Genomic DNA, 115,343 nt, shown 5'->3' on the forward strand with positions numbered 1-115,343 from the left:
ATACGAAACTGAAAATGAATCCATAATTACTGACAAAGAAAAAATCTTAGTATTAGGCTCTGGACCGATTCGAATCGGCCAAGGTGTAGAATTTGACTATGCGACAGTTCACGCCGTTTGGGCAATTCAAAAAGCAGGGTACGAAGCGATAATTGTGAATAACAATCCAGAAACAGTATCAACAGACTTCTCAATTTCTGACAAATTATACTTTGAACCTTTAACTGAAGAAGATGTGATGAATATCATTAATTTAGAAAAACCTAAAGGTGTCGTTGTACAATTTGGAGGACAAACAGCGATTAATTTAGCAGACAAATTGGCTAAACATGGAGTTAAAATACTTGGTACTTCACTAGAAAATCTAAATCGTGCTGAAGATAGAAAAGAATTTGAAGCACTATTAAGAAAAATTAACGTGCCACAGCCACAAGGGAAAACAGCTACATCACCTGAGGAAGCATTAGCAAATGCTGCAGAAATCGGATATCCGGTTGTAGTCAGACCTTCTTATGTATTAGGTGGTCGCGCAATGGAAATTGTAGACAATGACAAAGAGTTAGAAAACTATATGACCCAGGCTGTAAAAGCGAGTCCGGAACATCCGGTACTAGTCGATAGATATTTAACTGGTAAAGAAATTGAAGTTGATGCGATTTGTGATGGAGAAACGGTCATTATTCCAGGAATCATGGAACATATTGAACGTGCTGGTGTTCATAGTGGTGACTCAATCGCTGTATATCCGCCACAAACTTTGACAGAAGACGAGTTAGCAACACTTGAGGACTATACTATAAAATTAGCTAAAGGTTTAAACATCATTGGATTAATCAACATTCAATTCGTTATAGCTCACGATGGTGTGTATGTTTTAGAAGTAAATCCACGTTCTAGTAGAACGGTACCATTCTTAAGTAAAATTACTGATATTCCAATGGCACAATTGGCAATGCGAGCAATTATTGGTGAAAAACTGACAGATATGGGTTATCAAGAAGGGGTTCAACCATATGCTGAGGGTGTATTTGTGAAAGCACCGGTATTTAGTTTTAATAAATTGAAAAATGTTGATATTACTTTAGGACCTGAAATGAAGTCTACAGGTGAAGTAATGGGGAAAGATACTACATTAGAAAAGGCGTTATTCAAAGGGTTAACAGGTAGTGGTGTTGAAGTTAAAGATCACGGTACAGTATTAATGACCGTCAGTGACAAAGATAAAGAGGAAGTTGTTAAATTGGCCCAACGCTTAAATGAAGTTGGCTATAAAATTTTAGCAACGTCTGGAACAGCTAATAAATTAGCTGAGTATGACATACCTGCAGAAGTAGTAGGCAAAATTGGTGGCGAAAATGATTTATTAACACGTATTCAAAATGGTGATGTTCAAATCGTTATAAATACAATGACTAAAGGTAAAGAAGTAGAAAGAGATGGCTTCCAAATTAGACGTACTACAGTTGAAAATGGTATTCCATGTTTGACATCTTTAGATACAGCTAATGCCTTAACGAATGTAATTGAAAGTATGACATTTACAATGCGTCAAATGTAAATCAATCAAACTGTATCGGTGAGGCTGTAATTAACCATTTACTTAAAGAAGTTTATATTACAGCCTCATTATTTTAATGAATTTCTTAACGTAAAGGGAGACATATATGATGAAAGATTTACCAATTATTGCATTAGATTTTGAATCAAAAGAAAAAGTAAATCAATTTTTAGATTTATTTGATGAATCATTATTCGTAAAAGTAGGTATGGAACTATTTTACCAAGAAGGTCCTCAATTAATTAATGAGATAAAAGAAAGAGGCCATGATGTATTTTTAGATTTAAAACTGCATGATATTCCTAATACAGTTGGTAAGGCGATGGAAGGACTAGCTAAATTGAATGTTGATCTGGTAAATGTTCATGCTGCTGGTGGCGTAAAAATGATGTCTGAGGCCATTAAAGGATTAAGAAAACATAATCAACATACAAAAATTATTGCAGTAACACAGCTTACGTCAACAACAGAAGACATGTTACGACACGAACAAAATATACAAACATCGATTGAAGAGGCCGTTTTAAATTATGCCAAGTTAGCAAATGCAGCTGGTTTAGATGGCGTAGTTTGTTCACCTCTTGAAAGTCGTATGTTGACTGAAAAGTTAGGTACATCATTTTTAAAAGTAACTCCAGGCATTAGACCTAAAGGTGCATCTCAAGATGACCAACACCGTATTACGACACCGGAAGAAGCAAGACAGCTTGGTTCGACGCATATTGTAGTTGGTAGACCGATTACACAAAGTGCCAATCCAGTCGAAAGTTATCATAAAATTAAAGAAAGTTGGTTAGTATAATGGCTAAAGAAATTGCAAAATCATTATTAGATATTGAAGCTGTAACATTATCACCAAATGATTTATATACATGGAGTTCAGGTATTAAATCACCGATTTACTGTGATAACCGTGTTACGTTAGGTTATCCTTTAGTTCGAGGCGCAATCCGTGATGGTTTAATTAACTTAATTAAAGAACACTTTCCTGAAGTAGAAGTTATTTCTGGTACTGCAACAGCTGGTATTCCACATGCAGCTTTTATTGCTGAAAAATTAAAATTACCAATGAATTATGTTCGTTCATCAAATAAGAGTCATGGTAAGCAAAATCAAATTGAAGGTGCTAAAAGCGAAGGTAAAAAAGTAGTTGTGATAGAAGATTTAATTTCGACAGGGGGATCTTCAGTCACAGCAGTTGAAGCTTTAAAACAAGCAGGTGCAGAAGTATTAGGTGTTGTAGCTATCTTTACTTACGGTTTGAAAAAAGCAGATGATACATTTAGCAATATTCAACTACCTTTTTACACTTTAAGTGATTACAATGAATTAATTGAAGTAGCTGAAAATGAAGGTGAAATTTCTAGTGAAGATATCCAAACATTAGTTGAATGGAGAGACAACTTAGCATAATATAGACACTAGAAGGAGGAATTCAACAAATGAATGACAAAACATCTAATGATTTATATGGGAAGATAAAACATTGTAACGAATTTATCAATCATTCAAATGATTCCAATCTATCTAGTAGTCACGATGTCGACGAAAATTCAACGAAGCAAAAACATATAAAAAATAAAACAACTATAGATCATAATGATGATTTATTTAAACATGTAAAGGATATATTACGTAAGCAAGGACAAATTTAAAAACAAAAAAGCTATAGTGTTTAATATCAGGGGCTGCTTAACCGCATCCGAATATTACAAACACTATAGCTTTTATTATATAAAAAATTTATTAGCGGATAATTAACTTTATTAAAATCCAACCAATTAAGAATACGAGTAATAGGACTAATACTGGAATCACATAATGTAACATAACGTCCCTCCTTTAACTTAATTTTAATTGTAATCAAATTTGACAATAAGTCAAAACATTAATACCAATGATAAGTATCATTTATTAACATATGTATCATATTTTTAATCTTGCGTAATTTTTATCGTTAACTATGTGATTTAATCAATAGCCAATAAGACGTTTGTCATTCGCGCACATAACGGTACGACGCGCTTTTGTCATTTTAATTATGTTAAGATAATAGTAGTTATAGAAGTTCAATCTATAGGAGGCGTAGCATGGATATTCCAAAAATTACGACATTTTTAATGTTTAATAACCAAGCTGAAGAAGCTGTTAAACTATACACAAGCTTATTTGAAGATAGTGAGATTATAACAATGGCTAAGTATGGTGAAAATGGACCTGGTGATCCTGGGACTGTACAACACTCAATATTTACATTAAATGGACAAGTATTCATGGCGATTGATGCTAATAGTGGTACAGAATTACCAATGAATCCTGCGATTTCATTATTTGTTACAGTAAAAGATACTATTGAAATGGAACGACTATTTAATGGATTAAAAGATGAAGGTGCCATTTTAATGCCAAAAACGAATATGCCACCATACAGAGAGTTTGCTTGGGTTCAAGATAAGTTTGGAGTAAGTTTTCAATTAGCATTACCTGAGTAATAGGATTCGCACAGCGTTGAATGATAAAGAAACACTTCTTCTTATGCATGCGTTTTACCTATGTATTCCTATTTAAAGTACACATTATCTGTGGTTGATGATAAAGAACCACTACATAATAAATGATTAGTAGTTCTTTATCATTTTAGTTTCACTCATTTTTAAAATCACAAAGATAATTTGTAACTTAAATGATGATACGTTATTAAAAAACACGATACTTCGTTTCAATGAACGCATTAAATTAAAAATAAACACCTCGCAAAAGAAAGTAGTCCTTTCTTATGGTGAGGTGTTTATTTGTCGACAACTTGATTATGATTGTTTCATTTTTTGAATATGTTCATAATCAGGTGTAGCATACAAAGTTTTTTGATTGTCATATGTTACAAACCCAGGCTTTGCACCTGATGGTTTATGCACATTTTTAATTAACGTGTAATCAACAGGTATTTGTCCAGAATTACCAGCTTTTGAAAAATATCCTGCTAACATAGCCGCTTCCTTGATTGTCGTATCACTTGGTGCATCATTAAATATAACGACATGTGAACCAGGAATATCTTTTGTGTGTAACCATGTGTGCGTTTTTTTAGCTTTTTTATTTGTTAAATAATCATTTTGCTTGTTATTCTTGCCAACATATATATCGTCGCCATCAGTTGATACATAATGTTGTAATTGAATCTGCTCTTTCTTTTTCTTAGTTTGATTTTTACGCTGTTTCATAAAGCCTTGTTCTGCTAATTCATCTCTAATTTCATCAATGTCATGGACAGAAATATGATGTAATTGTTGTTCGATTGTTGAAAAATAATCTATATTGTCTTTCGTCAATTGAATTTGATGTTGTAATTCACGTTCTCTCGTTTTCATACGATTATATTGTTTATAATAATATTGAGCATTTGCTGATGGGGATTTTGTAGGATTTAAAGGAATGACAACTTCTTCATTCGTATAATAATTCAATGCTGTCACTTCTTTATCACCTTGCTTAATTCGATATATATTAGCAGTGATCAATTCACCATATAACTGTTCAGTATCTTTATTTTTAGACTGCTCATATTCTTCAATCAACTTCGCTAATTTATTTTGATATTTGTGCAACTGCTGTTGAACAAATCGAACTAAATCATTCGCACGTTGTTTAACGCGTTCACGTTCGCCACGCGCATCATAAAAACGATCAAGTAAATCATTTAATGAATCGTACGTAACTGTATCATCATTAAATTGATTTAACTTTATAAAATAGAAATCCTCTTTACCTGTTTCATGATTTTTATGAAAAATAGGAGTAGGTGGTAACTTGGTTTCTGCCATTACTTCATCGAATGCTTCTGGTAATGTTGATGAAGTCATAAATTGACGACGATTAACGATTTCATTCGTAATTAAAGGGCTAAATCCTTCAAACTGATTCAATAATTGTTTAGCAATATTACCTGCGTTAAAATCGATATATTTCAACACCTCTGCACCTGTAATATCATACGGATTCATTTTGTGCTGAGTAGGTGGTGCTTCATAATTAAAACCTGGCATTACTGTACGATAGTGATTCGTATTTGGTGTTAAGTGTTTAAATCCTTCAATTATTTTGCGATTTTCATCTACTAAAATTAAGTTACTATGTTTACCCATAATCTCAAGGATGACAGTGCGGTAAATAGTATCGCCAATTTCATCTTTACTCTTTATATCGATTTCAATGCGACGATCATTACCAATTTGCTTAATCGATTCGATAATACCACCTTCTAAGTGTTTTCTAAAAACACGCGCAAACATGGGTGGATTAAATGGATTATCATATTTTTTAGTAGTCAATTGTAATCTTGAAAAGTTTGGATGGATTGACAATAACAACTGATGGTTTTGTCTATTTTGACGTACAACCATTAGTATCGTGTCATTATCAGGTTGATTGATTTTGTGAACGCGTCCTGTTGTTAAAAATTGTAGAGACTCAACCATTTTCTTTGTAAATAAGCCATCATAAGCCATAATTTATCTTCCACCTTCTTCATATCATTCGTTTCATTTTAACATGATTGTAACTTTTCGGTATAGTTATTGAATCATACATTATGCCACGCATTTTACATTATCTAAAAGTTCGCAATTCAATTTATTTAATTAAAATTAATCGTGCAATATAACGATATTGTTAGACCTAATAGAAATTATGGCATGCAATTTCAAATATGCTATACAATATAAAGAACAATGTGATATCATATTTAAATAATAGAAGATTAGCTTAGAGAGGTCGTAAGGCATGGATAATGAAAAAGGATTGTTAATCGTTTTATCAGGACCATCTGGAGTAGGTAAAGGTACTGTTAGAAAACGAATATTTGAAGATCCAAGTACATCATATAAGTATTCTATTTCAATGACAACACGTCAAATGCGTGAAGGTGAAGTTGATGGCGTAGATTACTTTTTTAAAACTAGGGATGCGTTTGAAGCTTTAATTAAAGATGACCAATTTATAGAATATGCTGAATATGTAGGCAACTATTATGGTACACCAGTTCAATATGTTAAAGATACAATGGACGAAGGTCATGATGTATTTTTAGAAATTGAAGTAGAAGGTGCAAAGCAAGTTAGAAAGAAATTTCCAGATGCGTTATTTATTTTCTTAGCACCTCCAAGTTTAGATCACTTGAGAGAGCGATTAGTAGGTAGAGGAACAGAATCTGATGAGAAAATACAAAGTCGTATTAACGAAGCACGTAAAGAAGTTGAAATGATGAATTTATACGATTACGTTGTAGTTAATGATGAAGTAGAACTTGCGAAGAATAGAATTCAATGTATTGTAGAAGCTGAGCACTTAAAAAGAGAGCGCGTAGAAGCTAAGTATAGAAAAATGATTTTGGAGGCTAAAAAATAATGTTAAATCCACCATTAAACCAATTAACGTCACAAATTAAATCAAAGTATTTAATTGCAACAACTGCAGCGAAAAGAGCGCGTGAAATTGATGAACAACCTGAAACTGAATTATTAAGTGAATATCATTCATTTAAACCAGTTGGTAGAGCGTTAGAAGAAATTGCTGACGGTAAAATTCGCCCTGTTATTTCAAGCGATTATTATGGTAAAGAATAGTTTCGACCATTAAAAATATGTGAAGCAAGACGTATATCAAATACGTCAAGGCATATCCAAATCAAACGCACCTATGTAGGTGTGTTTTTTTAGTTTATCCAATGATTGATGTTATAATAATACTAAATTTGTATCTATAAAAAAGTAATGAGCATTTGTGCGCATATGATGATGTAAAGCGTAAATGTCATAGTGATATTTAAGGGAGATTGAATATGAAGAAAATATTGTTAGCCGTTACAGGTGGCATTGCGGCATATAAAGCGATTGATTTGACAAGTAAGTTAACACAATCTGGGTATGAAGTTCGCGTTATGTTAACGAATCACGCACAAAAATTTGTGACACCATTAGCATTTCAAGCAATAAGTCGAAATGCTGTTTATACAGATACTTTTATAGAAGAAAATCCTTCAGAAATACAGCATATTGCATTAGGTGATTGGGCAGATGCAATCATTGTTGCACCTGCAACGGCAAATACAATTGCAAAATTGAGTGTAGGTATTGCTGATGATTTGGTGACATCAACGTTGCTAGCAACAGAGACACCGAAATTTATTGCGCCTGCTATGAATGTGCATATGTATGAAAATAAACGTACGCAGCAAAATATTAATATTTTAAAAGAAGATGGGTATCATTTTATCGAACCAGGAAGCGGATTTCTAGCATGTGGTTATGTTGCTAAAGGACGTATGGAAGAACCGCTTCAAATCGTTTCTGTTATTGATGCTCATTTTCAAAATAGTAATCGTTTAGCTAATAGTTCATTTCAAGATAAACGCGCATTGGTTACAGCCGGACCAACTATTGAAGTTATCGATCCAGTCAGATTTGTATCCAATCGTTCTTCTGGAAAAATGGGTTATGCAATAGCTGAAGCATTGCGAAATCGAGGAGCTATCGTGACATTAGTTACTGGTCCTACAACACTAGAGGATCCAAAAGATATTGAAGTTATTCATGTTCAAAGTGCTGAAGAAATGTTTGAACAAGTGACTAGCCGATTTGATGAACAAGATATTGTTGTAAAAGCAGCAGCCGTATCTGACTATACACCGGTTGATGTATTAGAACATAAGATGAAAAAGCAGGATGGTGATTTGTCAGTATCTTTTAAACGTACTAAAGACATTCTTAAATATTTAGGTGAACATAAAACATCACAGTATTTAATAGGCTTTGCAGCAGAGACTGAAGATATTGAAAATTATGCACAACAAAAATTACGCAAGAAAAATGCAGATGTGATTATTTCAAATAATGTTGGGGATATGTCTATCGGATTTAGTTCTGATGATAATGAATTGACAATGCATTTTAAAAATAATGAAAAAGTAAATATCAAGAAAGGAAAAAAAGTAGTATTAGCTGCACAAATTTTAGATGAACTAGAAACTAGGTGGCAATAATGATAGCGAAAGTCATAGTCGATGTCGCGTCGAAGAGCGTTGACTATAAATTTGATTATATAATTCCTGAACAACTCGAATCTGTCATCCAACCTGGTGTGCGTGTAATTGTACCTTTTGGACCAAGAACGATTCAAGGTTATGTAATGGAAGTAACAGCAGAACCTGATGCACAACTTGACGTTTCGAAGTTAAAAAAAATCATAGAAGTGAAAGATATACAACCAGAATTAACATCAGAATTAATAGCTTTAAGTGAGTGGATGGGTTCAACTCATATCATTAAACGTATTTCTATGTTAGAAGTGATGCTTCCGAGTGCTATTAAAGCGAAGTATAAAAAAGCATTTAAGATGAAAGATGAGATAGAGGTACCTTCAGCTTTATTACAAAAATTTGATAAGCATGGTTACTATTATTATAAAGATGCCCAAAAAAATAATGATATTCAATTGCTTATGAAGTTGTTAAAAGATGATATCGTTGAAGAAAAAACGATTCTCACACAAAATATAACTAAAAAAACTAAGCGTGCTGTTCGTGTCATTGAAGGGTATCATCCTGATGAAGTATTAGCTAAATTGGAGAAAGTTATTAAACAATACGATTTGTATGCTTACTTGTCTGAAGAACAACATAAAACAATATTTTTAACTGATATTGAGGATATGGGCTTTTCAAAATCCAGTTTAGATGGACTTATCAAAAAAGGTTATGTTGAAAAATATGACGCGGTTGTTGAAAGAGACCCATTTAAAGATCGTGTTTTCGAACAAGAATCAAAACAGCAATTAACAGAAGACCAATTTAAAGCATATGAAGCGATTAAAGCTAAAATTGTAAGCCAAGAGCAAGAAACATTTTTACTTCATGGTGTGACGGGTTCAGGTAAAACAGAAGTATATTTACAAACGATAGAAGATGTTTTAAGCCAAGGAAAACAGGCCATGATGTTAGTTCCTGAAATCGCTCTAACACCGCAAATGGTTTTACGCTTCAAACGTCGATTTGGTGATGACGTTGCTGTATTACATTCTGGCTTATCTAATGGGGAACGTTATGATGAGTGGCAAAAAATTAGGGATGGTCGTGCGAGAGTAAGTGTTGGTGCAAGGTCAAGTGTGTTCGCACCTTTCAAAAATTTAGGTTTAATCATTATTGATGAAGAACATGAATCTACATATAAGCAAGAAGATTATCCGAGATATCACGCTAGAGAAATTGCCCAATGGCGAAGTGAATATCATCACTGCCCAGTCATTTTAGGAAGTGCAACACCATGTCTTGAAAGTTATGCTCGAGCTGAAAAAGGTGTTTATCATTTGCTATCATTACCAAACAGAGTGAACCAACAAGCTTTACCTGAAATTGATATAGTAGATATGCGTGAAGAATTGAGTGAAGGTAATCGGTCAATGTTTTCAAAAGATTTACGTGAAGCCATACAATTAAGATTAGATCGACAGGAACAAGTTGTTTTATTTTTAAATCGACGTGGTTATGCATCATTTATGTTATGTCGGGATTGTGGTTATGTACCGCAATGCCCAAACTGTGATATTTCATTAACGTATCATAAAACGACAGACTTATTAAAATGTCACTATTGTGGTTACCAAGAGACGCCACCGAATCAATGTCCAAATTGTGAGAGTGAACACATTCGACAAGTAGGTACAGGAACACAAAAAGTTGAAGAACTATTGCAGCAAGAATTTGAAGATGCGCGCATAATTAGGATGGATGTAGATACAACCTCAAAGAAAGGTGCACATGAAAAGTTATTGACTGAATTCGAAAAAGGTAACGGTGACATTTTACTAGGTACTCAGATGATTGCGAAAGGATTAGATTATCCAAATATTACTTTAGTTGGTGTGCTGAATGCAGATACAATGTTAAATTTACCTGATTTTCGGGCGAGTGAACGTACTTATCAACTATTAACGCAAGTGGCTGGTAGAGCTGGTCGTCATGAAAAGGCAGGTCAAGTCATCATTCAAACGTATAACCCAGATCATTATTCAATATTGGATGTTCAAAAAAATGATTATTTAACATTTTATCGTCAGGAAATGGAATATCGTAAATTAGGAAAGTATCCACCGTATTATTATTTGATTAATTTCACAATCTCACATAAAGAAATGAAGAAGGTTATGGAAGCATCACAGCATGTTCATAAAATTTTATTACAGCATTTAACGGAAAAAGCGCTTGTACTAGGTCCATCTCCGGCAGCACTTGCGAGAATCAACAATGAATTTAGATTCCAAATTTTAGTGAAATATAAAAGTGAACCTGGATTATTACAAGCCATTCAATTTTTAGATGACTATTACCATGAAAAATTTATAAAAGAAAAATTAGCATTGAAGATTGATATTGATCCACAGATGATGATGTAACATTACTAATTATTAGAAACAAGTTCAGTATGTACGAGTATTTGAACCAGTGTTTGAATATTTACTTTAAGTACAGAAAAAGGGCAGAATATACAACTGTTAACCATTTAAATTAGCAGTTTATATTCTGTCTTTTTATATGGCTTTATAACTTACGTGATTTTGATTTGATTAGGAATTTATTAGTATTTTCATTTACGAATTCTGATTTTAATGTAAGTGCCATACTTAATGATAAACAAAAGTACTAATGATTAAGCAAACTATTTTTAAATGCCAAATTGAAATAGTGCAAATTTTACACTTATAAATTAATGGCTATAAACTATTTTATATCTATCTATGTTTTAACTACTTAAATTATTAGACAAAACAATTTTCTTAAATTATCAATTAAAGTATTTAAAAATATTGATGGTTAATGTAAAATATCAATATAAATAAGTTTTTTAAATTTATGTATGTTTATTTGATTCAAAAAAATAACTTAAGAGGAGAAAGTTTATGAAAAAGACACTGGGATGTTTACTTTTAATTATGCTTTTAGTCGTAGCAGGTTGTTCTTTTGGTGGGAATCATAAATTATCATCAAAGAAATCAGAAGAATCAAAACAAGAAACTGTAAAAAAAGAATCGGAAGAAGAGGAGGACCCAAAAGTTGCACACTATAAAAAAAAATAAGGAAAAAATAGCGAAAGTTAAAGCAGTACCTGTTTTAGAAAAGATAGAACCATTTATAACCGAAAAGACATTTATGAATAGCACAGGTATGCAAGGGTGGAAAGATTATAAGTCTTTAATGAATCAAGTGAAGTTAGCAGATTATAATTTTACAAAAGAGTCTAAAGGTGCTTCAATGGAAGATGTTGATAAGTTTTTTAAAAATAAAAAAGGTGTAAAACGTAAAGAAGTTACTACTTATGATGGTTTGAAACAAGTTAACTATTGGTATGTAGATAAAAGTGGTAAAAAAATTGGTGGTTCAGACACACCTGTTTTTTATGCTGAAATTTTAACGAAATATAAAGATGGAAAGTTGATTTATGCATCAGTTGAACCTGGATCATATTCATATTCAAATAAGAATGCGGTAAATCTAGATAAAGTTGAAGAACTTGATGATTTAAGTATGTTCTCTAATCTGAAAGATCCTAAACCAGTACCATATAGTGTTGCTCAAATGGAAATATCAAGCGTCCCAGTTACAAGTGTATCTTTCGTAACAAAGGGAGGGAATCATAAAGATACTAATCCAGAGAAAGAACAAGTTGATATGCCACAACTAGCTTATTTAACTGTTTCACCACAGCTATACCATGATAAAGAGCATCCAGATCCGCATATAATTGGATTAGTTGCCTTGCCATACTTAAATGCATCTAGAGATTTTGGGAACGCGCATTACTCTGTTTTAAATAATCTTTCAAAAGAAATGAAAGAGAAATTAGCGAGTCGTTCATTGGACCTTAATAAATAGTGTACTACATTAAATAATCGAAATAATAATCCCGATAAACAATCAGCATTGCTGCTTATCATATAGAGTTCGTAATAACTATAACTCTATGATTCGCAAATAATAAATGATTGTCATCGGGATTTATTTTTATCAATTTATAAAGTGACATTACCTTGTTCATCAGCAGGTTTGAAAACAGTAATCACTGCACTAATAATTGCTAAAATGTGTGGGATACCTGTCCAACAGAATATTAAGTGTAGAATACCTTGCATATTCTTGCCGGCATAAAATTTATGAATACCAAAACTACCTAAGAACAATGCTAATAAAATATAAATAACTTTGTTTACTTGCATTTCTTTCCCTCCAGTTGAATTGCTTATAATGACATTAGCTTCTCTTTTTATTATACCCACTTTTAGTTCAAACATTCTAGTTTAAGCATTCCCAATCATCTAAATTTCAGTTTTTCAATCCTTACAATAAATTTAGGATTTCATTTCAGTTGCATTGTATTATTTTACGTGTGAAATATACGTAATGAATCACATGACAATCTTTAAATTGAAAAATATACATTCTATGATGTAAGGTCGCATTTTTAATATATTTACGTTATAATGGTTTGATGAATTTTATTGAGGAGTAAGAGCTATGGCGATTAAAAAGTTAGTACCAGCATCGCATCCTATTTTAACGAAAAAAGCGCAAGCAGTTGTAAAATTTGATGATTCGTTAAAAAGATTATTACAAGATTTAGAAGATACAATGTATGCACAAGAAGCTGCTGGCTTATGTGCACCTCAAATTAATCAGTCATTGCAAGTGGCAATCATTGATATGGAAATGGAAGGATTATTACAACTTGTTAATCCGAAAATTATTAGTCAATCAAATGAAACGATAACAGACTTAGAAGGTTCAATTACATTGCCAGATGTTTACGGCGAAGTGACAAGAAGTAAAATGATCGTTGTCGAAAGTTATGACGTCAATGGGAACAAAGTTGAACTAACTGCACATGAAGATGTAGCAAGAATGATTTTGCATATTATAGATCAAATGAACGGTATCCCTTTTACAGAACGTGCGGACCGTATTTTAACAGATAAAGAAGTGGAGGCATATTTTATAAATGACTAAAATAATATTTATGGGTACACCAGACTTTTCAACAACTGTTTTAGAAATGCTTATTGCAGAACATGATGTCATTGCAGTCGTAACACAACCAGATCGACCTGTTGGACGTAAACGTGTTATGACACCACCACCAGTTAAAAAAGTTGCAATGAAATATGATTTACCTGTATATCAGCCTGAAAAATTAAGTGGATCAGAAGAATTAGAACAATTGCTTCAATTAGATGTAGATTTAATTGTAACTGCTGCTTTTGGACAATTATTACCTGAATCATTGTTGGCATTACCAAAACTTGGCGCAATTAATGTACATGCATCATTGTTACCGAAGTATAGAGGTGGTGCACCAATTCATCAGGCGATTATCGATGGTGAACAAGAAACCGGCATAACAATTATGTATATGGTTAAAAAATTAGATGCGGGTAATATTATTTCGCAACAAGCAATTAAAATAGAAGAAAATGATAATGTCGGTACGATGCATGATAAATTAAGCGTATTAGGAGCAGATTTATTAAAAGAAACTTTACCATCTATTATAGAGGGCACAAATGAAAGTGTACCTCAAGATGATACGCAAGCAACATTTGCTTCCAATATTCGACGCGAAGATGAGCGAATTAGCTGGAATAAACCAGGAAGACAAGTGTTTAATCAAATTCGAGGATTATCACCGTGGCCAGTTGCTTATACAACTATGGATGACACTAACTTGAAAATATACGATGCTGAGCTCGTTGAGACTAATAAGATAAACGAGCCTGGAACAATTATAGAAACGACTAAAAAAGCCATTATTGTTGCTACAAATAATAATGAAGCTGTTGCAATTAAAGATATGCAATTGGCTGGGAAAAAGAGAATGTTAGCTGCCAATTATTTAAGTGGTGCGCAAAACACACTAGTAGGGAAGAAACTTATATGATAGAAAACGTGAGAAGTCTTGCTTTTGACACGATTCAAGATATATTAAATGAAGGTGCGTATAGTAACTTGCGTATCAATGAAGTGTTGTCAGAAAATGAATTAAATGCAATGGATAAAGCTTTATTTACAGAAATTGTCTACGGAACCGTTAAAAGAAAATATACGTTAGATTTTTATTTAAAGCCTTTTGTGAAAACAAAGATTAAGGCATGGGTTAGGCAATTATTATGGATGAGTATTTATCAATATGTTTATTTAGATAAAGTTCCAAATCACGCCATCATTAATGAAGCAGTTGAAATAGCAAAAGAACGAGGTGGCTATCACAACGGAAATGTCGTAAATGGCATTTTACGAACAATGATGCGTAGTGACTTACCTGATTTTAATAAAATTGCAGATCCTAAAAAAAGAATGGCAATCGAGTATAGTATGCCGAAGTGGATTATAGATCATTGGGCAACACATTATGGTCTCGAAGGAACTGAAACAATTTTACAGTCATTTTTAGAAACGACATCAACAACTGTGCGTGCCAACCTGACGCGAGCATCATTAGATGATATTATTGAAAAGTTGCAAGACGAAGGTTATGACGTTGAAAAAGATCATGACTTACCTTATTGTCTCCATATAGGAGGACAACCAATTATTCATTCTCGTTCATTTAAAGATGGATTCGTTTCAATTCAAGATAAAAGCTCAATGTTTGTTGCACACATTATGAATGTAGACCGACATGATCACGTATTAGATGCATGTAGTGCACCTGGCGGTAAGGCTTGTCACATTGCTGAAGTTTTAATGCCAGAAGGGCAAGTTGACGCTTCAGATATACATGATCACAAAATAGACTTAATTAATTTTAATATAAAAAAATTACGATTAACAAATATTAAAGCTTTTCAACATGATGCGACAAAACCTTATGATAAAACATACGATAAGATACTTGTTGATGCACCATGTAGCGGATTAGGTGTTATGAGACACAAGCCAGAGATTAAATATACTCAAAGCAAACAACATATTGAGTCACTAGTTGATTTACAGCTTGAAATATTGGAAAATGTAAAAAACAATGTAAAAATAGGTGGCGAAATCGTCTATTCAACATGTACAATAGAGCAACTAGAAAATGAAAACGTGATTTATACGTTTTTGAAAAATAATAAAAACTTCGAATTTGAACCGTTTCAACATCCGATAACTGGAGAGTTGGTCAAAACGTTACAAATCATGCCGCAAGACTTTAATTCAGATGGATTCTTTATCACTAAGATAAAAAGAAAGGACAATTAGGAATGATAACTGCTGAAAAGAAAAAGAAGAATAAATTTCTTCCAAATTTTGACAAGCAATCAATATATTCATTGCGATTTGACGAAATGCAAAACTGGCTCGTTGAACAAGGTCAACAAAAATTTCGAGCGAAACAGATTTTTGAATGGTTATATCAAAAAAGAGTAGATTCGATTGATGAAATGACGAACTTATCGAAAGACTTACGACAGCTTTTAAAAGATAACTTTACTGTTACAACTTTAACAACTGTAGTAAAACAAGAAAGTAAAGACGGTACAATTAAATTCTTATTTGAATTACAAGATGGCTATACAATTGAAACTGTTTTAATGAGACATGATTATGGAAATTCAGTATGTGTAACGACACAAGTAGGTTGTCGTATCGGATGTACGTTTTGTGCTTCTACACTTGGCGGCTTAAAAAGAAACCTTGAAGCTGGCGAAATTGTTTCACAAGTTTTAACAGTTCAAAAAGCCCTTGATGCTACAGAAGAGCGCGTATCTCAAATTGTCATAATGGGTATCGGTGAACCATTTGAAAATTATGATGAAATGATGGACTTCTTAAGAATCGTCAATGATGATAACAGTTTAAATATTGGTGCACGTCACATTACAGTATCAACATCAGGTATCATTCCTAGAATATATGACTTTGCGGATGAAGATATTCAAATTAATTTTGCTGTAAGCTTACACGCCGCAAAAGATGAAGTGCGATCACGCTTGATGCCAATTAACCGTGCATATAATGTTGAGAAGTTAATCGAAGCAATTCAATATTATCAAGAAAAAACAAATCGTCGTGTTACTTTTGAATATGGTCTGTTTGGTGGTGTGAATGACCAACTAGAACATGCAAGAGAATTAGCACATTTAATAAAAGGCTTAAACTGCCATGTTAACTTAATTCCTGTCAACCATGTTCCAGAAAGAAATTATGTAAAAACGGCTAAAAATGATATCTTTAAATTTGAAAAAGAATTAAAGAGACTAGGAATTAATGCCACAATACGTCGTGAACAAGGTTCAGATATTGACGCAGCTTGTGGTCAATTAAGAGCAAAGGAACGACAAGTAGAAACGAGGTAAAGACAAATGCTAGAGGCACAATTTTTTACTGATACTGGACAACATAGAGATAAGAATGAAGATGCGGGTGGTATTTTTTATAATCAAACTAATCAACAACTTTTAGTTCTGTGTGATGGTATGGGCGGCCATAAAGCAGGAGAAGTTGCAAGTAAATTTGTTACAGATGAGTTGAAATCCCGTTTTGAAGCGGAAAATCTTATAGAACAACATCAAGCTGAAAATTGGTTGCGTAATAATATAAAAGATATAAATTTTCAGTTATATCACTATGCACAAGAAAATGCAGAATATAAAGGTATGGGTACAACATGTGTTTGTGCACTTGTTTTTGAAAAATCAGTTGTGATAGCAAATGTCGGTGATTCTAGAGCCTATGTTATTAATAGTCGACAAATTGAACAAATTACTAGTGATCACTCATTTGTTAATCATCTTGTTTTAACGGGTCAAATTACGCCGGAAGAAGCTTTTACACATCCACAACGTAATATTATTACGAAGGTGATGGGCACAGATAAACGTGTGAGTCCAGATTTGTTTATTAAACGATTAAATTTTTATGATTATTTATTATTAAATTCAGATGGATTAACTGATTATGTTAAAGACAATGAAATTAAGCGTTTGTTAGTAAAAGAAGGTACAATAGAAGATCATGGGGATCAATTAATGCAATTGGCATTAGATAACCATTCGAAAGATAACGTTACTTTCATACTCGCGGCTATTGAAGGTGATAAAGTATGATAGGAAAAATAATAAATGAACGATATAAAATTGTAGATAAGCTTGGCGGCGGTGGCATGAGTACTGTTTATCTTGCAGAAGATACGATACTTAACATTAAAGTTGCAATTAAGGCGATTTTTATACCACCTAGAGAAAAAGAAGAAACATTAAAACGTTTTGAACGAGAAGTACATAACTCATCACAGCTATCACATCAAAATATAGTAAGTATGATCGATGTTGATGAAGAAGATGACTGTTACTACTTAGTAATGGAATATATTGAAGGTCCGACTTTGTCTGAGTACATTGAAAGTCATGGGCCATTAAGTATTGACACAGCGATTAATTTTACGAATCAAATATTGGATGGCATTAAACATGCGCATGATATGCGTATTGTACATAGAGATATTAAGCCGCAAAATATATTAATTGACAGCAATAAAACGCTGAAAATATTTGATTTTGGAATTGCTAAAGCTTTAAGTGAGACGTCTTTAACTCAGACTAATCATGTGTTAGGTACTGTGCAGTACTTTTCACCAGAACAAGCAAAAGGTGAGGCAACGGATGAATGTACAGATATTTATTCTATAGGTATTGTGTTATATGAAATGCTTGTTGGTGAACCACCATTTAATGGAGAAACTGCAGTTAGCATTGCGATTAAACATATTCAGGATTCTGTGCCAAATGTGACAACAGATGTACGTAAGGATATTCCGCAATCTTTAAGTAATGTCATTTTACGTGCTACAGAAAAAGACAAAGCGAATCGTTACAAAACAATTCAAGAAATGAAAGATGATTTGAGTAGTGTTTTACATGAAAATCGAGCGAATGAAGATGTCTATGAACTCGATAAAATGAAAACGATAGCGGTACCTTTGAAAAAAGAAGATCTAGCAAAGCATATTAGTGAACATAAGTCGAATCAACCTAAACGTGAAACGACGCAAGTACCTATTGTAAATGGGCCTGCTCATCATCAGCAATTCCAAAAGCCAGAAGGTACGGTGTACGAACCAACACCTAAAAAGAAATCAACACGAAAGATTGTGCTCTTATCACTAATCTTTTCGTTGTTAATGATTGCACTTGTTTCTTTTGTGGCAATGGCAATGTTTGGTAATAAATACGAAGAGACACCTGATGTAATCGGGAAAACTGTAAAAGAAGCAGAGCAAATATTCAATAAAAATAACCTGAAATTGGGTAAAATTTCTAGAAGTTATAGTGATAAATATCCTGAAAATGAAATTATTAAGACAACTCCTAATACAGGTGAACGTGTTGAACGTGGTGACAGCGTTGATGTTGTTATATCAAAAGGCCCTGAAAAGGTTAAAATGCCAAATGTCATTGGTTTACCTAAGGAGGAAGCCTTGCAGAAATTAAAATCGTTAGGTCTTAAAGATGTTACGATTGAAAAAGTATATAATAATCAAGCACCAAAAGGATACATTGCAAATCAAAGTGTAACCGCAAATACTGAAATCGCTATTCATGATTCTAATATTAAACTATATGAATCTTTAGGCATTAAGCAAGTTTATGTAGAAGACTTTGAACATAAATCCTTTAGCAAAGCTAAAAAAGCCTTAGAAGAAAAAGGATTTAAAGTTGAAAGTAAAGAAGAGTATAGTGACGATATTGATGAGGGTGATGTAATTTCTCAATCTCCTAAAGGGAAATCAGTAGATGAGGGGTCAACGATTTCATTTGTTGTTTCTAAAGGTAAAAAAAGCGACTCATCAGATGTCAAAACGACAACTGAATCGGTAGATGTACCATACACTGGTAAAAATGATAAGTCACAAAAAGTTAAAGTTTATATTAAAGATAAAGATAATGACGGTTCAACTGAAAAAGGTAGTTTCGACATTACTAGTGATCAACGTATAGACATTCCTTTAAGAATTGAAAAAGGAAAAACAGCAAGTTATATTGTTAAAGTTGACGGTAAAACTGTAGCTGAAAAAGAAGTCAGTTATGATGATATTTAAATATAATTGAAGTAAATGTACCGAGGTTTCTATTTGGAAGTCTCGGTATTTTTATGTTGAGATTGCGGTGGTTTTAAAATGCTTCATGTCATCATATACAGATGAGTATTGTCTATCAATTCTGTTTCACTCTCACAATATTTATATCATTTGAAATGATCATTTATATATTAATTTTCCAGTCTTTGATATAATAAATGCAGTAAAATTAATCGAGAGGTGCCATTTTGAAGACAGGTCGAATAGTGAAATCAATTAGTGGGGTATATCAAGTAGACGTTAATGGCGAACGTTTCAATACAAAACCACGAGGATTATTTAGAAAGAAAAAATTTTCACCGGTAGTTGGAGATATAGTGGAATTTGATGTACAAAACATTAACGAAGGCTATATTCATCAAGTGTGTGAGCGGAAAAATGAGTTGAAAAGACCACCTGTAAGTAATATAGATACACTAGTAATTGTAATGAGTGCTGTCGAGCCAAATTTTTCAACGCAATTATTAGATCGATTTTTAGTTATTGCACATTCGTATCAGTTAAATGCGAGAGTTTTGGTGACTAAAAAAGATAAAACACCAATTGAAAAGCAGCTCGAAATTAATGAGTTGTTGAAAATATATGAAAATATTGGCTATGAGACTGAATTTATTGGGAATGATGATGATCGAAAAAAAATTGTAGAAGCTTGGCCAGCAGGACTTATAGTACTTAGTGGTCAATCAGGTGTCGGTAAGTCTACTTTCTTAAATCATTATCGTCCAGAACTTAATCTTGAGACAAATGATATATCAAAATCATTAAATCGAGGAAAGCATACTACAAGACATGTCGAACTATTCGAACGTCAAAACGGTTATATTGCAGACACACCTGGATTCAGTGCTTTAGATTTTGATCATATAGATAAAGATGAAATAAAAGATTATTTTCTTGAATTAAATCGATATGGTGAAACATGTAAGTTTAGAAATTGTAATCATATCAAAGAACCTAATTGTAATGTTAAGCATCAATTAGAGATAGGGAATATTGCGCAATTTAGATACGACCATTATTTACAACTATTTAATGAAATTTCAAATAGAAAGGTTAGATATTAAATGACAAAACTATATCCATCATTATTATCTGTTGATTTTTTGGATTTACAACATGAATTAAAACGACTTGAAGAAGCAGGTGTCGACGGGGTTCATTTTGATGTTATGGATGGTCAATTTGTGCCTAATATATCTATTGGTTTACCAATATTAGATGCCGTAAGAAAAGGCACAACATTACCTATAGACGTACATTTGATGATTGAAAATCCAGAAAAGTATATTGCATCATTTGCAGAACATGGTGCCGATATGATTTCAATTCATGTCGAATCAACGCCTCATATCCATCGTGCTATTCAAATGATTAAACATTTAGATAAAAAAGCTGGTGTAGTAATTAATCCTGGTACACCAATATCACAAATTGAACCTATTTTAGACATTGTTGATTATGTACTAGTGATGACAGTTAACCCAGGGTTTGGTGGTCAATCATTTATTGATCAATGCGTAGAAAAAATAGCGGGTCTTAATGCTATTAAAATGGAACGTCAATTAAACTTTGATATTGAAGTTGATGGAGGCGTAAATACCGATACAGCGAAAGTTTGTGTTGAAAATGGTGCTACAATGCTAGTAACGGGTTCATTTTTCTTTAAACAAGAGGATTATAAAAAAGTCACACAAGCATTGAAAGGTTGAGTGTATATGCATATAAATTTATTATGTTCTGATCGACACTTGCCGCAAGATATTTGGGCCAAAAGTAATGAAGGTAAATGGGGAGGCGTTGATAGAGGTGCTTTGATTTTATTGAAGCATCAAATTATCCCTTTTTTCTCAGTAGGGGACTTTGATTCAGTCAGTAAAGAAGAATGCCAACTTCTAACAGAACAGTTACAAATCAAACCTGTTCAAGCTGAAAAAGCTGATACGGATTTAGCTTTAGCGGTTGATAAAGCTGTTGCACTTGGATTTGATAGTATTACAATTTATGGTGCAACAGGCGGACGATTAGATCACTTTTTTGGGGCAATTCAGTTATTATTGAAAAAAGCATATTATAAACATGATGTTCATATAGAAGTTATCGATCAACAAAATAAAATTGAATTATTGCCTAAAGGTCAACATACAGTTGAAAAAGATAAGAGTTATCCGTACATTTCATTTATACCGATGACTGATGATGTAGAACTTTCTCTAGCAGGATTTAAATATAATTTAGCTAGACAAATGCTTAATATAGGTTCTACTTTAACTATTTCAAATGAAATTGAGTCTTTGCAAGCGAAAGTAATTGTACATGATGGGTTGATTTTGCAAATTAGAAGTACAGATTTAAATTAAGTATATTCAAGTCTGTGAAGATTTTTAATAAAGTGCATAAGTTATTTAATAAAGTGACGTTTGTAGATAGAATTTATAGCATTATAATAGATGAATCACGCTGTAATTAATGAAGATTATGGCGTGATTTATTATTGAAAGGAAAATTGTAGGTCCTAGTACATTGGTTTATGTGCCAAAATCGATATTGAACCCATAAGTCCAATTTGACAGAGAACCATTATTAAACGTTTTAACCAAATTATATTGATATTTCGAATTTCACTATGAACCATTATGTATTGTTTTGTAACAAAAAAAGAACTAAGAGGTTGAGCTCTTAGTTCTTAAGTAAATGCGTCCTCCACATAAGGTCACATTTTTTATGTGCAATATATTTATTAAACTCTAGTTACTTTACCAGATTTTAAAGCACGTGCAGAAACCCAAACTTTTTTAGGTTTACCGTCAACTAGGATTCTAACTTTTTGAAGGTTAGCGTTCCATCTACGTTTAGTAGAGTTTAAAGCGTGTGAACGTCTGTTACCAGTCGAAGCTTTACGACCTGTTACGAAACATTGTTTACCCATATGAGTACCTCCTTTAATAAATATAAATACACATAACTACTTATATACTTAACTAAGATAGCATAGTTTCATTTGAAAAACAATGAATAATTTTCACATAAAAGTCAAAAATACTGAGTTTTGTGATATAATTGTAGACTGTGAAGTTATGTAGTATGATATTTTAGAGAAATAAGTGAATGAAACATTTAAACTTTTTATTTAATGATACTACATCTATTAAAAGAAAACGCCTATAGATAATCGTCATGAGTGTAAATTCAGTTTACTCAAAATATAATAGGTGATTTAAGCGTAAGTCATTCTGATAAGTTGTACCATTGATATTTTATAAAAATAAACAATGAAACTTAAAGCGTTTATGACTACACTAAGTGGTAAAATTTTAAAAGTGATTAGGGAAAACGAATAATAAACTTTGAAATTTAGGAGGGACAAAGATATGACATTAGAGATTTCAAATGATTACGGTAAAATTGATATTTCAAACGAAGTGATTGCTTCGGTTGTAGGTGGAAAGGCCGTTGAATGTTATGGTATTGTAGGTATGGCATCTAGACAACAAGTTAGAGATGGTATTGCGGAAATACTAGGACATGAAAATTATGCTAAAGGCATCAAAGTAACTGAAAATAATGGCGTAGTGGATATAGATATGTACATTATTGTAAGTTATGGTGTGAAAATATCTGAAGTTGCCAATAATGTACAATCAACAGTGAAATATACTTTGGAAAAATCACTTAATGTATCAGTAAATTCAATCAATATATATGTACAGGGTGTACGTGTGAATAATACAGGCAAGAAAGCTTAGGAGGACAACTTGAAATGATTAGCAAAATTAATGGTAAATTATTTGCCGATATGATTATACAAGGGGCACAAAATTTATCTAACAATGCAGATTTGGTAGATTCTTTGAATGTGTATCCAGTGCCAGATGGTGATACAGGAACAAATATGAATCTTACTATGACTTCAGGTCGCGAAGAAGTAGAGAATAATTTGTCGAAAAATATCGGCGAATTAGGTAAAACATTCTCGAAAGGTTTACTAATGGGTGCAAGAGGTAACTCTGGTGTCATCTTGTCACAATTATTCAGAGGATTTTGTAAAAATATTGAAAGTGAATCTGAAATTAATTCAAAATTGTTAGCTGAAAGTTTTCAAGCTGGTGTTGAAACGGCATATAAAGCTGTTATGAAACCAGTTGAAGGTACAATACTTACAGTTGCAAAAGATGCTGCGCAAGCTGCAATAGAAAAAGCAAATAGTACTGAAGATTGTATAGAACTAATGGAGTACATTATTGTAAAAGCCAATGAATCACTTGAAAACACACCAAACTTATTAGCTGTACTTAAAGAAGTTGGTGTTGTTGATAGTGGTGGTAAAGGTTTGTTATGCGTTTACGAAGGTTTCTTAAAAGCGCTTAAAGGTGAAAAAGTTGAAGCCAAAGTTGCAAAGCTAGATAAAGATGAATTTGTACATGATGAACATGATTTCCATGGTGTAATTAATACTGAAGATATTATTTATGGCTATTGTACTGAAATGATGGTTCGTTTTGGAAAGAATAAAAAAGCCTTTGATGAACAAGAATTCAGGCAAGATATGAGTCAATTTGGTGATTCTTTATTAGTCATTAATGATGAAGAAATTGTGAAAGTTCACGTGCATACCGAATACCCAGGTAAAGTGTTTAATTATGGTCAACAATATGGTGAATTAATTAAACTTAAGGTTGAAAATATGAGAGAACAGCATCGTGAAGTGATTCGAAAAGAACAGCACACAGCTAAACCGAAAATGGAAACGGTTGAAACAGCAATTATTACTATTTCTATGGGTGAAGGTATTTCAGAGATATTTAAATCAATGGGTGCCACACATATCATTAGTGGTGGACAAACGATGAATCCTTCTACAGAAGATATCGTTAAAGTCATTGAACAATCAAAATGTAAACGTGCAATTATTTTACCGAATAATAAAAATATCTTAATGGCAAGTGAACAAGCAGCGAGTATTGTTGATGCAGAAGCAGTTGTTATTCCAACGAAATCTATTCCTCAAGGTATAAGCGCACTATTCCAATATGATGTGGACGCAACACTTGAAGAAAATAAAGCGCAAATGGCTGATTCAGTAAATAACGTTAAATCTGGTTCATTAACGTACGCTGTTCGTGATACGAAAATTGATGGCGTTGAGATTAAAAAAGACGCGTTTATGGGCTTAATTGAAGATAAGATTGTAAGCAGCAAAAGTGATCAATTAACAACGGTTACTGAGTTGTTAAATGAGATGTTAGCAGAAGATAGTGAAATATTGACTGTGATTATTGGTCAAGATGCAGAGCAAGCAGTTACAGATAACATGATAAACTGGATTGAAGAGCGATATCCAGATGTAGAAGTGGAAGTTCATGAAGGTGGACAACCAATTTATCAATATTTCTTTTCAGTAGAATAAAAATTTAAAATAAAAAACTACCAATGATAAATCATCAATTGGTAGTTTTTTATTTTGCTATTTTAGTGAGATAGCGGGTTAAAAGTATCATTCTCGAGTTGCTAACAATGTCATGTTCAACTTAGTCATGATAAAATAAATAACATACTAAATGATACGTAAAATCAAATAAAACATAGGTGATTTATTTTGGCGAAAGTAAACTTAATAGAAAGTCCATATTCTCTTTTACAATTAAAAGGTATAGGTCCTAAGAAAATAGAAGTGTTGCAACAACTAAATATTCATACAGTGGAAGATCTTGTTCTTTATTTGCCAGCTAGATATGAAGATAATACAGTGATTGATTTGAATCAAGCAGAAGATCAATCTAACGTTACGATAGAAGGACAAGTATATACAGCTCCAGTAGTTGCATTTTTTGGAAGAAATAAATCAAAATTAACTGTTCATTTAATGGTAAATAATATTGCTGTCAAATGTATTTTTTTCAATCAACCGTATTTAAAAAAGAAAATCGAATTAAATCAAACTATAACTGTTAAAGGTAAGTGGAATAGGGTTAAACAGGAAATTACTGGTAATAGGGTTTTCTTTAATTCACAAGGTACACAAACTCAAGAAAACGCAGATATTCAATTAGAACCAGTCTATCGTATTAAGGAAGGTATTAAACAAAAGCAAATACGAGACCAAATTAGACAAGCGTTAAATGATGTGACAATTCATGAATGGTTAACTGATGAACTAAGAGAAAAATATAAATTAGAGACCTTGGACTTTACTTTGAACACGTTACATCATCCTAAAAGTAAAGAGGATTTATTACGTGCTCGTAGAACCTATGCATTTACTGAACTGTTTTTATTCGAATTACGTATGCAATGGCTAAATAGATTAGAAAAGTTATCTGACGAAGCAATTGAAATTGATTATGACTTAGACCAAGTTAAATCATTTATTGATCGTTTACCTTTTGAACTAACTGAAGCACAGAAATCCAGTGTTAATGAAATTTTTAGAGATTTAAAAGCACCAATACGTATGCATCGATTACTTCAAGGTGATGTAGGTTCAGGAAAAACAGTAGTTGCTGCAATTTGTATGTATGCGTTAAAAACGGCTGGCTATCAATCAGCATTGATGGTACCAACTGAAATTTTAGCAGAGCAACATGCTGAAAGTTTAATTGCTTTATTTGGAGATTCTATGAACGTTGCGTTGTTAACTGGGTCAGTAAAAGGTAAGAAACGAAAGATACTTTTAGAACAACTTGAAAATGGTACGATTGATTGTTTAATTGGAACCCATGCTTTGATTCAAGATGATGTAATTTTCCATAATGTTGGTTTAGTAATTACAGATGAACAACATCGATTTGGTGTGAATCAACGCCAACTTTTAAGAGAAAAAGGTGCAATGACGAATGTGTTATTTATGACAGCAACCCCGATACCAAGAACACTAGCAATATCAGTTTTTGGTGAGATGGATGTGTCTTCAATTAAACAATTACCAAAAGGTCGTAAACCTATCATTACTACTTGGGCAAAGCATGAGCAATACGATAAAGTTTTGATGCAAATGACCTCAGAGTTGAAAAAAGGTCGTCAAGCATATGTCATTTGCCCGCTTATAGAAAGTTCTGAGCATCTCGAAGATGTTCAAAATGTTGTCGCATTGTACGAGTCTTTACAACAGTATTATGGTGTTTCTCGTGTAGGATTATTGCATGGTAAGTTGTCTGCCGATGAAAAAGATGAGGTCATGCAAAAGTTTAGTAATCATGAGATAGATGTTTTAGTTTCTACTACTGTTGTTGAAGTAGGTGTTAATGTACCGAATGCAACTTTTATGATGATTTATGATGCGGATCGCTTTGGATTATCAACTTTACATCAGTTACGCGGTCGTGTAGGTAGAAGTGACCAGCAAAGTTACTGTGTTTTAATTGCATCCCCTAAAACAGAAACAGGAATTGAAAGAATGACAATTATGACACAAACAACGGATGGATTTGAATTGAGTGAACGAGACTTAGAAATGCGTGGTCCTGGAGATTTCTTTGGTGTTAAACAAAGTGGATTGCCAGATTTCTTAGTTGCCAATTTAGTTGAAGATTATCGTATGTTAGAAGTTGCTCGTGATGAAGCAGCTGAACTTATTCAATCTGGCGTATTCTTTGAAAATACGTATCAACATTTACGCCATTTTGTTGAAGAAAATTTATTACATCGCAGTTTTGACTAATTGCCATCCTGATTTGTCAATTTAAGTGCAACACTTCGTTAATTGAGTGATATGACACTTGAACTATTTAAATGTAAAGTGGTATTTTAAAAATTTATAAATTTTCGACTAAATAATAGCTAAATAATACAGTTATTTGTTGAGTCGGTTAAATAGAAAGTGTTATGATATGTGAGGAATGTTTAAGACTAGGTACTAAAAAATGAGGGGTGAGACGTTGAAACTAAAGAAAGATAAACGTAGAGAAGCAATCAGACAACAAATTGATAGCAATCCCTTCATCACAGACCATGAACTAAGCGACTTATTTCAAGTGAGTATACAAACAATTCGTTTAGATCGCACTTATTTAAACATACCAGAATTAAGGAAGCGTATTAAATTAGTTGCTGAAAAAAATTATGACCAAATAAGTTCTATTGAAGAACAAGAATTTATTGGTGATTTGATTCAAGTCAATCCAAATGTTAAAGCGCAATCAATTTTAGATATTACATCGGATTCTGTTTTTCATAAAACTGGAATTGCGCGTGGTCATGTGCTGTTTGCACAGGCGAATTCATTATGTGTTGCGCTAATTAAGCAACCAACAGTTTTAACTCATGAGAGTAGCATTCAATTTATTGAAAAAGTAAAATTAAATGATACGGTAAGAGCAGAAGCACGAGTTGTAAATCAAACTGCAAAACATTTTTACGTCGAAGTAAAGTCATATGTTAAACATACATTAGTTTTCAAAGGAAATTTTAAAATGTTTTATGATAAGCGAGGATAAAATTATGGTTAAATTAGCAATTGATATGATGGGTGGCGACAATGCGCCTGATATCGTATTAGAAGCCGTACAAAAGGCTGTTGAAGACTTTAAAGATCTAGAAATTATACTATTCGGTGACGAAAAAAAGTATAATCTGAACCATGAACGAATCGAATTTAGACATTGTTCTGAAAAGATTGAAATGGAAGATGAGCCTGTTAGAGCGATTAAACGTAAAAAAGATAGCTCAATGGTAAAAATGGCTGAAGCTGTGAAATCTGGTGAGGCAGATGGATGTGTGTCAGCAGGTAATACTGGTGCTTTAATGTCAGCTGGTTTATTCATTGTTGGACGTATTAAAGGTGTAGCTAGACCGGCTTTAGTAGTAACATTGCCAACGATTGATGGAAAAGGTTTTGTCTTTTTAGACGTTGGTGCAAATGCTGATGCTAAACCTGAACACTTATTACAGTATGCGCAACTAGGGGATATTTATGCTCAAAAAATTAGAGGTATTGATAAACCGAAAATCTCATTATTAAATATAGGTACCGAGCCAGCTAAAGGTAATAGTTTAACGAAAAAATCATATGAGTTATTAAATCAAGATCATTCATTGAATTTTGTTGGGAATATTGAAGCGAAGACATTAATGGATGGCGATACAGATGTTGTAGTTACCGATGGCTATACTGGGAACATGGTCCTTAAAAATTTAGAAGGTACTGCAAAATCAATCGGTAAAATGTTAAAAGATACGATTATGAGTAGTACTAAAAATAAATTAGCAGGTGCAATATTGAAGAAAGATTTAGCCGAATTCGCTAAAAAGATGGATTACTCAGAATACGGTGGTTCCGTATTATTAGGATTGGAAGGTACCGTAGTTAAAGCACACGGTAGTTCAAATGCTAAAGCTTTTTATTCTGCAATTAGACAAGCGAAAATCGCAGGAGAGCAAAATATTGTACAAACAATGAAAGAGACTGTAGGTGAATCAAATGAGTAAAACAGCAATTATTTTTCCGGGACAAGGTGCCCAAAAAGTTGGCATGGCACAAGATTTATATAACAACAACGATCAAGCAACTGAAATTTTAACTTCAGCAGCAAACACATTAGACTTTGATATTTTAGAGACAATGTTTACTGATGAAGAAGGTAAATTGGGTGAAACTGAAAACACGCAACCAGCTTTATTGACGCATAGTTCGGCATTATTAGCAGCACTAAAAAATTTGAATCCCGATTTTACTATGGGACATAGTTTAGGTGAATATTCAAGTTTAGTTGCAGCTGACGTATTATCATTTGAAGATGCAGTTAAAATTGTTAGAAAACGTGGTCAATTAATGGCACAAGCATTTCCTACTGGTGTAGGAAGCATGGCTGCAGTATTGGGATTAGATTTTGATAAAGTCGATGAAATTTGTAAGTCATTATCATCTGATGACAAAATAATTGAACCAGCAAACATTAATTGCCCAGGTCAAATTGTTGTTTCAGGTCATAAAGCTTTAATTGATGAACTAGTAGAAAAAGGTAAATCATTAGGCGCAAAACGTGTCATGCCTTTAGCAGTATCTGGCCCATTCCATTCATCGCTAATGAAAGTGATTGAAGAAGATTTTTCAAGTTATATTAATCAATTTGAATGGCGTGATGCTAAGTTTCCTGTAGTTCAAAATGTAAATGCGCAAGGTGTAACTGACAAAGAAGTAATTAAATCTAATATGGTCAAACAATTATATTCACCAGTACAATTCATTAATTCAACAGAATGGCTAATAGAACAAGGTGTTGATCATTTTATTGAAATTGGTCCTGGAAAAGTTTTATCTGGCTTAATTAAAAAAATAAATAGAGATGTTAAGTTAACATCAATTCAAACTTTAGAAGATGTGAAAGGATGGAATGAAAATGACTAAGAGTGCTTTAGTAACAGGTGCATCAAGAGGAATTGGACGTAGTATTGCGTTACAATTAGCAGAAGAAGGATATAATGTAGCAGTAAACTATGCAGGCAGCAAAGAGAAAGCTGAAGCAGTAGTCGAAGAAATCAAAGCTAAAGGTGTTGACAGTTTTGCGATTCAAGCAAATGTTGCCGATGCTGATGAAGTTAAAGCAATGATTAAAGAAGTAGTTAGCCAATTTGGTTCTTTAGATGTTTTAGTAAATAATGCAGGTATTACTCGCGATAATTTATTAATGCGTATGAAAGAACAAGAGTGGGATGATGTTATTGACACAAACTTAAAAGGTGTATTTAACTGTATCCAAAAAGCAACACCACAAATGTTAAGACAACGTAGTGGTGCTATCATTAATTTATCAAGTGTTGTTGGAGCAGTAGGTAATCCGGGACAAGCAAACTATGTTGCAACAAAAGCAGGTGTTATTGGTTTAACTAAATCTGCGGCGCGTGAATTAGCATCTCGTGGTATCACTGTAAATGCAGTTGCACCTGGTTTTATTGTTTCTGATATGACAGATGCTTTAAGTGATGAGCTTAAAGAACAAATGTTGACTCAAATTCCGTTAGCACGTTTTGGTCAAGACACAGATATTGCTAATACAGTAGCGTTCTTAGCATCAGACAAAGCAAAATATATTACAGGTCAAACAATCCATGTAAATGGTGGAATGTACATGTAATATATTTGAGCTAAAGCTCATTGACACAGTGGTTGACTGGTCATCCAATGGAGAATTGCCTGACCTAGTCAACTTTGCGGAGGAAATTCTAAGCAACCAAGATAAGGTTCCAGAATTTCTCCCTAAGAAACAGTAATCAATAAATTGATAACTGTTTCTAAAATTTCTACTTGTTTTTTAGAATTTAAAATGGGAAAATATAATAGTCTATTTATAGGCATTTTTAAAGGAGGTGAATCGACGTGGAAAATTTCGATAAAGTAAAAGATATCATCGTTGACCGTTTAGGTGTAGACGCTGATAAAGTAACTGAAGATGCATCTTTCAAAGATGATTTAGGCGCTGACTCACTTGATATCGCTGAATTAGTAATGGAATTAGAAGACGAGTTTGGTACTGAAATTCCTGATGAAGAAGCTGAAAAAATCAACACTGTTGGTGATGCTGTTAAATTTATTAACAGTCTTGAAAAATAATAAATCTTACATCTGGGTCGTCAGTATTGTCGACTCAGTTTTTTCTTTAATTATCAATAGTTTTAACGTAAAATTAAAGATGATTCAAGAGCAACACATAAAGGAGATAAAATAATGTCTAAACAAAAGAAAAGTGAGATAGTTAATCGTTTTAGAAAGCGCTTTGATACTAAAATGACAGAGTTAGGCTTTACTTATCAAAATATTGATTTATACCAACAAGCATTTTCGCATTCGAGTTTTATTAATGATTTTAATATGAATCGTTTAGACCATAATGAGCGTTTAGAGTTTTTGGGTGATGCGGTATTAGAATTGACGGTTTCACGATATTTATTTGATAAACATCCCAACTTGCCAGAAGGGAATTTAACAAAAATGCGTGCCACTATTGTATGTGAGCCCTCACTTGTAATATTTGCGAATAAAATTGGATTGAACGAAATGATTTTACTTGGTAAAGGTGAAGAGAAAACAGGGGGACGTACAAGACCATCATTAATATCAGATGCATTCGAAGCATTTATTGGGGCATTGTATTTGGATCAAGGACTAGATATAGTTTGGAAATTTGCTGAGAAAGTCATTTTCCCACATGTAGAACAAAATGAGTTATTAGGCGTGGTAGATTTTAAAACACAATTCCAAGAATATGTGCACCAGCAAAATAAAGGTGATGTAACCTATAATTTAATAAAAGAAGAGGGACCGGCACATCATCGTCTATTCACTTCAGAAGTTATTCTGCAAGGGGAAGCAATAGCTGAAGGTAAAGGGAAAACGAAAAAAGAATCAGAACAACGTGCTGCTGAAAGTGCCTATAAGCAATTAAAGCAAATTAAATAGAAATTTATATGATACGACATATAGGTGTTCGATTTAGGGTTTATGGAAGAATTTTTAATATTTTATGGAACAACCTCGAAATTTAATATACAAATATTAAAATATCGTATACGTATGTTCTTTAAAATTGTGATAAGGAGTTTAGGATGGTTTATTTAAAATCAATAGATGCCATTGGATTTAAGTCTTTTGCAGATCAAACCAATGTTCAATTCGATAAAGGTGTAACTGCAATTGTTGGTCCAAATGGAAGCGGTAAAAGTAATATTACAGATGCTATTAAATGGGTGTTGGGTGAACAATCGGCTAAATCATTACGTGGCTCAAAAATGGAAGATATTATCTTCTCAGGTGCAGAACATCGCAAAGCTCAAAATTATGCTGAAGTACAGTTAAGATTAGATAATCATTCTAAAAAGCTCAGTGTTGATGAAAACGAAGTTATTGTAACAAGAAGATTGTATCGAAGTGGTGAAAGTGAGTACTACATAAATAATGACCGTGCAAGATTAAAAGATATTGCCGATTTATTTTTAGATTCTGGATTGGGGAAAGAAGCATATAGCATTATCTCGCAAGGTAGAGTTGATGAAATACTAAATGCTAAACCAATTGATAGACGTCAAATTATTGAAGAATCGGCTGGTGTACTTAAATATAAAAAACGTAAAGCTGAATCATTAAATAAACTTGACCAAACAGAAGATAATTTAACGAGAGTAGAAGACATTTTATATGATTTGGAAGGTCGCGTAGAACCTCTAAAAGAGGAGGCAGCTATAGCTAAAGAATATAAGACACTTTCACACCAAATGAAACATAGTGACATTGTAGTTACAGTGCACGATATTGATCAATATACAAATGACAATAGACAATTAGATCAACGTTTAAATGATTTACAAGGTCAACAAGCAAATAAAGAAGCTGACAAGCAACGTTTAAGCCAACAAATTCAACAATATAAAGGTAAACGTCATCAACTTGATAATGATGTTGAATCGCTTAATTATCAATTAGTAAAAGCTACGGAAGCCTTTGAAAAATATACGGGACAATTAAATGTTTTAGAAGAACGTAAGAAAAATCAATCTGAAACAAATGCACGATATGAAGAAGAACAAGAAAATTTAATGGAGCTTTTAGAAAATATATCAAGTGAGATTTCTGAAGCTCAAGATACTTATAAGTCTCTGAAAAGTAAACAAAAAGAACTCAATGCTGTCATTCGTGAACTTGAAGAACAACTATATGTTTCAGACGAAGCACACGATGAAAAATTGGAAGAAATTAAAAATGAATACTATACATTAATGTCAGAGCAATCAGATGTTAACAATGATATTCGTTTTTTAAAGCATACTATAGAAGAGAATGAGGCTAAAAAATCAAGACTAGATTCTCGATTAGTTGAAGTTTTTGAGCAATTGAAAGATATTCAGGGTCAAATAAAAACGACTAAAAAAGAATATCAACAGACCAACAAGGAACTTTCTGCTGTAGATAAAGAAATTAAAAATATAGAAAAAGAACTCACTGATACAAAAAAAGCACAAAACGAATACGAAGAGAAATTGTATCAAGCATATCGATATACCGAAAAAATGAAAACACGTATTGATAGTTTGGCAACGCAAGAGGAAGAATATACTTATTTTTTCAATGGCGTCAAACATATTTTGAAAGCTAAAAATAAAGAATTAAAGGGCATTCATGGTGCAGTTGCGGAAATTATTGATGTGCCATCTAAATTAACTCAGGCAATTGAAACAGCATTAGGTGCTTCATTACAACATGTCATTGTAGATTCAGAAAAAGATGGTCGCCAGGCTATTCAATTTTTAAAAGAACGTAATTTAGGTCGTGCGACGTTTTTACCATTAAATGTTATACAGAGTAGAGTGGTAGCGACTGATATTAAGTCTATTGCTAAAGAGGCAAACGGATTTATTAGTATTGCTTCGGAAGCAGTGAAAGTAGCACCAGAATATCAAAATATTATTGGGAATTTATTAGGTAATACGATTATCGTTGATCATTTAAAGCATGCAAATGAATTGGCACGTGCGATTAAATATCGAACTCGTATTGTTACTTTGGAAGGTGATATTGTAAATCCTGGTGGTTCTATGACTGGTGGTGGCGCTCGTAAGTCAAAAAGTATTCTGTCTCAAAAAGACGAGTTGACAACAATGAGACACCAATTAGAAGATTACTTGCGTCAAACAGAATCATTTGAACAACAATTTAAAGAGTTGAAGATAAAAAGCGATCAATTAAGTGAACTGTATTTTGAAAAAAGTCAAAAGCATAATACACTTAAAGAGCAAGTGCATCATTTTGAAATGGAGCTCGATAGATTAACTACACAAGAAACACAAATAAAAAATGATCATGAAGAATTCGAATTTGAAAAAAATGATGGTTATACGAGTGACAAAAGTCGACAAACTTTGACTGAAAAAGAAACTCATTTAGAAAGTATTAAAGCATCTTTAAAACGACTAGAAGATGAAATTGAACGCTACACAAAACTTTCTAAAGAAGGTAAGGAAAGCGTAACTAAAACACAACAAACGTTACATCAGAAACAATCTGATCTTGCTGTGGTTAAAGAGCGTATTAAAACACAACAACAGACAATAGATCGATTAAATAATCAAAGTCAACAAACTAAAAATCAATTAAATGATGTTAAAGAAAAAATTGCATTTTTTAATTCGGATGAAGTGATGGGCGAACAAGCTTTTCAAAATATTAAAGATCAAATTAATGGTCAACAAGAAACGAGAACACGCTTAGCTGATGAATTAGATAAATTGAAACAACAACGTATTGAGTTGAATGAACAAATCGATGCGCAAGAAGCTACACTACAAGTTTGTCACCAAGATATTTTAGCTATCGAAAATCACTACCAAGATATTAAAGCTGAACAATCAAAGCTAGATGTATTAATTCATCATGCGATAGATCATTTAAATGATGAATATCAATTGACTGTTGAACGTGCAAAATCTGAATATACGAGTGATGAATCGATTGACGCATTACGTAAAAAAGTTAAATTAATGAAGATGTCGATTGATGAACTAGGTCCTGTAAACTTAAATGCAATTGAACAATTTGAAGAGTTAAATGAACGTTATACATTTTTAAGTGAGCAACGTACAGATCTTCGTAAAGCTAAAGAAACATTAGAGCAAATTATAAGTGAAATGGATCAAGAGGTTACTGAAAGATTTAAAGAAACTTTCCATGCTATTCAAGGACATTTTACAGCTGTGTTCAAACAATTGTTTGGTGGAGGCGATGCAGAATTGCAATTAACTGAAGCCGATTATTTAACAGCTGGTATTGATATTGTGGTACAACCACCGGGTAAAAAGTTGCAACATTTATCGTTACTAAGTGGTGGTGAGCGTGCATTAACTGCTATTGCTTTACTATTTGCAATTTTAAAAGTAAGATCTGCACCTTTTGTTATATTAGATGAGGTTGAAGCTGCATTAGATGAAGCGAATGTTATTAGATACGCAAAATATTTAAATGAGTTATCAGACGAAACACAATTCATTGTTATTACACACCGTAAAGGAACAATGGAATTTGCAGATAGGTTATACGGTGTAACAATGCAAGAATCAGGTGTTACTAAACTTGTGAGTGTGAATTTAAATACAATAGATGATGTGTTGAAGGAGGAGCAATAATGAGCTTTTTTAAACGCTTAAAAGATAAGTTTGCAACAAATAAAGAAAATGAAGAAGTTAAATCCTTAACAGAAGAACAAGGTCAAGACAAATTAGAAGATACACATTCTGAAGGTTCAACGCAGGACGTAAATGATTTAGCAGAAAATGCTGAAGTGAAAAAAAAGCCACGCAAGTTGAGTGAAGCGGATTTTGATGACGATGGCTTGATATCAATTGAAGATTTTGAAGAAATTGAAGCTCAAAAAATGGGTGCTAAATTTAAAGCAGGACTCGAAAAATCTCGTCAAAATTTCCAAGAACAATTAAATAATTTGATAGCGAGATATCGTAAAGTAGATGAAGACTTTTTTGAAGCTTTAGAAGAAATGTTAATCACTGCAGACGTCGGTTTTAATACAGTGATGACGTTAACTGAAGAATTACGTATGGAAGCACAACGACGTAATATTCAAGATACTGAAGATTTGCGTGAAGTCATTGTTGAAAAAATCGTAGAGATTTACCATCAAGAAGATGATAATTCAGAAGCTATGAACTTAGAAGATGGTCGTTTAAATGTCATTTTAATGGTTGGTGTGAATGGTGTTGGTAAAACAACAACAATTGGGAAATTAGCTTACCGATATAAAATGGAAGGTAAAAAAGTAATGTTAGCTGCGGGCGATACTTTTAGAGCGGGTGCTATTGATCAATTGAAAGTTTGGGGCGAACGTGTTGGTGTAGATGTAATTAGCCAAAGTGAAGGTTCTGATCCAGCTGCTGTTATGTATGATGCGATTAATGCCGCTAAAAACAAAGGTGTTGATATTTTAATCTGTGATACCGCTGGACGTTTACAAAATAAAACAAATCTAATGCAAGAATTAGAAAAAGTTAAGCGTGTAATTAATCGAGCAGTGCCAGATGCGCCTCATGAAGCATTACTATGTTTAGATGCTACAACTGGTCAGAATGCGTTGTCACAAGCTAGAAACTTTAAAGAAGTAACAAATGTTACAGGTATTGTATTAACGAAATTAGATGGTACAGCCAAAGGTGGTATCGTATTAGCCATTCGTAATGAATTGCACATTCCAGTTAAATATGTAGGTTTAGGTGAGCAATTAGATGACTTACAACCATTTAACCCTGAAAGTTATGTCTACGGCTTATTCGCTGATATGATTGAACAAAATGAAGAAATAACAACAGTTGAAAATGATCAAATTGTAACAGAAGAAAAGGACGATAATCATGGGGCAAAATGATTTAGTTAAAACGTTACGAATGAATTATTTGTTTGATTTTTATCAATCCTTATTGACGAATAAACAACGTAATTATTTGGAATTATTTTATCTCGAAGATTATTCTTTAAGTGAAATCGCAGATACTTTTAATGTGAGTAGACAAGCAGTTTATGATAATATAAGAAGAACTGGCGATTTAGTTGAAGATTATGAAAAGAAATTGGAATTATACCAGAAATTTGAGCAACGCCGAGAAATATATGATGAAATGAAAAAACATTTAAGTAATCCAGAACAAATACAACGTTATATTCAACAATTAGAAGACTTAGAATAGATATAAATTGAGGGAGGACATCGATATGGCATTTGAAGGCTTATCAGAACGCCTGCAAGCGACGATGCAAAAAATGCGTGGTAAGGGTAAACTTACTGAAGCTGATATAAAGATAATGATGCGTGAAGTAAGATTAGCGTTACTTGAGGCTGACGTAAACTTTAAAGTGGTAAAAGAATTTATTAAAACAGTATCAGAACGCGCATTAGGTTCCGATGTAATGCAATCATTAACACCAGGGCAACAAGTTATTAAAATAGTTCAAGATGAATTAACGAAGTTGATGGGTGGAGAAAATACATCGATTAATATGTCAAATAAACCACCTACTGTTGTTATGATGGTTGGTTTACAAGGTGCTGGTAAAACAACAACTGCAGGTAAATTAGCATTATTGATGCGTAAAAAATACAACAAAAAACCTATGTTAGTTGCAGCAGATATTTATCGTCCAGCAGCGATAAATCAATTACAAACAGTAGGGAAACAAATTGATATTCCTGTATACAGTGAAGGAGATCAAGTAAAGCCACAACAAATTGTAACTAATGCATTAAAACATGCTAAAGAAGAACATTTAGACTTTGTAATTATTGATACAGCAGGTCGATTACACATCGATGAAGCATTGATGAACGAATTAAAAGAAGTAAAAGACATTGCTAAACCAAACGAAATTATGTTAGTTGTCGATTCAATGACGGGTCAAGATGCTGTCAATGTTGCAGAATCTTTTGACGATCAACTTGATGTCACAGGTGTTACCTTAACTAAATTAGATGGTGATACACGTGGTGGTGCAGCTTTATCTATTCGTTCGGTGACACAAAAACCAATTAAATTTGTTGGTATGAGTGAAAAGTTAGATGGTTTAGAGCTATTCCATCCTGAACGTATGGCATCACGTATTTTAGGTATGGGTGATGTGTTAAGTTTAATTGAAAAAGCGCAACAAGATGTGGATCAAGAAAAAGCAAAAGATTTAGAGAAAAAGATGCGTGAGTCATCATTTACTTTAGATGATTTTTTAGAACAACTTGATCAGGTGAAAAATTTAGGACCACTGGATGATATTATGAAAATGATTCCAGGTATGAATAAAATGAAAGGTCTAGATAAGCTTAATATGAGTGAAAAGCAAATTGATCATATTAAAGCGATTATCCAGTCAATGACGCCGGCTGAAAGAAACAATCCAGACACATTGAATGTATCACGTAAAAAGCGTATTGCTAAAGGTTCTGGTCGTTCATTACAAGAAGTCAATCGTTTGATGAAACAATTTAACGATATGAAGAAAATGATGAAACAATTCACTGGTGGCGGTAAAGGTAAAAAAGGTAAACGCAATCAAATGCAAAATATGTTAAAAGGTATGAATTTACCGTTTTAATTATTAATTTAACACGCTGATTTTTGTTGCAATTAGATGTGCATCCCGAAAGTTATACTAAAGAATATAACTTTATGGGGTGCATATTTTTAGATACACAATAATAATTCAAAACTGAAATAGCTGATTTGCTAGAACATGAGGTTATTGTTGCTAATATTAATAAGTTATATTGGTGGAACGTGTGCGTTAGAAGTCGTACCATTCATGTCCTTACGAGATAAATTAACTAAACACGTATATGGTGAAATTTACTATGAATTTTTATAACCTATTAACAGTCTAATTTAGTAATCGCATAGTTATTTTTGTAAGAAAAAGGTTCAATAAATTTCTAGGTAAAGAAAAAACTCTTTACAAACATTCATACACCTGTTAATATTATTTCTTGTAGAAAATAAAAATTAAAACATGACTTAAAGGAGATTTTATAAATGGCAGTTAAAATTCGTTTAACACGTTTAGGTTCAAAAAGAAATCCATTCTATCGTATCGTAGTAGCAGATGCTCGTTCTCCACGTGACGGACGTATCATCGAACAAATCGGTACTTATAACCCAACGAGCGCTAATGCTCCAGAGATTAAAGTTGACGAAGCGTTAGCTTTAAAATGGTTAAATGATGGTGCGAAACCAACTGATACAGTTCACAATATCTTATCAAAAGAAGGTATTATGAAAAAATTTGACGAACAAAAGAAAGCTAAGTAATTTAGCGTAAAATTGTTCTAACAATAAGAATAACTCGTTTACACTGACAGTTATTACTCAATGATACGTTGGGAATATCACATGTTAGTAATATAGAACGTATTGGGTACCATAATGGTGCCCTTTTTCTTTGAATTATTTTCAATTAAAATAGAAGTGTTCAAAGCATAGAGTTGGAGGTAATAGAATGAGAGTTGAAGTTGGTCAAATTGTTAACACACATGGTATTAAAGGTGAAATTAAAGTGAAATCCAATTCAGACTTTACAGACGTTCGTTTTCAACCCGGTCAAGTGCTGACAGTTGTGCATAACAATAACGACCTTAAATATACTGTTAAGTCACATAGAGTGCATAAAGGGCTTCATATGCTCACATTTGAAGGTATTAATAATATTAATGATATTGAGCATCTAAAAGGGAGTTCTATTTATCAAGAGCGTGATCATGAAGATATCGTACTTGAGGAAAATGAATTTTATTATTCAGATATTATAGGATGTACAGTTTTTGATGATCAAGAAACACCAATAGGTCGTGTAATTAATATATTTGAAACAGGTGCGAATGATGTGTGGGTGATTAAAGGATCTAAAGAATATTTGATTCCTTATATTGCTGATGTTGTAAAAGAAGTGGATGTTGAAAATAAAAAAATTATCATCACGCCAATGGAAGGATTGTTGGATTAATGAAAATTGATTATTTAACTTTATTTCCTGAAATGTTTGATGGTGTTTTAAATCATTCAATTATGAAACGTGCCCAAGAAAACAATAAATTACAAATCAATACGGTTAATTTTAGAGATTATGCAATTAACAAGCACAATCAAGTAGATGATTATCCGTATGGTGGCGGACAAGGTATGGTGTTAAAGCCTGAACCTGTTTTTAATGCGATGGAAGACTTAGATGTCACAGAACAAACACGCGTTATTTTAATGTGTCCACAAGGCGAGCCATTTTCACATCAGAAAGCTGTTGAATTAAGCAAGGCTGACCACATTGTTTTCATATGTGGGCATTATGAAGGTTACGATGAACGTATCCGAACACATCTTGTCACAGATGAAATATCAATGGGTGACTATGTTTTAACAGGTGGAGAATTGCCAGCGATGACCATGACTGATGCTATTGTTAGACTTATTCCAGGTGTTTTAGGTAATGAACAGTCACATCAAGACGATTCATTTTCTGATGGGTTATTAGAGTTTCCGCAATATACACGTCCGCGTGAATTTAAGGGTCTAACAGTTCCAGATGTTTTATTGTCTGGAAATCATGCCAATATTGATGCATGGAGACATGAGCAAAAGTTGATCCGCACATATAATAAAAGACCTGACTTAATTGAAAAATATCCATTAACTAATGCAGATAAGCAAATATTAGAAAGATATAAAATAGGATTGAAAAAAGGTTAGTATTGTGCTAACATAATCTGAGTGTGGAAACACAAAAATCACTATGATCCGCTGCTATATATTTGTCGAGGCAAGAACATAGGTTGAAGAGGAGAATTTATAATGACAAATCACAAATTAATCGAAGCAGTAACTAAATCACAATTACGTACAGACTTACCAAGTTTCCGTCCTGGTGATACTTTACGTGTACACGTACGTATCATTGAGGGTACTCGTGAGCGTATCCAAGTATTCGAAGGCGTTGTAATTAAACGTCGTGGCGGTGGCGTTTCTGAAACGTTTACAGTTCGTAAAATTTCATCAGGTGTTGGCGTGGAACGTACATTCCCATTACACACACCAAAAATTGAAAAAATCGAAGTTAAACGTCGTGGTAAAGTACGTCGTGCTAAATTATATTACTTACGTAGTTTACGTGGTAAAGCTGCTAGAATCCAAGAAATTCGTTAATCAGCATTTAAACAAAGCTATGTATGAGTCATATTCGACTCAAACAACAAAGCCATCTAGATCACTTTTATGGAGTGATCTAGATGGCTTTTTTTGCTGTTTTGTTAATGTGAAGTTGATAATGTAATTGTTTTTCGCTTCTTTATTCATAACGTGTTTGCTCAAAATGGTTATATAAAAAAAATCTACTAAGTGCCATTGAAAAGGACTTAGTAGATTTATTAAATATATGCGTAGCAACATTATTTTTGTCTTGCCCATCTCGTGAAAATTATACTACATATAATGCCAAATATAGTAATTGTTATAAGTAAATAATAGTATGGTGGGGTATAGCTCAATTGAATCTTTGTTATATTTTTAGGTGCTTTAATGCCGGTCATAACACCATTTACTTGTTCAACTTTAAGACTTTGATCACCTGATGTCGCTTTCATACCTTGATTATATGCTGTTGGCAAAACAATATACCCAGATGAATTTTTATTTTTAGTAATAGTATAACCTTGCTTTGTCTTACTAACTTTGACAGCCTCTAATGAATTTGAAGCGTCTTTAAGCGTGGTATAATCTTCGCCGTATATCCCTTTTAAATTTACACGATACTTACCTTTAGGCAATGATAATCTAATCCTATCTGAAACTTTAATAAGTATTGTTACGGGTGTTACAAAGCGTCGATATTTATAAGTGAGTTTATTTCTTTCTTGTGTATATTCATTCACTTTAACATCATGAGCTTTATCCGGCGAAAGTAATTCTAAATCCATTTCAAAATACAAATCTTTAAATTGATTAGAAACTGATTTTGGCAACTGTACAGTTAGACCACCATTATTTTGTTTAACTTGTAATAAATGTTTTGTAGGAGATTGCCAGGCTGCACTATTTAATTTAATTGTTGAATCTGATAGTAAATTTTTATTGGCTTTAAAATGTGTATTTACATCTTTAGTATTGTTAGAAACAATCCCTTGCAACATTGCTTGTTCTTTATCTAATGGAGATTTTAATTCTTTATTGGAAAAGACCTTATTTGTAATATGTGCACTTGGATAATGGATGGTATTTTTAGAATGAATCCAACGAACTTTATTGTCTTTGTGTTCAGAGTTAATTTTAAATCCATATGGTAAGTTGTCATCATGATTCACTCTAATTCGATCATTAACATTCCAAAGTGATAGTAAATTTTGACGATTGCCAAGTAGTCTATAAGTGCTGTTTTTATCAATTGGCATATTAATTTGGAGTGTCTTGTCATAATATTTTAAAATGTCTCCATCAAAAATACTAGAATATAATGAAATGCCATTATAATGATATATAAATGGTGAATTTAATGCATAGTCTGACATATAATCAATGCGATTAAATGGGCCTGTTGCATTTTGATTTATCTTTTTTATAAGCTGGTTTACATAGTTACTATGGTAATCATGTTGTTTCAACGTTGATAATGATTGTTGATAAGGTTTGATTGCCATATTTTTGTTGTTATCTAAAATGACGATTTGTTGAATCATAACGATTAATACTAATATTGCAACGGTTAATTTTTTATAACGCCATAAACTAAATTTTAAAATAACGGCAAGCACCATTAGCAGGATAATACCTACTATAAGTGCGAGTGGGTGTGTCGGTGATAGTAATACATAAAGTAATGCGATGATGCTTACTGGTATTGTTCTGATTAAATAATATTTCATATTTAATGTTGATAAATGTTGAATAAACAATCCGCAAAGAGCACTTGATGATAGTGCTAAGATATACACCCAACGCCTTTCTGGAAATGAAAAACCATTAAAAGCACTGTCGAAATACTGTGATAATGAACCAATAAATAATATCCATGTTACTATTGCGAAAAGTCTATAAAAGTAAAAACGATACAGTTTGAATGACAATAATGCAACGATAGTAAGAATTGAAATCGTAATGAAAAATCCATCGCTAAAGAAAAAATAATGATAATCAAGTGGTGTCAAAAATGGTATATCAACATTGGGATTTTGCTTTCTGTCATTTTCCAAAAACGCAGAAATGCCAGTGAATAAACCAAATACACTTGATAATACACTCAATACTGTAGCAGATATGACGCAAATTAATTTTTGTGTTCTAGAGACAATGTCATATTTGTAAGTGAAAATGAGTCGATATAAATAGTAGCAACCTATAATAATAGCTTGATAATAACTGAAATAAAAATTGCTAAATAGTGTTAAGGCAATCGCAACAATGAAAATACCGATTTTGCGTTGTTGAAAATATCTTTCCAATCCAAGAATCGATAATGGCAATAAATATAATAAATTTCCATAAAATGACCAAGTAAAATTAAAGTATATAACGACAGTTGACATGCCGTATAAAATCGTAGCGATCATATTTGTTGAGCGTTTAAAGTGTAATATTTTAAATAAGTAGAAGGTCACGACAAATGTTATGATAGCTCGTACCATAGCCATAATAAGTTGGTTTGTCGGCCAAAAATGTATTGTTGTCGGATTAAATATACCAACTGTTTCTCCTATTTTAATGAATAGAAAATTGAGCCACATTAAAGGTGACAGCGAATAATAATATGATAGTCCTTTCATATAATCGCCACCTAATCCAAACGATGCATCATATAAACTAGAAAAACTACTTAGATGTTCATACAAATACATTTGAAATGGCATCATTTGACGGAATCCATCTCCAGATCCACTAAAAACAGTACCATTCACAATATATTCATAGATATGAGTAGAAAATAAAATAAGCGTTAATATTACGCTCATGAAAGTTATGACCAAGAATTGTTTGACGTTTGAATTTGACCATTTTTTTTAACACAACATTATCCTCAACTTTCAAATTTAAAATTAAGTTTAACTGAAACTAAAGTTAATGAGGTTCTCGATAGGTAAAGACAAAGATGACTGTGGAACAGATACCTTATCATAGTTACTTAAACTTTGGATTATTTTTAGTTTATCATTAAACAAATATATTGAATAATAAAAATGTCATACTGTATTAATTGAATATCACCTAATAAGCAGCTTAGATTTAATAAATGATAATTTTTAATTATAGAAAACTTGGAATAATCACTCATACCTAAATCTAAAGCATTGTTAAGAAGTGTGACAATGTTAAAATAAATATAGTTGAATTAATGAATTTGTTCTATAATTAACAGGTTATAGATTTTAATAATGAGAAAAGAATTGACGAAAGTAAGGTGAATTGAATGGTTATTCAATGGTATCCAGGACATATGGCGAAAGCCAAAAGAGAAGTAAGTGAACAATTAAAAAAAGTAGATGTAGTGTTTGAACTAGTAGATGCAAGAATTCCATATAGTTCAAGAAACCCTATGATAGATGAAGTTATTAACCAAAAACCACGTGTTGTTATATTAAATAAAAAAGATATGTCTAATTTAAATGAGATGTCAAAATGGGAACAATTTTTTATTGATAAAGGATACTATCCTGTATCAGTGGATGCTAAGCACGGTAAAAATTTAAAGAAAGTGGAAGCTGCAGCAATTAAGGCGACTGCTGAAAAATTTGAACGTGAAAAAGCAAAAGGACTTAAGCCAAGAGCGATTAGAGCGATGATTGTTGGAATTCCAAATGTTGGTAAATCCACATTAATAAATAAATTGGCAAAGCGTAGTATTGCACAGACTGGTAATAAACCAGGTGTGACCAAACAACAACAATGGATTAAAGTTGGTAATGCATTACAACTATTAGATACACCAGGGATTCTTTGGCCTAAATTTGAAGATGAAGAAGTCGGTAAGAAGTTGAGTTTAACAGGCGCGATTAAAGATAGTATTGTGCACTTAGATGAAGTTGCCATCTATGGTCTGAACTTTTTAATTCAAAATGATTTAGCACGCTTAAAAGCACATTATAAAATCGAAGTTCCTGATGATGCAGAAATCATAGCGTGGTTTGATGCGATAGGGAAAAAACGTGGCTTAATTCGACGTGGTAATGAAATTGATTACGAAGCAGTCATTGAACTGATTATTTATGATATTCGAAATGCTAAAATAGGAAATTATTGTTTTGATATTTTTAAAGATATGACTGAGGAATTAGCAAATGACGCTAACAATTAAAGAAGTAACGCAGTTGATTAATGCGGTTAATACAATAGAAGAATTAGAAAATCATGAATGCTTTTTAGATGAGCGAAAAGGTGTACAAAATACCATAGCCAGACGAAGAAAAGCGTTAGAAAAAGAACAAACTTTAAAAGAAAAGTATGTTGAAATGACTTACTTTGAAAATGAAATATTAAAAGAGAATCCTAATGCTATTATTTGTGGTATTGATGAAGTTGGAAGAGGACCTTTAGCAGGTCCAGTCGTTGCATGTGCAACAATTTTAAATTCAAATCACAATTATTTGGGCCTTGATGACTCGAAAAAAGTACCTGTTACGAAACGTTTAGAATTAAATGAAGCACTAAAAAATGAAGTTACTGCTTTTGCATATGGTATCGCGACAGCTGAAGAAATAGATGAATTTAATATTTATAAAGCAACTCAAATCGCCATGCAGCGAGCTATTGATGGATTATCAGTACAACCAACGCATTTATTGATAGACGCGATGACGCTTGATAATGCACTGACTCAAGTATCTTTAATCAAGGGTGATGCAAGAAGTGTATCTATTGCAGCTGCAAGCATCATGGCAAAGGTTTTTCGTGATGATTATATGACACAGTTATCTAAAGATTATCCTGAATATGGTTTTGAAAAAAATGCGGGTTACGGTACCAAACAACATTTACTAGCAATCGATGATATTGGCATTATGAAAGAGCATAGAAAAAGCTTTGAACCTATAAAATCATTAATGTAAATCGTAAAATTCAATTAAATGATAAAAAAGTAGCATTTAAGTTTACAATAGCGCTTACATTTTTTATAATTGTAAGGGAACTTAACCTAAGTAACAGGAGGATGGAAGATGAATATCCACGAGTATCAAGGTAAAGAAATATTTCGTTCAATGGGCGTTGCAGTTCCAGAAGGACGAGTAGCATTTACTGCTGAAGAAGCGGTGGAGAAAGCAAAAGAATTAAATTCTGATGTATATGTTGTAAAAGCACAAATTCATGCTGGAGGTAGAGGTAAAGCAGGCGGAGTAAAAATTGCTAAATCTTTATCTGAGGTAGAAACATATGCAAAAGAATTATTAGGGAAAACTTTGGTGACACATCAAACTGGTCCAGAAGGTAAAGAAATTAAGCGTTTATATATCGAAGAAGGTTGTGCTATTCAAAAAGAATATTACGTTGGATTCGTTATTGATCGTGCGACTGACCAAGTAACATTGATGGCGTCTGAAGAAGGGGGCACTGAGATTGAAGAAGTTGCTGCGAAGACTCCTGAAAAGATCTTCAAAGAAACTATCGATCCAGTAATCGGACTTTCACCATTCCAAGCAAGACGAATTGCGTTTAATATTAATATTCCTAAAGAATCTGTTAACAAAGCTGCTAAATTCTTATTAGCACTTTATAATGTATTCATTGAAAAAGATTGTTCAATCGTAGAAATCAACCCATTAGTTACAACAGCTGATGGTGATGTATTGGCATTAGATGCTAAAATTAATTTTGATGATAATGCATTATTCAGACATAAAGATGTTGTAGAATTACGTGATTTAGAAGAAGAAGATCCGAAAGAGATTGAAGCGTCTAAACATGATTTATCATACATTGCATTAGATGGTGACATCGGATGTATGGTGAATGGTGCAGGTTTAGCCATGGCAACAATGGATACGATTAATCATTTCGGTGGAAACCCAGCCAATTTCTTAGATGCAGGCGGAAGCGCTACTAGAGAAAAAGTAACTGAAGCATTTAAAATCATTTTAGGTGATGAAAATGTTAAAGGTATTTTTGTAAACATTTTCGGTGGCATTATGAAATGTGATGTTATCGCAGAAGGTATCGTTGAAGCTGTAAAAGAAGTAGATTTAACTTTACCACTAGTTGTACGCTTAGAAGGTACAAATGTTGAGTTAGGTAAAAAAATCTTAAAAGACTCAGGATTAGCAATTGAACCAGCAGCAACAATGGCTGAAGGTGCACAAAAAATTGTTAAACTAGTCAAAGAAGCATAAGGAAAGGATGGGAGCACTAAGATGAGTGTATTTATAGATAAGAATAGTAAAGTAATGGTACAAGGTATTACAGGGTCTACTGCCCTTTTCCATACAAAACAAATGCTTGATTATGGTACGAAAATAGTAGCAGGTGTGACGCCTGGTAAAGGTGGTCAAGTTGTTGAAGGCGTTCCTGTTTTCAACACTGTTGAAGAAGCTAAAAATGAAACTGGGGCAACGGTTTCAGTCATTTACGTTCCAGCACCATTTGCTGCAGACTCAATTTTAGAAGCAGCTGATGCAGACTTAGATATGGTTATTTGTATCACTGAACATATTCCTGTATTAGACATGGTTAAAGTTAAACGCTACTTACAAGGTAGAAAAACACGTTTAGTTGGTCCAAACTGTCCAGGTGTGATTACAGCAGATGAATGTAAAATTGGTATTATGCCTGGCTATATTCACAAAAAAGGTCATGTTGGCGTAGTATCACGTTCAGGTACACTAACATATGAAGCAGTGCACCAATTGACTGAAGAAGGTATTGGTCAAACTACAGCTGTTGGTATTGGTGGAGACCCAGTCAACGGAACAAACTTTATTGATGTTTTAAAAGCATTCAATGAAGATGACGAAACGAAAGCAGTTGTTATGATTGGTGAAATCGGTGGTACAGCTGAAGAAGAAGCAGCTGAATGGATTAAAGCGAATATGACAAAACCAGTTGTAGGCTTTATCGGTGGACAAACAGCACCTCCTGGAAAACGTATGGGACATGCTGGTGCAATCATTTCAGGTGGTAAAGGTACTGCTGAAGAAAAAATTAAAACATTAAATAGTTGTGGTGTGAAAACAGCGGCAACACCTTCAGAAATTGGTTCAACATTAATTGAAGCTGCTAAAGAAGCAGGTATTTATGAATCATTATTAACAGTTAATAAATAAAGTTAAAAGATGATATAAATGGCTATAGCCCATTCCGATACTTTATAAAAGTATCGGAAATGGGCTATTTGTCGTGCGATGAATTTTAGTACGCTTTTCATATTTTGAAAAGGCAAGTTAATTATTTTACCTCCTTTAATAGCTTTCTAAAACAAAGCAAATTTTTTATTAGAATATATAGTGCACTATGTTATAATATTTATATATTATTGTAAGGAGTGTTTCATCATGAATAAACAACAAAGTAAAGTACGCTATTCAATTAGAAAAGTTAGTATTGGAATTTTGTCAATTTCAATAGGTATGTTTTTGGCATTGGGTATGTCGAACAAAGCATATGCAGATGAAATTGATAAATCTAAAGATTTTACAAGAGCGTATGAGCAAAATGTATTCGCGAAATCAGAGTTAAATGCTAATAAAAATACGACAAAAGACAAAATAAAAAATGAAGCTGTTGTTAAAACATCGGACACAAGTTTAAAGTTAGACAACAAATCAGCAATTTCAAATGGAAATGAAATTAATCAAGATATAAAGATTTCAAATACTCCGAAAAACTCAAGCCAAGGTAACAATCTAGTTGTTAATAACAATGAACCTACTAAAGAAATTAAAATTGCAAACTTGGAAGCTCAAAATTCTAATCAGAAGAAAGTGAATAAAGGTACTAATAATTACTTTGGTTACTACAGTTTTAGAGAAGCTCCAAAAACACAAATCTATACTGTAAAAAAAGGTGACACACTTAGTGCTATAGCATTAAAATACAAAACTACAGTTTCAAATATTCAAAATACAAATAATATAGCAAATCCTAATTTAATATTTATTGGTCAAAAATTAAAAGTGCCAATGACACCATTAGTAGAACCAAAACCAAAAACAGTGTCTTCAAATAATAAAAGTAATAGTAATAACAGTACATTAAATTATTTGAAAACATTAGAGAATAGAGGATGGGATTTCGACGGTAGTTATGGATGGCAATGTTTCGATTTAGTCAATGTATATTGGAATCATCTTTATGGTCATGGATTAAAAGGATATGGAGCTAAAGATATACCATATGCAAATAATTTTAATAGTGAAGCTAAAATTTATCACAACACACCAACTTTCAAAGCTGAACCTGGGGACTTAGTGGTTTTTAGTGGAAGATTTGGTGGAGGATATGGTCATACAGCTATTGTCTTAAATGGTGATTATGATGGAAAATTAATGAAGTTCCAAAGTTTAGATCAAAACTGGAATAATGGTGGATGGCGTAAAGCAGAGGTTGCACATAAAGTTGTTCATAATTATGAAAATGATATGATTTTTATTAGACCATTTAAAAAAGCATAATTTAAATCGAAGGCAGGACATTGAAATATGAAATTTTCAACTTTAAGTGAAGAAGAATTTACCAACTACACCAAAAAGCACTTCAAACATTATACACAGTCTATAGAATTATATAATTATAGAAATAAAATAAATCATGAAGCACATATTGTGGGAGTGAAGAATGATAAAAATGAAGTTATAGCTGCATGTTTATTAACAGAGGCACGTATTTTTAAATTCTACAAATATTTCTACTCTCATAGAGGTCCTTTACTTGATTATTTCGATGCTAAATTAGTTTGTTACTTTTTTAAAGAATTATCTAAATTCATTTATAAAAATAGAGGAGTATTTATTCTTGTTGATCCATATTTAATAGAGAATTTAAGAGATGCAAATGGTAGGATAATAAAGAATTATAATAATTCAGTGATAGTAAAGATGCTAGGGAAAATTGGGTATCTCCATCAAGGTTATACAACAGGATATTCAAATAAAAGTCAAATTAGGTGGATTTCTGTATTGGATTTAAAAGATAAAGATGAGAATCAACTTTTAAAAGAAATGGAATATCAAACTAGAAGAAATATAAAAAAGACTATTGAGATTGGTGTCAAGGTTGAAGATTTATCTATTGAAGAAACAAATCGATTTTATAAATTGTTTCAAATGGCTGAAGAAAAACATGGTTTTCATTTCATGAATGAAGATTATTTTAAACGAATGCAAGAAATATATAAAGATAAGGCAATGTTAAAGATAGCTTGTATAGATCTTAATGAATATCAAGATAAATTAAAAATACAATTATTGAAAATCAAAAATGAAATGATGACTGTGAACAGAGCATTAAATGAAAATCCAAATTCTAAAAAGAATAAATCAAAATTAAATCAGTTAAATATGCAATTATCTAGTATTAATAATAGAATTAGTAAAACCGAAGAACTAATATTAGAAGATGGGCCTGTTTTGGATTTAGCTGCTGCTTTATTTATATGTACTGATGATGAAGTTTATTATCTATCAAGTGGATCAAATCCTAAATATAATCAGTATATGGGCGCATATCATCTACAATGGCATATGATAAAATATGCAAAATCACATAATATTAATAGGTATAATTTTTATGGAATAACAGGCGTCTTTAGTAATGAGGCGGATGATTTTGGTGTACAACAATTTAAAAAAGGTTTTAATGCACATGTTGAAGAATTAATTGGTGATTTCATCAAACCAGTAAGACCAATTCTATATAAATTTGCAAAACTTATTTATAAGGTTTGATTATAAAGTATGTTGGAAATTGAAATTTAAAATTCTTTCCAACATACTTTTCACTTTTTAAGTCGGTATTTTACTCCTTAAAATAACATTACATCGACAATGTTTTTGTATTAGAAATGTAAAACAAAAATAGAATATGATTTTGTATGATTAAAAAAAGGAGTTGATTTATTGATTAGACTATTTTTGCTTAAGTTATACTGGGCACACTTTTCGACTAAACAAATTCATCAATTTTTAATGGCATATCCTAATGTAATTAAAGAGGGGGGCAGAAAAAAAAGATAGTTATTTATGTGAATGGGTGAATAGGGAAGAAAATGTTCATTTATTACGTAAATACTATGCTTTTATAAAACTTAATCATAACGATATTATTAAAGAACTGCAGAAATTAAAAGTAAGTTACATTACATATATGGATACTGAATACCCAGTGCTATTAAAAGAAATATATCAATTTCCATTACTTCTTTTCTATAAAGGAAACATCAAATTAATAAATAATATGCATCATTTGGCAGTAGTAGGTGCAAGAGATTCTACAAGTTATACCCAACAGTCTTTAGAATTTTTATTATCAAATGATAAAAGCAAATATTTAACAATTGTTTCCGGCCTTGCTCAAGGAGCTGATGCAATGGCACATCAAATAGCTTTAAAATACAATCTCCCTACAATAGCAGTTTTAGCCTTTGGCCATCAAACGCATTATCCCAAAAGTACATTAGCATTAAGAAATAAAATAGAAGAAAAAGGTTTAGTTATATCCGAATATCCACCACATACACCAATTGCTAAATATAGATTTCCTGAGCGCAATAGAATTATCAGCGGTTTGTCAAAAGGGGTTTTAATTACTGAGGCTAAGGAACAAAGTGGCAGTCACATCACGATAGATTTTGCATTAGAGCAAAATAGAAATGTTTATGTTTTACCTGGATCTATGTTTAATCCTATGACAAAAGGTAATTTATTACGTATCCAAGAAGGAGCTAAGGTAGTATTAAACGCTAATGATATATTTGAAGACTACTATATTTAAAACTAAAAATAACGAGTTGCTTCATATTTCTTTTGTTACCCTTTGTAATTTATTTTTTAATAAAATCTATAAAAAATAGACAAGGAAAATGATTTGTTTAGATATAAAACGTTGACAAAAGCAAAATTAAGCGTTTATCATTTATCTTTAGTAATTAGATTAGCGAGGGGGAAATGACATTGGCAGATAATTTAGTCATTGTTGAATCGCCTGCAAAAGCAAAAACCATTGAAAAGTATTTAGGTAAGAAATATAAAGTTATAGCTTCAATGGGACACGTCAGAGACTTACCAAGAAGTCAAATGGGTGTCGACACTGAAGATAATTACGAACCAAAATATATAACAATACGCGGAAAAGGTCCTGTTGTAAAAGAATTGAAAAAACATGCAAAAAAAGCGAAAAACGTCTTTCTCGCAAGTGACCCCGACCGTGAAGGTGAAGCAATTGCTTGGCATTTATCAAAAATTTTAGAGCTTGAAGATTCTAAAGAAAATCGCGTTGTTTTCAACGAAATAACTAAAGACGCTGTTAAAGAAAGTTTTAAAAATCCTAGAGAAATTGAAATGAACTTAGTCGATGCACAACAAGCGCGTCGAATATTAGATAGATTGGTTGGCTATAACATCTCGCCAGTTCTATGGAAAAAAGTAAAAAAAGGGTTGTCAGCGGGTCGAGTTCAATCTGTTGCACTTCGTTTAGTCATTGACCGTGAAAATGAAATACGAAACTTTAAACCAGAAGAATATTGGACTATTGATGGAGAATTTAGATACAAAAAATCAAAATTCAATGCTAAATTCCTTCATTATAAAAATAAACCTTTTAAATTAAAAACGAAAAAAGATGTTGAGAAAATTACAGCTGCATTAGATGGAGATCAATTCGAAATTACAAACGTGACTAAAAAAGAAAAAACGCGTAATCCAGCAAACCCATTTACAACTTCTACATTACAACAAGAGGCGGCACGTAAATTAAACTTTAAAGCTAGAAAAACAATGATGGTCGCACAACAATTATATGAAGGTATAGATTTGAAAAAACAAGGTACGATTGGTTTAATAACATATATGAGAACCGATTCTACGCGTATTTCAGATACTGCCAAAGCTGAAGCAAAACAGTATATAACTGATAAATACGGTGAATCTTACACTTCTAAACGTAAAGCATCAGGGAAACAAGGTGACCAAGATGCCCATGAGGCTATTAGACCTTCAAGTACTATGCGTACGCCAGATGATATGAAGTCATTTTTGACGAAAGACCAATACCGATTATACAAATTAATTTGGGAACGATTTGTTGCTAGTCAAATGGCTCCAGCAATACTTGATACAGTCTCATTAGATATAACACAAGGTGACATTAAATTTAGAGCGAATGGTCAAACAATCAAGTTTAAAGGATTTATGACACTTTATGTAGAAACTAAAGATGATAGTGATAGCGAAAAGGAAAATAAACTGCCTAAATTAGAGCAAGGTGATAAAGTCACAGCAACTCAAATTGAACCAGCTCAACACTATACTCAACCACCTCCAAGATATACTGAGGCGAGATTAGTAAAAACACTAGAAGAATTGAAAATTGGGCGACCATCAACTTATGCACCGACAATAGATACGATTCAAAAGCGTAACTATGTCAAATTAGAAAGTAAGCGTTTTGTTCCTACTGAGTTGGGAGAAATAGTTCATGAACAAGTGAAAGAATACTTCCCAGAGATTATTGATGTGGAATTCACAGTGAATATGGAAACGTTACTTGATAAGATTGCAGAAGGCGACATTACATGGAGAAAAGTAATCGACGGTTTCTTTAGTAGTTTTAAACAAGATGTTGAACGTGCTGAAGAAGAGATGGAAAAGATTGAAATCAAAGATGAGCCAGCCGGTGAAGACTGTGAAGTTTGTGGTTCTCCTATGGTTATAAAAATGGGACGCTATGGTAAGTTTATGGCTTGCTCAAACTTCCCGGATTGTCGTAATACTAAAGCGATAGTTAAGTCAATTGGTGTTAAATGTCCAAAATGTAATGATGGTGACGTCGTAGAAAGAAAATCTAAAAAGAATCGTGTCTTTTATGGATGTTCGAAATATCCTGAATGCGACTTTATCTCTTGGGATAAGCCGATTGGAAGAGATTGTCCAAAATGTAACCAATATCTTGTTGAAAATAAAAAAGGTAAGACAACACAAGTAATATGTTCAAATTGCGATTATAAAGAGGCAGCGCAGAAATAATATTTTTATTTCCTAGAGACATTTTAAGATAGTTAAATAGAATCATTAGTGAATCTTATTTTAAAGATAGTAATGGATTAATCTAAATAAGTGCGGATAATATTAACATAACAACATAATTAAAAGACATAAATGACAATAAAAGGAGTATAGAAATGACTCAAACTGTAAATGTAATAGGTGCTGGTCTTGCCGGTTCAGAAGCGGCATATCAATTAGCTGAAAGAGGAATTAAAGTTAATCTAATAGAGATGAGACCTGTTAAACAAACACCAGCACACCATACTGATAAATTTGCGGAACTTGTATGTTCCAATTCATTACGTGGAAATGCTTTAACTAATGGTGTGGGTGTTTTAAAAGAAGAAATGAGAAGATTGAATTCTATAATTATTGAAGCGGCTGATAAGGCACGAGTTCCAGCTGGTGGTGCATTAGCAGTTGATAGACACGATTTTTCAGGTTATATTACTGAAACACTCAAAAATCATGAAAATATCACAGTTATTAATGAAGAAATTAATGCCATTCCAGATGGATACACAATTATCGCAACAGGACCACTTACTACAGAAACGCTTGCGCAAGAAATAGTGGACATTACTGGTAAAGATCAACTTTATTTCTATGATGCGGCTGCTCCAATTATTGAAAAAGAATCTATTGATATGGATAAAGTTTACTTAAAGTCCCGTTATGATAAAGGTGAAGCTGCATATTTAAACTGTCCTATGACTGAAGATGAATTTAATCGCTTTTATGATGCAGTATTAGAAGCTGAAGTTGCACCTGTAAATTCATTTGAAAAAGAAAAATATTTCGAGGGTTGTATGCCTTTTGAAGTAATGGCAGAACGCGGGCGCAAGACATTACTATTTGGACCAATGAAACCAGTAGGATTAGAAGATCCAAAGACTGGGAAACGTCCTTATGCAGTGGTTCAATTAAGACAAGATGACGCTGCTGGCACACTCTACAATATTGTCGGCTTCCAAACACATTTAAAATGGGGAGCTCAAAAAGAAGTCATTAAATTAATTCCAGGCTTAGAAAATGTTGATATTGTTAGATATGGTGTGATGCATAGAAATACCTTCATTAACTCACCGGACGTATTAAACGAGAAATATGAATTGATTTCACAACCAAACATACAGTTTGCAGGACAAATGACTGGTGTTGAAGGTTACGTAGAAAGCGCAGCTAGCGGCTTAGTTGCAGGCATCAATCTTGCGCATAAAATATTGGGCAAAGCTGAGGTAGTATTTCCGAGAGAAACTATGATTGGAAGTATGGCTTACTATATTTCTCATGCTAAAAATAATAAGAATTTCCAACCTATGAATGCTAACTTCGGGTTATTACCATCTTTAGAAACTAGAATTAAAGATAAAAAAGAACGCTATGAAGCACAAGCTAATAGAGCTTTGGATTACTTAGAAAATTTCAAAAAAACTTTATAAAATAGTTAGAAAGACTAGATATGCTATTCATTCTTAAGTCATCAACGAGTAAGTAATGACTTTCTAAATGGAAAATACTTATCCTAGTCTTTTTAATTTTGGAATTGTTACGTATTTCTGACAATTTAGAATTCGTATTCAAAAAAATATCTAAATAAATAACACGCAATAAGTTGATTGATGTAACATGTAAGAGAATGTTTTAAATAAACTTTATTTAAAAGACAATGAAATAATAAATGGCAAGGCTATTAATAAAGACTTTTAGTAATTAATTTAAAAAAGAGGTATTCTAATTAACAGGTTTTCCGATTAGTTACAATTATTTAATTCTCAAAAGATTTAGAATTGATTATCAAATTACTGTAAGCCCTTTGCTGTATATGCTACAATTCTTATTGATGGAGGGTAAATGTATTGAATCATATTCAAGAAGCGTTTTTAAATACATTGAAAGTTGAACGGAATTTTTCGGAACATACATTGAAATCATATCAAGATGACTTAATTCAGTTTAATCAATTTTTAGAACAAGAACATTTACAGTTGAATACTTTTGAATACAAAGATGCTAGAAATTATTTGAGCTATTTATATTCAAATCATTTGAAAAGAACATCTGTTTCTCGTAAAATCTCAACGTTAAGAACTTTCTATGAATATTGGATGACGCTTGATGAGAACATTATTAATCCATTTGTTCAATTAGTACATCCGAAAAAAGAAAAATATCTTCCGCAATTCTTTTACGAAGAAGAAATGGAAGCGTTATTTAAAACTGTAGAAGAGGACACTTCAAAAAGTTTACGGGATCGAGTTATTCTTGAATTGTTATATGCTACAGGTATCCGTGTTTCGGAATTAGTTAATATTAAAAAACAAGATATAGATTTTTACGCGAATGGTGTTACCGTATTAGGAAAAGGGAGCAAAGAGCGTTTTGTACCGTTTGGTGCTTATTGTAGACAAAGCATCGAAAATTATTTAGAACATTTCAAACCAATTCAGTCATGCAATCATGATTTTCTTATTGTAAATATGAAGGGTGAAGCAATCACTGAACGCGGTGTACGATATGTTTTAAATGATATTGTTAAACGAACTGCAGGCGTAAGTGAGATTCATCCCCACAAGCTCAGACATACATTTGCAACGCATTTATTGAATCAAGGTGCAGACCTAAGAACAGTACAATCGTTATTAGGTCATGTTAATTTGTCAACAACTGGTAAATATACACACGTATCTAACCAACAATTAAGAAAAGTGTATCTAAATGCACATCCTCGAGCGAAAAAGGAGAATGAAACATGAGTAATACAACATTACATGCAACAACAATTTATGCTGTAAGACATAATGGGAAAGCAGCTATGGCTGGAGATGGGCAAGTAACGCTTGGTCAACAAGTCATCATGAAACAAACGGCTAGAAAAGTGCGACGTTTATATGAAGGTAAAGTGTTAGCTGGTTTCGCAGGTAGTGTAGCAGATGCGTTTACGTTATTTGAAAAATTCGAAACAAAATTACAACAGTTTAGTGGTAACTTAGAAAGAGCTGCTGTTGAATTGGCACAAGAATGGCGAGGCGATAAACAATTACGTCAATTAGAAGCTATGCTAATTGTAATGGATAAAGATGCTATTTTAGTTGTCAGTGGAACTGGCGAAGTTATTGCCCCAGATGATGACCTTATCGCTATAGGATCAGGAGGCAACTACGCATTAAGCGCAGGACGTGCATTGAAACGCCATGCATCGCATTTGTCTGCTGAAGAAATGGCATATGAGAGCTTGAAAGTAGCGGCTGATATTTGTGTCTTTACCAACGATAATATTGTTGTTGAAACACTATAATAATCAGAGCACGATAAATAATTACGATCAATTAATTTTAGTTAAAAGACGGAGGAATGAAATTAATGGATACAGCTGGAATAAGATTAACTCCAAAAGAAATCGTATCTAAATTAAATGAATACATCGTTGGACAAAATGATGCTAAACGTAAAGTGGCAATTGCCCTACGTAATCGATACAGAAGAAGTTTATTAGATGAGGAATCAAAGCAAGAAATTTCACCTAAAAATATTTTGATGATTGGACCAACAGGCGTTGGTAAAACTGAAATTGCAAGAAGAATGGCCAAAGTTGTCGGCGCGCCATTTATAAAAGTAGAAGCTACTAAATTTACTGAGGTAGGTTATGTAGGACGAGATGTTGAAAGTATGGTTAGAGATCTTGTTGATGTTTCAGTAAGATTAGTCAAGGCGCAGAAAAAATCATTGGTACAAGATGAAGCAACAGCTAAGGCCAATGAAAAACTTGTTAAGTTATTAGTTCCAAGTATGAAAAAGAAAGCGTCTCAAACGAATAATCCTTTAGAGTCACTTTTCGGAGGTGCAATTCCAAATTTCGGACAAAATAATGAAGATGAAGAAGAACCACCTACTGAGGAAATTAAAACAAAACGTTCTGAAATTAAGAGACAGCTAGAAGAAGGCAAACTTGAAAAAGAAAAGGTAAGAATTAAAGTAGAACAAGATCCTGGTGCTTTAGGAATGCTAGGTACAAATCAAAATCAGCAAATGCAAGAGATGATGAATCAATTAATGCCTAAAAAGAAAGTTGAGCGAGAAGTTGCTGTTGAGACGGCAAGGAAAATCTTAGCTGATAGTTATGCGGATGAACTAATTGACCAAGAAAGCGCTAATCAAGAAGCGCTTGAATTAGCAGAACAAATGGGTATCATCTTTATAGATGAAATCGACAAAGTTGCGACGAATAATCATAATAGTGGTCAAGATGTCTCAAGACAAGGTGTTCAAAGAGATATTTTACCTATACTTGAAGGTAGCGTTATTCAAACCAAATATGGTACTGTGAATACTGAACATATGCTGTTTATAGGTGCTGGAGCTTTCCATGTATCTAAGCCGAGTGACTTGATACCAGAATTGCAAGGTCGTTTTCCGATTAGAGTTGAACTTGATAGTTTATCGGTAGAAGATTTTGTAAGAATTTTGACAGAACCAAAATTGTCATTAATTAAACAATATGAAGCATTGCTTCAAACAGAAGAAGTTACTGTAAACTTTACGGATGAAGCAATTACTCGCTTAGCTGAGATTGCTTATCAAGTAAATCAAGATACAGACAACATTGGTGCACGTCGACTTCATACAATTTTAGAAAAGATGCTAGAAGATTTATCATTCGAAGCACCAAGTATGCCGAATGCAGTTGTAGATATTACCCCACAATATGTTGATGATAAATTAAAATCAATTTCAACAAACAAAGATTTAAGTGCATTTATTCTATAAAAATATACAAAAGGAGAAAAATTCATGAGCTTATTATCTAAAACGAGAGAGTTAAACACGTTACTTCAAAAACACAAAGGTATTGCGGTTGATTTTAAAGATGTAGCACAAACGATTAGTAGCGTAACTGTAACAAATGTATTTATTGTATCGCGTCGAGGTAAAATTTTAGGATCGAGTCTAAATGAATTATTAAAAAGTCAAAGAATTATTCAAATGTTGGAAGAAAGACATATTCCAAGTGAATATACAGAACGATTAATGGAAGTTAAACAAACAGAATCAAATATTGATATCGACAATGTATTAACAGTTTTCCCACCTGAAAATAAAGAGTTGTTTATTGATAGTCGTACAACTATCTTCCCAATTTTAGGTGGAGGAGAAAGATTAGGTACATTAGTACTTGGTCGAGTACATGATGATTTTAATGAAAATGATTTGGTATTAGGTGAATATGCTGCTACAGTTATTGGTATGGAAATCTTACGTGAGAAGCATAGCGAAGTAGAAAAAGAAGCGCGCGATAAAGCTGCTATTACAATGGCAATTAATTCATTATCTTATTCTGAAAAAGAAGCAATTGAACATATCTTTGAAGAACTTGGCGGTACGGAAGGCCTATTAATCGCATCAAAAGTTGCAGATAGAGTTGGTATTACTAGATCTGTAATTGTAAATGCACTACGTAAATTAGAAAGTGCTGGTGTAATTGAATCACGTTCTTTAGGAATGAAAGGTACTTTCATTAAAGTTAAAAAAGAAAAATTCTTAGATGAATTAGAAAAAAGTAAGTAAGTCGATGAGTCTGGGATATAATTCAATGTCCTAGTCGTGACGATGTTATCTTGGCAGTAGTCAACGAAATGACTTTGATGATTATGTTGAAGTCATTTCTTTATTTTTGTCTAATTTCCAATCAAATTGATATTCCACATTAACATGATAGAATTACCTTTAAATTTATGAAAAAATGCTTGAAAAACATTTGCTTTAGACACGGCATTATGTTATATTTATTTTCGGCTATAAAGCCAATACACACATATCAAACGTGATTGTGTAAAGGGTGCAATATTTGTATATTGTCTTTACATTAGTTTGCTATGGAGGTAATTAACCAATAGGAGGAATTTATAATGGCAGTAATTTCAATGAAACAATTACTAGAAGCGGGTGTTCACTTCGGCCACCAAACACGTCGTTGGAACCCAAAAATGAAAAAATATATCTTCACTGAAAGAAATGGTATTTATATCATCGACTTACAAAAAACAGTGAAAAAAGTAGACGAGGCATACAACTTCTTGAAACAAGTTTCAGAAGATGGTGGACAAGTCTTATTCGTAGGAACTAAAAAACAAGCACAAGAATCAGTTAAATCTGAAGCAGAACGTGCTGGTCAATTCTACATTAACCAAAGATGGTTAGGTGGATTATTAACTAACTATAAAACGATCTCAAAACGAATCAAACGTATTTCTGAAATTGAAAAAATGGAAGAAGATGGTTTATTCGAAGTATTACCTAAAAAAGAAGTAGTAGAACTTAAAAAAGAATACGACCGTTTAATCAAATTCTTAGGCGGAATTCGTGATATGAAATCAATGCCTCAAGCATTATTCGTAGTTGACCCACGTAAAGAGCGTAATGCAATTGCTGAAGCTCGTAAATTAAATATTCCTATCGTAGGTATCGTTGACACTAACTGTGATCCTGACGAAATTGACTACGTTATCCCAGCAAACGACGATGCTATCCGTGCGGTTAAATTATTAACTGCTAAAATGGCAGATGCAATCTTAGAAGGTCAACAAGGCGTTTCTAATGAAGAAGTAGCTGCAGAACAAAACATCGATTTAGATGAAAAAGAAAAATCAGAAGAAACAGAAGCAACTGAAGAATAATCAACTGTTGAATCTGACTTAGATATAGTTTAAATGGGTGATAAGATATTAATGCTTATCACCTTTTTTAAAAAGAAAATCGAGGCAAATTACAAATATTCAATTAGAGTATTGGCAATCTTGCCTATAATAATGCTAAAATCATAATATATAAAATGATAACTTATTGGAGGAATAATGAATGGCAACTATTTCAGCAAAACTTGTTAAAGAATTACGTGAAAAAACTGGCGCGGGTATGATGGATTGTAAAAAAGCGCTAACTGAAACTGATGGTGACATCGATAAAGCGATTGATTACCTACGTGAAAAAGGTATTGCTAAAGCAGCTAAAAAAGCAGACCGTATTGCGGCTGAAGGTTTAGTACATGTAGAAACTAAAGGTAACGATGCAGTTATCGTTGAAATCAACTCTGAAACAGACTTTGTTGCTCGTAACGAAGGTTTCCAAGAGTTAGTTAAAGAAATCGCTAATCAAGTATTAGATACAAAAGCTGAAACTGTTGAAGCTTTAATGGAAACAACTTTACCAAATGGTAAATCAGTTGATGAAAGAATTAAAGAAGCAATTTCAACAATCGGTGAAAAATTAAGTGTTCGTCGTTTTGCTATCAGAACTAAAACTGATAACGATGCTTTCGGTGCTTACTTACACATGGGTGGACGCATTGGTGTATTAACAGTTGTTGAAGGTTCAACTGACGAAGAAGCAGCAAGAGACGTTGCTATGCATATCGCTGCAATCAACCCTAAATATGTTTCTTCTGAACAAGTTAGCGAAGAAGAAATCAACCACGAAAGAGAAGTTTTAAAACAACAAGCATTAAATGAAGGTAAACCAGAAAACATCGTTGAAAAAATGGTGGAAGGACGTTTACGTAAATACTTACAAGAAATTTGTGCTGTAGATCAAGACTTCGTTAAAAACCCTGATGTAACAGTTGAAGCTTTCTTAAAAACAAAAGGTGGAAAACTTGTTGACTTCGTACGCTATGAAGTAGGCGAAGGTATGGAAAAACGCGAAGAAAACTTTGCGGATGAAGTTAAAGGACAAATGAAATAATCTGTCATAAAGTAAAACAAGGAAGAAGACACCTTTAATGTTGCTTTATTAAAATGTAAATCATTCTAATAAAACAACAACTGTGTCTTCTTTACTTGTATATGTTACATATATTCACGATAGAGAGGATAAGAAAATGGCTCAAATTTCTAAATATAAACGTGTAGTTTTGAAACTAAGTGGTGAAGCGTTAGCTGGAGAAAAAGGATTTGGCATAAATCCAGTAATTATTAAAAGTGTTGCTGAGCAAGTGGCTGAAGTTGCTAAAATGGACTGTGAAATCGCAGTAATCGTTGGTGGCGGAAACATTTGGAGAGGTAAAACAGGTAGTGACTTAGGTATGGACCGTGGAACTGCTGATTACATGGGTATGCTTGCAACTGTAATGAATGCCTTAGCATTACAAGATAGTTTAGAACAATTGGATTGTGATACACGAGTATTAACATCTATTGAAATGAAGCAAGTGGCTGAACCTTATATTCGTCGTCGTGCAATTAGACACTTAGAAAAGAAACGTGTAGTTATTTTTGCTGCAGGTATTGGAAACCCATACTTCTCTACAGATACTACAGCGGCATTACGTGCTGCAGAAGTTGAAGCAGATGTTATTTTAATGGGCAAAAATAATGTAGATGGTGTATATTCTGCAGATCCTAAAGTAAACAAAGATGCGGTTAAATATGAACATTTAACGCATATTCAAATGCTTCAAGAAGGTTTACAAGTAATGGATTCAACAGCATCCTCATTCTGTATGGATAATAACATTCCGTTAACTGTTTTCTCTATTATGGAAGAAGGAAATATTAAACGTGCTGTTATGGGTGAAAAGATAGGTACGTTAATTACAAAATAAATTTAGAGGTGTAAAATAATGAGTGACATTATTAATGAAACTAAATCAAGAATGCAAAAATCAATCGAAAGCTTATCACGTGAATTAGCGAACATCAGTGCAGGAAGAGCTAATTCAAATTTATTAAACGGCGTAACAGTTGATTACTATGGTGCACCAACACCTGTACAACAATTAGCAAGCATCAATGTTCCAGAAGCACGTTTACTTGTTATTTCTCCATACGACAAAAGTTCTGTAGCTGACATCGAAAAAGCGATAATAGCAGCTAACTTAGGTGTCAACCCAACAAGTGATGGCGAAGTGATACGTATTGCAGTACCTGCCTTAACAGAAGAACGTAGAAAAGAGCGCGTTAAAGATGTTAAGAAAATTGGTGAAGAAGCTAAAGTATCTGTTCGAAATATTCGTCGTGATATGAATGATCAGTTGAAAAAAGATGAAAAAAATGGCGACATTACTGAAGATGAGTTGAGAAGTGGTACTGAAGATGTTCAGAAAGCAACAGACAATTCAATAAAAGAAATTGATCAAATGATTGCTGATAAAGAAAAAGATATTATGTCAGTATAAAACTAATATACAATGACATATTAAAATGCCAGTATTAAACGATAATGTAACATTTAAAATGGGCATGTTTAATTAAATCAAATATGCATGTGATAATTTAAATTCACAATGAGCATAAAATGGTGTTTAAACAAGTTAATTAAACATATACTTTATAAATAATAGGCATTAGGTATATTGCTATAATAAAGTTATGTAATTTTTAACCTCAGTATGTATGTCACATTTCTGGTGTAAACTGTACCGAGTCAGACTTTGGTACAGTTTTTTTATTTGCTTATTCAATGCATTAAATGAGTATGATAAAATGATAATGATTGTTTAGTAACTTATACTATATGACAGAGATGATCAGGCTCGGAGGAAAGACCATGTTTAAAAAGCTAATAAATAAAAAGAACACTATAAATAATTATAATGAAGAATTAGACTCGTCTAATATACCTGAACATATCGCTATTATTATGGATGGTAATGGGCGATGGGCTAAGAAGCGAAAAATGCCTAGAATTAAAGGTCATTACGAAGGTATGCAAACAATAAAAAAAATTACTAGGGTAGCTAGTGATATTGGTGTTAAGTACTTAACTTTATATGCCTTTTCCACTGAAAATTGGTCAAGACCTGAAAGTGAAGTAAATTATATTATGAATTTGCCTGTCAATTTCTTAAAGACATTTTTACCGGAACTAATTGAAAAAAATGTCAAAGTTGAAACAATTGGATTTACTGATAAGTTGCCAAAATCAACGATAGAAGCAATAAATAATGCTAAAGAAAAGACAGCTAATAATACCGGCTTAAAATTAATATTTGCAATTAATTATGGTGGCAGAGCAGAACTTGTTCATAGTATTAAAAATATGTTTGACGAGCTTCATCAACAAGGTTTGAATAGTGATATCATAGATGAAACATATATAAACAATCATTTAATGACAAAAGACTATCCTGATCCAGAGTTGTTAATTCGTACTTCAGGAGAACAAAGAATAAGTAATTTCTTGATTTGGCAAGTTTCGTATAGTGAATTTATCTTTAATCAAAAATTATGGCCTGACTTTGACGAAGATGAATTAATTAAATGTATTAAAATTTATCAGTCACGTCAAAGACGCTTTGGCGGATTGAGTGAGGAGTAGTATAGTATGAAAGTTAGAACGCTGACAGCTATTATTGCCTTAATCGTATTCTTGCCTATCTTGTTAAAAGGCGGCCTTGTGTTAATGATATTTGCTAATATATTAGCATTGATTGCATTAAAAGAATTGTTGAATATGAATATGATTAAATTTGTTTCAGTTCCTGGTTTAATTAGTGCAGTTGGTCTTATCATTATTATGTTGCCACAACATGCAGGACCATGGGTACAAGTAATTCAATTAAAAAGTTTAATTGCAATGAGCTTTATTGTATTAAGTTATACTGTCTTATCTAAAAACAGATTTAGTTTTATGGATGCTGCATTTTGCTTAATGTCTGTGGCTTATGTAGGCATTGGTTTTATGTTCTTTTATGAAACGAGATCAGAAGGATTACATTACATATTATATGCCTTTTTAATTGTTTGGCTTACAGATACAGGGGCTTACTTATTTGGTAAAATGATGGGTAAACATAAGCTTTGGCCAGTAATAAGTCCGAATAAAACAATCGAAGGATTCATAGGTGGCTTGTTCTGTAGTTTGATAGTGCCTCTTGCAATGTTATATTTTGTAGATTTCAATATGAATGTATGGATATTACTTGGAGTGACATTGATTTTAAGTTTATTTGGTCAATTAGGTGATTTAGTGGAATCAGGATTTAAGCGTCATTTCGGCGTTAAAGACTCAGGTCGAATACTACCTGGACACGGTGGTATTTTAGACCGATTTGACAGCTTTATGTTTGTGTTACCATTATTAAATATTTTATTAATACAATCTTAATGCTGAGAACAAATCAATAAACGTAAAGAGGAGTTGCTGAGATAATTTAATGAATCTCAGAACTCCTTTTGAAAATTATACGCATTATTAACTTTGAAAATTAGACGTTATATTTTGTGATTTGTCAGTATCATATTATAATGACTTATGTTACGTATACAGCAATCATTTTTAAAATAAAAGAAATTTATAAACAATCGAGGTGTAGCGAGTGAGCTATTTAGTTACAATAATTGCATTTATTATTGTTTTTGGTGTACTAGTAACCGTTCATGAATATGGCCATATGTTTTTTGCGAAAAGAGCAGGCATTATGTGTCCAGAATTTGCGATCGGTATGGGGCCGAAAATTTTTAGTTTTAGAAAAAATGAAACACTTTACACTATTAGGTTATTGCCTGTTGGTGGATATGTTCGTATGGCAGGAGATGGCTTAGAAGAGCCACCAGTCGAGCCTGGTATGAACGTTAAAATTAAACTGAATGAAGAAAATGAAATAACACATATCATATTAGATGATCATCATAAGTTTCAACAAATTGAAGCGATCGAAGTTAAAAAATGTGATTTTAAAGACGACTTATTCATAGAAGGTATTACTGCTTATGATAATGAAAGACATCATTTTAAAATTGCTAGAAAGTCTTTCTTTGTTGAAAATGGTAGCTTAGTTCAAATTGCTCCGAGAGACAGACAGTTTGCACATAAAAAGCCATGGCCGAAATTTTTAACATTATTTGCAGGACCGTTATTTAACTTTATATTAGCTTTAGTCCTATTTATTGGTCTTGCTTATTATCAAGGTACACCTACGTCTACTGTAGAACAAGTCGCAGATAAGTATCCAGCTCAACAAGCAGGCTTACAAAAAGGCGATAAAATTGTCCAAATTGGCAAATATAAAATATCTGAATTTGATGATGTTGATAAGGCGTTAGATAAAGTTAAAGATAATAAGACGACTGTTAAATTTGAACGTAATGGTAAAACAAAGTCAGTTGAATTAACACCTAAAAAGACTGAAAGAAAACTGACTAAAGTTAGTTCAGAGACGAAGTATGTTCTCGGATTCCAACCAGCGAGTGAACGTACGCTCTTCAAACCAATTGTATATGGATTTGAAAGCTTTTTGAAAGGTAGTACACTAATTTTTACAGCTGTAGTAGGTATGTTGGCTAGTATATTTACGGGCGGATTCTCATTTGATATGTTAAATGGTCCGGTTGGTATTTATCATAACGTAGACTCAGTTGTTAAAGCGGGTATCATTAGCTTAATTGGATACACTGCGTTATTAAGTGTAAACTTAGGTATTATGAATTTAATTCCTATTCCTGCACTAGACGGTGGTCGTATTTTATTTGTTATATATGAAGCGATTTTCAGAAAACCAGTTAATAAAAAAGCGGAAACAACGATTATTGCTATTGGTGCCATTTTCATGGTCGTTATTATGATATTAGTAACGTGGAATGATATTCGACGATATTTCTTATAATTTAGGAGGATAAATAATTATGAAGCAATCCAAAGTTTTTATACCAACGATGCGTGACGTGCCATCAGAAGCAGAAGCACAAAGTCATCGTTTATTATTGAAAGCGGGTTTGATAAAGCAAAGTACAAGTGGGATTTATAGTTATTTACCGCTAGCAACACGTGTGTTAAATAATATTACTGCAATTGTGCGACAAGAAATGGAACGTATCGATTCTGTTGAAATTTTAATGCCAGCGTTACAACAAGCTGAATTATGGGAAGAATCAGGACGTTGGGGTGCATATGGCCCAGAATTAATGCGTTTACAAGATAGACATGGAAGACAATTTGCATTAGGTCCAACACATGAAGAATTAGTTACATCAATAGTAAGAAATGAATTGAAATCATACAAACAATTACCGATGACATTATTCCAAATTCAATCTAAATTCCGTGATGAAAAGAGACCACGTTTTGGTTTACTTCGTGGTCGTGAATTTATTATGAAAGATGCATATTCATTCCATGCTGACGAGGCATCATTAGATCAAACGTATCAAGATATGTATCAAGCGTATAGCCGTATTTTTGAGAGAGTTGGCATTAACGCAAGACCAGTAGTTGCAGATTCAGGTGCTATTGGCGGTAGCCATACACATGAATTTATGGCATTAAGTGCTATCGGTGAGGATACAATCGTTTACAGTAAAGAAAGTGATTATGCTGCTAACATCGAAAAAGCAGAAGTCGTTTACGAACCAAATCATAAGCATACTACTGTGCAACCTTTAGAAAAAATTGAAACACCAAATGTAAAGACTGCGCAAGAATTGGCAGACTTCTTAGGTAGACCAGTAGATGAAATCGTTAAAACGATGATTTTCAAAGTTGATGGCGAATATATTATGGTTTTAGTGCGTGGACATCATGAAATTAATGACATTAAATTAAAATCTTATTTCGGCACAGATAATATTGAACTCGCAACACAAGACGAAATTGTTAATTTAGTTGGTGCAAATCCTGGTTCACTAGGTCCTGTAATTGATAAAGAAATCAAAATTTATGCAGATAATTTTGTGCAAGATTTAAATAATTTAGTTGTCGGTGCTAACGAAGATGGTTATCACTTAATTAATGTAAATGTAGGTAGAGACTTCAACGTTGATGAATATGGCGATTTCCGTTTTATTTTAGAAGGCGAAAAGTTAAGTGATGGTTCAGGCGTTGCACATTTTGCTGAAGGTATTGAAGTTGGTCAAGTATTCAAATTGGGTACTAAGTATTCAGAATCAATGAATGCTACATTCTTAGATAACCAAGGAAAAGCCCAACCTTTAATTATGGGTTGTTACGGTATTGGAATTTCTAGAACGCTAAGTGCGATTGTTGAACAAAATCACGATGATAATGGAATTGTTTGGCCTAAATCAGTTACTCCATTTGATTTACATTTAATTTCTATTAATCCTAAGAAAGATGATCAACGAGAACTAGCGGAGGCACTATATGCTGAATTTAATACTAAATTTGATGTGTTGTATGATGATCGTCAAGAACGTGCGGGTGTCAAATTTAATGATGCTGATTTAATTGGTTTACCACTGCGAATTGTTGTTGGTAAACGTGCATCGGAAGGTATTGTAGAAGTTAAAGAACGTTTAACAGGTGATAGCGAAGAAGTTCACATTGATGACTTAATGACTGTCATTACAAATAAATATGATAACTTAAAATAATTAAGATCGAATGAATTATAAGAGTAGGAAAAAGCTGAAAGAAATCAGATGCTTATGTCCTGCTCTTATTATTTTTGATATAATGATTATTCGATGAAAAATGACTGAAGACATAGTATAATTAAAGATAAATTTGTTTTAACAATATTATGATTAGCCAAATATAAAGCATTTAATTTTCTATCATTACTATGCCTACATAATCTAAATATTGTTCGAACACGTAAAAGTAATTTCTATTTAAGGTGGTAATTGTCTTGGCAATGACAGAGCAACAAAAATTTAAAGTGCTTGCTGATCAAATTAAAATTTCAAATCAATTAGATGCTGAAATTTTAAATACAGGTGAACTGACACGTATAGATGTTTCTAACAAAAACAGAACATGGGAATTTCATATTACATTACCACAATTCTTAGCTCATGAAGATTATTTATTATTTTTAAATGCAATAGAGCAAGAGTTTAAAGATATCGCCAACGTTACATGTCGTTTTACGGTAACAAATGGCACGAATCAAGATGAACATGCAATTAAATACTTTGGGCACTGTATTGACCAAACAGCTTTATCTCCAAAAGTTAAAGGTCAATTGAAACAGAAAAAGCTTATTATGTCTGGAAAAGTATTAAAAGTAATGGTATCAAATGACATTGAACGTAATCATTTTGATAAGGCATGCAATGGAAGTCTTATCAAAGCGTTTAGAAATTGTGGTTTTGATATCGATAAAATCATATTCGAAACAAATGATAATGATCAAGAACAAAACTTAGCTTCTTTAGAAGCACATATTCAAGAAGAAGACGAACAAAGTGCACGATTGGCAACAGAGAAACTTGAAAAAATGAAAGCTGAAAAAGCGAAACAACAAGATAACAACGAAAGTGCTGTCGATAAGTGTCAAATTGGTAAGCCGATTCAAATTGAAAATATTAAACCAATTGAATCTATTATTGAGGAAGAGTATAAAGTTGCAATAGAGGGCGTCATTTTTGATATAAACTTAAAAGAACTTAAAAGTGGTCGTCATATCGTAGAAATTAAAGTGACTGACTATACGGACTCTTTAGTTTTAAAAATGTTTACTCGTAAAAACAAAGATGATTTAGAACATTTTAAAGCGCTAAGTGTTGGTAAATGGGTTAGGGCTCAAGGTCGTATTGAAGAAGATACATTTATTAGAGATTTAGTTATGATGATGTCTGATATTGAAGAGATTAAAAAAGCGACAAAAAAAGATAAGGCTGAAGAAAAGCGTGTAGAATTCCACTTGCATACTGCAATGAGTCAAATGGATGGTATACCAAATATTGGTGCGTATGTTAAACAGGCAGCAGACTGGGGACATCCAGCCATTGCGGTTACAGACCATAATGTTGTGCAAGCATTTCCAGATGCTCACGCAGCAGCGGAAAAACATGGTATTAAAATGATATATGGTATGGAAGGTATGTTAGTTGATGATGGTGTTCCGATTGCATACAAACCACAAGATGTCGTATTAAAAGATGCTACTTATGTTGTATTCGACGTCGAGACAACTGGTTTATCAAATCAGTATGATAAAATCATTGAGCTTGCAGCTGTGAAAGTTCATAACGGCGAAATCATCGATAAGTTTGAAAGGTTTAGTAATCCGCATGAACGATTATCGGAAACGATTATCAATTTGACGCATATTACTGATGATATGTTAGTAGATGCCCCTGAGATTGAAGAAGTACTTACAGAATTTAAAGAATGGGTTGGCGATGCGATATTCGTAGCACATAATGCTTCATTTGATATGGGCTTCATCGACACGGGATATGAACGTCTTGGATTTGGACCATCTACGAATGGTGTTATCGATACATTAGAATTATCTCGTACGATTAATACTGAATATGGTAAACATGGTTTAAATTTCTTAGCTAAAAAATATGGCGTAGAATTAACGCAACATCACCGTGCCATTTATGATACAGAAGCAACAGCTTACATTTTCATAAAAATGGTTCAACAAATGAAAGAATTAGGCGTATTAAATCATAACGAAATTAACAAAAAACTCAGTAATGAAGATGCATATAAACGTGCAAGACCTAGTCATGTCACATTAATTGTACAAAACCAACAAGGTCTTAAAAATCTATTTAAAATTGTAAGTGCATCATTGGTGAAGTATTTCTACCGTACACCTCGAATTCCACGTTCATTGTTAGATGAATATCGTGAGGGATTATTGGTAGGTACAGCGTGTGATGAAGGTGAATTATTTACGGCAGTTATGCAGAAGGACCAGAGCCAAGTTGAAAAAATTGCCAAATATTATGATTTTATTGAAATTCAACCACCGGCACTTTATCAAGATTTAATTGATAGAGAGCTTATTAGAGATACTGAAACATTACATGAAATTTATCAACGTTTAATACATGCAGGTGACACAGCGGGTATTCCTGTTATTGCGACAGGAAATGCACACTATTTGTTTGAACATGATGGTATCGCACGTAAAATTTTAATAGCATCACAACCTGGCAATCCACTTAATCGCTCAACTTTACCGGAAGCGCATTTTAGAACTACAGATGAAATGTTAAACGAGTTTCATTTTTTAGGTGAAGAAAAAGCGCATGAAATTGTTGTGAAAAATACAAACGAATTAGCAGATCGAATTGAACGTGTTGTTCCTATTAAAGATGAATTATACACACCGCGTATGGAAGGTGCTAACGAAGAAATTAGAGAACTAAGTTATGCAAATGCGCGTAAATTGTATGGTGAAGACCTGCCTCAAATCGTAATTGATCGATTAGAAAAAGAATTAAAAAGTATTATCGGTAATGGATTTGCGGTAATTTACTTAATTTCGCAACGTTTAGTTAAAAAATCATTAGATGATGGATACTTAGTTGGTTCCCGTGGTTCAGTAGGTTCTAGTTTTGTAGCGACAATGACTGAGATTACTGAAGTAAACCCGTTACCGCCACACTATATTTGTCCGAACTGTAAAACGAGTGAATTTTTCAATGATGGTTCAGTAGGATCAGGATTCGATTTACCTGATAAGACGTGTGAAACTTGTGGAGCGCCACTTATTAAAGAAGGACAAGATATTCCGTTTGAAACATTTTTAGGATTTAAGGGAGATAAAGTTCCTGATATCGACTTAAACTTTAGTGGTGAATATCAACCGAATGCCCATAACTACACAAAAGTATTATTTGGTGAGGATAAAGTATTCCGTGCAGGTACAATTGGTACTGTTGCTGAAAAGACTGCTTTTGGTTATGTTAAAGGTTATTTGAATGATCAAGGCATCCACAAAAGAGGCGCTGAAATAGATCGACTTGTTAAAGGATGTACAGGTGTTAAACGTACAACTGGACAGCATCCAGGGGGTATTATTGTAGTACCTGATTACATGGATATTTATGATTTTACGCCGATACAATATCCTGCCGATGATCAAAATTCAGCATGGATGACGACACATTTTGATTTCCATTCTATTCATGATAATGTATTAAAACTTGATATACTTGGACACGATGATCCAACAATGATTCGTATGCTTCAAGATTTATCAGGGATTGATCCAAAAACAATACCTGTAGATGATAAAGAAGTTATGCAGATTTTTAGTACACCTGAAAGTTTGGGTGTTACTGAAGATGAAATTTTATGTAAAACAGGTACGTTTGGGGTACCAGAATTCGGTACAGGATTCGTGCGTCAAATGTTAGAAGATACAAAGCCAACAACATTTTCTGAATTAGTTCAAATCTCAGGATTATCTCATGGGACAGATGTGTGGTTAGGTAATGCTCAAGAATTAATTAAAACCGGTATATGTGATTTATCAAGTGTAATTGGTTGTCGTGATGATATCATGGTTTATTTAATGTATGCTGGTTTAGAACCATCAATGGCTTTTAAAATAATGGAGTCAGTACGTAAAGGTAAAGGTTTAACTGAAGAAATGATTGAAACGATGAAAGAAAATGAAGTGCCGGATTGGTATTTAGATTCATGTCTTAAAATTAAGTACATGTTCCCTAAAGCCCATGCAGCAGCATACGTTTTAATGGCAGTACGTATTGCATATTTCAAAGTACATCATCCACTTTATTACTATGCATCTTACTTTACAATTCGTGCGTCAGATTTTGATTTAATCACGATGATTAAAGATAAAACAAGCATTCGAAATACTGTAAAAGACATGTATTCTCGCTATATGGATCTAGGTAAAAAAGAAAAAGACGTATTAACAGTCTTGGAAATTATGAATGAAATGGCGCATCGAGGTTATCGAATGCAACCGATTAGTTTAGAAAAGAGTCAGGCGTTCGAATTTATCATTGAAGGCGATACACTTATTCCGCCGTTCATATCAGTGCCTGGGCTTGGCGAAAACGTTGCGAAACGAATTGTTGAAGCTCGTGACGATGGCCCATTTTTATCAAAAGAAGATTTAAACAAAAAAGCTGGATTATCTCAGAAAATTATTGAGTATTTAGATGAGTTAGGCTCATTACCGAATTTACCAGATAAAGCTCAACTTTCGATATTCGATATGTAAAATGAAATAATCAAGGTATTTATTTAATGCGTATGGCGTAGTTAAAGAAATACAAAATTGTTGCCGGACATAAAATTATGCCTGTATTTCTTTTCAACGTCTTACGAGTCTATTCGAATGTAATAGTGAAGTAAATGAACAAACTTTTGCAAGAATCTCTGATTAATAGTGAAGTCATTTGTTTCAAGCATAAACTTATGCTATAATTAAGTTGCTTAAAAATTAGTGAACTCAGGCAGAAGAGTGGGAGATTCCCGCTCTTTTCTATTTGCCAAAAAGGGAGGCCTGTATGAGTAAAATTACAGAACAAGTAGAAGTGATTGTTAAACCAATTATGGAAGACTTGAATTTTGAACTTGTAGACGTTGAATATGTCAAAGAGGGTAGAGATCATTTTCTTAGAATCTCTATTGATAAAGAAGGTGGCGTAGATTTAAAAGATTGTACGCTAGCTTCTGAAAAAATAAGTGAAGCTATGGATGCAAATGATCCTATTCCTGAAATGTATTATTTAGATGTAGCGTCACCTGGTGCAGAACGTCCAATTAAAAAAGAACAAGATTTCCAAAATGCAATAACTAAACCTGTATTTGTTTCTTTATATGTACCAATTGAAGGTGAAAAGGAATGGTTAGGCATTTTACAAGAAGTCAATAATGAAACAATTGTAGTACAAGTTAAAATCAAAGCAAGAACGAAAGATATAGAGATACCGAGAGACAAAATAGCAAAAGCACGTCACGCAGTTATGATTTAACGTGATGAGGAGGAAAAAACGTGTCAAGTAATGAATTATTATTAGCTACTGAGTATTTAGAAAAAGAAAAGAAGATTCCTAGAGCAGTATTAATTGATGCTATTGAAGCAGCTTTAATTACTGCATACAAAAAGAATTATGATAGTGCAAGAAATGTCCGTGTGGAATTAAATATGGATCAAGGTACTTTCAAAGTTATCGCTCGTAAAGATGTTGTTGAAGAAGTATTTGACGACAGAGATGAAGTGGATTTAAGTACAGCGCTTGTTAAAAACCCTGCATATGAAATTGGTGATATATACGAAGAAGATGTAACACCTAAAGATTTTGGTCGTGTAGGTGCTCAAGCAGCGAAACAAGCAGTAATGCAACGTCTTCGTGATGCTGAACGTGAAATTTTATTTGAAGAATTTATAGACAAAGAAGAAGATATACTTACTGGAATTATTGACCGTGTTGACCATCGTTATGTATATGTGAATTTAGGTCGTATCGAAGCTGTTTTATCTGAAGCAGAAAGAAGTCCTAACGAAAAATATATTCCTAACGAACGTATCAAAGTATATGTTAACAAAGTGGAACAAACGACAAAAGGTCCTCAAATCTATGTTTCTCGTAGCCATCCAGGTTTATTAAAACGTTTATTTGAACAAGAAGTTCCAGAAATTTACGATGGTACTGTAATTGTTAAATCAGTAGCACGTGAAGCTGGTGATCGCTCTAAAATTAGTGTCTTCTCTGAAAACAATGATATAGATGCTGTTGGTGCATGTGTTGGTGCCAAAGGCGCGCGTGTTGAAGCTGTTGTTGAAGAGCTAGGTGGCGAAAAAATCGACATCGTTCAATGGAATGAAGATCCAAAAGTATTTGTAAAAAATGCTTTAAGCCCTTCTCAAGTTTTAGAAGTTATTGTTGATGAAACAAATCAATCTACAGTAGTTGTTGTTCCTGATTATCAATTGTCATTAGCGATTGGTAAAAGAGGACAAAACGCACGTCTAGCTGCTAAATTAACCGGCTGGAAAATTGATATTAAATCAGAAACAGATGCGCGTGAAGCGGGTATCTATCCAGTAGTTGAAGCTGAAAAAGTAACTGAAGAAGATGTTGCTTTAGAAGATGCTGACACAACAGAATCAACCGAAGAGGTAACTGATGTTTCAGTTGAAACAAATGTAGAGAAAGAATCTGAATAATAGGTTGGAGTGAAGTATCTATGAAAAAGAAAAAAATTCCGATGCGAAAATGTATTCTTTCAAATGAAATGCATCCCAAAAAAGATATGATTCGTGTTGTTGTTAATAAAGAAGGCGAAATCTTTGCGGATGTTACTGGAAAGAAACAAGGCCGTGGCGCATATGTTTCTAAAGATGTTGCTATGGTTGAAAAAGCACAACAAAAAGAAATTTTAGAAAAATATTTTAAAGCATCTAAAGAGCAATTGGATCCTGTTTACAAAGAAATTATTAGGTTAATTTATAGAGAAGAGATCCCAAAATGAGTATAGTTCAAATATTAAACTTTTTAGGATTAGCAATGAGAGCTGGTAAAGTAAAAACAGGTGAATCAGTCATTGTTAATGAAATTAAAAAAGGAAATTTGAAGCTCGTTATTGTTGCAAATGATGCGTCTAATAATACAGCTAAATTAATTACAGATAAATGTAAGAGTTACAAAGTTCCATTCAGAAAGTTTGGAAATCGAAATGAATTGGGAATAGCACTTGGAAAAGGTGAGCGTGTTAATGTAGGGATTACTGACCCAGGCTTTGCTAAAAAGTTGCTATCAATGATAGATGAATATCATAAGGAGTGATTATATGAGTAAACAAAGAATTTACGAATATGCGAAAGAATTAAATCTAAAGAGTAAAGAGATTATAGATGAGTTAAAAAGCATGAATATTGAGGTTTCAAATCATATGCAAGCTTTGGAAGATGACCAAATTAAAGCATTAGATAAAAAGTTCAAAAAAGAACAAAAGAACGACAATAAACAAAGCACTCAAAATAATCACCAAAAATCAAACAATCAAAACCAAAATAAAGGGCAACAAAAAGATAACAAAAAGAATCAACAACAAAATAATAAAGGCAACAAAGGCAATAAAAAGAATAATAGAAATAATAAGAAAAATAACAAGAATAATAAACCACAAAGTCAACCAGCTGCTCCAAAAGAAATACCATCAAAAGTGACATATCAAGAAGGTATTACAGTAGGCGAATTTGCGGATAAATTAAATGTTGAATCATCAGAAATTATCAAAAAATTATTCTTACTTGGTATTGTTGCTAATATCAATCAATCATTAAATCAAGAAACAATTGAATTAATTGCCGATGATTATGGCGTTGAGGTTGAAGAAGAAGTTGTGATTAATGAAGAAGATTTATCAATCTACTTCGAAGACGAAAAAGATGATCCAGAAGCAATTGAGAGACCAGCTGTTGTAACAATTATGGGACATGTTGACCATGGTAAAACTACTTTATTAGATTCAATTCGTCATACAAAAGTTACAGCAGGTGAAGCAGGCGGAATCACTCAACATATTGGTGCATATCAAATTGAAAACGATGGCAAAAAAATCACTTTCTTAGATACACCGGGACATGCTGCTTTTACAACGATGCGTGCGCGTGGTGCACAAGTAACAGATATTACGATTTTAGTAGTAGCAGCTGACGATGGTGTTATGCCACAAACAATTGAAGCAATTAACCATGCTAAAGAAGCAGAAGTACCAATTATTGTTGCAGTAAATAAAATTGATAAACCAACTTCAAATCCTGATCGAGTTATGCAAGAATTAACTGAATATGGTTTAATTCCTGAAGATTGGGGCGGCGAAACAATTTTCGTTCCACTTTCTGCATTAAGTGGTGATGGTATCGACGATTTATTAGAAATGATAGGATTAGTTGCAGAAGTTCAAGAACTTAAAGCAAATCCTAAAAACCGTGCTGTTGGTACAGTTATCGAAGCTGAATTAGATAAATCACGTGGTCCTTCTGCTTCATTATTAGTACAAAACGGTACATTAAATGTTGGTGATGCGATTGTAGTTGGTAATACTTACGGCCGTATCCGTGCAATGGTTAACGACTTAGGTCAAAGAATCAAAACAGCTGGTCCATCAACGCCTGTTGAAATTACAGGTATTAATGATGTGCCACAAGCTGGGGATCGCTTTGTTGTATTTAGTGATGAAAAACAAGCTCGTCGTATTGGTGAATCAAGACACGAAGCAAGCATTGTACAACAACGTCAAGAAAGTAAAAATGTTTCATTAGATAACCTGTTTGAACAAATGAAACAAGGTGAAATGAAAGATTTAAACGTTATTATTAAAGGTGATGTTCAAGGTTCTGTTGAAGCTTTAGCTGCATCATTAATGAAAATTGATGTTGAAGGCGTAAATGTTCGTATCATTCATACAGCGGTTGGTGCGATTAACGAGTCAGACGTAACACTTGCTAATGCCTCAAACGGTATTATCATTGGTTTCAATGTTCGTCCAGACAGTGGTGCAAAACGTGCTGCAGAAGCTGAAAATGTTGATATGCGTTTACACAGAGTTATTTATAATGTTATCGAAGAAATTGAATCAGCGATGAAAGGTTTACTTGATCCAGAATTTGAAGAACAAGTTATCGGACAAGCTGAAGTTCGTCAAACATTCAAAGTTTCTAAAGTTGGTACTATTGCTGGATGTTATGTTACTGAAGGTAAAATTACGCGAAATGCTGGTGTACGTATTATTCGTGATGGTATTGTTCAATATGAAGGCGAATTAGATACACTTAAACGTTTCAAAGATGATGCTAAGGAAGTTGCAAAAGGTTATGAATGTGGTATTACAATTGAAAACTACAATGACCTTAAAGAAGGCGATGTTATCGAAGCATTTGAAATGGTTGAAATTAAGCGTTAATTAAATAAATTACAAGCTAAAAGTATAGTTAAGATTGATATGCTCCCTATAAATATTGCACTTTTTAAGTGTCTACTTTATAGGGAGCATATTTGATACTAGCTTTTGGATTTTTATTAGAATAAATTAACTATTAAAAGTTACGTTATATAGACATGATTTTTGTATAAAATTTTGTGGTGACCTAGAATGCTTTTTAATGACAAAATATAATGTCGACTATTATTGGAAAATTTTCTGTTGAAATGCCTATCTTACGGCAAACTTTATTTGATTTTATAGGTTTAATTTATTAAAATAACGTGTGAGCTAAAATAATTGTTTAAGCATTGTTACACTAAAAAATGCAAATAACAATTGAACTTAAAGATAAAGAGGTGACAAGAATGAGCAGTATGAGAGCAGAGCGTGTTGGTGAACAAATGAAGAAGGAATTAATGGATATCATCAACAATAAAGTCAAAGATCCTCGAGTTGGTTTTATTACAATTACAGATGTTGTTTTAACAAATGATTTATCGCAGGCTAAAGTATTTTTAACTGTATTAGGTAACGATAAAGAAGTAGAAAATACATTTAAAGCACTTGATAAAGCAAAAGGCTTCATTAAGTCTGAATTAGGTTCTAGAATGCGATTACGTATTATGCCGGAATTAATGTATGAATATGATCAATCAATCGAATATGGTAATAAAATTGAACGAATGATTCAAGATTTACACAAACAAGATAGATAATTTAGTGTTAGATATCTGGAAAATGTTTGATAATTTCTTAATATCGGTATATTAACATTAAACAGTTAATACATAGATGTGTAGAAATAGTTAACATTTTCCAGTTTTTTTATGGATAAATTCAGTTAATACGCTATTAAAATATATTTTTAAAAAAGAAGGTGACAACATGTATAACGGTATATTACCAGTATATAAAGAACGTGGTTTAACAAGTCATGACGTCGTATTCAAATTGCGTAAAATTTTAAAGACTAAAAAAATAGGGCACACAGGTACGCTTGATCCTGAAGTTGCAGGCGTGTTACCGGTATGTATAGGTAATGCAACGAGAGTTAGTGATTATGTTATGGATATGGGCAAAGCTTATGAAGCAACTGTATCGATAGGAAGAAGCACAACGACTGAAGATCAAACGGGTGATACATTGGAAACAAAAGGTGTACACTCAGCAGATTTTAATAAGGACGATATTGACCGATTGTTAGAAAGTTTTAAAGGTATCATTGAACAAATTCCGCCGATGTACTCATCCGTCAAAGTAAATGGTAAAAAATTATATGAATATGCGCGTAATAATGAAACAGTTGAAAGACCAAAGCGTAAAGTTTATATTAAAGACATTGGGCGTATATCTGAATTAGATTTTAAAGAAAATGAGTGTCATTTTAAAATACGCGTCATCTGTGGTAAAGGTACATATATTAGAACGCTAGCAACTGATATTGGTGTGAAATTAGGCTTTCCCGCACATATGTCGAAATTAACACGAATCGAGTCTGGTGGATTTGTGTTGAAAGATAGCCTTACATTAGAACAAATAAAAGAACTTCATGAGCAGGATTCATTGCAAAATAAATTATTTCCTTTAGAATATGGATTAAAGGGTTTGCCAAGCATTAAAATTAAAGATTCGCACATAAAAAAACGTATTTTAAATGGGCAGAAATTTAATAAAAATGAATTTGATAACAAAATTAAAGACCAAATTGTATTTATTGATGATGATTCAGAAAAAGTATTAGCAATTTATATGGTACACCCTACAAAAGAATCAGAAATTAAACCTAAAAAAGTCTTTAATTAAAGGAGATAGAATTTATGAAAGTCATAGAAGTGACACATCCTATACAATCTAAACAGTATATTACAGAGGATGTTGCAATGGCATTCGGATTTTTCGATGGCATGCATAAAGGTCATGACAAAGTCTTTGATATATTAAACGAAATAGCTGAGGCACGCAGTTTAAAAAAAGCGGTGATGACATTTGATCCGCATCCGTCTGTCGTGTTGAATCCTAAAAGAAAACGAACAACGTATTTAACGCCACTTTCAGATAAAATCGAAAAAATTAGCCAACATGATATTGATTATTGTATAGTGGTTAATTTTTCATCTAGGTTTGCTAATGTGAGCGTAGAAGATTTTGTTGAAAATTATATAATTAAAAATAATGTAAAAGAAGTCATTGCTGGTTTTGATTTTACTTTTGGTAAATTTGGAAAAGGTAATATGACTGTTCTTCAAGAATATGATGCGTTTAATACGACAATTGTGAGTAAACAAGAAATTGAAAATGAAAAAATTTCTACAACTTCTATTCGTCAAGATTTAATCAATGGTGAGTTGCAAAAAGCGAATGATGCTTTAGGCTATATATATTCTATTAAAGGCACTGTAGTGCAAGGTGAAAAAAGGGGAAGAACTATTGGCTTCCCAACAGCTAACATTCAACCTAGTGATGATTATTTGTTGCCTCGTAAAGGTGTTTATGCCGTTAGTATTGAAATCGGCACTGAAAATAAATTATATCGAGGGGTAGCTAACATAGGTGTAAAGCCAACATTTCATGATCCTAACAAAGCAGAAGTTGTCATCGAAGTGAATATCTTTGACTTTGAGGATAATATTTATGGTGAACGAGTGACCGTGAATTGGCATCATTTCTTACGTCCTGAGATTAAATTTGATGGTATCGACCCATTAGTTAAACAAATGAACGATGATAAATCGCGTGCTAAATATTTATTAGCAGTTGATTTTGGTGATGAAGTAGCTTATAATATCTAGAGTTGCGTATAGTTATATAAACAATCTATACCACACCTTTTTCTTAGTAGGTCGAATCTCCAACGCCTAACTCAGATTAAGGAGTATTCAAACATTTTAAGGAGGAAATTGATTATGGCAATTTCACAAGAACGTAAAAACGAAATCATTAAAGAATACCGTGTACACGAAACTGATACTGGTTCACCAGAAGTACAAATCGCTGTACTTACTGCAGAAATCAACGCAGTAAACGAACACTTACGTACACACAAAAAAGACCACCATTCACGTCGTGGATTATTAAAAATGGTAGGTCGTCGTAGACATTTATTAAACTACTTACGTAGTAAAGATATTCAACGTTACCGTGAATTAATTAAATCACTTGGTATCCGTCGTTAATCTTAATATAACGTCTTTGAGGTTGGGGCATATTTATGTTCCAACCTTAATTTATATTAAAAAAGCTTTTTACAAATATTAACATTTATTATATGTTAAGCTAATATTGAGTGAATAATAAGGTTACAATGAGATAAAGATGATATAAGTACACCTAGAGTAATAATCAAGATATTAAAAATAAAGTATGTTTTTTAAAAAATATAACTTATATTTATACTGATAAGGGTGGGACGATAAGTCTATTTTGTAAATAATAGATGGATATCCCGCTCTCTTTTTTCCAATTCAATATTTTATAACTAATATTAAAATACGATAATAAATGATATGATATAACTATTAGATTCAAGAGAGGAGATTTATAATGTCTCAAGAAAAGAAAGTTTTTAAAACTGAATGGGCAGGAAGATCTTTAACGATTGAAACAGGGCAATTAGCTAAACAAGCAAATGGCGCTGTATTGGTTCGTTATGGAGATACAGTCGTGTTATCGACGGCAACTGCATCAAAAGAACCTCGTGATGGAGATTTCTTCCCATTAACAGTGAACTATGAAGAAAAAATGTACGCTGCGGGTAAAATTCCTGGTGGATTTAAAAAGAGAGAAGGACGTCCTGGTGACGATGCAACATTAACTGCGCGATTAATTGATAGACCAATTAGACCTTTATTCCCTAAAGGATATAAGCATGATGTTCAAATTATGAACATGGTATTAAGTGCAGATCCTGATTGTTCACCACAAATGGCTGCAATGATTGGTTCATCTATGGCGCTTAGTGTGTCGGATATTCCATTCCAAGGGCCAATCGCCGGTGTAAATGTGGGTTATATTGATGGTAAATATATCATTAACCCAACAGTAGAAGAAAAAGAAGTTTCTCGTTTAGACCTTGAAGTAGCAGGTCATAAAGATGCAGTAAACATGGTAGAGGCAGGCGCTAGTGAGATTACTGAACAAGAAATGTTAGAGGCGATTTTCTTTGGTCATGAAGAGATTCAACGTTTAGTTGATTTCCAACAACAAATCGTCGACCACATTCAACCTGTTAAACAAGAATTTATTCCAGCAGAGCGTGATGAAGCGCTAGTTGAACGTGTAAAATCATTAACCGAAGAAAAGGGACTTAAAGAAACAGTTTTAACATTTGATAAACAACAACGAGATGAAAATCTTGATAATTTAAAAGAAGAAATCGTCAATGAATTTATCGATGAAGAAGATCCAGAGAATGAATTACTTATTAAAGAAGTTTATGCAATTTTAAATGAATTAGTGAAAGAAGAAGTTCGACGTTTAATTGCAGATGAAAAAATCAGACCAGACGGCCGTAAACCTGATGAAATCCGTCCATTAGATTCTGAAGTTGGTATTTTACCTAGAACGCATGGTTCAGGTCTATTTACACGCGGTCAGACTCAAGCACTTTCAGTTTTAACGTTAGGTGCTTTAGGCGATTATCAATTAATTGATGGTTTAGGACCTGAAGAAGAAAAAAGATTCATGCATCATTATAACTTCCCGAATTTTTCAGTAGGTGAAACTGGTCCAGTACGTGCGCCAGGTCGTCGTGAAATTGGACATGGTGCGTTAGGTGAAAGAGCATTAAAATATATTATTCCTGATACTGCTGATTTCCCATATACAATTCGTATTGTAAGTGAGGTACTTGAATCAAACGGTTCATCATCTCAAGCGTCAATTTGTGGATCAACATTAGCATTAATGGATGCGGGCGTACCGATTAAAGCACCAGTTGCTGGTATTGCTATGGGCCTTGTTACACGTGAAGATAGCTATACGATTTTAACTGATATCCAAGGTATGGAAGATGCATTAGGTGATATGGACTTTAAAGTCGCTGGTACTAAAGAAGGTATTACAGCAATCCAAATGGATATTAAAATTGACGGTTTAACACGTGAAATTATCGAAGAGGCTCTAGAACAAGCGAGACGTGGTCGTTTAGAAATAATGAATCATATGTTACAAACAATTGATCAACCACGTACTGAATTAAGTGCTTACGCGCCAAAAGTTGTAACTATGACAATTAAACCAGATAAGATTAGAGATGTTATCGGACCTGGTGGTAAAAAAATTAACGAAATTATTGATGAAACAGGCGTTAAATTAGATATTGAACAAGATGGTACTATCTTTATTGGGGCCGTTGATCAAGCTATGATAAATCGTGCTCGTGAAATCATTGAGGAAATTACACGTGAAGCGGAAGTAGGTCAAACTTATCAAGCCACTGTTAAACGTATTGAAAAATACGGTGCGTTTGTAGGCCTATTCCCAGGTAAAGATGCGTTGCTTCACATTTCACAAATTTCAAAAAATAGAATTGAAAAAGTGGAAGATGTTTTAAAAATCGGTGACACAATTGAAGTTAAGATTACTGAAATTGATAAACAAGGTCGAGTAAATGCATCACACAGAGCATTAGAAGAATAATATTTAAAGTCATATGACGACAATGTATCGTCATGTGATTTTTTTATGCCATTTTTTACGAAGTGATCCATTTTGAATTTGTTGTATTGAACATTTTAAAACGCTTTATTATTTTGTGTGCAACTGTTAATTATCCTGTATGTATAGTGATTAATAGTGTACATCAAGTCTTTTTTAACTTATAATGAATAGTGAGTTTATATATGGACGGGTAACAAATTTAGGAGGTAAGATTTTGAGTTTAATAAAGAAAAAGAATAAAGATATTCGCATTATACCATTAGGCGGTGTTGGCGAAATTGCTAAAAATATGTATATCGTTGAAGTAGACGATGAAATGTTTATGTTAGATGCTGGACTTATGTTTCCAGAAGACGAAATGCTAGGTATTGATATTGTTATACCAGATATTTCATACGTACTTGAAAATAAAGATAAATTGAAGGGTATATTCCTTACACACGGACATGAGCACGCGATTGGTGCAGTGAGTTATGTTTTAGAACAATTAGATGCACCAGTATATGGATCTAAATTGACAATAGCGTTAATTAAAGAAAATATGAAAGCCCGTAATATTGATAAAAAAGTTCGCTACTACACAGTTAATAATGATTCAATTATGAGATTCAAAAACGTGAATATTAGTTTCTTTAATACGACACACAGTATTCCTGATAGTTTAGGTGTTTGTATTCACACGTCATATGGTGCCATTGTGTATACAGGTGAATTTAAGTTTGACCAAAGTTTACATGGACATTATGCACCAGATATTAAACGTATGGCAGAGATTGGTGAAGAAGGCGTATTTGTCTTAATCAGTGATTCGACTGAGGCAGAGAAACCTGGATATAATACTCCGGAAAATGTGATTGAACATCATATGTATGATGCTTTTGCAAAAGTGCGAGGTCGCTTGATTGTTTCATGTTATGCTTCGAACTTTATACGTATTCAGCAAGTTTTAAATATTGCTAGCAAGCTAAATCGTAAAGTGTCATTTTTAGGAAGATCACTTGAAAGTTCATTTAATATTGCTCGTAAAATGGGGTATTTCGACATTCCTAAAGATTTGCTAATTCCTATAACAGAAGTTGATAATTATCCTAAAAATGAAGTGATAATTATAGCTACTGGTATGCAAGGAGAACCTGTAGAAGCCTTAAGTCAAATGGCGCAACATAAGCATAAAATTATGAATATCGAAGAAGGCGATTCTGTATTTTTAGCAATTACGGCTTCTGCTAATATGGAAGTTATCATTGCGAATACATTAAATGAGCTTGTACGTGCTGGCGCACATATTATTCCAAATAACAAGAAGATTCATGCTTCAAGTCATGGTTGCATGGAAGAATTAAAAATGATGATTAATATTATGAAACCTGAATACTTTATTCCTGTACAAGGTGAATTTAAAATGCAGATAGCACATGCGAAGCTAGCATCTGAAGCAGGTGTTGCACCAGAAAAGATTTTCCTTGTGGAAAAAGGAGATGTCATTAATTACAACGGTAAAGATATGATATTAAATGAAAAGGTAAATTCAGGAAATATTTTAATAGATGGTATTGGTATTGGGGATGTAGGAAATATCGTATTGAGAGACCGTCATCTTTTAGCAGAAGATGGTATCTTTATTGCTGTAGTAACGTTAGATCCTAAAAATAGACGTATAGCTGCAGGACCTGAAATTCAATCTCGTGGATTTGTATATGTACGTGAAAGTGAAGACTTATTACGTGAAGCAGAAGAGAAAGTACGTGAAATAGTAGAAGCTGGTTTACAAGAAAAACGCATAGAATGGTCTGAAATTAAGCAAAATATGCGTGATCAAATTAGTAAACTATTATTCGAAAGTACAAAACGTCGTCCTATGATTATTCCAGTAATTTCTGAAATTTAATCAAAAAGTCATTAACATAAAAGAGGTCAGAACAAGTCACCGAAATATAATGGTTGTCATGGACAATTTACTTATATTTTATGATGGTCAATTGAAAGGGGTAACGATTAATCTGTTATCTTAAGTAAATTGATACATAGATGATATTGTTCTAACCTCTTTCATCGTCTGTTTGGACTACATATTCTAAAAATCAAATAGGAAATTATATAATAACGTCGTTTTAACTAAGGTAACATAAGGAGGTGCGTCAATTGGCACAAGCAAAAAAGAAATCGACAGCTAAGAAAAAAACAACATCAAAAAAAAGAACAAATTCGAGGAAAAAGAAGAATGATAATCCGATACGTTATGTCATAGCTATTTTAGTAGTTGTATTAATGGTGTTGGGTGTTTTCCAATTAGGAATAATAGGTCGTCTAATTGACAGCTTCTTTAATTATTTATTTGGGTACAGTAGATATTTAACATATATTTTAGTACTCTTAGCAACTGGTTTTATTACATACTCTAAACGTATTCCTAAAACTAGACGAACGGCTGGTTCGATTGTATTGCAAATTGCATTGCTATTTGTATCACAGTTAGCTTTTCATTTTAATAGTGGTATCAAAGCTGAAAGAGAACCTGTACTTTCTTATGTGTATCAGTCATACCAACACAGTCATTTTCCAAATTTTGGTGGCGGTGTATTAGGCTTTTATTTATTAGAGTTAAGCGTACCTTTAATTTCATTATTTGGTGTATGTATTATTACTATTTTATTATTATGCTCAAGTGTTATTTTATTAACAAACCATCAACATCGTGATGTTGCAAAAGTTGCACTGGAAAATATAAAAGCTTGGTTTGGTTCATTTAATGAAAAAATGTCGGAAAGAAACCAAGAAAAACAATTGAAGCGTGAAGAAAAAGCGAGACTTAAAGAAGAACAAAAGGCACGTCAAAATGAACAGCCACAAATAAAAGATGTGAGTGATTTTACGGAAGTGCCTCAAGAAAGAGATATTCCAATTTATGGGCATACTGAAAATGAAAGTAAAAGCCAGAGTCAACCAAGTCGAAAAAAACGTGTGTTTGATGCAGAGAATAGTTCGAATAACATCGTAAATCATCATCAAGCAGATCAGCAAGAACAATTAACAGAACAAACTCATAACAGTGTTGAAAGTGAAAACACTATTGAAGAAGCTGGTGAAGTTACGAATGTGTCGTATGTTGTTCCACCGTTAACTTTACTTAATCAACCTGCAAAACAAAAAGCAACATCTAAAGCTGAAGTGCAACGTAAAGGACAAGTACTAGAGAATACATTAAAAGATTTTGGGGTAAGTGCAAAAGTGACACAAATTAAAATTGGTCCTGCAGTAACTCAATATGAAATTCAACCAGCTCAAGGGGTTAAAGTGAGTAAAATTGTAAACTTGCATAATGATATTGCATTAGCTTTAGCAGCAAAAGATGTTAGAATTGAAGCGCCAATACCTGGTCGCTCTGCAGTAGGTATTGAAGTGCCAAATGAGAAAATTTCATTAGTTTCACTAAAAGAAGTTTTAGATGAAAAATTCCCGTCTAATAATAAACTAGAAGTTGGATTAGGACGAGATATATCAGGTGATCCAATTACTGTTCCACTAAATGAAATGCCACACTTATTGGTGGCAGGATCGACGGGTAGTGGTAAATCTGTTTGTATAAATGGTATTATTACAAGTATTTTATTAAATGCTAAGCCGCATGAAGTTAAACTTATGTTAATCGATCCGAAAATGGTTGAACTAAATGTTTATAACGGAATTCCACATTTATTAATTCCGGTTGTTACAAATCCTCATAAAGCTGCTCAAGCTTTAGAAAAAATTGTAGCTGAGATGGAAAGACGTTATGATTTATTCCAACATTCATCAACTAGAAATATTAAAGGTTATAACGAATTAATCCGTAAGCAAAATCAAGAATTAGATGAGAAACAACCAGAATTACCTTATATCGTTGTTATTGTAGATGAGCTTGCAGATTTAATGATGGTAGCTGGTAAAGAAGTTGAAAATGCGATTCAACGTATTACACAAATGGCACGTGCAGCAGGTATACATTTGATTGTAGCAACACAAAGACCTTCTGTGGATGTAATTACGGGTATCATTAAAAATAATATTCCATCTAGAATTGCTTTTGCTGTGAGTTCTCAAACAGATTCAAGAACTATTATTGGTACTGGCGGCGCAGAAAAGTTACTTGGTAAAGGTGACATGTTATACGTTGGAAATGGTGATTCATCACAAACACGTATTCAAGGGGCGTTTTTAAGTGACCAAGAGGTGCAAGATGTTGTAAATTATGTAGTAGAACAACAACAGGCAAATTATGTAAAAGAAATGGAACCAGATGCACCAGTGGATAAATCGGAAATGAAAAGTGAAGATGCTTTATATGATGAAGCGTATTTGTTTGTTGTTGAACAACAAAAGGCAAGTACATCATTGTTACAACGCCAATTTAGAATTGGTTATAATAGAGCATCTAGGTTGATGGATGATTTAGAACGCAATCAGGTAATCGGTCCACAAAAAGGAAGCAAGCCTAGACAAGTTTTAATAGATCTTAATAATGACGAGGTGTAAAAAAATGTCAGAAATGAATGCGGTATATAACGTTAAACAATACATTTTAAATTTGATTAAGCAAAATAAATTGGAATATGGTGACCAACTTCCAAGTAATTTATCAATTGCCAGAGAATTAAATGTAAAAACCGACGATGTTTATGAAGCAATTCAGGCATTGATTACTGAACAAGTCATTAAAGATAATTTTGAAGAGGGCACAAGTGTTAAGTCACTGCCCCCTTTCTTTTATCCATTGAATGAACTTATAAGTATTGGGCAAATGATTAAAAATGCAGGATTTGAATGCGGAACTGAATACTTAAATTTTGATGAGCAACCAGCAACTATGTTAGATGCAAATTTGTTGAGCGTTGAAGAAGGATATCCAGTAACCATTATAGAACGATTACGAACTGCCGATGGAGAACCGGTCGTCTATTGTTTAGATAAAATTGCTAAAAAAGAATTAACATGTACAGAGTATCAAATGAGCAATGGATCGATACTAAGTGCGATAAAAGAACAAAGTAATCATAATATTTGTTATGCTGATACAGAAATTGAAGCGGTAAATTATGAACCTCGAATATCCGAAGTACTTAATGCTTCGCCACACGAAGGTTTGATTTTATTAAAAATTACGCACTACAATGAATTAGATGAACCTATTTTGTATTCATTAAATTATATGAAAAATAGCTTAGTTCAATTTAAAATCACTAGAAAAATATAGATGTAAGAAGATATAGAGGAGGCTATATATTTGAGTAGACAATCTCAACCAAATATACATATCAAAGTTTCACCAACAACTAAATTTAAAACAACTACTATAGTTTTTAAATTTATGGCACCTTTAGAATATGACACAATAACAGCTAGATCATTATTAAGCAAATTATTAGTTCGAGCAACTAAGAAATGGCCAACCGATAAGTCATTTAATAATCACTTAGCCGATTTATATGGTGCGTATGTGAATAGTACAATTTCAAAATTCAAAGATCAGCATGTCATTACATTTTCATTAGAAATTGTTAATGAACGTTATTTAAGAAACGGTGAATCATTATTTAATCAAGGATTAGATTTATTACAAGAAATCATTTGGAATCCATTAATTGAAAATAAAGCATTCAATGATAATTTTGTTAACCAAGAGAAAACATTATTAGCCAAAAAAATAGAAGCAATGGTAGATAACAAAGCACAATATTCGTTTTTAAAATTACTCGACCATATGTTTGAAAATGAAGCATACAAATACTTATCTACAGGACAACTAGAACAAATCCCACATATTACTGCTGAAACACTATATCATACATATCAATCAATGATTAATAATGATCAATGTTCTGTTTATGTTGTCGGCAATGTAGAACCTGAAAGTGTTGAGAACCAAATACGTGAAAAATTTGCACTTAAACCATTCGATAAACATCAATTCCAACATTCTACTCATCATTTACACGATGAAGAAGTTGATTATATTGTTGAATATGATGACGTGGATCAAGCTAAATTAAATATGGGATACCGTTTTCCAACACAATATGGACAAAGTGGATATGCTGCCTTTGTTGTATTTAACATGATGTTTGGAGGAGATCCTTCATCTGTTTTATTTAATGAAGTGCGAGAAAAGCAAAGTTTAGCGTACTCTATACACTCACAAATTGATGGCAAAAATGGCTATTTATTTGTTTTGAGTGGGGTTTCAAGTGATAAGTACGAAACTGCAAAAGACACTATTATAAGTGAATTTGAAAAAATAAAAGCAGGAGATTTCACTGAAGAAAAATTAGAGTTAGCTAAAAAAGTAATCATTTCTCATCGATATGAATCTGAAGATCGTCCGAAAAGTATTATAGAGATTATGCATAACCAAATATTATTAGAGCAACCACAAAGCAAAGAAACATTTATAAATGATATACAGAAGGTAAGTCGCGAAGATATTGTTTCTGTTGCTGAAAAAGCATTTTTAGATACAATCTATGTGTTGACAAAAGGAGGGGATAAATAATGAAAGAGCGTTATTATGAATTAATAGACGAAAGGGTATTCGAACAAGAATTAGAAAATGGTTTACGATTATTTATTATCCCCAAACCAGGTTTTCAAAAGACATTTGTCACGTACACTACGCAATTTGGTTCATTAGATAATCAATTCAAACCCCTTGGACAAGACCAATTTGTTACTGTACCTGATGGAGTTGCTCACTTTTTAGAACATAAATTATTTGAAAAAGAAGAAGAAGACTTATTTACTGCGTTTGCTGAAGATAATGCACAAGCAAATGCGTTTACAAGCTTTGATCGTACAAGCTACTTGTTCAGTGCAACTGATAATATTGAAAACAATATTAAACGTTTACTTACAATGGTTGAAACGCCTTATTTTACAAAAGAAACTGTTGATAAAGAAAAAGGTATTATTGCAGAAGAGATAAAAATGTATCAAGAACAACCTGGATATAAATTAATGTTCAATACATTGCGTGCAATGTATCAACAACATCCAATACGTGTTGATATTGCCGGTAGTGTAGAAAGCATATATGATATTACAAAAGATGATTTGTATCTATGTTATGAAACGTTTTATCATCCATCAAATATGGTTTTATTTGTTGTTGGCGATGTGGATCCTGAAGCAATATGTCGAATAGTAAAACAACACGAGGATGCTCGTAATAAAGTTAACCAACCCAAAATCGAACGAGGACTTGTTGATGAACCGGAGGATGTTAAAGAAGCATTTGTTACTGAATCTATGAAAATTCAATCACCAAGACTAATGCTTGGTTTTAAAAATAAACCATTACAAGAAGCGCCTCAAAAATATGTACAACGTGATTTAGAAATGTCTTTATTCTTTGAGTTAATTTTTGGGGAAGAAACAGATTTTTATCAGAATTTATTAAACGAAGGACTTATCGATGATACATTTGGTTATCAATTTGTACTAGAGCCGACGTATAGTTTTTCAATCGTGACAAGCGCTACTGAAGAACCAGATAAATTAAAAAAATTATTATTAGATGAGTTGCGTGATAAAAAAGGCAATTTCCAAGATGCAGAAGCATTTGAACTTTTGAAAAAGCAATTTATAGGTGAGTTCATATCAAGTTTAAACTCACCTGAATATATTGCTAATCAATATACTAAATTGTATTTTGAAGGTGTTAGTGTGTTTGACATGTTAGACATTGTTGAAAACATCACGTTAGATAGTATTAACGAAACGTCATCGTTATATTTAAATTTAGATCAGCAAGTCGATAGTCGTTTGGAGATTAAAAAGTAATGAAAGCATTAGTATTAGGTGGTTCTGGTTCAATTGGTTCTGAGATAGTCAAACAATTATTAACTGATGGATTTGAAGTTTATGTGCAATATTATCGTACTGATATAAATGAATTAACTAGCAAATTTAATGATGACAAAGTGCATTTTATACAAGCGGATTTATCTCAAACAATTGATATTGACAAAACATTTGGTGACATTAAATCATTAGACTGTTTAATATATGCAAGTGGTCAGTCTTTATATGGTGTTTTACAAGATATGAAAGACCATGATATTGATGCATGTTATCAGTTAAATGTGTTGCAATTAATTCGATTATGTAGATATTTCGTTGATGTTTTACGTCAAAGTGACAATGGAAGAATTATTGTAATTTCATCAATTTGGGGTGAGACAGGAGCTAGTATGGAAACTATTTATTCGACGATGAAAAGTGCACAATTAGGTTTCGTTAAGGCGCTTAGTCAAGAGCTTGCACTAACATCAGTGACAGTAAATGCTATCGCACCTGGATTTGTAGCTGGTAATATGGCAAGTGAGTGGCAAGAAGATGAACTTCAAGCAATGATAACTGAATTACCACAACAGCGATTGGTTTTACCGAGTGAGGTTGCTCATACATGCGCCTATTTATATCACCCAAATGCTAGAAGTGTTACTGGAACTATACAGAAAGTTAATGGTGCTTGGTATATTTAAAATATAGAACTATTTTTATGAGCAAATGTTTTTATGATTGATGTTATAATATGAATATTACAATGAATCATAATTTGTTAATTAAACAAGGGGTGAGGTTCACCATGACAGTTGCAGAGAAAAAAGAATGGTACCTAGAATACGAAATTGAAATTAATAGACCGGGTCTTTTAGGTGATGTATCTAGTTTATTAGGTATGTTAGGTATAAGTATTGTTACAATTAATGGTGTTGATCAAGGTAAACGAGGCCTTTTAATTAAAACAGACAATCTTGAAAAAGTTGAACGTTTTGAGCAAATAGCTCGTGGTATAAATGAAATTGAAATAACAAAGCTTAAAAAACCAGAATTAAGAGACCGTCTTGCAGTTAGACATGGTAGATATATTGAGCAAGATGCAAAAGATAAGAAAACCTTTCGATTTGAGCGTGAAGATTTAGGCTTGTTAGTAGACTTTTTAGCTGAATTGTTCAAAGAAGAAGGTCATAAGTTGATTGGCATTAGAGGTATGCCACGGGTTGGTAAAACTGAATCAATTGTTGCGGGAAGTGTTTGTGCACATAAGAGATGGTTATTTATTAGTTCTACTTTAATAAAACAAACTGTACGTAGCTCTCTAATCAAAGGGGAATATGATGCCAATCATGTATATATTATTGATGGTGCAGTTACTGCCAGAGAATCTAATCCAAAACATCAAGAGCTTGTTAACGAAGTTATGACGTTACCATCAATCAAAGTCGTTGAACATCCTGATTTATTTGTTGAAACAAGTACTTGTACAATGGAAGATTTTGACTATATTATCGAATTGAGAGAAAATGAAAATCAAGAAATACATTACGAAGAAATGAAGAAACAGACAGTCCAAAGTAAGAATAATTTAGATTTTGGAGATCCATTTGGTGGTGGTTTTGGTTTCTTCGAGTAAGTGTAAGGAGGCTATGAATTGAAAACGGTCGGTGAAGCGCTAAAAGGTAGACGTGAAAGGTTAGGAATGACTTTAACAGAATTAGAGCAACGTACTGGAATTAAACGTGAAATGCTAGTGTATATTGAAAATAATGAATTCGATCAACTACCGAATAAAAATTACAGTGAAGGATTTATTAGAAAATATGCAAGCGTAGTAAATATTGAACCTAACCAATTAATTCAAGCTCATCAAGATGAAATTCCATCGAACCAAGCCGAATGGGACGAAGTAATTACAGTTTTCAATAATAATAAAGACTTAGATTATAAGAGTAAATCAAAAGAGCCAATACAATTATTAGTAATCATGGGCATTACAGTTTTAATAACTTTATTGTTATGGATCATGTTAGTTTTAATATTTTAACAGAAATAAATTAGTGAGAAATGAGGATGTATAATGAATATTCCGAACCAGATTACGGTTTTTAGAGTAGTGTTAATACCAGTTTTTATATTGTTTGCGTTAGTTGATTTTGGATTTGGCAATGTGTCATTTCTAGGAGGATATGAAATAAGAATTGAGTTATTAATCAGTGGTTTTATTTTTATATTGGCTTCCCTTAGCGATTTTGTTGATGGTTATTTAGCTAGAAAATGGAATTTAGTTACAAATATGGGGAAATTTTTGGATCCATTAGCGGATAAATTATTAGTTGCAAGTGCTTTAATTGTACTTGTACAACTAGGACTAACAAATTCTGTAGTAGCAATCATTATTATTGCCAGAGAATTTGCCGTAACTGGTTTACGTTTATTACAAATTGAACAAGGATTCGTAAGTGCAGCTGGTCAATTAGGTAAAATTAAAACAGCAGTTACTATGGTAGCAATTACTTGGTTGTTATTAGGCGATCCATTGGCAACATTGATTGGTTTGTCAATAGGACAAATTTTATTATACATTGGTGTTATTTTTACTATCTTATCTGGTATTGAATACTTTTATAAAGGTAGAGATGTTTTTAAACAAAAATAAATATTTGTTTATACTAGATTTCAGTTTCATATGGAATCTAGTTTTTTTAATCCCAATTTTAGAAATTAGCCACGCATTTGTTTATAATGATATATTGTAAAACAATATTTGTTCATTTTTTTAGGAAAATGTGTTGTAGCATCTGATACATTGAATTTAAAATTGATGTGAATTTTTAATTGGAATACATGAAAAAATGAATTAAACGATACAAGGGGGATATAAATGTCAATTGCCATTATTGCTGTAGGCTCAGAACTATTGCTAGGTCAAATCGCTAATACCAACGGACAATTTCTATCTAAAGTATTTAATGAAATTGGACAAAATGTATTAGAACATAAAGTTATTGGAGATAATAAAAAACGTTTAGAATCAAGTGTACGTCATGCGTTAGAAAAATATGATACTGTTATTTTAACAGGTGGCTTAGGTCCTACGAAAGATGACTTAACGAAGCATACAGTGGCCCAGATTGTTGGTAAAGATTTAGTTATTGATGAGCCTTCTTTAAAATATATTGAAAGCTATTTTGAGGAACAAGGACAAGTAATGACACCTAATAATAAACAACAGGCTTTAGTAATTGAAGGTTCAACTGTATTAGCAAATCATCATGGCATGGCTCCAGGAATGATAGTGAATTTTGAAAACAAACAAATTATTTTATTACCAGGTCCACCGAAAGAAATGCAACCAATGGTAAAAAATGAATTGTTGTCACATTTTATAAACCATAATCGAATTATACATTCTGAACTATTAAGATTTGCGGGAATAGGTGAATCTAAAGTAGAAACAGTATTAATAGATCTTATCGATAAACAGACTAATCCTACGATTGCGCCTTTGGCAGGAAGTCATGAAGTATATATTAGATTGACTGCAAATGCCGACTCAAAAGAACAAGCACAATCATTGATTCAACCTGTTAAGCAAGAAATTCTTTATCGTATTGGAGAATATTATTATGGTTCAGATGACACATTAATTGAGCAAGCTGTAATAAAGAAAATTCATGAACCTTTTGTAATATATGATGGTATTACTAATGGTGCTTTATATCATCGATTGAAAGAAGTGGATTTAAACGATGTTCTAAAGGGTATGATTAATCACAATGAAAACTTTGTTGATATTAATAAACCTATTGAGCAGCAATTAAAAGATGCAGTGCAATTTGTTAATAAATTATTTAATGTGTCATCAGCAATTATTCTATTAGAGTATGATGGTGTAGTCCATATAGGCTATGATAATAACTTAGAATTTAAAACTGAACAATTTAAAATGTCTAAATCTAGAAATTTATTAAAGAACAGAAGTCAAAATTATGCGCTCATAAGATTATTAAATTGGCTTAGAACTACAAATTAATTGTATTATCGATAAAAATACAAGCACGTTTGTTCGTTTTTGTGTTTTGATTTCAAGATTTTATACGAACAAATATTCGCAAAACACTTGTATTTTATTTTGAATCCTTGTATAGTATTGGTAAGATAATTAAAAGATAGCAATTTCAATTAGGAGGTCTCGCTTTGGATAACGATCGTCAAAAAGCTTTAGATACAGTAATTAAAAATATGGAGAAATCTTTCGGTAAAGGTGCCGTAATGAAGTTGGGTGACAATATAGGTCGCCGAGTTTCAACTACATCAACTGGTTCAGTTACATTAGATAATGCGCTAGGTGTAGGTGGCTATCCTAAAGGACGAATTATTGAAATTTATGGTCCTGAAAGTTCTGGTAAGACAACAGTAGCGCTTCACGCTATTGCTGAAGTACAAAGTAATGGCGGGGTGGCAGCATTTATCGATGCTGAACATGCTTTAGATCCAGAATATGCTCAAGCATTAGGCGTAGATATCGATAATTTATATTTATCGCAACCGGATCATGGTGAACAAGGTCTTGAAATCGCTGAAGCATTTGTTAGAAGTGGTGCAGTTGATATTGTAGTTGTAGACTCAGTTGCTGCTTTAACACCTAAAGCTGAAATTGAAGGAGAAATGGGAGACACTCACGTTGGTTTACAAGCTCGTTTAATGTCACAAGCGTTACGTAAACTTTCAGGTGCTATTTCTAAATCAAATACAACTGCTATTTTCATCAACCAAATTCGTGAAAAAGTTGGTGTTATGTTCGGTAATCCAGAGACTACACCAGGTGGACGTGCATTAAAATTCTATAGTTCAGTAAGACTAGAAGTACGTCGTGCAGAACAGCTTAAACAAGGACAAGAAATTGTAGGTAATAGAACTAAAATTAAAGTCGTTAAAAATAAAGTGGCACCACCATTTAGAGTAGCTGAAGTTGATATTATGTATGGACAAGGTATTTCTAAAGAGGGTGAACTTATTGATTTAGGTGTTGAAAACGACATCGTTGATAAATCAGGAGCATGGTATTCATACAATGGCGAACGAATGGGTCAAGGTAAGGAAAATGTTAAAATGTACTTGAAAGAAAATCCACAAATTAAAGAAGAAATTGATCGTAAATTGAGAGAAAAATTAGGTATATCTGACGGTGATGTTGAAGAAACGGAAGATGCACCAAAGTCATTATTTGACGAAGAATAGTACACAAATTTATATCTATAGTTAAACTTAGCAAGTATCCTTATAGGATTGATTGAAAGTGATATTCATCTCATAAAGCTAGAATAATATCTAACTTTATGGGATGCACTACAAATCGAGACTATAAGGTTTTTTATTTTATTTACTATTACATTATCAATAGTTTTATAATCGAGCTTCAAAACTTTAGAAAATAGTAGAAATAGCATTCAATAAAGTGCAAAAGTGCAAATTGATAACTTGACACTTATCTCCTATAAACCGTACAATTAATTTGTATGATTTATATATAATTTCATAAAGTCATATTGAATTTCATATAAAGAGCAAACCCTAGAAAAGGAGGTGTTTGTGTGAATTTATTAAGCCTCCTACTCATTTTGCTGGGGATCATTCTAGGAGTTGTTGGAGGGTATGTTGTTGCCCGAAATTTGTTGCTTCAAAAGCAATCACAAGCTAGACAAACTGCCGAAGATATTGTAAATCAAGCACATAAAGAAGCTGACAATATCAAAAAAGAGAAATTACTTGAGGCAAAAGAAGAAAACCAAATCCTAAGAGAACAAACTGAAGCAGAACTACGAGAAAGACGTAGCGAACTTCAAAGACAAGAAACCCGACTTCTTCAAAAAGAAGAAAACTTAGAGCGTAAATCTGATCTATTAGATAAAAAAGATGAGATTTTAGAGCAAAAAGAATCAAAAATTGAAGAAAAACAACAACAAGTAGGTGCAAAAGAGAGTAGTGTTCAAACGTTAATAATGAAGCATGAACAAGAATTAGAACGCATCTCCGGTCTCACTCAAGAAGAAGCTATTAATGAGCAACTTCAAAGAGTAGAGGAAGAACTGTCACAAGATATTGCAGTACTTGTTAAAGAAAAAGAAAAAGAAGCTAAAGAAAAAGTTGATAAAACAGCAAAAGAATTATTAGCTACAGCGGTACAAAGATTAGCAGCAGATCACACAAGTGAATCAACGGTATCAGTAGTTAACTTACCTAATGATGAGATGAAAGGTCGAATCATTGGACGAGAAGGACGAAACATCCGTACACTTGAAACTTTAACTGGCATTGATTTAATTATTGATGACACACCAGAAGCAGTTATATTATCTGGTTTTGATCCAATAAGAAGAGAAATTGCTAGAACAGCACTTGTTAACTTAGTATCTGATGGACGTATTCATCCAGGTAGAATTGAAGATATGGTCGAAAAAGCTAGAAAAGAAGTAGACGATATTATTAGAGAAGCAGGTGAACAAGCTACATTTGAAGTGAACGCACATAATATGCATCCTGACTTAGTAAAAATTGTAGGGCGTTTAAACTATCGTACAAGTTACGGTCAAAATGTACTTAAACATTCAATTGAAGTTGCGCATCTTGCTAGCATGTTAGCTGCTGAGCTAGGCGAAGATGAGACATTAGCGAAACGAGCTGGACTTTTACATGATGTTGGTAAAGCAATTGATCATGAAGTAGAAGGTAGTCATGTTGAAATCGGTGTAGAATTAGCGAAAAAATATGGTGAAAATGAAACGGTTATTAATGCCATTCACTCTCATCATGGTGATGTTGAACCTACATCAATTATCTCTATCCTTGTTGCTGCTGCAGATGCATTATCTGCGGCTCGTCCAGGTGCAAGAAAAGAAACATTAGAGAATTATATTCGTCGATTAGAACGTTTAGAAACGTTATCAGAAAGTTATGATGGTGTAGAAAAAGCATTTGCGATTCAGGCAGGTAGAGAAATCCGAGTGATTGTATCTCCTGAAGAAATTGATGATTTAAAATCTTATCGATTGGCTAGAGATATTAAAAATCAGATTGAAGATGAATTACAATATCCTGGTCATATCAAGGTGACAGTTGTTCGAGAGACTAGAGCAGTAGAATATGCGAAATAATTTTTGTCTCCCTCACAAATTAGTGAGGGAGCTTTTTTAAGTTGTAGTCTCAATCTAGTTAGACAGCACTTTATTGGCGATAACTATATTAAACAGTCGTTATTTGAAATTAAGACGGACCTTATATTAAATAAGAAGTTATTGCTTTAAATAAAAATGTTTTAGTCTTCATAATTACTATATTTATATTATGTAAACCTATAAAGGTGATTGCTTTTTCTAACTAACAAAAAAGAAGAGAAGATGTAACACATCTTCTCTTCTGCAATATTAATTAGGATTTATTTCTAAGTTGAGTTATTTTAATTGTAAATCTGTTTTCTTTAATTCTTTTATAACTTCTGCAGTATCATAACAATTTGTTGCAATTGTTGAATATCTCTCTGCTAAACGATATGCATTAATGTAAAGCTTTAAACTTTCTTTAGCTATATCCTCTGCATCTTCAAATTTTGATGGGTTAGACATAACTACTAATTCTGCAAATTTTTCTGGATCAATATTAATAGACATGTATTTATTTACAACTCCTATTTATTTTGATGTCTTAATACTAACATATTGAAGTTTTCAGACAAAGTAATGTCTCTTTATAATTGAAGAAAAATAATTCAAAGAATTTAATATTTACTTTAAATATTAGAACGTATGAATTAAACTAGTATTTATGAGAGGATGAACAAAACATGAGAATAATGTTTATAGGGGATATCGTAGGTAAAATTGGACGAGACGCAATTGAAACGTACATACCTCAACTGAAGCAAAAGTATAAACCAACAGTTACAATTGTAAATGCTGAAAATGCAGCGCATGGTAAAGGTTTGACTGAAAAAATATATAAACAATTACTAAGAAATGGTGTAGATTTCATGACTATGGGTAATCACACATATGGTCAACGTGAAATTTATGATTTTATAGATGAAGCAAAACGACTAGTAAGACCAGCGAATTTTCCGGATGAAGCGCCGGGAATTGGTATGAGATTTATACAAATTAATGATATTAAACTTGCAGTTATTAATCTGCAAGGAAGAGCGTTTATGCCAGATATTGATGATCCTTTTAAAAAGGCAGATCAATTAGTCAAGGAAGCACAAGAACAAACTCCGTTTATATTTGTTGATTTTCATGCAGAAACAACTTCTGAAAAGTATGCAATGGGATGGCATTTAGATGGTAGAGCTAGCGCTGTTGTTGGAACGCATACACACATTCAAACAGCAGATGAACGTATTTTACCAAAGGGTACAGGGTATATAACGGATGTTGGTATGACAGGCTTTTATGACGGCATTTTAGGAATAAATAAAACAGAGGTAATTGAGCGTTTTATCACTAGTTTGCCACAAAGACATGTTGTTCCAAATGAAGGTAGAAGTGTATTATCTGGTGTTGTTATTGATTTGGACAAAGAAGGTAAAACAAAGCACATCGAACGTATATTGATAAATGATGACCATCCATTTTCAACATTTTAAAATTACGTAAGTAAACATTCGAATTGAGCACTATCGTCCATTAGTATGAATTTAATATAGTACCACTGTTTACATAGTAAATCGGTGGTTCTTTTTGTTATCATTTAATATGAAATATATCCATAGGAGGCATATAACTATGAAACCACAATTATCGTGGAAAGTTGGCGGTCAACAAGGCGAAGGTATTGAATCAACTGGGGAAATCTTCGCTACGGCTATGAATAGAAAAGGATATTATTTATATGGATATAGACATTTTTCAAGTCGTATCAAAGGTGGACATACGAATAATAAAATTAGAGTTTCTACGACGCCTGTTCATGCAATTAGTGATGATTTAGATATTTTGATTGCATTTGACCAAGAAACAATTGATGTTAACCATCATGAAATGAGAGAAGACAGTATTATTTTAGCTGATGCCAAGGCTAAACCTGTGAAACCAGAGGGATGTCATGCACAGCTTATTGAATTACCTTTTACAGCAACCGCTAAAGAATTAGGTACAGCATTAATGAAAAACATGGTTGCAATAGGTGCTACTAGCGCATTGATGAATTTGAATACAAATACATTTGAAGAGCTTATTACTAATATGTTTTCTAAAAAAGGTGACAAGGTAGTTGAAGTCAATATACAAGCATTAAACGAAGGTTATCAATTAATGCAATCTCGATTACCTGAAATCTGCGGGGACTTTGAATTAGAGTCAACAGATGCACTACCACATTTATATATGATTGGTAACGATGCCATTGGATTAGGTGCAATTGCTGCAGGTTCACAATTTATGGCGGCATATCCTATTACACCTGCGTCTGAAGTTATGGAATATATGATTGCCAATATATCTAAAGTAAACGGAGCGGTTATTCAAACAGAAGATGAAATTGCTGCTGTAACTATGGCTATTGGTGCAAATTATGGTGGAGTCAGAGCGTTTACGGCTAGTGCTGGTCCAGGTTTATCTTTAATGATGGAAGCAATTGGATTATCTGGTATGACTGAAACGCCATTAGTCATTATTAATACCCAACGAGGTGGACCTTCTACTGGATTACCTACGAAACAAGAACAGTCAGATTTAATGCAAATGATTTATGGTACACATGGTGATATTCCAAAAATAGTTGTAGCACCAACTGATGCAGAAGATGCATTTTATTTAACTATGGAAGCCTTTAATTTAGCAGAGCAATATCAATGCCCTGTTATAGTTCTAAGTGATTTGCAATTATCTTTAGGTAAACAAACTGTTGAAAAATTAGATTATAATCGTATTGAAATTAAACGTGGTGAAATCATTCAATCTGATATTGAACGTGAAGAAGATGATAAAGGTTATTTCAAGCGTTACGCGTTAACATCCAATGGTGTTTCTCCTAGACCTATCCCCGGTGTTAAAGGAGGTATTCATCATATAACTGGTGTGGAACACAATGAAGAAGGTAAACCTAGTGAATCTGCGTCAAATAGACAACAACAAATGGAAAAACGAATGCGTAAAATTGAGCAGTTACTAATTGAATCGCCAGTAGAAGCTAACTTACAACATGAGGATGCAGATATTCTTTATATCGGTTTTATTTCTACAAAAGGTGCAATTCAAGAAGGTAGTAACCGTTTGAATCAACAAGGCATAAAAGTTAACACTATACAAATTAGACAATTGCATCCATTCCCGACAAGTGTTATTCAAGATGCAGTTAATAAAGCGAAGAAAGTCGTTGTAGTGGAGCACAATTATCAAGGACAATTGTCTAGTATTATAAAAATGAATGTCAATATTCATGATAAGATTGAAAATTATACAAAGTATGATGGGACACCTTTCCTACCACATGAAATCGAAGAAAAAGGTAAAATAATTGCTACTGAAATAAAGGAGATGGTATAGATGGCGACATTTAAAGATTTTAGAAATAATGTTAAGCCTAACTGGTGCCCTGGATGTGGCGATTTCTCAGTACAAGCTGCAATTCAAAAAGCAGCCGCAAATATAGGGTTAGAACCTGAAGAAGTAGCTATCATCACCGGTATAGGATGTTCTGGCCGTCTTTCAGGATATATTAATTCTTATGGCGTTCATTCTATTCACGGACGAGCATTACCTTTAGCTCAAGGTGTAAAAATGGCGAATAAAGATTTAACTGTTATTGCATCTGGAGGAGATGGTGATGGTTATGCTATTGGTATGGGGCATACAATCCATGCTTTAAGAAGAAATATGAACATGACGTATATAGTCATGGATAATCAAATTTATGGTTTGACAAAGGGACAAACATCGCCGTCATCAGCAGTAGGATTTGTTACTAAAACAACGCCAAAAGGTAATATAGAAAAAAATGTTGCGCCTTTAGAATTAGCATTATCATCTGGTGCCACATTTGTAGCCCAAGGTTTTTCAAGTGATATTAAAGGATTAACAAAACTAATTGAAGATGCAATTAATCATGATGGGTTTTCATTTGTTAATGTCTTTTCACCATGTGTGACTTATAATAAAATTAACACATACGATTGGTTTAAAGAACATTTAACAAGTGTTGATGACATTGAAAACTATGATTCTACAGATAAACAATTAGCGACTAAAACTGTTATTGAACATGAATCTTTAGTAACTGGTATTGTTTATCAAGATAAAGAAACACCATCATATGAATCTCAAATTAAAGAATTAGATAATACACCACTTGCTAAAAGAGATATCAAAATTACTGAAGACACGTTCAATGCATTAACTGAACAATTTATTTAATAATTAAAACTGAGTCGTATAAATGTATTTATAACAGATCCATTTATGCTACTCAGTTTTTTACTATTACAAAAATAAAGGAGTTTTTTAAAATGAAAGACACATTAATGAGTATACAAATAATTCCTAAAACACCAAACAATGACAATGTTATACCTTACGTAGACGAGGCGATTAAATTAATTGACGAATCTGGTTTGCATTTTAGAGTAGGTCCGTTAGAAACGACAGTACAAGGAAATATGAATGAATGTTTAATTTTAATACAATCATTAAATGAACGAATGGTGGAACTTGAATGTCCAAGTATTATTAGCCAAGTTAAGTTTTATCATGTGCCAGATGGCATCACTATTGAAACTTTAACTGAAAAATATGATGAATAACATTAAAAGTGAAGTAAACTGGATTTGAATTGGCTTGTTAGAGATGACGTATAACTTTAACTGCTTTTGCACTTTATAGTTAAATTTAATATAATTATTAAATGATACGGGCAAATAGAAAGGATTTTGTAAAGTGAACGAAGAACAAAGAAAAGCAAGTTCTGTAGATGTTTTAGCTGAGAGAGATAAGAAAGCAGAAAAAGATTATAGTAAATATTTTGAACATGTTTATCAGCCGCCTAATTTAAAAGAAGCGAAAAAAAGAGGTAAACAAGAAGTTCGTTATAATAGAGATTTCCAAATTGATGAAAAATATCGCGGTATGGGGAACGAGCGTACATTTTTAATTAAAACATATGGATGTCAAATGAATGCACATGACACTGAGGTCATTGCTGGTATACTTGAAGCATTAGGCTATCAAGCAACGACTGATATTAACACTGCAGATGTTATTTTAATTAATACATGTGCGATTAGAGAAAATGCCGAGAACAAAGTGTTTAGTGAAATTGGTAATTTGAAGCATTTGAAGAAAGAACGACCTGATATTTTAATCGGAGTTTGTGGTTGTATGTCACAAGAAGAGTCAGTAGTGAATAAAATTTTAAAATCGTATCAAAATGTAGATATGATTTTTGGTACACATAATATTCATCATTTACCAGAAATTTTAGAAGAAGCATACTTATCTAAAGCAATGGTTGTTGAAGTATGGTCTAAAGAAGGAGACGTTATTGAAAATCTTCCAAAAGTCCGTGAAGGCAACATTAAAGCATGGGTCAATATTATGTATGGTTGTGATAAGTTTTGTACATATTGCATTGTTCCATTTACAAGAGGTAAAGAACGAAGCCGTAGACCTGAAGATATTATAGATGAAGTACGTGAACTTGCTCGTGAAGGTTACAAAGAAATAACGCTTTTAGGTCAAAATGTAAATTCTTATGGTAAAGATTTACAGGATATAGAATATGACTTAGGAGATCTTTTACAAGCAATTTCTAAAATAGCGATTCCAAGAGTTCGTTTCACAACAAGTCATCCTTGGGACTTCACAGATCACATGATTGATGTTATTTCAGAGGGTGGTAATATCGTTCCTCATATCCACTTGCCAGTTCAATCTGGAAATAATGCAGTATTAAAAATAATGGGTAGAAAATATACACGAGAAAGTTATTTGGATTTAGTAAAACGAATCAAAGATAGAATTCCAAATGTAGCATTAACTACAGATATTATTGTAGGGTATCCAAATGAATCAGAGGAACAATTTGAAGAAACTTTAACTTTGTATGATGAAGTTGGTTTTGAACATGCATATACGTATTTGTATTCACAACGTGATGGTACGCCTGCAGCTAAAATGAAAGATAATGTACCTTTAGATGTTAAAAAGGAACGATTGCAACGTTTGAATAAAAAAGTTGGTCATTATTCACAAATAGCTATGAGTAAGTACGAAGGACAAACTGTAACAGTACTTTGTGAAGGTAGTAGTAAAAAAGATGATCAGGTTCTTGCTGGCTACACCGATAAAAATAAGTTAGTTAATTTCAAAGCGCCTAAAGAAATGATTGGTAAACTAGTGGAAGTACGAATAGATGAAGCTAAACAGTATTCATTAAATGGCAGTTTTGTAAAGGAAGTAGAGCCGGAAATGGTGATTCAATAAATGTATAATAAAGATGACGTGTTGAAACAAGCGGATAATATTGCAAATAAAATTAAAAATTTGGATACTATCAAAACATATCAACAAATTGAAGCACAGATTCATCAGAACCAAACGATAAAGACTAAAATGGATTTGTTAAAAAAGCATCAAAAACAAGCAGTAAACTTTCAAAATTACGGGAAACAAAATGCGCTAGAACAGTCGGAACATACCATTCAAAGTATAGAAGCAGAAATAAATACATTGCCTATAGTTGAACAGTTTCAAACTTCACAATATGAAGCGAATCAATTATTGAAAATGTTTGTATCAACAATGGAAACACGTTTAAATGACCATAATAAAGCCAAACATAGTGATTAATTACAAACAAAAAGGAGAACAATCATATGAAATCAAGAAAACTGGCTATAACTGCACTTTTAATTGCAATAAATGTTGTATTAAGCAGTATTATCATCATTCCTCTAGGACCAGTTAAGGCAGCACCAGTACAGCATTTTGTAAATGTATTAAGTGCGGTCATAGTAGGTCCTTGGTATGGATTAGCTCAAGCGCTTATATCATCAATTTTAAGAGTTCTTTTTGGAACTGGTACAGCTTTTGCATTTCCGGGTAGTATGATTGGAGTTTTATTGGCTAGTATGTTTTACATATATCGTAAACATATATTCATGGCCGCGGTCGGTGAAGTACTTGGAACTGGTGTTATCGGAAGTTTAATTTGTATACCATTAGCATATTTCCTTGGGCTTCAAGACTTCTTCATTAAACCGTTAATGATTACGTTCATAGTCTCAAGTGCTATCGGATCTATTATAAGTTATTTCTTATTACTTACTCTAAAAAAACGTGGTATTCTTCAAAGGTTTATAAAATAATTTTATGATATATGATTTCAAACAGAGTCATTTTTTATTTTAATATTGAACGCCCATACTTAATTAAATGTCTTGAATGTTAGAATTTTAATATAATTCTAAACATGCTATTAACACATTTTATTAGGTTTGAGGCGTTTTCTTATACATTTAAGATACTTCGTTATTATATGGTATGAATAGGTTTGTAAAAGTAAGTATGTTAAAATGTATAAGTTAAATAATTAATAATTAGAAAGCTTACAAACGAATATATTGTAAAGACAAATTTTAAAAAGAGACAAGGGTTGTGAAGAAATAATATGTCTAATGTTACACCAATGATGCAGCAATATTTAAAAATAAAATCAGAATACCAAGATTGCTTATTATTTTTTAGACTAGGTGATTTCTATGAAATGTTTTATGAAGATGCCAAGGAGGCATCACGTGTACTTGAAATTACTTTAACTAAAAGGGATGCTAAAAAAGAAAATCCAATTCCGATGTGTGGTGTTCCGTATCATTCTGCAGATAGTTATATAGATACACTTGTTAATAATGGATATAAAGTAGCTATTTGTGAACAGATGGAAGATCCGAAACAAACGAAAGGTATGGTTAGACGTGAGGTAGTAAGAATTGTGACTCCAGGAACTGTGATGGAGCAAGGTGGTGTAGATGATAAACAAAATAACTATATTTTAAGTTTTGTTATGAATCAACCTGAAATTGCGCTTAGTTACTGTGATGTTTCTACTGGCGAATTAAAGGTTACACATTTTAATGATGAAGCGACTTTATTAAATGAAATTACGACGATAAACCCTAACGAAGTTGTTATCAATGACAATATTTCCGATCATTTAAAAAGACAAATTAATATGGTGACAGAAACAATAACAGTCAGGGAAACGTTATCATCAGAAATCTATAGTGTGAATCAAACTGAACATAAATTAATGTATCAAGCGACACAATTATTGCTAGATTATATTCATCATACACAAAAACGTGATTTATCGCATATCGAGGATGTTGTTCAATATGCAGCTATAGATTATATGAAAATGGATTTTTATGCTAAGAGAAACCTTGAGTTAACGGAAAGCATTCGATTAAAATCCAAAAAAGGAACGCTACTTTGGCTAATGGACGAAACGAAAACACCAATGGGAGCACGCCGATTAAAACAATGGATAGATAGACCACTAATAAGTAAAGAACAAATTGAAGCACGATTAGATATCGTTGATGAATTTAGTGCTCATTTCATAGAAAGAGACACCTTAAGAACATATCTTAATCAAGTGTATGATATTGAACGTCTTGTTGGGCGTGTTAGTTACGGAAATGTTAATGCGAGAGATTTAATTCAACTTAAACATTCCATTTCTGAAATACCGAATATTAAAGCATTACTAAATTCTATGAATCAGGATACTCTTGTACAAGTTAATCAACTCGAACCACTTGATGATTTACTTGATATACTAGAACAGAGTTTAGTAGAAGAACCACCAATTTCAGTTAAAGATGGTGGACTATTCAAAGTTGGTTTTAATATGCAATTAGATGAATATCTTGAAGCTTCAAAAAACGGAAAAACATGGTTAGCAGAATTACAAGCCAAAGAAAGACAACGTACAGGAATAAAATCGTTGAAAATAAGCTTTAATAAAGTGTTTGGTTATTTTATAGAAATAACACGTGCCAACTTGCAAAATTTTGAACCAAGTGAATTTGGTTATATGAGGAAGCAAACGTTATCGAATGCGGAACGATTTATAACTGATGAACTTAAAGAAAAAGAAGATATCATTTTAGGTGCGGAAGACAAAGCCATAGAATTAGAATATCAATTATTTGTTCAGCTACGTGAAGAAGTTAAAAAATATACTGAACGTTTACAACAACAAGCTAAAATTATTTCAGAGTTAGATTGTTTACAGAGCTTTGCAGAAATTGCTCAAAAATATAATTATACTAGGCCTTCATTTAGTGAAAATAAAACATTAGAATTAGTGGAATCTAGGCACCCAGTAGTGGAAAGAGTAATGGATTATAATGATTATGTTCCGAATGATTGTCGATTAGATAATGAGACGTTTATCTATTTAATTACAGGTCCAAATATGTCTGGTAAATCAACATATATGAGGCAAGTTGCAATTATTAGTATTATGGCGCAAATGGGTGCTTATGTTCCTTGCAAAGAGGCTGTGTTACCTATATTTGATCAAATATTCACTAGAATAGGTGCGGCAGATGATTTGGTTTCAGGTAAGAGTACGTTTATGGTAGAAATGCTAGAAGCACAAAAGGCATTAACTTATGCAACAGAGGATAGTTTGATTATTTTCGATGAAATTGGACGTGGTACTTCAACGTATGACGGTTTAGCTTTAGCGCAGGCAATGATAGAGTATGTAGCTGAAACATCACATGCTAAAACGTTATTTTCAACACATTATCATGAATTGACAACATTAGATCAAGCATTACCAAGTCTAAAAAATGTTCACGTCGCTGCTAATGAATATAAAGGTGAACTTATATTCTTGCATAAAGTTAAAGATGGTGCAGTTGACGATAGTTATGGTATTCAAGTTGCGAAATTAGCTGATTTACCTGAAAAAGTTATTAGCAGAGCACAAGTGATCCTAAGCGAGTTTGAAGCGTCTGCTGGTAAAAAATCATCGATATCAAATTTAAAAATGGTCGAAAATGAACCTGAAATTAATCAAGAAAATTCAAACTTATGTGTTGAAGAAACAACTGATACTTTATCTCAAAAAGACTTTGAACAAGCATCATTTGATTTGTTTGAAAATGATCAAGAAAGCGAGATTGAACTACAAATTAAAAATTTGAATTTATCTAATATGACACCAATTGAGGCATTGGTGAAGTTAAGTGAATTACAAAATCAATTAAAATAGAGGTGTTGCAAAATGGGGAAAATTAAAGAACTCCAAACCTCATTAGCAAATAAAATCGCAGCAGGTGAAGTAGTTGAAAGACCGAGTTCTGTTGTGAAAGAACTGTTGGAAAATGCTATAGATGCAGGCGCTACAGAAATAAGCATTGAAGTAGAGGAATCTGGCGTCCAATCTATTCGCGTAGTCGATAATGGAAGCGGAATTGAAGCGGAAGACTTAGGATTAGTATTTCATAGACATGCGACTAGTAAATTAGATCAAGATGAAGATTTATTTCATATTAGGACATTAGGATTCCGTGGTGAAGCACTAGCTAGTATTTCATCAGTTGCTAAAGTAACATTGAAGACTTGCACGGATAATGCTAATGGAAATGAAATATATGTAGAAAATGGTGAAATATTAAATCATAAGCCTGCAAAAGCGAAAAAAGGAACAGATATACTTGTAGAATCATTATTTTATAATACACCAGCACGTTTAAAATATATTAAAAGTTTATATACTGAACTAGGTAAAATAACTGATGTAGTCAACAGAATGGCAATGAGCCATCCGGACATTCGAATAGCACTCATTTCAGATGGCAAAACAATGTTAAGTACAAATGGTTCAGGACGAACTAATGAAGTGATGGCAGAGATCTATGGGATGAAAGTTGCACGAGATTTAGTACATATATCTGGAGATACAAGTGATTATCACATTGAAGGTTTTGTTGCAAAGCCTGAACATTCTAGAAGTAATAAGCACTATATTTCTATTTTTATTAATGGACGATACATTAAAAACTTTATGCTAAATAAAGCGATTTTAGAAGGCTATCATACACTCTTAACAATAGGTAGGTTCCCGATTTGTTATATTAATATTGAAATGGATCCAATCTTAGTAGACGTTAATGTTCATCCAACAAAACTAGAAGTGCGTTTATCAAAAGAAGAGCAACTATATCAATTGATAGTGAGCAAAATACAAGAAGCATTTAAAGACCGTATATTAATTCCTAAAAATAACTTGGATTATGTGCCGAAAAAAAATAAAGTGTTACATTCATTCGAACAACAAAAAATCGAATTTGAACAAAGACAAAACACAGAGGATAACCAAGAGAAGACGTTTTCATCTGAAGAAAGTAACCGTAAGCCATTTATGGCAGAAAATCAAAACGATGAGATAGTTATAAGAGAAGATTCATATAATCCATTCGTAACGAAAACGTCTGAAAGTTTAATAGCTGATGATGAATCTTCCGGTTATAATGATACACGTGAAAAAGATGAAGACTACTTCAAAAAACAACAAGAAATTTTACAAGAAATGGATCAAACATTTGATTCAAATGACGATACTTCTGTGCAAAATTATGAGAATAAAGCGTCTGATGATTATTATGATGTGAACGATATTAAAGGAACAAAAAGTAAAGACCCTAAACGAAGAATTCCATATATGGAAATTGTTGGCCAAGTACATGGAACGTATATTATTGCTCAAAATGAATTTGGCATGTACATGATTGACCAGCATGCAGCTCAAGAAAGAATAAAATATGAATATTTTCGAGATAAAATAGGTGAAGTTACCAATGAAGTACAAGATTTATTAATCCCGTTAACATTTCATTTTTCAAAAGATGAACAATTAGTCATTGATCAATATAAAAATGAGCTTCAACAAGTAGGTATCATGTTAGAACATTTTGGTGGTCATGATTATATTGTAAGTAGCTATCCAGTTTGGTTCCCTAAAGATGAAGTAGAAGAAATTATTAAAGATATGATTGAGCTAATTTTGGAAGAGAAAAAAGTAGATATCAAAAAATTACGTGAAGACGTAGCAATCATGATGTCATGTAAAAAATCTATTAAAGCGAATCATTATTTACAAAAACATGAAATGTCTGATTTAATTGATCAATTAAGAGAAGCGGAAGATCCATTTACATGTCCACATGGTCGTCCAATTATCATTAATTTTTCAAAATACGAATTAGAAAAATTATTTAAGCGTGTGATGTAGAGAGGATGAATCAATTGAATAACAACATATTGCCTGCCATAAGAAACATTAAAGATCTAGAGAAACTGATTAAAACAGATTATAAAATGTGTGTGCTTCTAGATATGCATATAGGACATATTAAAAGTATTATGGAATTGCTGAAGCAAAATCATATAGAGTGTTTTATTCATATAGATTTGATAAAAGGTTTAAGTCACGATGAATTTGCAAGTGAATTTATTATTCAGCAATACAAGCCAAAAGGTATTGTATCGACTAAATCTAAAGTAATAAAAAAAGCGAAATCATTAAATACTTTAACGATTTTTAGAGTTTTTATTATTGATAGTCAAGCATTGAAACGCAGTATAGATTTGATAAAAAAAGTTGAACCTGATTTTGTTGAAGTACTTCCAGGTGTTGCGAGTAAAGCGATTCATCATATTCAGAAAGAAACAAACACACAAGTCATTGCAGGTGGCCTAATTAATACAATAGATGAAGTTAATGTAGCTGTTAAAAATGGAGCGAAATATGTAACAACTAGTTATGATAAACTTTGGTAAATCATAAGTCTGCAAAAATTTCATTTTTTCACGAGATTTAGTCATATAACATATTAAAAAAGCCGTTTTCGTATGGGATATGCAATAAGGAATTTAAGGTATCATACAAAGAATAATTAAATAAAATAATTAGCACCTCTAAAACGATTAAAATCATTAAAGTTATAGAGGTGTTTATTTGTAAATAATGCAATTAGTCACAAAAATATGGCTGAAGAATGTCAATTAAACAAAAGGGCTTCATAAATAAATTAGTTAGGTTTGATATTTCTAGTTTTCAAATTAAATCACTTTTATAAAGACTTGAAAAATTAAATTTGACAAAATTTTTACAAAAACCATTGACAACGCTTTCATCTCAATAGTATTATAACAAATATAATAAAAGTTAATACATAGAATAGAGACGGGAGATTTCTACGAGCCAAACTGCTAGTGTAGGAATCTCTTTGTCTTTTTGGGAGGACATTTAATATGAATGTATATTTAGCAGAATTCCTAGGAACTGCAATCTTAATCCTTTTTGGTGGTGGCGTTTGTGCCAATGTCAATTTAAAGAGAAGTGCTGCGAATGGTGCTGATTGGATTGTCATCACAGCTGGATGGGGATTAGCGGTTACAATGGGTGTATATGCTGTCGGTCAATTCTCAGGTGCACATTTAAACCCAGCGGTGTCTTTAGCTCTTGCATTAGACGGAAGTTTTGATTGGTCATTAGTTCCTGGTTATATTGTTGCTCAAATGTTAGGTGCAATTGTCGGAGCAACGATTGTATGGTTAATGTACTTGCCACATTGGAAAGCGACAGAAGAAGCTGGCGCGAAATTAGGTGTTTTCTCTACAGCACCGGCTATTAAGAATTACTTTGCCAACTTTTTAAGTGAGATTATCGGAACAATGGCATTAACTTTAGGTATTTTATTTATCGGTGTAAACAAAATTGCCGATGGTTTAAATCCTTTAATTGTCGGAGCATTAATTGTTGCAATTGGATTAAGTTTAGGCGGTGCTACTGGTTATGCAATCAACCCAGCACGTGATTTAGGACCGAGAATTGCACATGCGATTTTACCAATAGCTGGTAAAGGTGGTTCAAATTGGTCATATGCAATCGTTCCTATCTTAGGACCAATTGCCGGTGGTTTATTAGGTGCGGTAGTATACGCTGTATTTTATAAACATACATTTAATATTGGTTGTGCAATTGCAATTGTTGTAGTTATTATTACTTTGATTTTAGGTTACATTTTAAATAAATCATCAAAAAAAGGTGATATCGAATCAATTTACTAAAATAAAAAGAAACGTAAATAGCATAATTTAACATGTTTGATTCATGGATTATGCTATTTTTTCGCCAAAATTTAACAGATTTTGTACAATGGGTTAGCGATTATTTTTTTAATAAAGGAGATACTACGAATGGAAAAATATATTTTATCTATAGACCAAGGAACAACAAGCTCAAGAGCGATTTTATTCAATCAAAAAGGGGAAATTGCAGGGGTAGCACAACGTGAGTTTAAGCAATATTTTCCACAATCAGGTTGGGTTGAACATGATGCAAATGAAATTTGGACATCTGTGTTAGCTGTAATGACAGAAGTAATTAATGAAAATGATGTTAGAGCTGATCAAATTGCCGGTATTGGTATTACAAACCAACGTGAAACAACGGTTGTTTGGGACAAACATACTGGTCGTCCAATTTATCACGCAATTGTTTGGCAATCACGTCAAACACAATCAATTTGTTCAGAATTAAAACAACAAGGATATGAACAAACATTTAGAGATAAGACAGGATTACTTTTAGATCCGTATTTTGCAGGTACAAAAGTTAAATGGATTCTAGACAATGTTGAAGGTGCACGAGAAAAAGCAGAAAATGGCGATCTATTATTTGGAACGATTGATACTTGGTTAGTATGGAAATTATCAGGAAAAGCTGCGCATATTACTGATTATTCAAATGCGAGTCGTACATTAATGTTTAATATCCATGATTTAGAATGGGACGATGAGTTATTAGAACTACTTACAGTACCTAAAAATATGTTGCCAGAAGTTAAACCTTCAAGTGAAGTATATGGTAAGACAATTGATTACCACTTCTATGGTCAAGAAGTACCAATCGCTGGTGTAGCTGGAGATCAACAAGCAGCATTATTTGGACAAGCTTGCTTCGAACGTGGTGACGTGAAAAACACATATGGAACTGGTGGCTTCATGTTAATGAATACAGGTGATAAAGCGGTTAAATCTGAAAGTGGTTTATTAACAACAATTGCTTATGGTATTGATGGAAAAGTAAATTATGCGCTTGAAGGTTCCATCTTTGTTTCGGGTTCAGCAATCCAATGGTTACGTGATGGATTAAGAATGATTAATTCAGCACCACAATCAGAAAGTTATGCGACACGAGTTGACTCTACTGAGGGTGTTTATATTGTTCCAGCATTTGTAGGTTTAGGAACACCATATTGGGATTCTGAAGCACGTGGTGCGATTTTCGGTTTAACACGTGGAACTGAAAAAGAACACTTTATCCGTGCAACTTTAGAATCATTATGTTACCAAACTCGTGACGTTATGGAAGCAATGTCAAAAGACTCTGGTATTGATGTCCAAAGTTTACGTGTCGATGGTGGTGCAGTTAAAAATAACTTTATTATGCAGTTCCAAGCAGACATTGTTAATACTTCTGTTGAAAGACCTGAAATTCAAGAAACTACAGCTTTAGGTGCTGCATTTTTAGCAGGTTTAGCAGTTGGATTCTGGGAAAGTAAAGATGATATCGCTAAAAACTGGAAATTAGAAGAAAAATTCGATCCGAAAATGGATGAAGGCGAAAGAGAAAAATTATATAGAGGTTGGAAAAAAGCTGTTGAAGCAACACAAGTTTTTAAAACAGAATAAACTTGTAGATTAGACTTTTGTATAAACATTGTGATACAATCAATTTAAGTTAATATTTGAATCGAGAAACGAGAGATTTGTTCGAACATGTACAATTGAAGGATTGTTTATGTGGGACAAGTCTCTCGTTTTTACATTTTTTAGGAGGCGTTTTGGAATGGCATTGTCTACTTTTAAGAGAGAACATATTAAAAAGAATTTAAGAAATGATGAATATGATTTAGTAATTATTGGTGGCGGTATTACAGGTGCAGGTATTGCACTAGACGCGAGTGAAAGAGGAATGAAAGTTGCATTAGTTGAAATGCAAGACTTTGCACAAGGAACAAGCTCAAGATCTACAAAATTAGTCCATGGTGGTTTACGTTACTTAAAACAATTCCAAATTGGAGTAGTTGCCGAAACTGGTAAAGAACGTGCGATTGTTTATGAAAATGGGCCTCATGTTACGACTCCAGAGTGGATGCTTTTACCAATGCATAAAGGTGGAACATTTGGTAAATTCTCAACATCAATTGGTTTAGGAATGTATGATCGTTTAGCAGGTGTTAAGAAGTCTGAACGTAAAAAAATGTTATCTAAAAAAGAAACTTTAGCTAAAGAACCATTAGTTAAAAAAGAAGGTCTAAAAGGCGGCGGTTACTATGTTGAATATCGTACTGACGATGCGCGTTTAACTATTGAAGTTATGAAGCGTGCTGCTGAAAAAGGCGCAGAAATTATCAACTATACTAAGTCAGAACACTTCACTTATGATAAAAATCAACAAGTAAATGGTGTTAAAGTTATAGATAAATTAACTAATGAAAATTATACAATTAAGGCAAAAAAAGTGGTTAATGCAGCAGGTCCATGGGTTGATGATGTTAGAAGTGGTGATTATGCACGCAATAATAAAAAATTACGTTTAACTAAAGGTGTACATGTTGTTATTGATCAATCAAAATTCCCGTTAGGTCAAGCAGTATACTTTGATACTGAAAAAGATGGAAGAATGATTTTTGCAATCCCGCGTGAAGGAAAAGCGTATGTAGGTACTACAGATACATTCTATGACAATATCAAATCTTCACCATTAACTACACAAGAAGACAGAGACTAT

The 115,343-nt window shown here is 32.7% G+C and carries 98 protein-coding genes and 2 pseudogenes (2 of these 100 cut by a window edge); 95 read left to right on the plus strand and 5 right to left on the minus strand.

Translation table 11 applies throughout. The annotated features are described in order from the left end of the window. The 5 genes from carB to HMPREF2658_RS03255 all read left to right on the plus strand — a co-directional run. Positions 1 to 1,558 carry the 3' portion of a carbamoyl-phosphate synthase large subunit gene (gene carB, locus HMPREF2658_RS03235; protein ID WP_001126255.1) on the plus strand. 1,616 nt of this gene lie to the left of the window's left edge, so only the last 1,558 of its 3,174 coding nucleotides appear in the window; the start codon falls outside the window, past its left edge; it ends in the stop codon at positions 1,556 to 1,558. Between the two features lie 109 nt (positions 1,559 to 1,667). Continuing rightward, positions 1,668 to 2,360 (plus strand): orotidine-5'-phosphate decarboxylase, encoded by a 693-nt coding sequence (pyrF, locus tag HMPREF2658_RS03240; protein WP_000654066.1) that lies wholly within the window; start codon positions 1,668 to 1,670, stop codon positions 2,358 to 2,360. Next, positions 2,360 to 2,971, plus strand: coding sequence for an orotate phosphoribosyltransferase (gene pyrE / locus HMPREF2658_RS03245; RefSeq protein ID WP_001040247.1), 612 nt, complete (start codon positions 2,360 to 2,362; stop codon positions 2,969 to 2,971). Before pyrF ends, pyrE begins: the two co-directional genes overlap by 1 nt. A 29-nt stretch (positions 2,972 to 3,000) precedes the next feature. Then, positions 3,001 to 3,213, plus strand: a complete 213-nt coding sequence (locus tag HMPREF2658_RS03250; RefSeq protein WP_000998555.1) for a hypothetical protein — start codon at positions 3,001 to 3,003, stop codon at positions 3,211 to 3,213. A 435-nt stretch (positions 3,214 to 3,648) separates the two neighbouring features. Next, entirely contained in the window at positions 3,649 to 4,050 is a 402-nt protein-coding gene (locus tag HMPREF2658_RS03255) for a VOC family protein (RefSeq protein ID WP_000354184.1), read from the plus strand. 315 nt (positions 4,051 to 4,365) lie between these two features. Here HMPREF2658_RS03255 and HMPREF2658_RS03260 read toward each other — a convergent pair whose 3' ends face one another. Further along, positions 4,366 to 6,063 (minus strand): Rqc2 family fibronectin-binding protein, encoded by a 1,698-nt coding sequence (locus HMPREF2658_RS03260; RefSeq protein ID WP_000312773.1) that lies wholly within the window; start codon positions 6,061 to 6,063, stop codon positions 4,366 to 4,368. A gap of 274 nt (positions 6,064 to 6,337) precedes the next feature. Between HMPREF2658_RS03260 and gmk the strand changes: the two genes are divergently transcribed. From gmk to HMPREF2658_RS03285, 5 genes and pseudogenes are all read left to right on the plus strand, one after another. Continuing rightward, entirely contained in the window at positions 6,338 to 6,961 is a 624-nt protein-coding gene (gene gmk / locus HMPREF2658_RS03265) for a guanylate kinase (RefSeq protein ID WP_000368225.1), read from the plus strand. Then, on the plus strand, positions 6,961 to 7,179 hold the full coding sequence (gene rpoZ / locus HMPREF2658_RS03270) for a DNA-directed RNA polymerase subunit omega (RefSeq protein WP_000933956.1): 219 nt from the start codon (positions 6,961 to 6,963) through the stop codon (positions 7,177 to 7,179). Before gmk ends, rpoZ begins: the two co-directional genes overlap by 1 nt. 215 nt (positions 7,180 to 7,394) lie before the next feature. Further along, positions 7,395 to 8,594, plus strand: coding sequence for a bifunctional phosphopantothenoylcysteine decarboxylase/phosphopantothenate--cysteine ligase CoaBC (coaBC, locus tag HMPREF2658_RS03275; RefSeq protein ID WP_000722167.1), 1,200 nt, complete (start codon positions 7,395 to 7,397; stop codon positions 8,592 to 8,594). Continuing rightward, positions 8,594 to 11,002, plus strand: coding sequence for a primosomal protein N' (priA, locus tag HMPREF2658_RS03280; RefSeq protein ID WP_000560834.1), 2,409 nt, complete (start codon positions 8,594 to 8,596; stop codon positions 11,000 to 11,002). Before coaBC ends, priA begins: the two co-directional genes overlap by 1 nt. Before the next feature lie 504 nt (positions 11,003 to 11,506). Beyond that, positions 11,507 to 12,479 (plus strand): annotated as a pseudogene (locus HMPREF2658_RS03285) (hypothetical protein). Positions 12,480 to 12,616: 137 nt separating this feature from the next. Here the strand turns inward: HMPREF2658_RS03285 and HMPREF2658_RS03290 are convergent. Next, entirely contained in the window at positions 12,617 to 12,820 is a 204-nt protein-coding gene (locus tag HMPREF2658_RS03290; RefSeq protein WP_001198024.1) for a TM2 domain-containing protein, read from the minus strand. Positions 12,821 to 13,118: 298 nt separating this feature from the next. Between HMPREF2658_RS03290 and HMPREF2658_RS03295 the strand changes: the two genes are divergently transcribed. The 9 genes from HMPREF2658_RS03295 to HMPREF2658_RS03335 all read left to right on the plus strand — a co-directional run bounded on the left by HMPREF2658_RS03295 (position 13,119) and on the right by HMPREF2658_RS03335 (position 22,073). After that, entirely contained in the window at positions 13,119 to 13,607 is a 489-nt protein-coding gene (locus tag HMPREF2658_RS03295) for a peptide deformylase (protein WP_000985294.1), read from the plus strand. Then, the gene (gene fmt / locus HMPREF2658_RS03300) at positions 13,600 to 14,535 is read left to right on the plus strand and encodes a methionyl-tRNA formyltransferase (protein WP_000161292.1); all 936 of its coding nucleotides are present in this window, start codon (positions 13,600 to 13,602) and stop codon (positions 14,533 to 14,535) included. Before HMPREF2658_RS03295 ends, fmt begins: the two co-directional genes overlap by 8 nt. Beyond that, positions 14,532 to 15,839: a 16S rRNA (cytosine(967)-C(5))-methyltransferase RsmB gene (rsmB, locus tag HMPREF2658_RS03305; protein ID WP_000572243.1), complete on the plus strand. Its 1,308-nt coding sequence runs from the start codon at positions 14,532 to 14,534 to the stop codon at positions 15,837 to 15,839. Before fmt ends, rsmB begins: the two co-directional genes overlap by 4 nt. A gap of 2 nt (positions 15,840 to 15,841) precedes the next feature. Continuing rightward, positions 15,842 to 16,936 carry a dual-specificity RNA methyltransferase RlmN gene (gene rlmN / locus HMPREF2658_RS03310; protein WP_000626897.1) on the plus strand — a complete coding sequence of 365 codons (1,095 nt, stop codon included), beginning with the start codon at positions 15,842 to 15,844 and terminating at the stop codon, positions 16,934 to 16,936. A 6-nt stretch (positions 16,937 to 16,942) separates the two neighbouring features. Further along, positions 16,943 to 17,686 (plus strand): protein-serine/threonine phosphatase Stp1, encoded by a 744-nt coding sequence (locus tag HMPREF2658_RS03315; protein ID WP_000888494.1) that lies wholly within the window; start codon positions 16,943 to 16,945, stop codon positions 17,684 to 17,686. Continuing rightward, complete coding sequence (gene pknB / locus HMPREF2658_RS03320; protein WP_000579546.1) at positions 17,683 to 19,677, plus strand: serine/threonine protein kinase Stk1; 1,995 nt, start codon at positions 17,683 to 17,685, stop codon at positions 19,675 to 19,677. The genes HMPREF2658_RS03315 and pknB overlap by 4 nt, the downstream gene beginning before the upstream one ends. Before the next feature lie 227 nt (positions 19,678 to 19,904). Further along, positions 19,905 to 20,780, plus strand: coding sequence for a ribosome small subunit-dependent GTPase A (rsgA, locus tag HMPREF2658_RS03325; RefSeq protein ID WP_000847921.1), 876 nt, complete (start codon positions 19,905 to 19,907; stop codon positions 20,778 to 20,780). After that, the gene (rpe, locus tag HMPREF2658_RS03330) at positions 20,781 to 21,425 is read left to right on the plus strand and encodes a ribulose-phosphate 3-epimerase (RefSeq protein WP_000164332.1); all 645 of its coding nucleotides are present in this window, start codon (positions 20,781 to 20,783) and stop codon (positions 21,423 to 21,425) included. It abuts the gene before it with no gap. Between the two features lie 6 nt (positions 21,426 to 21,431). Further along, positions 21,432 to 22,073: a thiamine diphosphokinase gene (locus tag HMPREF2658_RS03335; RefSeq protein ID WP_000547900.1), complete on the plus strand. Its 642-nt coding sequence runs from the start codon at positions 21,432 to 21,434 to the stop codon at positions 22,071 to 22,073. Between the two features lie 380 nt (positions 22,074 to 22,453). On the opposite strand, the gene rpmB is transcribed toward HMPREF2658_RS03335, so the two are convergent. Further along, entirely contained in the window at positions 22,454 to 22,642 is a 189-nt protein-coding gene (gene rpmB / locus HMPREF2658_RS03340; RefSeq protein WP_000517908.1) for a 50S ribosomal protein L28, read from the minus strand. Between the two features lie 442 nt (positions 22,643 to 23,084). Between rpmB and HMPREF2658_RS03345 the strand changes: the two genes are divergently transcribed. The 17 genes from HMPREF2658_RS03345 (at position 23,085) to rplS (ending at position 41,370) form a co-directional block, all read left to right on the plus strand. Then, the gene (locus HMPREF2658_RS03345; protein WP_000171418.1) at positions 23,085 to 23,459 is read left to right on the plus strand and encodes an Asp23/Gls24 family envelope stress response protein; all 375 of its coding nucleotides are present in this window, start codon (positions 23,085 to 23,087) and stop codon (positions 23,457 to 23,459) included. A gap of 14 nt (positions 23,460 to 23,473) precedes the next feature. Then, entirely contained in the window at positions 23,474 to 25,120 is a 1,647-nt protein-coding gene (fakA, locus tag HMPREF2658_RS03350; protein ID WP_000623909.1) for a fatty acid kinase catalytic subunit FakA, read from the plus strand. A gap of 189 nt (positions 25,121 to 25,309) precedes the next feature. Next, complete coding sequence (gene recG / locus HMPREF2658_RS03355; protein ID WP_070854199.1) at positions 25,310 to 27,370, plus strand: ATP-dependent DNA helicase RecG; 2,061 nt, start codon at positions 25,310 to 25,312, stop codon at positions 27,368 to 27,370. A gap of 202 nt (positions 27,371 to 27,572) precedes the next feature. Further along, complete coding sequence (gene fapR / locus HMPREF2658_RS03360; RefSeq protein ID WP_002864472.1) at positions 27,573 to 28,145, plus strand: transcription factor FapR; 573 nt, start codon at positions 27,573 to 27,575, stop codon at positions 28,143 to 28,145. 4 nt (positions 28,146 to 28,149) lie between these two features. Further along, a complete protein-coding gene (gene plsX, locus HMPREF2658_RS03365; RefSeq protein ID WP_000239741.1) occupies positions 28,150 to 29,136 on the plus strand; it encodes a phosphate acyltransferase PlsX in 987 nt (328 codons plus the stop codon). Beyond that, a complete protein-coding gene (fabD, locus tag HMPREF2658_RS03370; RefSeq protein ID WP_000047361.1) occupies positions 29,129 to 30,055 on the plus strand; it encodes an ACP S-malonyltransferase in 927 nt (308 codons plus the stop codon). Before plsX ends, fabD begins: the two co-directional genes overlap by 8 nt. Next, positions 30,048 to 30,782 (plus strand): 3-oxoacyl-[acyl-carrier-protein] reductase, encoded by a 735-nt coding sequence (fabG, locus tag HMPREF2658_RS03375; RefSeq protein WP_000167269.1) that lies wholly within the window; start codon positions 30,048 to 30,050, stop codon positions 30,780 to 30,782. The genes fabD and fabG overlap by 8 nt, the downstream gene beginning before the upstream one ends. Before the next feature lie 242 nt (positions 30,783 to 31,024). Further along, positions 31,025 to 31,258 carry an acyl carrier protein gene (locus HMPREF2658_RS03385; protein WP_000426914.1) on the plus strand — a complete coding sequence of 78 codons (234 nt, stop codon included), beginning with the start codon at positions 31,025 to 31,027 and terminating at the stop codon, positions 31,256 to 31,258. A 114-nt stretch (positions 31,259 to 31,372) separates the two neighbouring features. Continuing rightward, positions 31,373 to 32,104 (plus strand): ribonuclease III, encoded by a 732-nt coding sequence (rnc, locus tag HMPREF2658_RS03390; RefSeq protein WP_000043237.1) that lies wholly within the window; start codon positions 31,373 to 31,375, stop codon positions 32,102 to 32,104. A gap of 146 nt (positions 32,105 to 32,250) precedes the next feature. After that, complete coding sequence (smc, locus tag HMPREF2658_RS03395; protein ID WP_000262713.1) at positions 32,251 to 35,817, plus strand: chromosome segregation protein SMC; 3,567 nt, start codon at positions 32,251 to 32,253, stop codon at positions 35,815 to 35,817. After that, positions 35,817 to 37,067 (plus strand): signal recognition particle-docking protein FtsY, encoded by a 1,251-nt coding sequence (ftsY, locus tag HMPREF2658_RS03400; protein WP_000007686.1) that lies wholly within the window; start codon positions 35,817 to 35,819, stop codon positions 37,065 to 37,067. The genes smc and ftsY overlap by 1 nt, the downstream gene beginning before the upstream one ends. Continuing rightward, positions 37,054 to 37,386 (plus strand): putative DNA-binding protein, encoded by a 333-nt coding sequence (locus tag HMPREF2658_RS03405; protein WP_000531319.1) that lies wholly within the window; start codon positions 37,054 to 37,056, stop codon positions 37,384 to 37,386. Before ftsY ends, HMPREF2658_RS03405 begins: the two co-directional genes overlap by 14 nt. Positions 37,387 to 37,411: 25 nt before the next feature. Beyond that, positions 37,412 to 38,779 (plus strand): signal recognition particle protein, encoded by a 1,368-nt coding sequence (ffh, locus tag HMPREF2658_RS03410; RefSeq protein WP_000863474.1) that lies wholly within the window; start codon positions 37,412 to 37,414, stop codon positions 38,777 to 38,779. Between the two features lie 434 nt (positions 38,780 to 39,213). Further along, positions 39,214 to 39,489 (plus strand): 30S ribosomal protein S16, encoded by a 276-nt coding sequence (gene rpsP / locus HMPREF2658_RS03415; protein ID WP_000268754.1) that lies wholly within the window; start codon positions 39,214 to 39,216, stop codon positions 39,487 to 39,489. A 187-nt stretch (positions 39,490 to 39,676) separates the two neighbouring features. After that, the gene (rimM, locus tag HMPREF2658_RS03420) at positions 39,677 to 40,180 is read left to right on the plus strand and encodes a ribosome maturation factor RimM (RefSeq protein WP_001261993.1); all 504 of its coding nucleotides are present in this window, start codon (positions 39,677 to 39,679) and stop codon (positions 40,178 to 40,180) included. After that, positions 40,180 to 40,917, plus strand: a complete 738-nt coding sequence (gene trmD / locus HMPREF2658_RS03425) for a tRNA (guanosine(37)-N1)-methyltransferase TrmD (protein ID WP_000687328.1) — start codon at positions 40,180 to 40,182, stop codon at positions 40,915 to 40,917. The genes rimM and trmD overlap by 1 nt, the downstream gene beginning before the upstream one ends. Before the next feature lie 102 nt (positions 40,918 to 41,019). Next, complete coding sequence (rplS, locus tag HMPREF2658_RS03430) at positions 41,020 to 41,370, plus strand: 50S ribosomal protein L19 (RefSeq protein WP_000181404.1); 351 nt, start codon at positions 41,020 to 41,022, stop codon at positions 41,368 to 41,370. Between the two features lie 242 nt (positions 41,371 to 41,612). Here rplS and yfhO read toward each other — a convergent pair whose 3' ends face one another. Beyond that, a complete protein-coding gene (gene yfhO, locus HMPREF2658_RS03440) occupies positions 41,613 to 44,165 on the minus strand; it encodes a lipoteichoic acid-specific glycosyltransferase YfhO (RefSeq protein ID WP_070854200.1) in 2,553 nt (850 codons plus the stop codon). A 455-nt stretch (positions 44,166 to 44,620) separates the two neighbouring features. Between yfhO and ylqF the strand changes: the two genes are divergently transcribed. The 46 genes and pseudogenes from ylqF (at position 44,621) to rny (ending at position 98,632) form a co-directional block, all read left to right on the plus strand. Continuing rightward, positions 44,621 to 45,505 (plus strand): ribosome biogenesis GTPase YlqF, encoded by an 885-nt coding sequence (gene ylqF, locus HMPREF2658_RS03445; protein ID WP_000236716.1) that lies wholly within the window; start codon positions 44,621 to 44,623, stop codon positions 45,503 to 45,505. Then, entirely contained in the window at positions 45,489 to 46,256 is a 768-nt protein-coding gene (locus tag HMPREF2658_RS03450; RefSeq protein ID WP_000176404.1) for a ribonuclease HII, read from the plus strand. Before ylqF ends, HMPREF2658_RS03450 begins: the two co-directional genes overlap by 17 nt. A gap of 108 nt (positions 46,257 to 46,364) precedes the next feature. Next, positions 46,365 to 47,531 carry an ADP-forming succinate--CoA ligase subunit beta gene (gene sucC / locus HMPREF2658_RS03455; RefSeq protein WP_001020801.1) on the plus strand — a complete coding sequence of 389 codons (1,167 nt, stop codon included), beginning with the start codon at positions 46,365 to 46,367 and terminating at the stop codon, positions 47,529 to 47,531. Between the two features lie 21 nt (positions 47,532 to 47,552). Beyond that, a complete protein-coding gene (gene sucD / locus HMPREF2658_RS03460; RefSeq protein WP_000110245.1) occupies positions 47,553 to 48,461 on the plus strand; it encodes a succinate--CoA ligase subunit alpha in 909 nt (302 codons plus the stop codon). A gap of 228 nt (positions 48,462 to 48,689) precedes the next feature. After that, positions 48,690 to 49,808 (plus strand): LysM peptidoglycan-binding domain-containing protein, encoded by a 1,119-nt coding sequence (locus tag HMPREF2658_RS03465; protein ID WP_001041652.1) that lies wholly within the window; start codon positions 48,690 to 48,692, stop codon positions 49,806 to 49,808. A gap of 27 nt (positions 49,809 to 49,835) precedes the next feature. Further along, complete coding sequence (gene fmhC / locus HMPREF2658_RS03470; protein ID WP_000672866.1) at positions 49,836 to 51,080, plus strand: FemA/FemB family glycyltransferase FmhC; 1,245 nt, start codon at positions 49,836 to 49,838, stop codon at positions 51,078 to 51,080. A gap of 171 nt (positions 51,081 to 51,251) precedes the next feature. Then, positions 51,252 to 52,125, plus strand: a pseudogene (dprA, locus tag HMPREF2658_RS03480) (DNA-processing protein DprA). 173 nt (positions 52,126 to 52,298) lie between these two features. Next, complete coding sequence (topA, locus tag HMPREF2658_RS03485; protein WP_001622395.1) at positions 52,299 to 54,374, plus strand: type I DNA topoisomerase; 2,076 nt, start codon at positions 52,299 to 52,301, stop codon at positions 54,372 to 54,374. 155 nt (positions 54,375 to 54,529) lie between these two features. Then, positions 54,530 to 55,837, plus strand: coding sequence for a methylenetetrahydrofolate--tRNA-(uracil(54)-C(5))-methyltransferase (FADH(2)-oxidizing) TrmFO (gene trmFO / locus HMPREF2658_RS03490; protein ID WP_000195251.1), 1,308 nt, complete (start codon positions 54,530 to 54,532; stop codon positions 55,835 to 55,837). A gap of 417 nt (positions 55,838 to 56,254) precedes the next feature. After that, on the plus strand, positions 56,255 to 57,151 hold the full coding sequence (xerC, locus tag HMPREF2658_RS03495) for a tyrosine recombinase XerC (protein ID WP_001015604.1): 897 nt from the start codon (positions 56,255 to 56,257) through the stop codon (positions 57,149 to 57,151). Then, the gene (gene hslV, locus HMPREF2658_RS03500) at positions 57,148 to 57,693 is read left to right on the plus strand and encodes an ATP-dependent protease subunit HslV (RefSeq protein ID WP_000072681.1); all 546 of its coding nucleotides are present in this window, start codon (positions 57,148 to 57,150) and stop codon (positions 57,691 to 57,693) included. Before xerC ends, hslV begins: the two co-directional genes overlap by 4 nt. 65 nt (positions 57,694 to 57,758) lie before the next feature. Then, on the plus strand, positions 57,759 to 59,162 hold the full coding sequence (gene hslU, locus HMPREF2658_RS03505) for an ATP-dependent protease ATPase subunit HslU (protein ID WP_000379054.1): 1,404 nt from the start codon (positions 57,759 to 57,761) through the stop codon (positions 59,160 to 59,162). A 24-nt stretch (positions 59,163 to 59,186) separates the two neighbouring features. After that, positions 59,187 to 59,960: a GTP-sensing pleiotropic transcriptional regulator CodY gene (gene codY, locus HMPREF2658_RS03510; RefSeq protein WP_000055334.1), complete on the plus strand. Its 774-nt coding sequence runs from the start codon at positions 59,187 to 59,189 to the stop codon at positions 59,958 to 59,960. A gap of 50 nt (positions 59,961 to 60,010) precedes the next feature. Continuing rightward, entirely contained in the window at positions 60,011 to 60,103 is a 93-nt protein-coding gene (locus HMPREF2658_RS03515) for a hypothetical protein (RefSeq protein ID WP_031785459.1), read from the plus strand. A 198-nt stretch (positions 60,104 to 60,301) separates the two neighbouring features. Then, a complete protein-coding gene (gene rpsB / locus HMPREF2658_RS03520; protein WP_000268484.1) occupies positions 60,302 to 61,069 on the plus strand; it encodes a 30S ribosomal protein S2 in 768 nt (255 codons plus the stop codon). Positions 61,070 to 61,102: 33 nt separating this feature from the next. Then, positions 61,103 to 61,216, plus strand: a complete 114-nt coding sequence (locus tag HMPREF2658_RS03525; RefSeq protein WP_001789890.1) for a hypothetical protein — start codon at positions 61,103 to 61,105, stop codon at positions 61,214 to 61,216. 34 nt (positions 61,217 to 61,250) lie between these two features. Continuing rightward, the gene (gene tsf / locus HMPREF2658_RS03530; protein WP_000201387.1) at positions 61,251 to 62,132 is read left to right on the plus strand and encodes a translation elongation factor Ts; all 882 of its coding nucleotides are present in this window, start codon (positions 61,251 to 61,253) and stop codon (positions 62,130 to 62,132) included. Positions 62,133 to 62,268: 136 nt separating this feature from the next. Next, on the plus strand, positions 62,269 to 62,991 hold the full coding sequence (pyrH, locus tag HMPREF2658_RS03535) for a UMP kinase (protein WP_000057330.1): 723 nt from the start codon (positions 62,269 to 62,271) through the stop codon (positions 62,989 to 62,991). Between the two features lie 18 nt (positions 62,992 to 63,009). Further along, positions 63,010 to 63,564 (plus strand): ribosome recycling factor, encoded by a 555-nt coding sequence (gene frr, locus HMPREF2658_RS03540; protein ID WP_001280003.1) that lies wholly within the window; start codon positions 63,010 to 63,012, stop codon positions 63,562 to 63,564. A gap of 371 nt (positions 63,565 to 63,935) precedes the next feature. Beyond that, entirely contained in the window at positions 63,936 to 64,706 is a 771-nt protein-coding gene (locus HMPREF2658_RS03545; protein WP_000473705.1) for an isoprenyl transferase, read from the plus strand. A gap of 6 nt (positions 64,707 to 64,712) precedes the next feature. After that, the gene (locus tag HMPREF2658_RS03550) at positions 64,713 to 65,495 is read left to right on the plus strand and encodes a phosphatidate cytidylyltransferase (RefSeq protein WP_000868413.1); all 783 of its coding nucleotides are present in this window, start codon (positions 64,713 to 64,715) and stop codon (positions 65,493 to 65,495) included. Between the two features lie 211 nt (positions 65,496 to 65,706). Further along, entirely contained in the window at positions 65,707 to 66,993 is a 1,287-nt protein-coding gene (gene rseP, locus HMPREF2658_RS03555; RefSeq protein WP_000121123.1) for an RIP metalloprotease RseP, read from the plus strand. Positions 66,994 to 67,012: 19 nt separating this feature from the next. After that, a complete protein-coding gene (locus tag HMPREF2658_RS03560; RefSeq protein ID WP_000814089.1) occupies positions 67,013 to 68,716 on the plus strand; it encodes a proline--tRNA ligase in 1,704 nt (567 codons plus the stop codon). Positions 68,717 to 68,979: 263 nt separating this feature from the next. Further along, positions 68,980 to 73,290: a PolC-type DNA polymerase III gene (locus tag HMPREF2658_RS03565; RefSeq protein ID WP_078064710.1), complete on the plus strand. Its 4,311-nt coding sequence runs from the start codon at positions 68,980 to 68,982 to the stop codon at positions 73,288 to 73,290. A 289-nt stretch (positions 73,291 to 73,579) separates the two neighbouring features. Beyond that, positions 73,580 to 74,047, plus strand: coding sequence for a ribosome maturation factor RimP (rimP, locus tag HMPREF2658_RS03570; RefSeq protein ID WP_070854201.1), 468 nt, complete (start codon positions 73,580 to 73,582; stop codon positions 74,045 to 74,047). Between the two features lie 20 nt (positions 74,048 to 74,067). After that, complete coding sequence (gene nusA / locus HMPREF2658_RS03575; protein WP_000097463.1) at positions 74,068 to 75,243, plus strand: transcription termination factor NusA; 1,176 nt, start codon at positions 74,068 to 74,070, stop codon at positions 75,241 to 75,243. A 20-nt stretch (positions 75,244 to 75,263) separates the two neighbouring features. Next, the gene (gene rnpM / locus HMPREF2658_RS03580; protein WP_000727423.1) at positions 75,264 to 75,548 is read left to right on the plus strand and encodes an RNase P modulator RnpM; all 285 of its coding nucleotides are present in this window, start codon (positions 75,264 to 75,266) and stop codon (positions 75,546 to 75,548) included. Continuing rightward, positions 75,545 to 75,862 (plus strand): YlxQ family RNA-binding protein, encoded by a 318-nt coding sequence (locus HMPREF2658_RS03585; RefSeq protein WP_070854202.1) that lies wholly within the window; start codon positions 75,545 to 75,547, stop codon positions 75,860 to 75,862. The genes rnpM and HMPREF2658_RS03585 overlap by 4 nt, the downstream gene beginning before the upstream one ends. A 4-nt stretch (positions 75,863 to 75,866) precedes the next feature. Then, positions 75,867 to 77,984: a translation initiation factor IF-2 gene (gene infB, locus HMPREF2658_RS03590; RefSeq protein WP_000043642.1), complete on the plus strand. Its 2,118-nt coding sequence runs from the start codon at positions 75,867 to 75,869 to the stop codon at positions 77,982 to 77,984. A gap of 386 nt (positions 77,985 to 78,370) precedes the next feature. After that, on the plus strand, positions 78,371 to 78,721 hold the full coding sequence (gene rbfA / locus HMPREF2658_RS03595; protein WP_000097322.1) for a 30S ribosome-binding factor RbfA: 351 nt from the start codon (positions 78,371 to 78,373) through the stop codon (positions 78,719 to 78,721). 169 nt (positions 78,722 to 78,890) lie between these two features. Continuing rightward, the gene (gene truB / locus HMPREF2658_RS03600; protein ID WP_000282307.1) at positions 78,891 to 79,808 is read left to right on the plus strand and encodes a tRNA pseudouridine(55) synthase TruB; all 918 of its coding nucleotides are present in this window, start codon (positions 78,891 to 78,893) and stop codon (positions 79,806 to 79,808) included. Positions 79,809 to 79,822: 14 nt separating this feature from the next. Beyond that, entirely contained in the window at positions 79,823 to 80,794 is a 972-nt protein-coding gene (ribF, locus tag HMPREF2658_RS03605) for a riboflavin biosynthesis protein RibF (RefSeq protein ID WP_000864185.1), read from the plus strand. A 114-nt stretch (positions 80,795 to 80,908) separates the two neighbouring features. After that, positions 80,909 to 81,178, plus strand: coding sequence for a 30S ribosomal protein S15 (gene rpsO / locus HMPREF2658_RS03610; protein ID WP_001018328.1), 270 nt, complete (start codon positions 80,909 to 80,911; stop codon positions 81,176 to 81,178). A 367-nt stretch (positions 81,179 to 81,545) separates the two neighbouring features. After that, positions 81,546 to 83,642 carry a polyribonucleotide nucleotidyltransferase gene (gene pnp, locus HMPREF2658_RS03615; RefSeq protein WP_000076690.1) on the plus strand — a complete coding sequence of 699 codons (2,097 nt, stop codon included), beginning with the start codon at positions 81,546 to 81,548 and terminating at the stop codon, positions 83,640 to 83,642. Positions 83,643 to 83,877: 235 nt separating this feature from the next. Continuing rightward, positions 83,878 to 85,551 (plus strand): ribonuclease J2, encoded by a 1,674-nt coding sequence (gene rnjB, locus HMPREF2658_RS03620; protein ID WP_000052594.1) that lies wholly within the window; start codon positions 83,878 to 83,880, stop codon positions 85,549 to 85,551. A gap of 254 nt (positions 85,552 to 85,805) precedes the next feature. Then, positions 85,806 to 88,175 (plus strand): FtsK/SpoIIIE family DNA translocase, encoded by a 2,370-nt coding sequence (locus HMPREF2658_RS03625; RefSeq protein WP_000035754.1) that lies wholly within the window; start codon positions 85,806 to 85,808, stop codon positions 88,173 to 88,175. A 4-nt stretch (positions 88,176 to 88,179) separates the two neighbouring features. Next, on the plus strand, positions 88,180 to 88,893 hold the full coding sequence (locus HMPREF2658_RS03630; RefSeq protein ID WP_001293306.1) for a GntR family transcriptional regulator: 714 nt from the start codon (positions 88,180 to 88,182) through the stop codon (positions 88,891 to 88,893). A gap of 30 nt (positions 88,894 to 88,923) precedes the next feature. Further along, the gene (gene yfmF, locus HMPREF2658_RS03635; protein WP_000089944.1) at positions 88,924 to 90,189 is read left to right on the plus strand and encodes an EF-P 5-aminopentanol modification-associated protein YfmF; all 1,266 of its coding nucleotides are present in this window, start codon (positions 88,924 to 88,926) and stop codon (positions 90,187 to 90,189) included. Further along, positions 90,189 to 91,475, plus strand: coding sequence for an EF-P 5-aminopentanol modification-associated protein YfmH (gene yfmH, locus HMPREF2658_RS03640; protein ID WP_000664766.1), 1,287 nt, complete (start codon positions 90,189 to 90,191; stop codon positions 91,473 to 91,475). The genes yfmF and yfmH overlap by 1 nt, the downstream gene beginning before the upstream one ends. Next, the gene (gene ymfI, locus HMPREF2658_RS03645) at positions 91,475 to 92,179 is read left to right on the plus strand and encodes an elongation factor P 5-aminopentanone reductase (RefSeq protein ID WP_000646222.1); all 705 of its coding nucleotides are present in this window, start codon (positions 91,475 to 91,477) and stop codon (positions 92,177 to 92,179) included. The genes yfmH and ymfI overlap by 1 nt, the downstream gene beginning before the upstream one ends. A 104-nt stretch (positions 92,180 to 92,283) precedes the next feature. Next, positions 92,284 to 93,111 carry a YmfK family protein gene (locus tag HMPREF2658_RS03650; protein ID WP_000214890.1) on the plus strand — a complete coding sequence of 276 codons (828 nt, stop codon included), beginning with the start codon at positions 92,284 to 92,286 and terminating at the stop codon, positions 93,109 to 93,111. Positions 93,112 to 93,129: 18 nt separating this feature from the next. Beyond that, positions 93,130 to 93,522, plus strand: coding sequence for a helix-turn-helix domain-containing protein (locus tag HMPREF2658_RS03655; protein ID WP_000859445.1), 393 nt, complete (start codon positions 93,130 to 93,132; stop codon positions 93,520 to 93,522). Positions 93,523 to 93,555: 33 nt separating this feature from the next. Beyond that, positions 93,556 to 94,134, plus strand: coding sequence for a CDP-diacylglycerol--glycerol-3-phosphate 3-phosphatidyltransferase (gene pgsA, locus HMPREF2658_RS03660; protein ID WP_001025090.1), 579 nt, complete (start codon positions 93,556 to 93,558; stop codon positions 94,132 to 94,134). A gap of 225 nt (positions 94,135 to 94,359) precedes the next feature. Then, positions 94,360 to 95,511 (plus strand): CinA family nicotinamide mononucleotide deamidase-related protein, encoded by a 1,152-nt coding sequence (locus tag HMPREF2658_RS03665; RefSeq protein WP_000020365.1) that lies wholly within the window; start codon positions 94,360 to 94,362, stop codon positions 95,509 to 95,511. 164 nt (positions 95,512 to 95,675) lie between these two features. Next, positions 95,676 to 96,719, plus strand: a complete 1,044-nt coding sequence (gene recA, locus HMPREF2658_RS03670) for a recombinase RecA (protein ID WP_000368166.1) — start codon at positions 95,676 to 95,678, stop codon at positions 96,717 to 96,719. A 353-nt stretch (positions 96,720 to 97,072) separates the two neighbouring features. After that, positions 97,073 to 98,632: a ribonuclease Y gene (gene rny, locus HMPREF2658_RS03675; protein WP_070854203.1), complete on the plus strand. Its 1,560-nt coding sequence runs from the start codon at positions 97,073 to 97,075 to the stop codon at positions 98,630 to 98,632. Between the two features lie 297 nt (positions 98,633 to 98,929). Here rny and HMPREF2658_RS03680 read toward each other — a convergent pair whose 3' ends face one another. Continuing rightward, entirely contained in the window at positions 98,930 to 99,145 is a 216-nt protein-coding gene (locus HMPREF2658_RS03680; protein WP_000026308.1) for a hypothetical protein, read from the minus strand. Positions 99,146 to 99,318: 173 nt separating this feature from the next. Here HMPREF2658_RS03680 and HMPREF2658_RS03685 point away from each other — a divergent pair, with 173 nt between their 5' ends. The 13 genes from HMPREF2658_RS03685 to HMPREF2658_RS03745 all read left to right on the plus strand — a co-directional run. Further along, entirely contained in the window at positions 99,319 to 100,116 is a 798-nt protein-coding gene (locus HMPREF2658_RS03685; protein WP_001222105.1) for a TIGR00282 family metallophosphoesterase, read from the plus strand. 139 nt (positions 100,117 to 100,255) lie between these two features. Then, a complete protein-coding gene (locus HMPREF2658_RS03690) occupies positions 100,256 to 102,016 on the plus strand; it encodes a 2-oxoacid:acceptor oxidoreductase subunit alpha (protein WP_000804316.1) in 1,761 nt (586 codons plus the stop codon). After that, positions 102,017 to 102,883, plus strand: a complete 867-nt coding sequence (locus tag HMPREF2658_RS03695) for a 2-oxoacid:ferredoxin oxidoreductase subunit beta (RefSeq protein ID WP_000190139.1) — start codon at positions 102,017 to 102,019, stop codon at positions 102,881 to 102,883. 92 nt (positions 102,884 to 102,975) lie between these two features. After that, a complete protein-coding gene (locus HMPREF2658_RS03700) occupies positions 102,976 to 103,269 on the plus strand; it encodes a thiamine-binding protein (RefSeq protein ID WP_000655670.1) in 294 nt (97 codons plus the stop codon). A gap of 133 nt (positions 103,270 to 103,402) precedes the next feature. Beyond that, complete coding sequence (miaB, locus tag HMPREF2658_RS03705; RefSeq protein WP_001001521.1) at positions 103,403 to 104,947, plus strand: tRNA (N6-isopentenyl adenosine(37)-C2)-methylthiotransferase MiaB; 1,545 nt, start codon at positions 103,403 to 103,405, stop codon at positions 104,945 to 104,947. Next, complete coding sequence (locus HMPREF2658_RS03710; protein ID WP_000282383.1) at positions 104,948 to 105,313, plus strand: YlbF/YmcA family competence regulator; 366 nt, start codon at positions 104,948 to 104,950, stop codon at positions 105,311 to 105,313. It begins immediately after the preceding gene. A gap of 26 nt (positions 105,314 to 105,339) precedes the next feature. Then, on the plus strand, positions 105,340 to 105,831 hold the full coding sequence (gene thiW, locus HMPREF2658_RS03715) for an energy coupling factor transporter S component ThiW (RefSeq protein ID WP_000842278.1): 492 nt from the start codon (positions 105,340 to 105,342) through the stop codon (positions 105,829 to 105,831). A 302-nt stretch (positions 105,832 to 106,133) separates the two neighbouring features. Then, complete coding sequence (gene mutS, locus HMPREF2658_RS03720; RefSeq protein WP_000073338.1) at positions 106,134 to 108,752, plus strand: DNA mismatch repair protein MutS; 2,619 nt, start codon at positions 106,134 to 106,136, stop codon at positions 108,750 to 108,752. 12 nt (positions 108,753 to 108,764) lie between these two features. Further along, a complete protein-coding gene (gene mutL / locus HMPREF2658_RS03725) occupies positions 108,765 to 110,774 on the plus strand; it encodes a DNA mismatch repair endonuclease MutL (RefSeq protein ID WP_070854204.1) in 2,010 nt (669 codons plus the stop codon). Positions 110,775 to 110,779: 5 nt separating this feature from the next. Further along, positions 110,780 to 111,322 (plus strand): glycerol-3-phosphate responsive antiterminator, encoded by a 543-nt coding sequence (locus tag HMPREF2658_RS03730; RefSeq protein ID WP_001072707.1) that lies wholly within the window; start codon positions 110,780 to 110,782, stop codon positions 111,320 to 111,322. Between the two features lie 474 nt (positions 111,323 to 111,796). Then, positions 111,797 to 112,615 (plus strand): MIP/aquaporin family protein, encoded by an 819-nt coding sequence (locus HMPREF2658_RS03735; protein ID WP_001103747.1) that lies wholly within the window; start codon positions 111,797 to 111,799, stop codon positions 112,613 to 112,615. Positions 112,616 to 112,744: 129 nt separating this feature from the next. Next, entirely contained in the window at positions 112,745 to 114,241 is a 1,497-nt protein-coding gene (glpK, locus tag HMPREF2658_RS03740) for a glycerol kinase GlpK (RefSeq protein WP_000417374.1), read from the plus strand. Positions 114,242 to 114,398: 157 nt separating this feature from the next. After that, positions 114,399 to 115,343, plus strand: the 5' portion of a protein-coding gene (locus HMPREF2658_RS03745; protein WP_001218594.1) for a glycerol-3-phosphate dehydrogenase/oxidase. The gene runs 729 nt beyond the window's last position; only the first 945 of its 1,674 coding nucleotides appear in the window; the start codon lies at positions 114,399 to 114,401; its stop codon lies off the right edge, out of view.

Source organism: Staphylococcus sp. HMSC062H10 (assembly GCF_001836945.1).
Lineage (GTDB): Bacteria > Bacillota > Bacilli > Staphylococcales > Staphylococcaceae > Staphylococcus > Staphylococcus aureus.

Excerpts from the sequence above, each read along its gene's own strand:
- pyrF (WP_000654066.1), top strand. The coding sequence starts at position 1,668 with ATGAAAGATTTACCAATTATTGCATTAGATTTTGAATCAAAAGAAAAA.
- pyrE (WP_001040247.1), top strand. The coding sequence starts at position 2,360 with ATGGCTAAAGAAATTGCAAAATCATTATTAGATATTGAAGCTGTAACA.
- HMPREF2658_RS03250 (WP_000998555.1), top strand. The coding sequence starts at position 3,001 with ATGAATGACAAAACATCTAATGATTTATATGGGAAGATAAAACATTGT.
- HMPREF2658_RS03255 (WP_000354184.1), top strand. The coding sequence starts at position 3,649 with ATGGATATTCCAAAAATTACGACATTTTTAATGTTTAATAACCAAGCT.
- HMPREF2658_RS03260 (WP_000312773.1), bottom strand. The coding sequence starts at position 6,063 with ATGGCTTATGATGGCTTATTTACAAAGAAAATGGTTGAGTCTCTACAA.
- gmk (WP_000368225.1), top strand. The coding sequence starts at position 6,338 with ATGGATAATGAAAAAGGATTGTTAATCGTTTTATCAGGACCATCTGGA.
- rpoZ (WP_000933956.1), top strand. The coding sequence starts at position 6,961 with ATGTTAAATCCACCATTAAACCAATTAACGTCACAAATTAAATCAAAG.
- coaBC (WP_000722167.1), top strand. The coding sequence starts at position 7,395 with ATGAAGAAAATATTGTTAGCCGTTACAGGTGGCATTGCGGCATATAAA.
- priA (WP_000560834.1), top strand. The coding sequence starts at position 8,594 with ATGATAGCGAAAGTCATAGTCGATGTCGCGTCGAAGAGCGTTGACTAT.
- HMPREF2658_RS03290 (WP_001198024.1), bottom strand. The coding sequence starts at position 12,820 with ATGCAAGTAAACAAAGTTATTTATATTTTATTAGCATTGTTCTTAGGT.
- HMPREF2658_RS03295 (WP_000985294.1), top strand. The coding sequence starts at position 13,119 with ATGGCGATTAAAAAGTTAGTACCAGCATCGCATCCTATTTTAACGAAA.
- fmt (WP_000161292.1), top strand. The coding sequence starts at position 13,600 with ATGACTAAAATAATATTTATGGGTACACCAGACTTTTCAACAACTGTT.
- rsmB (WP_000572243.1), top strand. The coding sequence starts at position 14,532 with ATGATAGAAAACGTGAGAAGTCTTGCTTTTGACACGATTCAAGATATA.
- rlmN (WP_000626897.1), top strand. The coding sequence starts at position 15,842 with ATGATAACTGCTGAAAAGAAAAAGAAGAATAAATTTCTTCCAAATTTT.
- HMPREF2658_RS03315 (WP_000888494.1), top strand. The coding sequence starts at position 16,943 with ATGCTAGAGGCACAATTTTTTACTGATACTGGACAACATAGAGATAAG.
- pknB (WP_000579546.1), top strand. The coding sequence starts at position 17,683 with ATGATAGGAAAAATAATAAATGAACGATATAAAATTGTAGATAAGCTT.
- rpe (WP_000164332.1), top strand. The coding sequence starts at position 20,781 with ATGACAAAACTATATCCATCATTATTATCTGTTGATTTTTTGGATTTA.
- HMPREF2658_RS03335 (WP_000547900.1), top strand. The coding sequence starts at position 21,432 with ATGCATATAAATTTATTATGTTCTGATCGACACTTGCCGCAAGATATT.
- rpmB (WP_000517908.1), bottom strand. The coding sequence starts at position 22,642 with ATGGGTAAACAATGTTTCGTAACAGGTCGTAAAGCTTCGACTGGTAAC.
- HMPREF2658_RS03345 (WP_000171418.1), top strand. The coding sequence starts at position 23,085 with ATGACATTAGAGATTTCAAATGATTACGGTAAAATTGATATTTCAAAC.
- fakA (WP_000623909.1), top strand. The coding sequence starts at position 23,474 with ATGATTAGCAAAATTAATGGTAAATTATTTGCCGATATGATTATACAA.
- fapR (WP_002864472.1), top strand. The coding sequence starts at position 27,573 with ATGAGGGGTGAGACGTTGAAACTAAAGAAAGATAAACGTAGAGAAGCA.
- plsX (WP_000239741.1), top strand. The coding sequence starts at position 28,150 with ATGGTTAAATTAGCAATTGATATGATGGGTGGCGACAATGCGCCTGAT.
- fabD (WP_000047361.1), top strand. The coding sequence starts at position 29,129 with ATGAGTAAAACAGCAATTATTTTTCCGGGACAAGGTGCCCAAAAAGTT.
- fabG (WP_000167269.1), top strand. The coding sequence starts at position 30,048 with ATGACTAAGAGTGCTTTAGTAACAGGTGCATCAAGAGGAATTGGACGT.
- rnc (WP_000043237.1), top strand. The coding sequence starts at position 31,373 with ATGTCTAAACAAAAGAAAAGTGAGATAGTTAATCGTTTTAGAAAGCGC.
- smc (WP_000262713.1), top strand. The coding sequence starts at position 32,251 with ATGGTTTATTTAAAATCAATAGATGCCATTGGATTTAAGTCTTTTGCA.
- ftsY (WP_000007686.1), top strand. The coding sequence starts at position 35,817 with ATGAGCTTTTTTAAACGCTTAAAAGATAAGTTTGCAACAAATAAAGAA.
- HMPREF2658_RS03405 (WP_000531319.1), top strand. The coding sequence starts at position 37,054 with ATGGGGCAAAATGATTTAGTTAAAACGTTACGAATGAATTATTTGTTT.
- ffh (WP_000863474.1), top strand. The coding sequence starts at position 37,412 with ATGGCATTTGAAGGCTTATCAGAACGCCTGCAAGCGACGATGCAAAAA.
- rpsP (WP_000268754.1), top strand. The coding sequence starts at position 39,214 with ATGGCAGTTAAAATTCGTTTAACACGTTTAGGTTCAAAAAGAAATCCA.
- rimM (WP_001261993.1), top strand. The coding sequence starts at position 39,677 with ATGAGAGTTGAAGTTGGTCAAATTGTTAACACACATGGTATTAAAGGT.
- trmD (WP_000687328.1), top strand. The coding sequence starts at position 40,180 with ATGAAAATTGATTATTTAACTTTATTTCCTGAAATGTTTGATGGTGTT.
- rplS (WP_000181404.1), top strand. The coding sequence starts at position 41,020 with ATGACAAATCACAAATTAATCGAAGCAGTAACTAAATCACAATTACGT.
- yfhO (WP_070854200.1), bottom strand. The coding sequence starts at position 44,165 with ATGAGCGTAATATTAACGCTTATTTTATTTTCTACTCATATCTATGAA.
- ylqF (WP_000236716.1), top strand. The coding sequence starts at position 44,621 with ATGGTTATTCAATGGTATCCAGGACATATGGCGAAAGCCAAAAGAGAA.
- HMPREF2658_RS03450 (WP_000176404.1), top strand. The coding sequence starts at position 45,489 with ATGACGCTAACAATTAAAGAAGTAACGCAGTTGATTAATGCGGTTAAT.
- sucC (WP_001020801.1), top strand. The coding sequence starts at position 46,365 with ATGAATATCCACGAGTATCAAGGTAAAGAAATATTTCGTTCAATGGGC.
- sucD (WP_000110245.1), top strand. The coding sequence starts at position 47,553 with ATGAGTGTATTTATAGATAAGAATAGTAAAGTAATGGTACAAGGTATT.
- HMPREF2658_RS03465 (WP_001041652.1), top strand. The coding sequence starts at position 48,690 with ATGAATAAACAACAAAGTAAAGTACGCTATTCAATTAGAAAAGTTAGT.
- fmhC (WP_000672866.1), top strand. The coding sequence starts at position 49,836 with ATGAAATTTTCAACTTTAAGTGAAGAAGAATTTACCAACTACACCAAA.
- topA (WP_001622395.1), top strand. The coding sequence starts at position 52,299 with ATGACATTGGCAGATAATTTAGTCATTGTTGAATCGCCTGCAAAAGCA.
- trmFO (WP_000195251.1), top strand. The coding sequence starts at position 54,530 with ATGACTCAAACTGTAAATGTAATAGGTGCTGGTCTTGCCGGTTCAGAA.
- hslV (WP_000072681.1), top strand. The coding sequence starts at position 57,148 with ATGAGTAATACAACATTACATGCAACAACAATTTATGCTGTAAGACAT.
- hslU (WP_000379054.1), top strand. The coding sequence starts at position 57,759 with ATGGATACAGCTGGAATAAGATTAACTCCAAAAGAAATCGTATCTAAA.
- codY (WP_000055334.1), top strand. The coding sequence starts at position 59,187 with ATGAGCTTATTATCTAAAACGAGAGAGTTAAACACGTTACTTCAAAAA.
- rpsB (WP_000268484.1), top strand. The coding sequence starts at position 60,302 with ATGGCAGTAATTTCAATGAAACAATTACTAGAAGCGGGTGTTCACTTC.
- HMPREF2658_RS03525 (WP_001789890.1), top strand. The coding sequence starts at position 61,103 with ATGGGTGATAAGATATTAATGCTTATCACCTTTTTTAAAAAGAAAATC.
- tsf (WP_000201387.1), top strand. The coding sequence starts at position 61,251 with ATGGCAACTATTTCAGCAAAACTTGTTAAAGAATTACGTGAAAAAACT.
- pyrH (WP_000057330.1), top strand. The coding sequence starts at position 62,269 with ATGGCTCAAATTTCTAAATATAAACGTGTAGTTTTGAAACTAAGTGGT.
- frr (WP_001280003.1), top strand. The coding sequence starts at position 63,010 with ATGAGTGACATTATTAATGAAACTAAATCAAGAATGCAAAAATCAATC.
- HMPREF2658_RS03545 (WP_000473705.1), top strand. The coding sequence starts at position 63,936 with ATGTTTAAAAAGCTAATAAATAAAAAGAACACTATAAATAATTATAAT.
- HMPREF2658_RS03550 (WP_000868413.1), top strand. The coding sequence starts at position 64,713 with ATGAAAGTTAGAACGCTGACAGCTATTATTGCCTTAATCGTATTCTTG.
- HMPREF2658_RS03560 (WP_000814089.1), top strand. The coding sequence starts at position 67,013 with ATGAAGCAATCCAAAGTTTTTATACCAACGATGCGTGACGTGCCATCA.
- HMPREF2658_RS03565 (WP_078064710.1), top strand. The coding sequence starts at position 68,980 with ATGACAGAGCAACAAAAATTTAAAGTGCTTGCTGATCAAATTAAAATT.
- rimP (WP_070854201.1), top strand. The coding sequence starts at position 73,580 with ATGAGTAAAATTACAGAACAAGTAGAAGTGATTGTTAAACCAATTATG.
- rnpM (WP_000727423.1), top strand. The coding sequence starts at position 75,264 with ATGAAAAAGAAAAAAATTCCGATGCGAAAATGTATTCTTTCAAATGAA.
- HMPREF2658_RS03585 (WP_070854202.1), top strand. The coding sequence starts at position 75,545 with ATGAGTATAGTTCAAATATTAAACTTTTTAGGATTAGCAATGAGAGCT.
- infB (WP_000043642.1), top strand. The coding sequence starts at position 75,867 with ATGAGTAAACAAAGAATTTACGAATATGCGAAAGAATTAAATCTAAAG.
- rbfA (WP_000097322.1), top strand. The coding sequence starts at position 78,371 with ATGAGCAGTATGAGAGCAGAGCGTGTTGGTGAACAAATGAAGAAGGAA.
- truB (WP_000282307.1), top strand. The coding sequence starts at position 78,891 with ATGTATAACGGTATATTACCAGTATATAAAGAACGTGGTTTAACAAGT.
- ribF (WP_000864185.1), top strand. The coding sequence starts at position 79,823 with ATGAAAGTCATAGAAGTGACACATCCTATACAATCTAAACAGTATATT.
- rpsO (WP_001018328.1), top strand. The coding sequence starts at position 80,909 with ATGGCAATTTCACAAGAACGTAAAAACGAAATCATTAAAGAATACCGT.
- pnp (WP_000076690.1), top strand. The coding sequence starts at position 81,546 with ATGTCTCAAGAAAAGAAAGTTTTTAAAACTGAATGGGCAGGAAGATCT.
- HMPREF2658_RS03630 (WP_001293306.1), top strand. The coding sequence starts at position 88,180 with ATGTCAGAAATGAATGCGGTATATAACGTTAAACAATACATTTTAAAT.
- yfmH (WP_000664766.1), top strand. The coding sequence starts at position 90,189 with ATGAAAGAGCGTTATTATGAATTAATAGACGAAAGGGTATTCGAACAA.
- ymfI (WP_000646222.1), top strand. The coding sequence starts at position 91,475 with ATGAAAGCATTAGTATTAGGTGGTTCTGGTTCAATTGGTTCTGAGATA.
- HMPREF2658_RS03650 (WP_000214890.1), top strand. The coding sequence starts at position 92,284 with ATGACAGTTGCAGAGAAAAAAGAATGGTACCTAGAATACGAAATTGAA.
- pgsA (WP_001025090.1), top strand. The coding sequence starts at position 93,556 with ATGAATATTCCGAACCAGATTACGGTTTTTAGAGTAGTGTTAATACCA.
- HMPREF2658_RS03665 (WP_000020365.1), top strand. The coding sequence starts at position 94,360 with ATGTCAATTGCCATTATTGCTGTAGGCTCAGAACTATTGCTAGGTCAA.
- HMPREF2658_RS03680 (WP_000026308.1), bottom strand. The coding sequence starts at position 99,145 with ATGTCTATTAATATTGATCCAGAAAAATTTGCAGAATTAGTAGTTATG.
- HMPREF2658_RS03685 (WP_001222105.1), top strand. The coding sequence starts at position 99,319 with ATGAGAATAATGTTTATAGGGGATATCGTAGGTAAAATTGGACGAGAC.
- HMPREF2658_RS03690 (WP_000804316.1), top strand. The coding sequence starts at position 100,256 with ATGAAACCACAATTATCGTGGAAAGTTGGCGGTCAACAAGGCGAAGGT.
- HMPREF2658_RS03695 (WP_000190139.1), top strand. The coding sequence starts at position 102,017 with ATGGCGACATTTAAAGATTTTAGAAATAATGTTAAGCCTAACTGGTGC.
- HMPREF2658_RS03700 (WP_000655670.1), top strand. The coding sequence starts at position 102,976 with ATGAAAGACACATTAATGAGTATACAAATAATTCCTAAAACACCAAAC.
- HMPREF2658_RS03710 (WP_000282383.1), top strand. The coding sequence starts at position 104,948 with ATGTATAATAAAGATGACGTGTTGAAACAAGCGGATAATATTGCAAAT.
- thiW (WP_000842278.1), top strand. The coding sequence starts at position 105,340 with ATGAAATCAAGAAAACTGGCTATAACTGCACTTTTAATTGCAATAAAT.
- mutS (WP_000073338.1), top strand. The coding sequence starts at position 106,134 with ATGTCTAATGTTACACCAATGATGCAGCAATATTTAAAAATAAAATCA.
- mutL (WP_070854204.1), top strand. The coding sequence starts at position 108,765 with ATGGGGAAAATTAAAGAACTCCAAACCTCATTAGCAAATAAAATCGCA.
- HMPREF2658_RS03730 (WP_001072707.1), top strand. The coding sequence starts at position 110,780 with ATGAATCAATTGAATAACAACATATTGCCTGCCATAAGAAACATTAAA.
- HMPREF2658_RS03735 (WP_001103747.1), top strand. The coding sequence starts at position 111,797 with ATGAATGTATATTTAGCAGAATTCCTAGGAACTGCAATCTTAATCCTT.
- glpK (WP_000417374.1), top strand. The coding sequence starts at position 112,745 with ATGGAAAAATATATTTTATCTATAGACCAAGGAACAACAAGCTCAAGA.